Genomic DNA, 113533 nt, shown 5'->3' with positions numbered 1-113533 from the left:
CCAGCGAGACGTAGACCTCGCTGCCGGTGTAGCTGGTGCGCGTGCCCTGCGCGCGTGCGCGGTCCGACACCAGCCGCGGTTCGCGCCGCACCGAGAAGTAGGCGCCGAAGTCGCCGTCGTCGGAGGCGAAGGAGCCGAGAAAGGGGCGGAACTCGCGCTCCTCGGAGCCGTTGCTCATGTGGCCGACCACGCGCTCGACCGTGAAGATCTCGAAGTCGCGCGGCCGCGTGCGGTCGATCACCGCATGGTGCTCGTGCTGGCCCGGGCCCACCGGGATGCGGTCGCTGCGGCGCGGCACCAGGTTGACGATCGGCGTGCAGAACAGCGAGAACTGGCGCGCGTCGATCAGCCGCTCGAGGTCGCCGTCGGCACGGTCGAGCAGGATCACGATCTCCATCGTGGTGCCGCTCATCGCCGCGGCCGCGGCACGCAGCTTGTTGACGCTGAAGAACAGGTAGCGGTCGGGAAAGGCGAAGTACTCGTGCAGCAGCCGGTAGCCCTGGAACGAGCGCGCGTCGTAGGGCAGCAGCGCCTGGTCGGGGTCGAAGCCCTCGTGGCGGATCGCCTCCTCGCCCAGCGGCACGATGCGCGCGCCCTGGCCCGCGGTGCCGGGCCCGGTGCGGCAGACGGTGCCGATCGAGTGGTGCACCGCGAGCTCGAGCACGCGCAGCGCATGCAGCTCGGCGCCCGAGAGGAAGAACTCGAGCCGATCGAGCGGCATCTCGGCGAAGCGCGCGCCGCCCACGGCCTCGAGCTTGATCGTGATCGCGCTCCTGGCCTGCCGCGCGACGATCGGCAGCGCATGCAGGATCTCGGCCGGCACCGGCCCCAGGCTGGCCTCGGCGATGCGGATCGGCCACAGCGTGACCGCGTGGCCGGTGCGGAACTCGCAGGCCGTCTGCTCGCCCTTGATCATGCGGCCACGCAGGATCGTGTGGCGCGGCAGCTCGTAGCCGGCCTTCAGCGAGCCCTCGTTGAGGTTGCCGTCGATCTGCACCACGCCCATGGCGGGCAGCGGCGCGAGGAAGTTCGGATAGACCACCTCGAGCAGCCGCTGCGAGAAGCGCGGGAACTCCGCGTCCATCTTGAGCTGGATGCGCGCGGTGAGGAAGCTGAAGCCCTCGAGCAGCCGCTCGACGTAGGGATCGCTGACCTCGATGCCGCGCATGCCCAGGCGGCCCGCGATCTTCGGATAGCGCTGCGCGAACTCGGCACCGAGCTCGTGCATGTAGGTGAGTTCGCGGTTGTAGTAGTCGAGCAGCCGCGCGTCCATCAGAGGCCTCCGGTGGGGCGCAGCATCATGTGGCCGCTTTCCAGGTCGAGCTCGGAGCGCAGGATGAACTCGATCGGGTAAGGCACCGACCACAGCGTGCCGCGGATCTCGAGCGCGAGCAGGTTGTGGTGCTCGAGCTCGGTGGCGTCGGTCACGCAGCGCACGTCGATGCTGTCCTTCATGATGCGCGGCTCGAAGTCGATGATGGCGGTGCGGATGGCGGCCTCGACGTCGGCGAAGTCGACCTCCGACATGCGCCCGCCGGCCCAGCCGCGCACGCCGTAGTTGACGACCGAGCGGCGCGCGCGCGGCAGGTCCTGGATCGAATGCGCGGTGCCGAAGTTGGTGGTGTTCAGCAGCCACTGCAGGTCGCGCAGCACCGAGTCGCGCAGCAGCTTGCCGCTCATCAGGAAGGCGCCCGCGCGCTCCTGGCGGTTGCTCGGCTGCTTGTCGGTCAGGCGGTCGAGCAGCACCGGCTGCAGCCGGTCGCGCGCGACGCTCTCCTGCTCGCCCTCGGCATCGGGCCCCGACCAGGCGGAGGCGCCGGCCGTGGCCATCAGGCGGCCTCCCCGGCGGTGAATTCGATGGTGCGCAGTTCGAGCAGCGCATGGTCGCCCGCGTCGCTGATCAAGGTGCGCTGGCCCGCGCCCGCGAACGCGGCCTCGCCGGGCAGCGGCAGCCAGTCGGTACGGCGCGCGAGCGCGAGGCCGTCCTCGAGCGTGGCCAGATCGCCCGCATAGCGCACCGGCACCAGCACGGCCAGCGCGCGGCCATTGGCCAGCTCGACCTGCACCGGCGACCACAGCAGGTCGACCAGGTGCTGCGGCCGCTGGAACGTCAGGCGGCGCACCGAAGGCAGCGGCAGCCAGCCATAGCCCGCGGGCGTGATGACCTCGAGCGCGGCGCCCAGGCGCGCGTCGCCATCGCAGAGCCAGTCGAAGTCGATGCGCTCGAGCGCTTCGTCATCGACGCGTTCGCTCGCCGCATCGCCCGATCGGTCCACGGCCTGCAGCAGGCCGCGCAGCGCGGGCGTGGCATCGCGCGCCGACTCGCGCAGCCGGGTGGCCTCGTCGGCCTGGTCGGCCGGCAGCGCGGCGGCCGCGATCAAGGCATCGACCCAGTCCGCGCCGTCGCCGAGCACCACGGGCGCGCGCGCCGCGTCGCCGGCCCAGAAGGCGCTGCGCTGGCGCTCGCCGGCCAGCGCCATCGAGCAGGTGGCGCTCGCGGGCGTGAACGAGGGATCGAACTTGACGGCCGCCTTGAGCTGGTCCTCGGCGCGCTGCCATTCGCCGCGCAGCGCGAGGAAGTGGCACAGCGCGAGCCGCAGGCTGGCGTTCTGGGGATCGGCGCGGATCTGCCGCTGTATCCCCTCGGTGTGCTCGGCCACCGAGCGCTCGCCCAGCACTGCAAACGCATCGCCCATGAAGCAGCTTCCTCTGTCGTTTCGCCAATGCGCGGTCCCGGCCCTGATGAAGCCAGAGCCGCCGCCGTGGTCGGTGGTTGGATATCGCTCGTGGCCGCCGGCGCCCGCCTCGCGGGGCCGCGGACCTGTCGCGGATGACGGCGCGATGCGCCGCCTTCGCCGCTCGGCCTTCGGCTGGCGGCCCGCAGACCGTCAGCCGGAGACCGGCTCGCGCGCGGCGCCGAGGCACCGCCCGCGAGCCCGGCCGGGCCCGCGGATCAGGCTTCCTTGTTTTCCTTGATGTTCCAGCCGAGCTGGGTTTCGGCGCCCTTGCCGCCCTTGTCGGTCTGTTCCCAGTACTGCTGCTTGACCTTGGCGGCCTGGAACGCGTACTGCACGAACACCGCGTCGCTGCCCTGCTCGGCCGTGTACTGCACCGAGGTGACCAGCACTTCCTCGAGCGTCACGCGCGTGTATTCGATCTGTCCGCCGCCGGCCTTGCAGACCGAGACTTCGACCTTGCTCAGGTGCTTGCCGCTGGCGCAGTTCTTCATGACGGACGGAGCCGCCTTGTCGATGCGCGCGAGCACCTGCAGATCGTTGAAGCTGGCCTTGCCCACGCCACCGCCACCACCGCTGACCATGTTGCCAGGCTGCGTCGCACCCCATGCGAACGACTTGATATCCGTCCAGTCCTTGTGGTTCGAGTCTTTGGATTCGCCGTTCGCGCCTTCGACGCGCATGAACATGTCTACTGCCATCATTAACCCCCGGAGTTGTGCGTGCCCCATCGAGGCACTGTTGAATTAGCTGCTGTCCTTCTTGTTGGACGGCAACTTCGAAACCAGCCGCAAAGACACCGTGAGCCCTTCGAGCTGGTAGTGCGGCCGGAGAAAAAACTTGGCGGCGTAGTAGCCGGGGTTGTCCTCGATGGGCTCCACCTGGACCTCGGCGGCCGCCAGCGGCTTCATCGCCTTGGTGTCCTGCGACGAGGTACCGGGGCTGCCGTCGACGTAGTTCATGATCCAGTCGTTGAGCCAGCGCTCCATGTCCTCGCGCTCTCGGAACGAGCCGATCTTGTCGCGGACGATGCACTTCAGGTAGTGCGCGAAGCGGCAGCAGGCGAACAGGTAGGGCAGGCGCGCCGCGAGGTTCGCGTTGGCCGAGGCATCGGCGTCGTAGTACTCGGCCGGCTGCTGCAGCGACTGCGCGCCGATGAAGGCCGCGAAGTCGGAGTTCTTGCGGTGCACCAGCGGCATGAAGCCGTTCTTCGCGAGCTCGGCCTCGCGCCGGTCGCTGATCGCGATCTCGGTCGGGCACTTCATGTCGACGCCGCCGTCGTCGGTCGGGAAGGTGTGGGTCGGCAGGTTCTCGACCGCGCCGCCCGATTCCACGCCGCGGATCGAGGTGCACCAGCCGTATTGCTTGAACGAGCGGTTGATGTTCACGCCCATCGCATAGGCCGAGTTGGCCCAGGTGTAGCGGCTGTGCGCGGCCGAATCGGTCTCTTCCTCGAACTCGAACTCGTCGACCGGGTTGGTGCGCGCGCCATAGGGCAGGCGCGCGAGGAAGCGCGGCATCGCCAGGCCGATGTAGCGCGCGTCTTCCGAGTCGCGCAGCGAGCGCCACGCGGTGTGCTCGGTGTTGTGGAAGATCTTGGTCAGGTCGCGCGGGTTCGACAGCTCCTGCCACGAGTCCATCTGCATCACGGTCGGCGAGGCGCCCGCGATGAAGGGGCAGTGCGCGGCCGCGGCGATCTTGGCCATCTCGCCGAGCATCTCGACGTCGGGCGGGCTGTGGTCGAAATGGAAGTCGCCGATCAGCGCGCCGAAGGGCTCGCCGCCGAACTGGCCGTACTCGGCCTCGTAGATCTTCTTGAACAGCGGGCTCTGGTCCCAGCCGATGCCCTTGTGGCGCTTGAGCGAGCGCGCCACTTCGCGCTTGGAGGCGCACATCACGCGGATCTTGAGCTGCTCGTCGGTCTCGGTGTTGTTCACGAGGTAGTGCAGGCCGCGCCAGGCGCCCTCGAGCTGCTGGAAGTCCTCGTGGTGCAGGATCTGGTTGATCTGCTCGGAGAGCTTGCGGTCGATCTCCGTGATGATGGCCTGCACCGTGCGATAGGCATCGTTGGAGATGGTGACGGAGCTCTCGAGCGCCTGCACCGCCAGCGTCTTGACGGCGTTCTGCACCGCCTCGCGCGCCTGGTCGGTCTTGGGCTTGAACTCGCGCTGGAGCAGGTCCGAGAACTCGTTCGGCTCGAGCGCCTCGACGGTCTGCTGCGCACGCGCGGATTGTTTTTGCACGGTACTCATGGTGGTGGTCCTGTCGACGTGATCGGCTCGCGCCTTATTCGGAACTGCCGGCCGGCTTCTCGCTGGCCGCCGCCGCATCCAGCGCACCGGCCACGGCCGGGTTCGGGCTGGTGGCCAGCGACTTCAGCAACGCCGGGTTCTGCAGCGCCTGCGCGATGAGCTGCTCGGCGCCGTTCTTGCCGTCCATGTAGGACAGCAGGTTCGACAGTTCGGTGCGCGCATCGAGCAGCTGCTGCAGCGCGTCGACCTGGCGCGCGATGCGCGCGGGCGAGAAGTCGTCCATGCTGTCGAAGGTGATGTCGACATTGAGCTGGCCGTCGCCGGTCAGCGTGTTGGGTACCTGGAAGGCCACGCGTGGCTTGATCGACTTCATGCGGTCGTCGAAGTTGTCGATGTCCACCGCCATGAACTCGCGCTCGGCGAGATCGGGCATCGGGTCGACCTGCTTGCCCGCGAGGTCGGCGATCACGCCCATCACGAAGGGCAGCTGGATCTTGCGTTCGCTGCCGTAGATCTCGACGTCGTACTCGATCTGCACGCGCGGCGCGCGATTGCGCGCGATGAACTTCTGACCACTGTTCCTGACACGGTTGTCTGCCATAAAGCTTCCTCTTGATTCTTCGATCGAATGCGTGCGGACCGCGTGCGCCGGCCGCCGGCGCCTACTGCGATGCGTCGGACCCCGAAGGCCGGCCCGCCAGGCTCTCCAGCTTCTGCAGTCCCTCGGGCATGAGCTCCTCGATGATCTGGAAGAAGTTGAGCGCCAGCAGCTTCTGCGCCCTGCGTATCAACAGGGGCGCGGGATGGCTGGGCTCCGCGCGCTCCAGATACCGGCACGCCTTTTCCAACAACACCTGCACATCTTCGCGGCTCGTTATTTCAATATCGTTGATACCGATCGCGCGTAGGCCGGGACCGCCACTTGCAGCGGTCTCGATCGCGCCCGGCGACGAAGACGTCGCGGCCGGATCGATCGCCGATGGGCTCTGGCGTGCGGTCTGTGGCGCCTCGACCGCGCTCTGCAATGCCTGCTCGGGCAGCAGCTGCGCCACCGTGCGCATCGATCGTTCGAGGCGCGAGAAATCGGGGGCCCAGCTCTGGCCCAGTGCACGTTCGGAGGTCTCGCGGATGCGCTGCAGCAGCGCGAGCGCCGCGCGCAACGCGACGATCGGCGGCGCGTCGTTGTCGTAGGCGCGGCGCGCGGCCTCGCGCAGGCGGCCCACGCCGCCCGGGTAGTCGATCTGGTCGGCCTTGCTCGAATCGAGCAGCGCCTCGACCTGTCGCAAGGTCATCGTCACGCCACCGTCATCGAGCAACCGCGCATCGCGCACGCTGCGCCCGATGCCTTCGCTCTCGGCCAGCGCGGCCAATGCATTCATGCGCGGCAGCGGGTCCTCGTCGCCACCGTCGACCACGCGCGGATGCACGTCGTCCCAGTAGGTCTGCAGCACCACGTCGACCAGCTGCAGCCCTTCGACGTAACCCGGCAGGCCGCGGTTCTCGGTCCATGCGAGCGTGAGCGGCACCAGCACGCGCAGGTCGCGCGTGCGTTCGCACAACTGCCTGGCGATGCGCTCGACCTTGGTCCAGTCGGGCGGCTCGGCCGGAATGATGGTGTTGCCGAACTGCTGCTCGCGCTTGCCGAGCGTTGCCTGCTGCAACGCCATGAAATCGGCGTCGTATTCCAGATCCTCACCGCACGGAAGCGGGCCCTCGACGGGCTTTTGCAAAAGCTCGATCTCTGCCTGCGACACCCGATCTCCCTCGTTCAACCAATCAAAACATTAACGAATCATTGGTTATCTTGAGTGGAAGCGAGGAGCCGGTCAACTACATCAGAGGTCATCATGCCGTCTCTGAATCACAAAGAAGTACATCTTCCATTAACGTTACACAGTACGGCTTAACGGTGCATGACGGCACCATGACAGAACTCAGCGCAGCAGGCCGCGCGCGCCCAGGTTGCGCATCAGCGCGCCGATGCCGAAGGTCCAGCGCGGTGCCTTGTCGGCATGCGCGACGCGATTGACGAGCGCGCCGAGTTCGGGCGCCGCGATGCGCACGATGTCGCCGACCGTGTGCGTGAAGCCCTGGCCCGGACCGTGGCGGTCCTGCGTGGGCGCGAACATCGTGCCGAGGAACAGCATCAGGCCATCGGGATAGTCGTGATGGATGCCGATGGCCTGCGCCACGAGGTCGAGCGGATCGCGGCTGATCTTCGCGAGCGAGCTCGAGCCCTCGAGCACGAAGCCCTCGGGCCCGCGCACTTCGAGCGCGACCGTGATGCGGCGCACCTGCGCGATGCCGAAGTGCGCATCGAACAGGCGGATGAACGGACCGATGGCGCACGATGCGTTGTTGTCCTTCGCCTTGCCCAGCAGCAGTGCGCTGCGGCCTTCGAAGTCGCGCAGGTTGACGTCGTTGCCGAGCGCGGCACCCAAGGTCTCGCCGCGGCTGTTGACGGCGAGCACGACCTCGGGCTCGGGGTTGTTCCACACCGAGGCCGCATGGATGCCGATATCGGCCCCCGTGCCCACCGACGAGAGCACGGGCGCCTTGGTGAAGATCTCCGCATCGGGACCGATGCCGACCTCGAGGTACTGCGACCACGCGCCCTGCGCGATCAGCACCTCCTTGGCCTTCATCGCCTCGGGCGAGCCCGGCACGATGTCGGCGAGGTTGTCGCCGAGCACGCCGCCGAGCGCCGCGCGCGTGGCCTCGGCCTTCGATGCATCGCCGCGCGCCTGTTCCTCGATCACGCGCTCGAGCAGGCTCGCGACGAAGGTCACGCCGCTGGCCTTGACGGCCTGCAGGTCGCAGGGCGCGAGCAGCCAGGGCCGGTCCTCGTTGCGCGCGCCGCCGTAGCTGTTGGCGAGCACCTCGGCCAGCTCCGCGATGCGCGGTGCCTGGCCGCTGCGCAGCACGCGCCGCACGGCATCGGCGGGCGACTCCTGCAGCTCGAGCAGGTCACTCATGGTGGGCGCGAGCCGCGAGAGCTCATGCAGGCCGTCGCCCTGCACGGCCACGAGCACGGGGCCCACGCCCGGTTGCCAGAGGCGGCCGACGAGGGTGGCCTGGTCGGCGTCTTGCGGGAGGCTGGTGGCGGTCTGGAGATCGAGTGACATGGCGTTGGTTGTCTCTGGAGGTTGGAAGGAATGCGCGGGCATCGTAGCGCCGCACGCGCCGCGGCGTGCGGTCTTCCACCGACAGGGACCCCGTGGCCTCAGTGCCCCGGCGCCGCGCGCACGCGCGCGACCTCGGCCTGCAGGTCGGGCCAGGCGGGCTCCTGCGGCGCGAAGCGCGCGCGCATGTAGCCCGCGAGCTCGGCGATCTGGCGGTCGTCGAGCGCGTCGCGGAAGGCAGGCATGAAGCCGATGTCACGCGTCGCGGGATCGCGCACGCCATCGAGGATGGTGCGCAGCAGGTTGTCGGGCTTCGCGCTCGCGAGGTTGCCGTTGAGCGCGAGCGGCGTGTTCACGCCCAGCAGCGTGGGGCCGTCGCCGTCATGGTGGCAGGCGGCGCAGGCGCTGTCGAACATGCGCTGCGCGGGGCCGAGCAGCTGGCCCCGCGTGCGCGCCGCCGTGTCGACGATGCGCCGTGCCTCGGCCTGTGCGGTGGCCTCGGGCACGGGCTCGGGGTTGAACGAGGCGAGGTAGGTCGCCATCGCGCGGATGTCGGCGTCGGGCACGGCACCGAGCTCGCGCACCACCTCGGCCATCGGGCCGCCCGCGATGCCGTGGCGCGGCGAGTGGCCGTCGCGCAGGTAGCGGTAGAGCGGATCGGCATCCCAGGGCATGGCGGACTTCGAGCGCATCGTGAGCGACGGCGCCTCCCAGCCATCGACCATCGCGCCCGACAGGAAGGCGCTGCCGCCCTGCTCCGCGCCCAGCGCATTGCGCGGCGTGTGGCAGGCGCCGCAATGGCCGAGGCCGTTGACGAGGTAGGCGCCGCGGTTCCACTCGGCGCTCTGCGTGGCCACGGGCGCCAGCGGCGCGGGATCGTGGAAGAGCGCGTTCCATCCGGCCATCAGCGGCCGCAGGCTGAACGGGAACTTGAGTTCGGACTTCGGCGTTTCGGCGCGCACCGCGGGCATCGCCATGAAGTAGGCATAGAGCGCCTGCAGGTCGTCGTCGCTGGTCTTCGCGAAGGCGGTGTAGGGGAAGGCCGGATAGAGGTGATGGCCGTCGCGCGACACGCCCTCGCGCATCGCGCGCTGGAAGGCGCTGAAGGACCAGCGGCCGAGGCCGGTCTCGGCATCGGGCGTGAGGTTGGTGGTGTAGAGCGTGCCGAAGGGCGTGTCCATCGCGCGGCCGCCGGCGTTGGGCGCACCGCCCGGCGCGGTATGGCAGACCGCGCAGTCGCCGAGCGCCGCGAGCACGCGGCCGCGCTCGATGGTGGCCTCGCTGTAGACCGGCGCGGTGAGCGACACCGGCGCGATTGCCGAGCGCCAGCCGAGCAGGCCCGCGACGACGCCGATGCCGCCGACCACGAGCGCGGCGCCCGTGGCCCACAGGCTCTTGCGCGTCGGCCATGGCGCATCGGTCTTGCTCCTTCCCCCTCTGGGGGAAGGTCGGGATGGGGGCACGCCGGCATCCCCATCGCCCGGCGGCTTGCCGTCGCCCTCTCCGGGCGGCGGCGGCAACAGCCCGCGATTCAACTCCGCCAGCACCGTCTCCGGCGTGAACGGCGGCGCCCTGAAGCGCACGCCCGTCGCATCGAAGATGGCGTTCGCGATCGCCGCCGTGCCCGGCACCGACGAGGACTCGCCCGCGCCCAGCGACGGCTCGCCGGGGCGCGGCATGTGCATGACCTCGATCACCGGCACTTCGCGGAAGTTGATGATCGGGTAGCTGCCCCACTCGCGGCTCGCGACCACGCCCGAGGGCAGCACGCCCGGCAGTCGTTCGCCGCCCTCGGCCGGCCCGGACTGCGGCGCGAATTGCACCTGTTCCTTGAGCGCGCGGCTCGTGGTCTGGATCACGTTGCCGTGCACCTGGTGCTCGACGCCCGCGGGATTGACCAGCAGGCCCGCGTCGTGCCCCACCACCACGCGGCGCACGTGCACCTCGCCGGTCCGGCGGTTGACCTCGACATCGGCCACCCAGGCCGCCCAGGCGGCGCCGAAGCCCGGCCACTTGCTGTGCACGTAGCGCGCATAGGCGAAGCCCTGGCCGAACAGGATGTCGCCGCCGGGCCCGAGCCCGCCCTCGGCGTTCTCCTGCGGGCCGGTGCGCAGCCGCCAGCCGGCCTTCTGCGCGGTGGCCTGCACCAGCTCGACCGCGCGCGGATCGTCGAGGTGGCGCAGCCGGAACTGCACCGGGTCGACGCCGGCCGCGGTCGCGAGCTCGTCGATGTACGACTCGTGCGCGAACGAGCTCGGCAGCGCCGACACGCCGCGCAGCCACGAGGCGCGCACGATCGGCGCCATGTCGTTGACCTTCACGCGCAGGTTGTCGTAGCCGTAGGGCGGGCGCGCGGTGCGGTCGCCCATCTCGTAGGCCTGCGCCACCGGTTCGATGGCGCGCGTGAGCAGCAGCGCGAGCGTGGGCGCGCCGTTCGACGGATAGGAAGTCTGGAAGTCATAGGCCGCGACGCTGCCGTCGGCCGCGAGGCCGCCGTCGATCTCCATCAGTTGCGCGGCGCCCTTGGGCTCCCACGCATGCTCCTGCTCGCGCGTGAGCTGCACGCGCACCGGCGCGCCCACGGCGCGCGCGAGCAGCGCGGCATCGGCGGCCACGTCGTCGGCGCCGTTGCGGCCGTAGCAGCCCGCGGCTTCCATGCGCACCACGTCGACCTGCAGGTCCTGCACGCCGAGCAGCTTCGCGAGATCGGCGCGCAGCACGTGCGGGTTCTGCGTGCCGGCCCAGCAGCGCAGTTGGATGCCGCTGCCAACGTCGTCCGCGGGCTGCCATTCGGCCAGCGCGCACGAGGGCCCGATCGAGGCATGCATCTGGTAGGGCCAGACATAGGTGCGCGGCATCGGATGCGCGGCGCGCGCGATCGCGCCGTCGACGTCGCCCTCGTCGACCAGCAGGCGCTGCGTCGAGGGGTTGTCGCGCAGCGCCTGCGCGAGGTCGTCGAGGCCGGGCATGCCGGGCCAGGGCTTCCAGCGCACGCGCAGTTCGCGCAGCGCCTGTTCGGCGTGCTCCTCGCGCTCGGCCACGAGGCCGACGAAGTCGCGGATCACCACCACCGCACGGATGCCGGGGATGTGGGCGATCGACGATTCGTCGACCGATTCGAGCGTGTTGCCGATGAAGTCGCCATGGTCGGCGCCCGCGTAGGGCGGACGCACCACGCGGCCGTGCAGCATGCCGGGCACGCGCATGTCGTGCACGAAGACCAGTTCGCCCGCGAGCTTGGCCGGGATGTCGACGCGTGCCTGCCGCGTGCCGACCACGCGGTAGTCGGCCGGGTCCTTGGTGGCGGCCTTCGCATCGAGCTTGAGCACGGTGCGCTGGCCCGCCACCAGTTCGGCGTAGCTCAGGTGCCGGTCGGGCGCCTCGGCCACGCGCACGATGCCGTTGCGCGCCTGCAATGCCTCGGGCGCCACGCCCAGGCGCTCGGCCGCGCGCGCGAGCAGCCAGGCGCGCGCCTGCGCGGCCGCGAGGCGCAGCGGCTGCGCATGGATCTGGATCGAGGCGCTCGCGATGGTCGCGCCCTGGTTGGGCGCGCGCGCGGTGTCGCCGAGCATCACGCGCACGCAGGGCATGCCGAGCTCGAGCTCCTCGGCCACGATCTGGCCCAGCGCGGTCTGGATGCCGGTGCCGAGGTCGACATGGCCGTTGAGCGCCGAGGCGCTGCCGTCGTCCCACACCGCGAGCAGCACCTCGTCGCCCTCGGCGGGATTGCCCGCGATGAAGGCCGGCTGGCCCTTCGCCGGCGGCGGAGCCGGCGGGGTCTCGCGCACCACCAGCAGCACGCCTTCGGCGGCGAGGAACTCCGCGCGCGTGCGCGGCAGGTCGGCGCGCCGTGTCATGGCTGCGCCGCCCGCAGCTGGCGCGCCGCGCGCTGCGCCGCGTCGAGGATCTCGATGTGCGTGCCGCAGCGGCACAGGTTGCCTGAGAGCTCGCTGCGGATGCGCGCCTCGCTGGCGCCCGGCTCGCGCGCCAGCAATGCCGCCACCTGCATCACCATGCCGTTGAGGCAGTAGCCGCACTGCGCGGCCTGCGCCTGCTCGAAGGCGGCCTGCACCGGGTGCCAGTCGCCGCGCGTGCCCAGGCCCTCGAGCGTGGTGATGGCGCGGCCCGCCACGCCGTGCGCGGGGATCACGCAGGCGCGCGCGGCCATGCCGTCGACATGCACCGTGCAGGCGCCGCACTGGCCGAGGCCGCAGCCGTACTTGGGACCGTTGAGCCCGAGGTCGTTGCGCAGCACCTGCAGCAGCGAGGCCTCGCGCGGCACCGCGAGCGCGCGCGCATGGCCGTTGACCCTCAGTTGCAGCGGCTCGGCACGGCCTTCAGCGCCGCAGCTGGCCGTCACGGGTGTACATCTCCAGGTCCACGAAGTTCGAGCCGTTGTGGTTCTTCGGCCCGTACTCGATCGGGAAGTCGCCGAAGCGCGTGCTGCCGATGCTCTCGAGGCCCGCGACGAAGCTCTCGCGCGTGAGCGCCTTGCCGCCGCGGCGCAGGCCCTCGGCCATCACGCGCGCGACGATGTAGCCCTCGAGCGCGGTGTAGCTGTCGATCTTCTCGCCGAATTCGGCGCGGTCGCGCTGGTAGTCGGCCACGATGGGCACGCGCACGGCCTGCGGCGGCGGCACGATGCTGGCCGTGACCAGGCCCGCGAGCTTGCCCTCGAGCCGCTGCGCCGAGCCGGCCGCGTCGGTGATGCCGACCGACAGCGTGTACAGCGGCGCGCCGCCCGCGCTCGCGCGGTAGTCGCGCATGAAGACCTCGACCTGGCGTCCGGCCATGATCATCACGACCGCGCCGGGCCTGGCCTCGGCGAGGCCCGCGACCACCGGCTTCGCATCCTCGGCGGCGATCGCCAGCGGGAAGGTCTTGACCACCTTCACCTTGTAGTCGGCCGCGAGCTCCTCGCAGGTCGCGAGATTCGACTTGCCGAAGGCGCTGTCCTGGTGCACCACCGCGATCGACTGGATGCCGATGGTCGACAGGTGGCTGATGATCTTGCGCAGCTCGAGGTCGTAGCCCGCGCGCACGTGGAACAGCAGCCGGTTGGTCTTCGTGCGGAACGAGGTGGTGCCCACCAGCGGCGCGAACATCGGCACGCCCGCCTTCTCGGCCAGCGGCATCGCGGCCGCGAGGTTGCCGGTGGCGACGTAGCCCGTGAGCGCGAACACCTTGTCCTCGTCGATCAGCTTCGCGGTGTTGAGCGCGGTCTTCGCGGGTTCGTAGACGTCGTCGTAGCTCACCAGCTCGAGCCGGCGCCCGTTGATGCCGCCGCCCTTGTTGACGCGGTCGAAGTGCAGCTTGATGCCCGCGCGGTAGTCGATGCCGAAGTCCTTGGCCGGGCCGCTGAACACCGCCGACTGGCCGATGCGGATGGCGCCGTCGCTCACGCCGTTCTCGGCGCGCGCGGCGGCCAGCAGGCCGGGGCCGAGCGCGAGGGCCGCGCCGCCGGCCACCAGGGAGCGCCTGGAGAGGGAAATCGTCATGGGGTCGTCTTGTCTCGGAGTTGTGTTGTGCCGATGCGCGGCGGGGGCCCGCGCATCGCCGGGCTTCCCTGTCGTCTTCTCAGGCGCCCTGGATGTCGGCCGACTGGATGCGCTTCACGCCCTTGGCGCTCATCTGCTTCCAGGCCGCGGCCAGCGAGCCGTTGAGGTCGATGGCGCGCGTGGCGTCCTCGATCACGTAGGCATCGAAGCCGGCCTTGCGCGCATCGAGCGCGGTCCAGGCGACGCAGAAGTCGGTTGCCAGGCCGGTCACGAACACGGTCTTGATGCCGCGCGCCTTGAGGTAGCCGGCCAGGCCGGTCGAGGTCTTGCGGTCGGCTTCCTCGAAGGCCGAGTAGCTGTCGACGTCGGCGTGGAAGCCCTTGCGGATGATCAGCTGCGCGGTCGGCAGCTTGAGGTCCTTGTGCAGCGCCGCGTCGTCCGTGCCCTGCACGCAGTGGTCGGGCCACAGCACCTGGTTGCCGTAGTTCAGCTTGATGCTGCTGAAGGGCTTCTGGCCCGCGTGCGCGCTCGCGAACGAGGCATGGCCCTGGGTGTGCCAGTCCTGCGTGACCACGATGTTCTGGAACGAGGCCGCCAGCTGGTTGATGACCGGCACCACGTCGGCACCGCCCTTGACCGGCAGCGTGCCGCCGTCGATGAAGCAGTTCTGCACGTCGACCACGATCAGCACGGCCTTGTCGCCGGGCTTGATCTTCGCGCCGGCGGCGAAGAGCGCGCCCGAGGCGCCGAGCAGGCCGAGGGCGGCCGTGGATTGGAGGAAGCGTCTGCGGTGCGTGTCGTTCATGGTCTGTGCTCCGTGCTTGCGTTGATGGAAACGAAACCCTGCAAGGAATGCGCCCGAAGGCGCATCGACTGACTGACTAGACGCTCAGGTACGCGCGCCGCACTTCCTCGTTGGCCGCGAGCTCGGCCATGGTGGCGTGGTAGCGGATCTGGCCCTTCTCGAGCACGTAGGCACGGTCGGAGACCAGCTCCGCGAAGTGCATGTTCTGCTCCGACAGCAGGATGCTCACGCCCTGCGCCTTGAGCTCGAGGATCATGTTCGCCATCTGCTCGACGATGACCGGCGCCACGCCCTCCGAAGGTTCGTCGAGCAGCACCAGGTAGGGGTTGCCCATCAGCGTGCGCGCCACGGTCAGCATCTGCTGCTCGCCGCCGCTCATGCGCCCGCCGGGGCGGTGGGGCATCTCGCCGAGGTTGGGGAACAGCTTGAACAGCCGCTCGGGCGTCCACAGCGGCGCCTCGCTGCCGTCGGCCCAGCGGCGCGCGGCCTGCTTGCCGACCTCGAGGTTCTCCATCACCGTGAGGTCGGTGAACACGCGCCGGTCCTCGGGCACGAAGCCCAGGCCCAGGCGCGCCGCGTGGTGCGGTTCGCTCTTCGAGATGTCGTGGCCCAGGAAGCGCACCGCGCCGCGGCGCTTGCCGAGCATGCCGATCAGCGCCTTGAGCGTGGTCGACTTGCCGGCGCCATTGCGGCCCATGAGCGCGACCACCTCGCCGCGCCGCACCTCGAGGTCGACGTCGTAGAGGATCTGGGCGGCGCCGTACCAGGCGCACAGGGCCTTGGCCTGGAGCAGGGGTTCGGAAGCGTTCGTCGTGTTCATGCCGCTGCTTTCTCGAAGGTCTTGCCGCTGCCGAAGTACACCTCCTGCACCTTGGGGTGGTCGCGGATCTCGAGCGGCTTGCCCTGCGCGATGAGGCGCCCGCGCGCCAGCACGATCATGCGGTCGGCATAGGCGAACACCACGTCCATGCTGTGCTCGGTGAACAGCACGGCCATGCCGCGGTCGATGACCAGCTGCTTGGTCAGCGCCATCAGCGAGTTGCGTTCCTTCGGCGCCATACCGGCCGTGGGCTCGTCCATCAGCAGTAGCTTGGGGCTGTTGGCCATCGCGATCGCGAGCTCGACGCGCTTGACGTCGCCATAGGCCAGCACGCTGCAGGGCCGGTCGGCCTGCGACTTCATGCCGACCTGGTCGAGCAGCGCCAGCGCCTCGTCGCGCTGGTGCTCGGCGGCGCGGCGCCACATCGAGAACAGCTTGCGGTCGTGCGAGAGCAGCGCCATCTGCACGTTCTCGACCACCGTGAGCGAGGCGAAGGTCTCGGCGATCTGGAAGGTGCGGCCCACGCCCATGCGCCAGATCTCGCGCGGCTTGCGGCCCACGAGCTCCTGGCCGTCGAGCGTGATCGAGCCCTGGTCGGCCTTGAGCTGGCCGTTGACCATGTTGAAGGTGGTGGACTTGCCGGCGCCGTTGGGGCCGATCAGCGCCAGCAGCTCGCCGGGCGGCAGCTCGAAGCTGATGCCGTCGACGGCCTTGACGCCGCCGAAGGACTTGCCGAGGTTGTTGACCTTGAGCAGGCTCATGCCTTCACCTCCTCGAGCTTCGCATCGACGGCCTTCTTCTCTTCCTTCGGCGCGCGGAAACGCTCCGCGAGCTGCTTGATCGATCCCGCGATGCCCTGCGGGAACAGCAGCACCAGGATCAGGATGATGGCGCCGAGCATCGCGCGCCAGTAGTCGGTGTTGCGCGCCACGGTGTCGTGCAGCCAGGTGAAGGTGACGGCGCCGACCACCGGGCCCGCGAGCGTCTGGATGCCGCCGAGCAGCACCATCACGAGGCCGTCGACCGACTTGCCGACCGACAGCGTCTCGGGCGAGATGCTGCCCTTGGAGAACGCGAACAGCGCGCCGGCCAGGCCCGCCACCGCGCCCGCGATGACGAAGGCGGCCCACTGCATGCGCTTGACGTCGATGCCGATGGCGTCGGCGCGCAGCACCGAGTCGCGGCCCGCGCGCAGGGTGTAGCCGAAGGGCGAATACAGCACGCGGCGCAGCCACCAGACGCCGGCCGACACCAGCACCAGCGTGAGCCAGTAGTAGGCGCGCTTGTCCGACAGCCAGGCCGAGGGCCAGACGCCCGTGAGGCCGTTGCTGCCGCCCGTGAAGCTGTCCCACTGGTAGGTGATGGCCCAGGTGATCTGCGCGAAGGCCAGCGTGAGCATCGCGAGGTACACGCCCGACAGCCGCACCGCGAACCAGCCGTAGACGAAGGCGCCGAGCGCGGCCACCAGCGGCGCGACCACCAGCGTGAGCTCCATCGGCAGGCCCAGCGAGCGCGCGAGCAGCGCGGCGCCGTAGGCCCCGAGGCCGAAGTAGGCCGCATGGCCGAACGAATGCATGCCGGCCGGGCCCATGATGAAGTGCAGGCTGGTGGCGAACAGGGCCGCGATCAGCAGGTCGATCATCAGCACCAGGGTGTAGGGCGAGCCGGCCGTCAGCACCGGCAGCGCGGCGAGCACCAGCGCGAGCACCGCGGCGCCGGCCAGGTAGAGGTTGCCGGCGCGGCGCAGCGGTTCCTCCTGCATGCCGACGTAGCGGCTCGGCGCCTGCGCGCGGCCGAACAAGCCCCACGGGCGCCACACCAGCACGGCCGCCATCACGAGGAAGTCGACCATCAGCGTGAGCTTGGAGAAGGACACGTCGATGCCGAAGATCTGCACCACGCCGAGCCAGATGCACACGGCCTTGATCTCGGCGATCAGCAGCGCGGCCACGTAGGCGCCGGGCAGCGAGCCCATGCCGCCGACCACCACCACCACGAAGGCGGCGCCGATGGTGTTGAGGTCCATCTCGAGCGTGGCGGGCTCGCGCGGCAGCTGCAACGCGCCGCCCAGGCCCGCGAGCAGCGCGCCGAGCGCGAACACCGCGGTGAAGAGCCACGCCTGGTTGACGCCGAGCGCGCTGACCATCTCGCGGTCCTGCGTGGCGGCGCGCACCAGCGTACCGAAGCGCGTGCGCGTGAGCAGCAGCCAGACCAGGCCCAGCACCACCGGGCCGACCACGATCAGGAACAGGTCGTACGAGGGGAACTGGCGCCCGAGGATCTCGACCGAGCCCTTGAGGCCGGGCGCGCGCGGGCCCAGCAGCTCGTCGGGCCCCCAGAGCCACAGCACCGCGTCCTTGATGACCAGCACCAGCGCGAAGGTGGCGAGCAGCTGGAACAGCTCGGGCGCCTTGTAGATGCGGCGCAGCAGCAGCACCTCGATCAGCGCGCCGAGCACGCCGACCGCGACCGCCGCGATCAGCAGCGCGGGCCAGAAGCCCAGGCTCGCGCCGAGCTTGTCGACCAGCGTGTACGCGAGGTAGATGCCGACCATGAAGAAGGATCCATGGGCGAAATTGACGATGCGCGTCACGCCGAAGATCAACGAGAGGCCGGCCGCCACGAAGAACAGCGACGAGGCGCCGGCCAACCCGTTGAGCAACTGAACAACGAAGCCTGAAAAGCTCATTCAAGGATCCCGAGGAACTGGAAACTCCCGCCCCCGCCAGGCGCCCGAGGCGCATGGCTGACGCGGTGGTGGTGCCACCTGCTGCCCATGCCGTGCACGCGCGGACCGTTCGGGCAATGCCCGCGGTCCGCGCGCAGCGGCATCAGTCGGCGGGGCGCATCTTCTTGACTTCGTCGTCGCTCGGCTGGAACTTGGCGCCGTCGAGGTAGACGTAGTCCACCATCACGCCCTTGCCGCCGTCGTTCTTCGTCTTGCCCACGTACGCGCCCATGGTCGACTGGTTGTCCTGCGCGCGATAGCTGATCTTGCCGAAGGGGCTGTCGAGCTGCAGGCCCTTGAAGGCCGCGACCAGCTTCTCGGTGTCGGTGCTGCCGGCCTTCTGGATACCCGCCGCGATCGAGTGGATGGCGCTGTAGCCGACCACCGAGCCCAGGCGCGGGTAGTCCTTGAACTTGGCCTGGTAGGCGTCGAGGAAGGCCTTGTGCTCGGGCGTCTTGATGCCGCTCCACGGATAGCCGGTCACGATCCAGCCGTTGGGCGCCTCGTCCTTCAGCGGATCGAGGTACTCGGGTTCGCCGGTCAGCACGCTGACCACTTCACGGTCCTTGAACAGGCCGCGGGTGTTGCCCTCGCGCACGAACTTCGAGAGGTCGGCGCCGAACAGCACGTTGAAGATCGCGTCGGGCTTGGCATCGGCGAGCGCCTGCACCACGCTGCCCGAATCGACCTTGCCCAGCGGCGGCGCCTGCTCGGCGACGAACTCCACGTCGGGCTGCGCGGCCTTCAGCAGGGTCTTGAAGGTCGCGACCGAGGACTGGCCGTACTCGTAGTTGGGGTAGACGATGGCCCAGCGCTTCTTCTTGAGCTTGGCGGCCTCGGGCACCAGCATCGCGACCTGCATGTAGGTCGAGGGACGCAGGCGGTAGGTGTAGCGGTTGCCGTTGCTCCAGACGATCTTGTCGGTCAGCGGTTCGGCGGCGAGATAGAAGAACTTCTTCTGCTTCGCGAAGTCGGTCAGCGCCAGGCCGGTGTTCGAGAGGAAGGCGCCCGCGAGCACGTCGACCTTCTCGCGCGAGATCAGCTCCTCGGCCACGCGCACGGCGTCGCCGGGGTTCGCGTTGTCGTCGCGGCTGATCAGTTCGATCTTCCGGCCGTTGACCCCGCCCTTGGCGTTGATCTCGTCGACCGCGAGTTCCATACCCTTCTTGTAGGGCTCGAGGAAGGCCGGCTGCGCCTTGTAGCTGTTGATCTCGCCGATCTTGATCACGCCCTGGGCGTGCGCGGGAACGAGGGCGCAGGTCAGGGTCAGGACGGAAGCCGCGCTGAAAACATGGCGCAAGGGGATCATCGGGAAGCTCCTGGTGGGGTTCGAGAAAAACGGGAAAGGAACGAGGAAATCGGTGGAAAGGTGGAGTGTCGCCTCAGCGCAGGCCGTCTTCGCCCTTGATCTCGCCGGCCTGCAGGCCGCCGATGCGCGGCAGTGGGCGGCCACTGTCGGTGACCGCCACGGCCACCACGATCTCGCCGGCGCGCGGGGCGTCGGAGACGCGGGCCTCGATGGCGTCGAAATGGCTGCGCACGAAGGCCGCGTCCTTGTGGCCCAGCGGCACGTCGATGGCGGTGCCGAGGGTGCCGAGCTTCTTGGCCGAGGGCACGAGCGCCGCGCCCTTCTCGACCGCCACGCGCAGCGGCGCGCCGAGCTTGGGATGCAGGATCGCGGCCGCGTGTTCGAGCTCGCCGCCTTCGCCGACGATCGCGGCCTTGCCGTAGCTCTGCGCCTGGCCGGGCTCGATGCCCAGCGCCTTCACGGCCTTCTGGCCCAGCAGCGCGCCGAGCTCCTCGCCGATCGCGATCAGCTCGTCGAGGTTCTCGCTGTAGCGGCCCGCGTAGGGGTTGGCGATCACGGCGATGGCGACGGCGCGGCGCGTGGGCGGCGCGATGTCGCGGCCCATTTCCTTGCGGGTTTCGTCGACCTGGACGACGAGCTTGCGGATGTTGGCGGTCATGTCTGGATTTCCTTTGGCTTCTCTTCTTGTCTCTTCGTACACGGGCTCAGCGCAGGCCGTCCCACTTGGCGATGTTTTCCGCGAGCAGGCCGCCGACGCGCGCATGCACGCGGTAGCCGGTGCTCATCGCGAGGATGAACACGATCTCGTCGGCCGCGGGCGCGCCGGGCACGCGCACTTCGATCGCGTCGAACTGGCCGCGCACATAGCTGGCGTTGATGTTGGTCAGCGGCACGTCGAGCGTGGTGCCGGGCGCGCCGACCTTCTTGGTCGAGGGCACGATCGACAGCGCATTGCCGGGCTGGCCGGTCTTCTTCTCGTCGACGGTGCCCTTGGCATAGGCGACGCGGTCGCCCTTCCAGCCGAGCAGCTCGCGCATCGCATAACCGCCGGGCACGTGCCACAGCGCGCCATGCTCGAGCTCGCCCGCGGCGCCTACGATGGCGCCCTTGCCGTAGGTGGCGAGCTGCTCGAGCGGCACGTCCATCGCGGCGTGCAGCTTGTGCGCCATCTCGAGGCCCACCGGATCGAGCAGGCTCATCATCGGCAGGATGTCGGGCTCGTAGCGGCCCGCGAAGGGATTGGTCAGCACGGCGGCGATGGCACCACGCACCAGCGGCGTCTGGGCACGCGGCCCGAACTCGTGGTGGATGTGCTCGACCTGGGTGAAGACTCGGCGGATATCGATCATGAAAAAGAACCTTGCTTTTCGTTAAGCAATTACTGAACCAACTGCGCGCGGGAGTCTGGCTCCAAGCGGCTTCGAGCATAAGGGCTCGACCAGTCGCCACTGCCCCTGGCAAACGAGCAGAGCGGCCCATGCGAGCCCGCCTTTTTGCAGGACGCGGGCGCACACCGCGCCCGTATCGAGTGCGCTGCGCACCTGCGCGGGGGGCAGTGGCGGCACGTCGACGGTGACCAGCGTGTCGCCGAGGTCGCTGTTGTCCTTGCGCTCGCTCGCGGGCACGCGGCGGATCGCCTCGTTTTCGACGTCGACCGCATTGGCGATCACGGTGGCGGCCGCATCGGCCTGCGCCGCGGTGGCCGCCAGCACCGTCACGCTGTCGGCGATGCCGAGCGAGAAGCTGCGCCCGCGCCAGCCGCTGGTCGCGACGCCGCGCACCGGCTGGTCGGCGCGCAGTTCGAACTGGCCGTCGGTGTCGACGAGGCCGTTGGCATCGCGCCAGTCGAAGCGCGCGAGGTCCGCGTAGACGCCCACGCGCGCGGTCTGGCCCGGCGCCAGATGCACCGCGATGTCGCCGCCGTTGTTGACCCAGGCGCGCTCGATGCCGGGGCGCTGGTAGAAGGCGATCAGTTCCTGCGCCACCGCGCCCGCGACCGCGGCCATCGGCGTGATGAAGGTCGGCGCGAACGCCGCGCAGGCATCCCACATGCGGCGCGCCACCACGCCGCGCGGGCGCATCTTGTCGGTGACCGGCAGCCGCAGCAGCGGCAGTTCGTGCACCAGTTCGTCGAGCACGTGCGCGAAGCGCGCCCAGGCCGCATCGTGCGCGGCCGCCACCGCGTAGCGGTCGCCGTGCGCCTCGGCCACGATGTCGATCGGGCCGTGGTTGAAGTGCCAGCGGTGCTCGTCGAGCGCCGTGCGTTGGGCGGACATGGTTATCCCAGCATCGGGACGTGACCGAGGGGCCAGGGATTGGCTTCGTCGATGACGAGCCATTGGCGCGCGAGCGGCGCGCCGTCTTCCTGCCAGGCACCGCGCGCGAGCGCCTGCTCGAGCGGGAAGACATGCTCCATGTGGCCGCCGAGCGCCTCGTAGTCGGCGCGCCGCATGCTGAACTCGATGGGCGCGACGATCGCGGGCGTGGGCACGGTGCCGAAGCTGTTGTCGGGCATGCGCATGACGTCGGCCATCACCGTGATGCCGCCGCCCGGCCACACATAGGCCGGCGCGCCACCGCAGGTGACGTTGACCAGCGCGCGCTTGATGGCGCGCGTGAGCAGCACCGGGTTCTCGGTGACGCCCGCGCGCAGGCTGCCGCCGGCACCGCCGAGGAACAGCACGGTGCACAGCGAAGGCTCGCAGTTCTCGCCGATGCGGTCGACGATGCGCTTGACTTCGGGTGGCATCGGCTGCTCGACAGGCTGCAGCGCGTCGTCGAGCACATACCACTGCGCATGCTCGCCGGTGGTCGAGGTCATGAGCAGGCGCAGGCCGGGCTTGGCCACGCCGTCCTCCCAGCCCTCGATGATCGACAGCGGATCGGCGATGTCGGTGCCGCCCCAGCCGTTGCCCGGATTGGCGACCTGGAAGTAGCGCCCCGGCGTCGACTTGCGGCCCAGCATCTGGATGCCCGAGGGCGGCATGTCGAGGCAGCGGCCGGCCTGGTGCTCGGTCAGCACGCCGGTGATGTGGTCGTCGACCACCACCACCTCGTCGGCCACGCCGGCGAACTGGCGCGCGAAGATGCCGACCGCGGCCGAGCCGCAGCCCACGCGCATGCGCTGCTCTTCCACGCCGTTGACGATCGGCGCCTTGCCGGCCTGGATCACCAGGCTGGCGCCGCCGTCGATGGTGCATTCGATGGCCTTCTTGTTGCCCAGCAGCTGCATCAGCTCGGCCGTCATGCGGCCTTCCTTCTTGCTGCCGCCCGTGAGGTGGTGCACGCCGCCCAGCGACAGCATCTGCGAGCCGTACTCGGCCGTGGTGACGTGGCCCACCACCTCGCCGCGGTAGCGCACGTTGGCCTGCTCGGCGCCGAGGAAGCGGTCGGTGTCGATCTTCACCTTGAAGCTGCAGTAGCTGAAGATGCCCTCGGTGACCACGGTGACCATGTCCACGCCCTGCGCCTTCGAGGCGACGATGAAGGGCGCGGGCTTGTAGTCGGGATAGGTGGTGGAGGAGCCGACGCCAGTGACGAAGACCTCGTCGGCATGCAGCAGGTCGCCGTTCCAGTCGGGCGATGACTCTTCGGCCTTGCCGTCTTCGGCCGCCGCCGTGCGGTCGAAAGCCACCAGCGCGGGCGCATCGCTCGCGAGCTGGCGGCGCAGCAGCACCACGGGATCGACGCGCACCAGCACGCCCTCGCGGTTGGCATAGCGGTCACAGGCGCCGGTGCGTCCGTCGGAGATCTGGCACAGCACCGGGCAGGCATTGCATTCGACCTTGGCCGCGCTCATGCGCTCGTTGCGCAACGGCGCCTTGCCGAAACCGCCGGGGCCGGCCTCGGCGACCACCGGCACGTCCATGCCCGGCAGTCCGTCTGTCTTCGTGTGTTCCGTCATCGGGGGCGACCTCTTGTTGGCTGCAAATCGTGGTGGCGGGGTTTGCAACAAACGTGCCGCATGTCCGCTTGTGCCGGGGCTTTCGTTTGTGTAGCATCCCCTACACTTTCATGTTGCATTCACTACATTGAAGGTCAATGTAGCAAACGGGCCCGATGCTTGCAATGGTGTTTTCTCGCGATGTTCATCGGGGTTTTTCCGACCAACGACAATGGAGGGTTCGGAGCCGGCCGGCAGCTGGCGCCCCAAGGGCGTGCATCCCGGCTCAGCCAACCCCCCGTCATTCACCACTATTGAGTTCCGTATGAGTGCATTCAGCGAAGAGAAGGTCCTGAGCGTCCACCACTGGACCGACCGCCTGTTCACCTTCACCACCACGCGCGACCCGGCGCTGCGTTTCTCCAACGGCCACTTCACGATGATCGGCCTGCGCGTCAACGACAAGCCGCTGCTGCGCGCCTACAGCATCGTGAGCCCGAACTACGAGGAGCATCTCGAGTTCCTGAGCATCAAGGTGGAAGACGGCCCGCTGACTTCGCGGCTGCAGCACATCCAGGTGGGCGACACCATCATCGTGGGCCGCAAGCCCACCGGCACCCTGCTGATCGACTACACGCTGCCTGGCAAGCGCCTCTACCTGTTCGGCACCGGCACCGGCCTGGCACCGTTCATGAGCGTGATCCGCGACCCCGAGACCTACGAGAAGTTCGAGCAGGTCATCCTGGTGCACGGCGTGCGCCAGGTCGACGAGCTGGCCTACCACGACCTCGTGACCGACCACCTGCCCAAGCACGAGTTCCTCGGCGAGATGGTCGCCAAGCAGCTGCTGTACTACCCCACGGTCACGCGCGAGGAGTTCCGCAACCAGGGCCGCATCACCGACCTGATCGCGAGCAACAAGCTCACCGACGACCTCGGCCTGCCGCCGATCAACGCCGCCGAAGACCGCGTGATGCTGTGCGGCAGCCCGGGCCTGCTGGTCGACCTCAAGCACATCCTCGAGGCACGCGGCTTCAAGGAAGGCAACACCTCGACGCCCGGCGACTTCGTCGTCGAGCGCGCCTTCGCCGAGAAGTAAGCAGGACGTCGCGCGATCGATGGCCGACAGCCGCTCCATCACCAAGCCCAAGCCCCAGCGCCGCACCGGCGTGCGCGAGGCCGCGGCCCAGGCCACGCGCGACAGCATCCTCAAGTCGGCGACCAAGGTGTTCGCCAAGTACGGCTACGACGGCGGCAGCGTGGAGAAGATCTCCAAGGCCGCCAAGTCGTACGACCGGATGATCTACTACTACTTCGGCAGCAAGGAAGGCCTGTTCATCGCAGTGCTCGAGGGCATCTACCAGCGCATGGACGACGCCGAGGCCGCGATCGCGCTCGACGCCTCGCGCCCGGTGGAGGCGCTCACCGAAGTGATCCGCTTCGTGCTCGGCTACTACCGCAAGAACCCCGAGTTCGTGACGCTGCTCAACACCGAGAACCTGCACAAGGGCCGGCACATCTCGAAGTCGCTGCGCGCGCGCGAGTACTCGTCGCGGGCGGTGGCGATCATCGCGGAGATCCTCGCGAGCGGCGCGGCCCAGGGGCTGTTCCGCAAGGACCTCGTGGCGCGCGACATCTACCTGCTGATCGCGTCCACCGGCTATTTCTACACCTCCAACCGCCACACGCTCACGGCCTTCCTCGGCGAGCCGCTGGAGTCGCCGGACGCGATCCGGCACTGGGAAGACTTCGTGATCGAGACCGTGCTGCGCACCGTGCGCGCGGACGATCTGCAGGACAACAACACTCCCCCCCACGACGAGGACAACACGAAATGGCAGAAATCGCGAGCAGCGGAAAGTCGGGCAAGGTCGTCATCCAGAACATAGGGCTGCTGCTCTCGGGCGACATCGACAAGCCCATCCTCGACGCCGACACCATCGTGGTGAACGACGGCCTGATCGTCGCCATCGGCAAGCAGAAGGACTGCGACCTCGAGGGCGCGAAGACCGTCATCGACGCGCGCCGGACCTGCGTCGCGCCCGGCCTGATCGACAGCCACGTGCACCCGGTGTTCGGCGACTGGACGCCGCGCCAGGGCCAGATCGGCTGGATCGACTCCACCATGCACGGCGGCGTGACCACCATGATCTCGGCCGGCGAGGTGCACCTGCCCGGCCGCCCCAAGGACATCGTGGGCCTGAAGGCCCTGGCCATCACGGCGCAGCGCGCCTTCGACAACTTCCGCCCCGGCGGCGTGAAGGTGCTGGCCGGCGCGCCGGTGATCGAGAAGGGCATGGTCGAGAGCGACTTCAAGGAACTCGCCGAGGCCGGCGTGGGCCTGCTCGGCGAGGTCGGCCTGGGCTCGGTAAAGGCCGGCTACGAGGCCAAGGAGATGGTGGCCTGGGCGCGCAAGTACGGCATCCAGAGCACGATCCACACGGGCGGCCCCTCGATCCCGGGCTCGGGCCTGATCGACAAGGACGTGGTGCTCGAGGCCGATGCCGACGTCATCGGCCACATCAACGGCGGCCACACCTCGCTGCCCGAGGCCCATGTGTGCGAGCTCTGCGAGAAGAGCTCGCGCGCGATCGAGATCGTGCACAACGGCAACGAGAAGGTGGCGATCGCGGCCGCCAGGGCCGCGCTCGAGCTCAAGTGCCCGCACCGCGTGATCCTCGGCACCGACGGCCCCGCGGGCTCGGGCGTGCAGCCGCTGGGCATCCTGCGCATGGTCGCGATGCTGTCGTCGATCGCGAACATCCCGGCCGAGCTGGTGTTCTGTTTCGCCACCGGCAACACCGCGAAGATCCGCAAGCTCAACTGCGGCCTGATCGAGATCGGCCGCGATGCCGATTTCGTGTTCATGGACCGCGCGCAGCATTCGCCCGCGCCGGGCCTGCTCGAGAGCGTGCAGCTCGGCGACATCCCGGGCGTGGGCATGGTGATGATCGACGGCATCGTGCGCTGCGGCCGCAGCCGCAACACGCCGCCAGCGACCGAGATTCCGGTGGTGGTGTCGGGCGCGCACTGAGGCGCGCTGCGCTCAGGGCGAGCGCCGCGCCTTGAAGACCAGGTAGCGCGCGGCGAAGAAGTTCACGACCATGCCCGCGCCGCTGCCCACGGCCACGCCGAGCATCGGCGCCCAGCGGCCGCCCACCGCATGCAGCACCAGCACGTAGGCGCCGTAGTTCACGACCGCGCCGCCGAGCATGGTCGCGAGGTAGCTCGCATATTCACGCCACACCGTGGTCTCGGAATGACGGTCGCCGAAGGCCAGGTGGCGGTTCATCACCCAGGTGGTGGTGGCGGCCGCGATGAAGGACAGCACGCGCGCGCCATACCAGCCCAGCAGCGGCGCGGCGAGGTACAGCACCGCCACGTCGACGCCGAAGCCCACCACGCCGGCCACGGCGAACAGCAGGAACTGGCGCCCGGCCTGCTTCATCGGCTCAACCGCAGGCGCCGTCTTGCCACGAGGCCGACCCGGCCGCGGGCATGGCGAGGTAGCGCAGCCGCTTGGCCTCCTGGCGCCCGATGGTCACGGTGTGCAGCACCGCGCCGCAGACCAGCGCGAGCATCGCGCTGAGCATCAGGCCGGTGGCCAGCACCGCGGTGGGCAGACGCGGCACCAGGCCGGTCTCCCAGAAGGTCATCGCGAGCGGAATCGCGAGCCCCACCGAGGCCAGCGCGAGCAGGCCCGCGAGGATCGCGAAGAACATCAGCGGCCGCTCGCTCACGAACAGCTTGGAGATGGTGACGAGGATGCGCCAGCCGTCGCGGTAGGTCGACAGCTTGCTCACCGAGCCCTCGGGCCGCGAGCGGTAGACCGAGGGCACCTCGGCATAGGGCATGCGCAGTTCGAGCGCGTGCACGGTCAGCTCGGTCTCGATCTCGAAGCCCTTGGCCAGCGCGGGGAAGGACTTCACGTAGCGGCGCGAGAACACGCGAAAACCCGACAGCATGTCGGTGAAGCTGCCGCCGAACAGGCCCGCGACCGCGCCGGTCAGCATCTGGTTGCCCAGCCGATGACCGCGGCGGTAGGTCTGGGCATCGCTCTGGTCGTCGACGCGCGCGCCCACCACCATGTCGAGCTTCTGGTCGACCAGCATGCGGATCATCTCGCGCACCGTCGAGAGGTCGTAGGTGGCGTCGCCGTCGACCATGACGTAGATGTCGGCCTCGACGTCGGCGAACATGCGCCGCACCACGTTGCCCTTGCCGCGCAGCGGCACGTGCACGACGTGCGCGCCATGGGCGCGCGCGACCTCGGCGGTGCCGTCGGTGGAGTTGTTGTCGAAGATGTGGATCTGCGCCTCGGGCAGGTCGGCACGGAAGTCGGCCACCACCTTGGGAATGGCCAGCGCCTCGTTGTAGCAGGGGATGATGGCGGCGATGCGCAGCGCCGGCGGCAGCGGCGAGAGCGCGGCGGCGGCCGTGGGGGAAGCGAGGCGGTCGGCGGTCGTCATGGCGTGGGCGCGAGTATGCGGTAGGCCTTCACACCATCCTTCTCGACGATCAGGCTGAAGTACTTGTCGAAGTCGGGCTTGGTGTGGACATAGGGCGCGAGCGCGGTCTGGATCACGATCGAGCCGAACTGCTGCGAGGCCAGCTTGCGCGCGAGCTGGTCGGCCGGCAGGTACAGGTAGTCCGAGTAGCGGAAGGGCCCGAAGATGTCGCCCCACACCGGGTTAGGCGCGAAGTAGATCGAGTCGTTGAGGCCGACCTGGTAGAGCCGGCCCACGGGGTTGGCGCGCAGGTGGCTCAGCACCTCGTAGCCCGGCACATGCCGGGCGAGGAAGGCCTCGCGCGAGGCGGGCGTGGGCGAGATCATGCGCACGTCGCGCACCGAATGCGCGAGCGCGAAGCCCGCGAGCACCACCATCAGCAGCCCGCCGAAGACGCCCGGCGTGCGCCCGCGCGCGAGCGCCGGCAGCCGGCGCCGCACGAAGGCACCGGCCCAGCCCAGCAGCGTGTGCCAGCCCACGGCGGCCATCAGCGCGAGCAGCGGGAACGAGGCCATCATGTAGCGCGGATAGCGCGAGGTCGCGACCCAGATCACCAGCGAGTAGATGCAGAACACGAAGGCCGCGCGCACCGGACCCGGGCGCCACAGCGGGCTGAACGGCACCAGCAGCAGCGGCCAGAACAGGCCGTTGGGCATGTTGGCGTGGTCGCGCACGTCGGCCAGCTGCTGCGTGTAGTCGGCCATGTTCCAGTTGGTGAAGCCGAACACGCGCGCGCCGATCGGGTTGAACGGATCGCCGGTCTGCAGGTAGTTGCGCGCATACCAGTAGATGCACGGCACCAGGAACAGCGCGAGGGCCGCGAGCCACGGCAGCGGCCGGCGCTCGCGCCGCGCCACGAACACCGCCACCAGCGGCAGGAAGATCAGCGCCTGGTACTTGGAGCCCGCCGCCACGCCGAGGAAGAAGGCCGCCAGCAGCAGCCAGCGCGCGCGCCCGTGGCACGCTGCGCCGGGCTCCGGTTCGAGCACGTGGCCCTCGTCCCACCACCACAGCGCGACGAAGGCCGCGAGCACGAACAGCGCCACGCCCATGTCGATGTACGAATTGGGATAGTCGCCGAGCGCGAGCCAGATGCCGGCGCCCAGGCAGGCGATGTAGCGGTTGGCGTGCAGCCGGCCGAGGCGATGGATCATCAGCACCGACAGCCAGCCCGCGAGGCCATGGATGAAGTGGGTGAAGACGTCGTCGTAGACCGTCAGCGCGGCGGCGTAGAGCAGGTCGTAGTTGTAGGGGAACCAGGGGTAGCGCAACCACTCGTAGACGCCCAGCGTGCCGCTTTGCGCGACCTGGCGCGCATAGGGCAGGTGGTACATCACCTCGTCGAAGGCCACCGGCGGCGCCAGCGGCGAGAACAGCGTGGGCAGGCCCACGAGCAGCAGCGCGGCGAAGGCGCACTTCTCGCCGAGGGTCGGTGCCGGCTGCGCGGGCGCGAGCGCGGCGCGCGCCTTCAGCTCGCGGCGCCAGCCGGGCAGCCGCAACAGCGCCAGCACGATGCCGGCACCCAGCAGCGCGAGCACCGCGCCCTGGCGCAGCGCGCCGACGATCGCCAGCGCCTGGAAGGCGACGATGAACAGGCCGACACCGAGCGTGGTCGCGATCGCGCCCTCGAGCCAGGCGTCGCGGCGCGCGGGCGCCCCGAAGCGCGCCAGCACGGTGGCGCCGAAGCCCCAGGCGCCGGCCACGAAGAGGGCCAGCGCCGCGTGGTGCGCGAGGATGAAGAGCAGTGTCTGAATGGGAATCCCCCGGAAGCCTGGATCGGTTCAGCGGCCCGCGGGGCGGGCGGCGTGGATGGCGGCGGCGCGGGGGAACGGAAGGGCCCGCCGCGCGCCGTCAGAGGTTGGGCGCCAGCAGCCGCTCCAGTTCGGATTCGCTCGCCTTGCGGCGCACCGCCTGGTCCTGCAGCTGGTCATGGCCGATTTTGCCTACGTTGAAGTACGTGCTGTCGGGGTGCCCGAGGTAGAACCCCGACACGCTGGCGGCCGGCATCATAGCGAGGCTTTCGGTCAGGCTCATGCCAATGTCCGTGCAGTTCAGGAGGTCGAACATCGGCTTCTTCACGCTGTGGTCGGGGCAGGCCGGGTAGCCGGGCGCGGGCCGGATGCCGCGGTACTTCTCGGCGATCATCTGCTCGTTGCTCAGCGCCTCGTCGGCAGCGTAGCCCCAGAGGTCGGTGCGCACGCGGTGGTGCATGGCCTCGGCGAAGGCCTCGGCCAGCCGGTCGGCCAGCGCCTTGAGCATGATCGCGGAGTAGTCGTCGAGGTCGTCGACGAAGTACTTCTCCTTCTTCTCCACGCCCAGGCCCGCGGTCACGGCGAACATGCCCACGTAGTCCTTCAGGCCGCTCTCGCGCGGCGCGACGAAGTCGGCCAGGCAGCGGCTCGGGCGCATCGTGCCCTCGATCTCCTGCTTCTCGGTCTGCTGGCGCAGGCCGTACCAGGTGAGCGCGGCCTCGCTGCGCGACTCGTCGGTGTAGAGCACGATGTCGTCGTCGTTCTCGGTGTTGGCCGGCCAGAAGCCGACCACGCCGCTCGCGCTGAGCCAGCGGCCCTCGATCAGGCGCTTGAGCATGCGCTGGCCGTCGGCGTAGACGCGCACGGCCTCGGTGCCGACGATCTCGTCCTTGAGGATGGCCGGGAACGGGCCCGCGAGGTCCCAGGTCTGGAAGAACGGGCCCCAGTCGATGTACTTGGCGAGCTCGGTCAGGTCGAAGTTGCGGAACACGCGCCGGCCGATGAACTTGGGCGCGGGCGGCACGTAGTTCGACCAGTCGATGGGCGTCTTGTTGGCGCGCGCCTTGGCCAGCGGCCACAGCGGCACCTGCTTCTTGTTGGCGTGCTGCGTGCGCACCTTCTCGTAGTCGGCGTTGATCTCGCCGATGTAGGCCGCGGCCTGGTCGCTCAAGAGCGACTGCGCCACGCTCACGCTGCGCGAGGCGTCGGGCACGTAGACCACCGGGCCTTCGTAGTGCGGCGCGATCTTCACGGCCGTGTGCACGCGGCTGGTGGTGGCGCCGCCGATCAGGAGCGGGATCTTCTTGATGCGGAAGTGGTCGTCCTTCTGCATCTCGCCGGCCACGTACTGCATCTCTTCCAGGCTCGGCGTGATCAGGCCCGACAGGCCCACGATGTCCGCGCCCTCGACCTTCGCCTTGGCGAGGATCTCGTGGCACGGGACCATCACGCCCATGTTCACCACCTCGAAGTTGTTGCACTGGAGCACGACGGTGACGATGTTCTTGCCGATGTCGTGCACGTCGCCCTTCACGGTGGCGATGATGATCTTGCCCTTGGTTCGCACGTCGCGGCCCGCGGCCTCGTCCTGGCGCTTCTCTTCCTCGATGTAGGGGATGAGGTGGGCCACGGCCGACTTCATCACGCGCGCCGACTTCACCACCTGCGGCAGGAACATCTTGCCCTGGCCGAACAGGTCGCCCACGATGTTCATGCCGTCCATCAGCGGGCCTTCGATCACGTGCAGCGGACGGCCGCCCTTGGCGAGGATCTGCTGGTAGGCCTCCTCGGTGTCTTCCACGATGAAGTCGGTGATGCCGTGCACCATCGCGTGCGACAGCCGCTGGTTGACGTGCACCGGCTGCTCGGGCGTGCCGCGCCACTCGAGCTTCTTGCTGTCGTCCTTGGCCCCGCTCTTGGCGCTCTCGGCCACCTCGACCAGGCGCTCGCCGGCGTCGGGCCGGCGGTTGAGCACCACGTCCTCCACGCGCTCGCGCAGCTCGGGCTCGAGGTCGTCGTAGACGCCGACCATGCCGGCGTTGACGATGCCCATGTCCATGCCGGCCTGGATCGCGTGGTACAGGAACACGGTGTGGATCGCCTCGCGCACCGGGTCGTTGCCGCGGAAGCTGAAGCTCACGTTCGACACCCCGCCCGAGACCTTGGCGCCCGGCAGGTTCTGCTTGATCCAGCGCACGGCGTTGATGAAGTCGACCGCGTAGTTGTCGTGCTCCTCGATGCCGGTGGCGATCGCGAAGATGTTCGGGTCGAAGATGATGTCCTCGGGCGGGAAGCCCACCTCGTCGACCAGGATGCGGTAGGCGCGCTCGCAGATCTCGACCTTGCGCTCGTAGGTGTCGGCCTGGCCCTTCTCGTCGAAGGCCATCACCACGGCGGCCGCGCCGTAGCGCTTCACGAGCTTCGCCTCGTGCTTGAACTTGTCCACGCCCTCCTTCATGGAGATCGAATTGACGATGCCCTTGCCCTGGATGCAGCGCAGGCCGGCCTCGATCACTTCCCACTTCGAGCTGTCGACCATCACCGGCACGCGCGCGATGTCGGGCTCGCTGGCGATCAGGTTGAGGAAGCGCACCATCGCGGCCTTGCTGTCGAGCATGGCCTCGTCCATGTTGATGTCGATCACCTGCGCGCCGTTCTCGACCTGCTGGCGCGCGACGGCCAGCGCCTCCTCGAACTGGCCGTTGAGGATCATGCGCGCGAAGGCCTTGGAACCGGTGACGTTGGTGCGCTCGCCGATGTTGACGAACAGGGATCCCTCGCCGATGGCCACCGGTTCGAGACCGGACAGCTTCATGGGAGAAACGAAAGGCGCGGGGACATCGCTCATGGGGCTCACCTGGGCAGGGGAAGACACGTCAGGTGAGCGTCGTTGCAACCGGGCCTTCCGGGCAGGTTCTGCGAGAAGGCGCCTTCCAAGCCTGACGGCGGGTCGCGGACCAGGGGGTCCCGCGCGCCGCCGCTGCAACGCTCCTTGGAAGGGGTGGCGATTTTACCGGCTGCCGGACGTGCCAACGGCCCGCGGGTGTATCCGCGGGCCGCCGGGAAGGCTCAGGCCGCCTGCGCGACCGGCGCCGCCGAGGCCGGCAGCCCGAAGGCGCGGTCGAAGGCCCAGTTGAAGACGAAGGTGTAGACCAGGAAGAAGACCACCAGCCCCAGGTCCATCACCAGCGCCTGCCACAGCGAGATGCCCAGGCCCCAGGCGAACATCGGCACCAGCAGGCCGATCAGGCCGCCCTCGAAGCCGATCGCATGGGCGATGCGGCGCTTGAGGCTGCGCCCGCGCACCGCCTGGCGCGCCTCCCAGCGCTCGAACAGGCTGTTGAAGATCAGGTTCCAGATCACCGCGATGACCGAGGCCGCCACCGCCAGCGCGCCCGAATGGCCGAGGCCGGCGCCCGTCAGCAGCGCCAGCCCGGCGCTGGCGGCCACGATGGCGATCCCTTCGTAGAGGGTGATGTAGACGATGCGACGCTGGATTCCCTGCATGACGGACTCTCTTGGCTTGTTGTGTGACTGCGATCCGTCGACTTTATGTGTCTCTTGCTGATATAAAAAGTCAACTTATTTCAGTTTTGTTGATAGATCGGCGAGAAACCAGCCATGAGCTTCTCCAGCGACAGCGTCGAGGTCTTCCTGGCCGTGATCGACCACGGCTCCTTCTCGGCCGCCGCCCGCGCCCTGCGCCGCGTGCCGTCGGCGGTCAGCATGGCCATCGCCCATCTCGAGGCCGAGCTCGACCTGCAGCTGTTCGACCGCAAGGGCCGCGAGCCCCGGCCCACGGCCGCCGCGCGCTCGCTCGAGCCGCAGGCGCGCTCGCTGGCGGCGCAGCTGCGCCAGCTCGACGCGCAGGCGCTGGCGCTCACGCAGGGGCTGGAGGAACGGCTCACGCTGGCGATCGCGCCCGAGCTGCTGGCCGCGCCCTGGAGCGGCGCGCTGGCCGAGCTGGCGCACGAATACCCGCTGCTGCAGGTCGAGGTGCTGGCCGCGCCGCAGGCCGATGCGCTGGCGCTGCTGCACAGCGGCCGGGCCCAGCTCGCGCTGGTGTTCGAGCGGCCCAGCCTCGACGGGCGCGAGGGCTTCCAGGAGGTGGGCAGCGACACCATGGTCGCGGTGATGGCGCCGGGCCACCCGGTGCTGGCCGCCGCGCCCGGCGGCCGCTTGCGCGAGGAGCACCTGATCGCCACCCGCCAGATCGTGGTGGCCGGCCGCGACCTGGTCACGGCCATGGACCCGCGCAGCGTGTTCGCGCGCCACCTCTGGCGCACCGACAACGCGCTGGCCGCCCTGAGCCTGATCACCGCCGGCGTCGGCTGGGGCTGGCTGCCGCGCAATTTCGTGCGGCCGCACGTGGCGGCGGGCGCGCTGGTCGAGATCCCGCTCGAGAACCTCAGCAACGGCCTGAACCTGTGGGTGGACGTGGTGTGGTCGCGCGAACGGCCGCTGGGGCTGGGGGCGCAGCGCTTCGTGGCGTTGATTTCGCGCGAGCGGCAGGCTGCCGGGGTGTCGGTGCCTATCGCGTCCTGAAACGCGAGGCTACGGGCCTGGGCTCAAGCCGCTTCCTTGTAGAACCCGGCCGCATTGTTCAGCAGCCGCCCCGCCACCGGCGACACCGCGCGCCCGATGGCCGCGATGTGGTCCGGCGTGGTGCCGCAGCAGCCGCCGACGATGTTGACCAGCCCCTCGGCCGCGAACTCGTGCAGCAGGCGCGAGGTCACGTCGGGCGTCTCGTCGAAGCCGGTGTCGCTCATCGGGTTGGGCAGGCCGGCGTTGGGGTAGCAGCTGATGAAGGTGTCGTCGGCCACGCGCGCCAGTTCCTGGATGTAGGGGCGCATCAGCGCCGCGCCCAGCGCGCAGTTCAGGCCGATGGCCAGCGGCCGCGCATGGCGCACGCTGTGCCAGAAGGCGGTCACGGTCTGGCCGCTGAGGATGCGGCCCGAGGCGTCGGTCACGGTGCCGCTGATGATCAGCGGCAGGCGCTCGCCACTGTTCTCGAAATACTCGTCGACCGCGAACAGCGCAGCCTTGGCGTTGAGCGTGTCGAAGATGGTCTCGACCAGGATCACGTCGGCGCCGCCCTCGACCAGCGCCTCGGTCTGCTCGTAGTAGGCCGCGCGCAGGGCCTCGAAATCGACATTGCGCGCGCCCGGATCGTTGACGTCGGGGCTGATGCTCGCGGTCTTGGGCGTCGGGCCGAGCGCGCCGGCCACGAAGCGCGGCTTGTCGGGCGTGGAGTACTTGTCGCAGGCGGCGCGCGCCAGCTTCGCGGACTCGAGGTTCATCTCGCGCGCCAGGTGCGCCATCTTGTAGTCCTCCTGCGCGATGGTGGTCGCGCCGAAGGTGTTGGTCTCGATCAGGTCGGCGCCGGCCGCGAGGTAGCTCTCGTGGATGTCGGAGATGACGTCGGGCCGGGTCAGCGACAGCAGCTCATTGTTGCCCTTCACGTCGCGCTCGAAGTCCTTGAAGCGCTCGCCGCGGTACTGGGCCTCGGTGAGCTTGAAGCGCTGGATCATGGTGCCCATGGCGCCATCGAGGATGGCGATGCGGCGCCCGAGGATCTCGGGCAGTTGCTGGGCACGGGTGTAGACGATCGGCTTCATGGGTCCGGATTGTAGAAAACGCGCCCCGCCGCACCGCCGAAGCGGTCTTCGGGACTTCAGCCCGGCGCGTGCCGCGCCGCGCGCGCCAGGCAGCCGACCGACAGCAGCGCCAGCAGGCCGCTGGCGCCAATGGCCAGGTCGTAGCTGCCGCGCAGGTCGAACAGCAGGCCGGCCGCGCTGGCACCGATCGAGGCGGCCACGCCGACCGCGATGTAGAGCGTGCCGAGGATGGCGCCCAGCGCGCGCGTGCCGTACCAGCGCGCCGCCAGCGCCGGGTAGAGCGCGATGCAGCCGCCGTTGGCCGCGCCGAACAGCAGCGCGAACAGCGCCAGCGAAGCGAAGCCGCCGGCCGCCCACCACAGCAGGTGCAGCGCGGCCAGCGCCAGCGTGAGCAGCGAGAGCAGCCGGCGCGCGCCGATCCGGTCGCCGAGCCCGCCGAGCACCAGCCGGCCGCCGACGTTGCCCACGCCGATCAGTCCGATCAGCAGGGTGGCGTCGGCCGCGCCGATGCCCAGCCCCTGCGCCGCCGGCGCCATGTGGACCAGCGCGACGAACAGCCCGATCGAGCCCCAGCCGATGGCCGCGAAGTACCACCAGAAGCAGGCGCCGCGCACCGCCTCACGCCAGCGCAGGCCGGTCTCGACAGGTGCGCCCGCCGATGCGAAGACCCGATCGCCGTCGGGCAGCAGCCCGAGCTCCTGCGGCCGGGCCCGGATCGCCCAGGCCGCCACGCCGCCGAGCAGCAGGATGCCGAGCGCGAACAGCTGCATCGTGGCCTGCCACGACAGGTGCTGCTGCAGCGCGCCGGCCGTCACCGGGCCGACGAAGGTGCCGAGCCCGGTGCCCGCCAGCGCCAGCCCCGAGGCCCGGCTGCGCCGGCGCACGAACCAGCGCTGCACCGCGGCCACCGCCGGCACGTAGACCAGGCCGACGCCGAAGCCGACGAACAGGCCGAACAGCGCGAACAGCACGGCCAGCGACGGCGCCAGGCTGGCCAGCGCGAAGCCGGCCGCGAGCAGCACGATGCCGGTGCCGACGACGGCGCGCAGCGGGAAGCGGTCGGCCAGCGCGCCCGAGAAGGCGCCGACGATGTAATAGAGCAGCGCCGTGGCCGAGAACAGCGAGGCGACCGGGAAGCGGCCGGCGCCGAAGCTGGCCTGGATGCCCGCGAAGAAGGCGCCGAAGGAATAGGCGGCGCCGAACACCAGCGCCAGCAGCACATGGGCCGCCGCGACGACGCCCCAGCCGCGAAAGAGCCTCATGGCGCCTTCGACATGATCGCGTCCATCGCGGCGACGAAACGCTCGAGCTCGTGCGGCGCGCCGACCGAGACGCGGATGAAGCGCTCGAAGCCCGGCTCCTTCCACGGCTTGACGATGATGCCGCGCGCCAGCAGCGCCTCGTTGACCGGCCCGTTCGGCCGGCCCAGGTCGATGAACAGGAAGTTGGCCGCCGAGGGCGCGATGCGCAGCCCCGGCCAATCGCGCGCGCGCAACTGTGCGGCCAGCGCGTCGCGCAGCCGCACCGTCTGTTCCACGGCCGCCTGCATGCAGGCCTCGTCGCCCCAGGCCGCGAGCGCCGCGGCCTGCGCCGCGAGGTTCACGTTGAAGGGCGTGCGCACGCGGTCGAGCAGCTGCACCAGCGCCGCGTCGGACGCGATGCCGTAGCCCACGCGCAGGCCGGCCAGGCCCCAGGCCTTGGAGAAGGTGCGCAGCACGATCCACGGGAAGGCCACCGCTTCGCCGCGCAGCCGCGCGAGCACGTCGGGGTAGCCGCTCGCGAGCCGCGCGTATTCGTAGTAGGCCTCGTCGACCACCAGCAGCGTGCCCGCGGGCACGGCGGCCAGCAGGCGCTCGAAGTCCCGCGCGTCGAACATGCAGCCGACCGGGTTCGAGGGATTGGCCAGCATCACCAGCTTGGGGCCGCGCGCGAGCGCCGCGCACCAGGCCTCGATGTCGAAGCCCAGTTCGGGCGTGAGCGCCAGCAGTTCGACCTGCGCGCCCATCATGCGCGGATAGATCTCGTGCAGGCCGAAGGCCGGTCGCTGCGTGAGCACGCGGTCGCCGGGGCCCAGGAAGGCCTGGCACAGCATCTGGAGGATGTCCTCCGAGCCGTTGCCGATCACCAGTTCCGCGGGCTGCGCGCCACAGCGTTCGGCGATCGCGGCGCGCAGCGCGGTGCAATGGGCATCGGGGTAGGTGCCCGCGCGCGCCGCCAGGTCGACCAGCGCGCGCGCCACCGCGGGGCTCGCGCCGTAGGGGTTCTCGTTGCTCGCGAGCCGCGCGATCTCGTCGACGCCATAGCGCGCGCGCACGGCCTCCGAGGACAGGCCGGCGTTGTAGGCCGGCAGCGGCGCGATTTCGGGCCGCGCGAGGGCATGGATGGCGGTCGTGTTCACAGGTCGAATACCTTGCCGGGGTTGAGCAGGTGGAGGGGATCGAGCGCCTGCTTGATGGCGCGCATGGCGGCCAGCTCGTCGGGAGTGCGGCTCGCGCCCAGGTAGGGCTTCTTGTGCAGGCCGATGCCGTGCTCGGCCGAGATGCTGCCGCCGCGGGCCTCAACCTGCGCGTAGACCATGCGCTCGAAGGCCTCGGCTTCGCCGCCGATGGCCTGGCCGTCGGTGGTCACGTGCAGGTTGCTGTCGCCCACATGGCCGAAGAACAGCGAATGGTGCCCGGGCCAGCGCGCATCGAGCGCCGCGCGGCAGTCGTCGGCGAAGCGACCGATGCTGGCCATCGGCAGGCTCACGTCGAGATTGATCGGCGGATGCATGTGCACCGGCAGCTCGGCCGTGGCCTCGCGGATCTTCCAGAAGGCGCGCGCCTGCGATTGCGACTGGGCGATGGCGGCATCGACCGCCGCGCCCTCCTCCATCGCGCCGGCCAGCGCCGCCTCGAGCGCCTCGCGCAGCGCGGCCTCGTCCTCGCCGGCCACGTCGACCAGCGCCACCAGCGGATGCGCCGCGTCGAAGGGCTCGCGCAGCTGCTGCCAGCGCAGCGAGGTCTGCACGAAGTCGCGCCACATCAGCTCGAAGGCCGCCAGCGCGCCCGGAAAGCGCGCGCCAAGCCGGCGCAGCAGCGCCAGCGCGGCCTCGAAGTCCGGCAGCGCGACCAGCGCCGTGGCCTTGGCGCGCGGCGCCGGATGCAGCCGCAGCAGCGCGCGCGTGATCACGCCCAGCGTGCCCTCGGCGCCGATGAAGAACTGCTTGAGGTCGTAGCCGGTGTTGTTCTTGAGCATGGGCCGCAGCATCGGCAGCACGCGACCGTCGGCCAGCACCACCTCCAGGCCCAGCGCCTGCTCGCGCATCATCCCGAACTGCAGCACGCCGTTGCCGCCCGCGTTGGTCGACAGCGCGCCGCCGATCTGGCACGAGCCGCGCGCGCCGAAGTCCACGCCGAACAGCAGGCCCTGCGCGGCGGCCGCCTCCTGCACCGACTGCAGGGTGGCGCCGGCCTGCACGGTCAGCGTGCCGGCGGCGGCATCGAGCGATTCGATGGCGTTCATGCGTTCGAGCGACAACGCGATCGCATCCGCGCGCGGCACCGCCGCGCCGGCCAGTCCCGTGAGCCCGCCCTGCGGCACCACGGGCACGCGGTGCTCGCTGCAGAGGCGCAGCACGGCCGACACCTCGCGCGTGTCGCGCGGGCGCACCAGCGCCAGCGGCAGCACCGGCGCCACGCCGCTCCAGTCGCTGCGGTGGCGCTCGGCGATGGCCTCGCCGCGCAGCACCTGGCCGGCGCCCAGCGCCTCGCCGAGCGCGGCGAGAAAGGCTTCCTGGCTCAACCGCGGCCTTCGACGAAATCGAGCACCGCCTCGAGCATGCGGCGCACCTGCGGCTGCACACCGGCCGCCACCTGGGGCAGGTAGGCGAAGGGCAGCGCCTCCTGCATGTAGCTCGACTGCGTCATCTCGAGCTGCACCGCATGCACGCCACCCGCGGGGTTGCCGTACTGGCGCGTGATGTGGCCGCCCTTGAAGCGGCCGTTGAGCACGCCGGTGTAGCCGGGATTCGATGTCGCGATGCCCAGCAAGGTGGCGGCGAGCGCGGGATCGCAGCTCTTGCCGTCGGCGGTGCCGAGGTTGAGGTCGGGCAGCTTGCCTTCGAAGAAGCGCGGCAGCACCGAGCGGATCGAGTGCGCGTCCCACAGCGCGATGGTGCCGTGCGCGGCCTTGAGTCGCGCCAATTCGGCCGCGAGCTGCGCGTGATAGGGCTGCCAGATCGCCTCGCGGCGCGCGGCGATCTCGGCCTCGCCGGGCAGGTCGCCCGCGGCATACAGCGGCGTGTCGTCGAAGGTGTCGACCGGGCACAGGCCGGTGACGCTCTGGCCCGGATAGAGGCTGGCGCCGTCGGGCGGACGGTTGAGGTCGATCACGTAGCGCGAGTGCGTGGCCACCAGCACCGAGGCGCCGAGCGCGTCGGCGAAGTCGTAGAGCTGCTCAAGGTGCCAGTCGGTGTCGGGCACATGGCGCGCCTCCTCGGTGAAGCGCGCGAGCAGCGCGCCCGGCACGTGGGTGCCCACGTGCGGCATCGAGATCAGCAGCGGGCGCGTGCCCTGGCGGAAGCGGAAGGCCGGTTCGGTGGTGGTGAAGCTCATGGCATGGGGTTCCTCAGTCTTGAAGCAGTTGGGTGCGCGCGGCCACGAAGGCGGACGCGGCCTCGGTATGCAGCGCATGGCGCCCGGCGGCGACGCGCGGGCGGCCCGCCACCCACACGGCGTCGATGGCGCTGGTGCGGTGGCTTGCGAAGACGTGCGCCGACAGCATGTCGGGCGCCGACAGCCCCTGCAGCGCGAGCTGCTGCGCATCGAGCACCACGAAGTCGGCCTGCTGGCCCGTCGCGAGGCCGCCGATGGCGCGGCCCGCGGCCTGCGCGCCGCCCTGCACCGCCTGCAGGGTGAGCGCGGTCGCCACGTGTGGCTGCGCCGCGGTCGCGCCCACGTTGCGCTGGCGCGTGCGCAGGCGCTGGCCGTACTCGAGCATCAGCAGCTCCTCGGCCGCATCGACGCAGGCGTGGCTGTCGGAGCCCAGGCCCCAGGCACCGCCGTGCTGGCGCCAGGCCGCGAAGTCGAACAGGCCGTCGCCGAGGTTGGCCTCGGTGGTCGGGCAGAGGCCGGCGACCGCGCCGCTGCGGGCGCCGCGCCGGTATTCGTCGGCGTCCATGTGCGTGGCATGCACCAGGCACCAGCGCGCGTCGACCGGCGCATGGTCGAGCAGCCATGCCACGGGGCGCTGGCCGCTCCAGGCGATGCAGTCGTCGACTTCCTTGGTCTGCTCGGCGATGTGGATGTGGACCGGCGCGCCGGCCTCGATCGCATCGAGCCCCGCGAGCGCCTCGCGCAACGCCTCGGGCGGCACCGCGCGCAGCGAGTGCGGCGCGAGGCCGAGACGCGCGCCCTGTGCGTCGCAGGCGGGCTTCAGCGCCTCGAGCAGCCGCAGCATCGAGTCGGTGGAACGGATGAAGCGCCGCTGCCCCTCGTTGGGCGGCAGGCCGCCGAAGCCGCTGGTCTGGTAGAGCACCGGCAGCAGGGTGAAGCCGATGCCGGTCTTGTGGGCGGCGCGCAGCAGCGCGAGGCTCAGCGTCGCGTCGTCGGCATAGGGCCTGCCGTCGGCGTCATGGTGCACGTACTGGAACTCGCAGACGCTGGTGTAGCCGGCCTCGAGCATCTCGGCATAGAGCCAGGTCGCGATGTCCTCCATCTGCCGCGGGCCGAGGCGCGCGGCGAAGCGGTACATCAGCGTGCGCCAGCTCCAGAAGCTGTCCTGCTGCTCGGCGCGGTGCTCGGTCAGGCCCGCGAAGGCGCGCTGGAAGGCGTGCGAATGCAGGTTGGGCATGCCGGGGATCACGGGGCCGTTGGCCGTGTCGGCATCGGCGGGCTTGTCGGCGCCGGCCTTCGCCTCGACGAGCTGGCCGGCCTCGTTCCATGCGAGCAGCACGTTCTTCGCCCAGCCGGTGGGCAGCAGCGCGTCGGCCGCGAACAGCGCGCGCGTCATGCCGGGGCTCCCACGGCTTTGACGGCGATATGGCCCTGCCGCACCACGGTGCGCACGGGCCGCTGGCCGAACCAGTAGGCGAGCTCGGCCGCGTCGCGCACCGACCAGAGCACGAAGTTCGCGGGCCGGCCCGCGGCGATCGCGCCATGCGTGGCCGCCAGGCCGAGCGCGCGCGCCGCATGCACGGTGACGCCGGCCAGCGCCTCTGGCACGGTGAGGCGGAACAGGGTGCAGGCCATGTTGACCATCAGCAGCAGGCTCAGCGCGGGCGAGGTGCCGGGATTGTGGTCGGTAGACACCGCCATCGGCACGCCCGCGGCGCGCAGCGCCTCGATCGGCGGCAGGTGGGTGTCGCGCAGCGTGTAGTAGGCGCCGGGCAGCAGCACGGCCACGGTGCCGGCCGCGCGCATCGCCGCGATGCCCTCGGCCGACAGGTGCTCGATGTGGTCGCAGGACAGCGCGCCGTAGCGCGCGGCCAGCGCGGCGCCGCCCATGTCCGAGAGCTGCTCGGCATGCAGCTTGACCGGCAGGCCCAGCGCCCGGGCGGCCTGGAACACGCGCTCGGTTTCTTCGAGCGAGAAGGCGATGCGCTCGCAGAACACGTCGACCGCGTCGACCAGCCCCTCGGCCGCGAGCGCCGGCAGCATCTCGCGGCACACGAGCTCGATGTACTCGCCGCTGCGCCCCGCGTACTCGGGCGGCAGCGCATGGGCGCCGAGGAAGGTGGTGCGCACCGTCACGCCGTAGTGCTCGCCGAGCCGCCGCGCCACGCGCAGCTGCTTGCGCTCGTGCTCGAGCGCGAGGCCGTAGCCCGACTTGATCTCGATCGCGCAGACGCCGTCGGCCAGCAGTGCCTCGAGCCGCGGCGCGGCCTGGGCGAACAGCGTGTCCTCGTCGGCCTCGCGCGTGGCGCGCACCGAGGAGACGATGCCGCCGCCGGCCTTCGCCACCTCCTCGTAGCTCGCGCCCGCGAGCCGCATCGCGAACTCGTTGGCGCGCTGGCCGCCGTAGACCAGGTGGGTGTGGCAGTCGACCAGGCCCGGCGTGGCCAGCGCGCCGCCGCCATCGTGCACGGGCAGTGCGACGTACTCGGCCGGCAGCGCGGCGCGCGCGCCGACCCAGCGGATCGTGCCCTGCGCGACGACGAGGGCCGCATCGTCCGATTCGATGCCGGGTGCGGCGCCCGGCGCGAGGCGCAGGCCGGTCCAGAGGCCGTCGGCGGAAGGATGGGAGAGGGTCATGTCTGTGGTCTCGGGTTGCGGCCTCAGGCGGGAACGATGCGCACGGCCACGAGGCGTGCCGTCGCGTCCTCGGGCGCGAGCTGCCAGGCGCGCGGTGCATCGGACCAGCACAGGCCCTCGCCCTCGCGGCACGCCGCGCCACCGGCATCGAGCCGCCAGCCGCCGCGCAGCGCGAGCAGCACGCCATGCGGCGCGGCTTCGAGCGCGGTGGCGCCGTCGAGCACGCGCACCTCGGCGTGCCAGGCGCCGCGGCGGGTCATCACGTTGAAATCGCTCGAGGCGCCGCCCAGCAGCGTGCAATCGAGCGCGGTGTCGCCGCTGAAGGCGAAGGGCCGGTGCGGCGCGTCGAGCGGATGGTCGATGGCGCCGTCGGCCGAGCGCAGCCGCACGCCGTCGCCCTCGAGCAGCATGATGCTGCGGTCGATGCCCGCGAAGCGCGAGAACGGCCCGGCCTGCGCGATGCTGGCGATGCTCACGCGCCAGCCGAAGTCCTCGAGCCCGGCGCCGGCCGGCCAGCAGGCGATCTCCTGCGTGGTGCCGCCGCCGTTCTTCCACGGCGTGACGGGCAAGGTGGCGCGCGAGAAGCGCTGCGTGCCGCCGGCCATGCTCAGCCCTTGATCATCGGCAGCTTCAGGCCCTGCTTCTTCGCGGTGGCCACGGCGATGTCGTAGCCCGCGTCGGCATGGCGCATCACGCCGGTGGCGGGGTCGTTGAACAGCACGCGCTCGATGCGCCTGGCGGCGGCGTCGGTGCCGTCGCAGACGATCACCACGCCCGAATGCTGCGAGTAGCCCATGCCCACGCCGCCGCCGTGGTGCAGGCTGACCCAGGTGGCGCCGCCCGCGGTGTTGAGCAGCGCGTTGAGCAGCGGCCAGTCGCTCACGGCATCGGTGCCGTCCTTCATCGCCTCGGTCTCGCGGTTGGGGCTGGCGACCGAGCCGGTGTCGAGGTGGTCGCGGCCGATCACGATCGGGCCCTTGAGCTCGCCCGACTTCACCATCTCGTTGAAGGCCAGGCCGGCCCTGTGGCGCTCGCCCAGGCCGAGCCAGCAGATGCGCGCGGGCAGGCCCTGGAAGCTGATGCGCTCGCGCGCCATGTCGAGCCAGCGGTGCGTGTGGGTGTTCTCGGGGAACAGCTCCTTGATCTTGGCGTCGGTCTTGTAGATGTCCTCGGGATCGCCCGAGAGCGCGACCCAGCGGAACGGGCCCTTGCCCTCGCAGAACAGCGGCCGGATGTAGGCCGGCACGAAGCCCGGGAAGTCGAAGGCGTTCTTCACGCCCTCGTCGAAGGCCACTTGGCGGATGTTGTTGCCGTAGTCGACGGTCGGGATGCCCATGGCCTGGAAGTCGAGCATGGCCTGCACGTGCACCGCGCACGATTGCGCGGCCGCCTTCTTGAGCGCGGCATGCTGCGACTCGTCCTTCATCGCGGCCTGCCATTGCGCCACGCTCCAGCCCGCGGGCAGGTAGCCGTTGATCAGGTCGTGCGCCGAGGTCTGGTCGGTCACGAGGTCGGGCTTGAGACCGCCGGCCTTCGCGCGCTTCACCAGTTCCGGGAGGATCTCGGCCGCGTTGCCCAGCAGCGCGATCGACACGGCTTCCTTGGCGTCGCAGTGCTGCTTGATCAGTTCGAACGCATGGTCGATGTCGCGCGCCTGCTTGTCGACGTAGCGGGTGCGCAGGCGGAAGTCGATGCTCGACTGCTGGCACTCGATGTTGAGCGACACCGCGCCCGCGAGCGTGGCCGCGAGCGGCTGCGCGCCGCCCATGCCGCCGAGGCCGGCCGTGAGGATCCACTTGCCCGCGAGGCTGTTGTTGTAATGCTGGCGGCCGGCCTCGACGAAGGTCTCGAAGGTGCCCTGCACGATGCCCTGGCTGCCGATGTAGATCCAGCTGCCGGCCGTCATCTGGCCGTACATGAAGAGACCCTTGCGGTCGAGCTCGTTGAAGTGCTCCCAGTTGGCCCACTGCGGCACCAGGTTCGAGTTGGCGAGCAGCACGCGCGGCGCGTTCTCGTGCGTCTTGAACACGCCCACCGGCTTGCCCGACTGGATCAGCAGGGTCTCGTCGTCCTCGAGCTCCTTCAGCGAGGCGAGGATCTGGTCGAAGCATTCCCAGTTGCGCGCGGCGCGGCCGATGCCGCCGTAGACCACGAGGTCCTGCGGCCGCTCGGCCACCTCGGGGTCGAGGTTGTTCTGCAGCATGCGGAACGGTGCTTCGGTGAGCCAGCTCTTGCAGTTCAGCTGGCTGCCGCGCGGGGCGCGGATCACGCGCGTGGGGTCGTGGCGCGGATCGGCGGCGGTGGCAGCGTTGGCGGCGATGAATTTGTCGGGTGCGTTCATGGCGGGAGTCCTTTCGATGGCAAGGAAGGTCGGACGAGGAATCGGGGAAGGTTCAGGCGCGGCTCGGCAGCACGGCGGCCAGCGGCGCGGCCCAGTCGCCGCGGCGGGCCCACAGGCGCATGGCTTCCACGTCGGGCGCCATGAAGCGGTCCTGCTCGATGAAGGCCACGCGCTCGCGGATGGCGGCGAACTCGGCCTCGACCAGCGCGGAGCTGCGCGGGCTGTCGGCGTTGCGCTTGAGCTCGATGCCCTGGCAGGCGCCCATGGCCTCGATGCCGACCACCACCGCGGTGTTGTCGACCATCTCGGCCAGGCGGCGGCCCGCGAAGGTGGCCATCGACACGTGGTCTTCCTGGTTGGCCGAGGTCGGCAGGCTGTCGACGCTGGCTGGATGGGCCAGCGACTTGTTCTCGGAGGCCAGCGCCGCGGCCGTGACCTGCGCGATCATGAAACCGGAGTTGACGCCGCCGTCGCGCACGAGGAAGGGCGGCAGGCCCGAGAGGCCCGAGTCGAGCAGCAGCGCGAGCCGGCGCTCGGAGATGGCGCCGATCTCGCTCACCGCCAGCGCGATGATGTCGGCCGCGAAGGCCACGGGCTCGGCGTGGAAGTTGCCGCCCGAGATCACGTCGCCGGTGTCGCTGAAGACCAGCGGGTTGTCCGACGCCGCGTTGGCCTCGATGCGCAGCACCCGCGCCGCATGCGCGAGGTTGTCGAGGCAGGCGCCCATGACCTGGGGCACGCAGCGGATCGAGTACGGGTCCTGCACGCGGCCGCAGTCGGCGTGCGAGGGCACGATGGCGCTGCCCTCGAGCAGCGCGCGCACCGCGCCCGCCACCGCGATCTGGCCCGGCTGGCCGCGCGCGGCATGGATGCGCTCGTCGAAGGGCTTGATCGAGCCCTGGATCGCCTCGAGCGAGAGCGCGCCCGCCATCAGGCCGGCGGCGAACACGTCCTCGGCGCCGAACAGGCCCGCCAGCGCGAGCGCGGTCGACACCTGCGTGCCGTTGAGCAGCGCCAGGCCTTCCTTGGGGCCGAGCACGAAGGGCGCGAGGCCGATGCGGCGCATGGCCTCGGTGCCGCCGATGGTCTCGCCCTCGGGCGTGCCGACCTCGCCCTCGCCGATCAGCACGCAGGCCATGTGGGCCAGCGGCGCGAGGTCGCCCGAGGCGCCGACCGAGCCCTTGCTCGGGATGCGCGGCAGCAGGCCGGCGTTGAACAGCGCGAGCAGCGCGTCGACGATCTCGGGCCGCACGCCCGAATGGCCGCGCGCCAGGCTCACGGCCTTGGTGGCGAGCACCAGCCGCACCACGCCGTCGGGCAGCGGCACGCCGGTGCCCACGCTGTGCGAGAGCACGAGGTTGCGCTGCAGCTCGGCCAGGCGCTCGGGCGGGATGATGGTCTGCGCGAGCTTGCCGAAGCCGGTGTTGATGCCGTAGACCACCTCGCCGGCCTCGACGATGCGGCGCACGGTGGCCTGGGCGGCCAGCAGGCCGGCGCGCGCGGCGCCGGCGAGCTCGAGCCGCGCGCCGCCCGCATGGATGCGGCGCAGCGCGGGCAGGTCGACCTCGCCGGGCGAGAGCACGAGCGGTTCAGTGGCGGCGTTGGGAGCAAGCTTCATGGTGCGATCCTGTATATACAAGTAGGTGCGAAAAAAATCGAAGGCCGGAATGGCGTGCGTGGATTCAGCCGAAGGCCTGGTTGCCGTCGACGCGGAAGCGGCTGCCGAGCCGGTAGCGCGAGGCCGGGTGCAGGCAGCGCACCAGCGTCACGGGCAGGTCGCGGGTCCAGGTGCGGCGGGTCAGCAGCAGGCAGGGGTCGGCCGGCGGCATGTCGAGGCGCTCGGCCTGTTCGGCGGTGGGCAGCACCGCGTCGACCACGTGCTCGATCTGGTCGAAGGGCACGTTGCGCACCAGGTACTCGCCGGGCGAGACGACCGAGAAGTCCTGGTCGAGGAATTCGGGCACGGCGCGCGGATTGACGTAGCGGTCCTCGATCTGCACCGGCGTGCCGTTCTCCAGGTGCAGGCAGACGGTGTGGAACACCGACTCGCCGGGCCGCAGGTCGAGCCACACGGCGATGTCGGGCGAGGCGGCGATGCGCTCGAGCGCGATGAACTCGCAGCGGTAGTCGTGGCCGCGCTGGCGGATCTCGCTCGCGATGTTGGCGATCTGCAGCAGCGTGGACTGCGGCTTGTTCTCGGCCACGAAGCTGCCCACGCCGGCCACGCGCACGATGCGGCCCTGCTCCGAGAGCTCGCGCAGCGCGCGGTTGGCGGTCATGCGCGAGATGGCGAACTGCGCCACCAGCTCGTGCTCGGACGGCAGCCGGTGGCCGGGCGGCCAGGTGCCGTCCTGGATCTTGCGCGAGATGTGGTCCTTGACCTGCGCATAGAGCGCGAGCGACGGCGCGGCCGCGGGCGCGCCGGCGGGGCTGGGTGCGGAGGACGGCAGGTCGCGCTTCATGGTCTCAATGCTCCGCCGCCGCCATCGACTCGGCGCGGATCTCCTCGGTCAACCGGGCCTTGATCTCCATGAACTCGGGCGAGGTCTTGATCGTGTAGTGGCGCGGATGCGGGAAGTCGACCGCGATCTCGGTCTTGATGCGGCCGGGCCGGGCGCTGAACACGGCCACGCGGTTGGCCATGAAGATGGCCTCGTCGATGTCGTGCGTGACGAACAGCACCGTCTTCTGCGCCGACTCCCAGATGCCCAGCAGCAGTTCCTGCATCAGCACGCGGGTCTGGTTGTCGAGCGCGCCGAAGGGCTCGTCGAGCAGCAGCATCTTGGGGTCGTTGGCCAGCGCGCGCGCGATCGCGGTGCGCTGCTGCATGCCGCCCGAGAGCTGCTTGGGATAGTGGTGCTCGAAGCCGCGCAGGCCGACCTTGGCGATGAAGAACTCGCTGCGCTCCTTCTGCTCGGCCTCGCTCATGCCGCGCTCGCGCAGGCCGAAGCGGATGTTCTGCGCGATCGTGAGCCAGGGGAACAGCGTGTAGCTCTGGAACACCACGCCGCGGTCGGCGCCCGGGCCCTCGATCGGCTGGCCGTCGAGCAGCACCTCGCCGGTGGTCGGGAAGTCGAGCCCCGCGACGATGCGCAGCAGGGTGGACTTGCCGCAGCCCGAGGGGCCGAGGATGGTGACGAAGTCGTTCTCGCGCACCTCGAAGTCGACCGGCAGCAGCGCCTGCGTGCGCTGGCCGCGCGTGCCGGTGAAGGTGCGCGAGACGCCGTGGATCGACAACTGGGCCGGCTTGATGATGGCGCTCACAGCGTGCTCCAGGCGAAGAGGCGGCGGTTGACCGCCTTGAAGGCGAAGTCGGACACGAGGCCGATCACGCCGATGACGATGATCCCGAAGATGATCTGGCCAGTGTTCAGGAGCGCCTGGCTGTCGGTGATCATGTGGCCGATGCCCGAGGAGGAACCGATGAGCTCGGCCACGATGACGTAGGTCCAGGCCCAGCCCAGCACGAGGCGCAGGGTCTCGGCGATGCCGGGCGCGGCGCCCGGGATCAGCACGCGGCGCACGATGCCCCGGCTGCTGGCGCCCAGCGTGTAGGCGGCCTCCACCAGGTCCTTGCGCGCGCTGCCCACGGTCACGGCCACCATCAGGATCACCTGGAACACCGAGCCGATGAAGATCACCAGCAGCTTCTGGCTCTCGCCGATGCCGGCCCAGAGGATCAGCAGCGGAATGAAGGCCGAGGCCGGCAGGTAGCGGCAGAACGAGACGAAGGGCTCGAGGAAGGCCTCGATCGGCTTGTAGGCGCCCATCGCGATGCCCAGCGGCACGGCGATGACCGAGGCCAGCACGAAGCCGCCGACCACGCGCCACACCGTCATCCCGATGTCCTGGATGAAGTTGTACTCGGTGAACAGCAGCCAGCCTTCGCGCAGCATCGTGACCGGGCTGGCCAGGAAGGTCGGCGAGACGAAGCCGCCGAGCGTGAAGACGGCCCAGACGGCGAAGAACAGCACGAAGAAGCCGACGCCGAGCATCCAGCGCGCACGCGGACTCACGGGTTCGAGCGGTGCCATCGCGCGGCGGCGCCGCGCGGCAGCCACGCGCACGGCGGCGGGGGGAACGGAGGCCGCCGCGGGAGCGGCTGGCGCGGAGGGGATGACGGTCGTCGCTTCCATGGCGGGCGATGCGTGGCGCTTCGTCGTTATGCGTTGAGGTGGCTTACTTGATGAAGCTCGCGTCGAAGGTCGCGGCCAGGTCCTCGGGCGCCTTGCGGATCACGCCGGCCTCCAGCAGGATCGGCACCGACTCCTTCATGAACTGGGTCAGCTCGGCGCTGAAGAACTTCTGGTTCGCCGCCTTGTCCTGCCAGCGCAGGTAGGCCGAGGACTTGGCGAACTGCTCGCCGCTCTGCTTGACCGCGCTGCCCATCAGCTCGTTGGACTTGGCCGGGTCGGACTTGATCATCTCGAGCGCCTCGAAGTACGAGTCGGTCAGCGCCTGCGCGGCCTTGGCGTTGGCCTTGAGCCAGGTCGGCGCGCAGCCCACGGTGTCCATCACCATCGGGTAGTCGAGCGTGGTCGCGAGGATCTTGCCGGCCTGCGGGTTGGCGCGCACGGTCGACAGGTAGGGCTCGTAGGTCATGGCGGCATCGTTCTGGCCCGCGACGAAGGCCTGCGCGGCCGGCTGGGGCTCGAGCGAGACGGTCTTCACGTCCTTGATGCTCATGCCGTTCTTCGACAGCATCCAGGCCAGGCCGAAGTACGGCGCGGTGCCGGGCGCGCTCACGCCCACGGTCTTGCCCTTGAGGTCGGAGAAGCTCTTGACGTCGTTGCGCACCGCGATGCCGTCGGCGCCGTAGGACTTGTCCATCTGGAAGATCTGCACGATCGGCACGCCGTTGGCGTTCCAGGCCACGTGCGTCTCGATGGTGGTGGCGGCGCACTGGATCGCGCCCGCGGCCAGCGCCAGGTGGCGGTCCTTCTGCGGAATCATCTTGAGCTCCACGTCGAGCCCGTTCTTCTTGAAGATGCCGGCCTTGTCGGCCAGCGACAGCGGCGCGAAGCCGGTCCAGCCCGACATGCCGAGCGTGATCTTGGTCTGGGCGGCGGCGCCTCCGGCCGCGCCCGCGATACATGCACCGGCTGCCAGCAGCGTGGCGATCTTTGCGACTGTCTTGGCCATCGAGGCCCTCCTGTTCGTGTGAAGCGTCAATTGAATCGGCTGGCAGCGCCCGTCGGAGCTTTCCGTGGTGCGCGGCCGCAGTGTCATTCGCCTGAACACCCCTGTATATACAGGATAACCCGAAAAAGCCGCGGCGAGAACGGTGCAAGCCGGCGCGGAGCGCACCTTGTATTGGTGCGAACCACTCAGCGCATGCACCAGTATGCTGTCTATACAGGCGTTTCAGACGAATGCCGACCGCTTGCAAACGGCGTGCCAGCCGGGCCGCCACCCAGGCCGCTATCCAGGCCGACGGGCGGTCGCGCCCGGCCCCGCGACCGCGGCGGCGCGCCTGCTGCGCTGCGGCGACAATCGACCCCTTCCGTCGCCACCCAGCCCGCCGCCTTGTCCAATTCACCTTCCGCCGACCCCGCGCAGATCCTGCACGAGGTCTTCGGCTACGCCGCCTTCCGCGGTCCGCAGGCCCCGATCGTCGACCACGTGACCGGCGGCGGCGACGCCCTGGTGCTGATGCCCACCGGCGGCGGCAAGTCGCTGTGCTACCAGATCCCCGCGATCGCGCGCCAGCGCGCCGGGCACGGCATCGCGGTGGTGGTGTCGCCGCTGATCGCGCTGATGCACGACCAGGTCGGCGCGCTGCACGAGGCCGGCGTGGACGCCGCCTTCCTCAATTCCACGCTCGACTGGCAGCAGACGCAGGACGTCGAGCGCCGCATGGCGCGCGCCGAGGTCACGCTGCTGTACGCCGCCCCCGAGCGCGTGACCACGCCACGCTTCCTCGAGCTGATGGACGCGCTGGCCGCGCGCGGCAAGCTGTCGATGTTCGCGATCGACGAGGCGCATTGCGTGAGCCAGTGGGGCCACGACTTCCGTCCCGAATACCGCGCGCTGACCGTGCTGCACGAACGCTACCCGGGCGTGCCGCGCATCGCGCTGACCGCCACCGCCGACGCGCTCACGCGCGCCGACATCGTCGAGCGGCTGCAGCTCGAGCAGGCGCAGCAGTTCGTCTCGAGCTTCGACCGGCCGAACATCCGCTACACCATCGTCGAGAAGAAGGAAGCCACCACGCAGCTGCTGCGCTTCATCGAGCGCGAGCACGAGGGCGATGCCGGCGTGGTCTATTGCCAGTCGCGCAAGCGCGTGGAAGATGTGGCGGTGGCGCTGCGCGACGCGGGCATCAACGCCCTGCCCTACCACGCGGGGCTCGACGCCTCGGTGCGCCAGGCGCACCAGGACCGCTTCCTGCGCGAGGAAGGCATCGTGATGTGCGCCACCATCGCCTTCGGCATGGGCATCGACAAGCCCGACGTGCGCTTCGTGGCCCACCTCGACATGCCCAAGAACATCGAGGGCTACTACCAGGAAACCGGCCGCGCGGGCCGCGACGGCGAGCCGGCCCAGGCCTGGATGGCCTACGGCCTGCAGGACGTGGTGAACCAGCGCCGCATGATCGACGAGAGCCCGGCCGGCGAGGAATTCAAGCAGGTGATGCGCGGCAAGCTCGACGCACTGCTCTCGCTGGCCGAGGCCAGCGACTGCCGGCGCGTGCGCCTGCTGGGCTACTTCGGCGAGCAGAGCACGCCCTGCGGCAATTGCGACAACTGCATCGCGCCGCCGCAGGTCTGGGACGGCACCGACGCGGCGCGCAAGCTGCTGTCCACCGTCTACCGCGTGCAGCAGCAAAGCGGCATCAGCTTCGGCGCCGGCCACGTGATGGACATCCTGCGCGGCAAGGAGACCGAGAAGGTCAAGCAGTTCGGCCACGAGCGCATCAGCACCTTCGGGCTCGGCGCGGAATTCAGCGAGGTGCAGCTGCGCGGCGTGCTGCGCCAGCTGATCGCGATCGGCGCGGTGGCGGTCGACGCCGAGGCCTACAACACGCTCAAGCTCACCGAGGGCTCGCGCGCGGTGCTGCGCGGCGAGACCACGGTGTCGCTGCGCGAGTCGATCTCCTCGCCGACGGCGCGCGGCGGCAAGGCACGGCGCGAGAAGACCGCGCGCGGCGCGCCCTCGCCGGCCGCGGCCACGCTCGACGCGCAGGGCCAGTCGCGCTTCGACGCGCTCAAGGCCTGGCGCGCCGAGGTGGCGCGCGAACACAACCTGCCGGCCTACGTGATCTTCCACGACGCCACGCTGGCCGCGATCGCCGAGCGGGCACCGGCCACGCTCGAGGACCTGAAGGGCATCAGCGGCATCGGCACCAAGAAGCTCGAGGCCTACGGCAGCGAGGTGCTGCGGGTGTGCTCGGCCTTCTAGCCGGCCCCCCCACCGCGCGCTACGGCCTCAGTTCGTGACCGGCAGCTTCACCGGCACCGGCCGCGTGAGCAGGTCGACGTAGAGGTCGTAGAAGCGCGCGTTGTCGAACTTCTTCACCACCTTCATCTTCTGCAGCGGCACGCCCGCGGGCGGCGTGGCATAGCCGACCGAGCGGCCGTTCTCGGGATCGCCGGGCTTGGCGATCACGTCGACGTACTCCTCGCTGACCTCGGTCGCGTAGCTCGGGTCGAGCAGGTAGGCGATGGTCAGCGTGTCCCAGATGTTCGAGGTGTAGCCCGGCTTGGTCTCGAACGAATCCGCGAACCATTCCTTGCGGAAGACCTCGGTGACCGGCGTGGGCGTGGCCGGGTGCGCGATCTTGTCGTAGATGGCCTTGGTCATCAGCACCGTGTCGGTCACGTCCAGCGGCAGCACCACCTGCGGGATCGGCAGCCGCACCACGTACTGCGCCGCGTCGGGATCGAACCACCAGTTGAACTCGGCCGTCTTGGTGGTGTTGCCGGCCACGTGGACCGCGCCGCCCATGTAGATGATCTCCTTGATCAGCGGCACGATCTCGGGCGCGCGCTTGGCGGCCAGCGCGATGTTGGTGAGCGGGCCGATCGCGAGGATGCTGACCTCCTTCGGGTTCGCCTTGATGGCGTCGATCAGGAAGTCGACCGCGCCCTTGGCCTGCACCTTGGTGTGGGTGGCGAAGCCGTCGGGGATCGGCACCAGGTCGGCGTCGCTCTTGGGCTCGGGCGAGCTCCAGGCGCCCAGGTAGCCGTCGCCGCCGGCACCGGCCTTCATCTCGGCGTCGATGTCCGCCTTGGTGTGGTTCAGCGCGTAGTTCTCGCCCACGTAGACGCCGATGCGATCGCCCACGCCGAGCCGCTCGACCGACTTCAGCGCCTCGGCCACGCCCTGGCGCAGCCACTTGTTGCCCGACACCACGCTGATGCCCAGCACGTCGACCTTGCCCTCGGCCTGCAGCTGCGCGGCCATGGCGCCGAGCTGGCCGTCGTCGCTCATCGTGTTGTAGTCGCTGTCGATGATGATCTTGCGCGCCGGCGGAGGGGGTGGCGGCGGAGGCGGCGGGGGTGGGGGCGGCGGCGCGCTGCCGGTCGGCACGAACGCGAAGCCGTTGCTGCCACCGCCGCCGCAGGCGGTGAGCACCGCGGCCGACAGGGCCGACACGATCCATCGTCTTCTGGGCATCTGCATTTCTCTCTCTCCTTGGAATAGTGGTGTCTTTTCAGGGGGAAGCCGTCGAACGGATGCTCGAACGAAAACGTTTGCGCAAACGTTTGCCGAATTCTGGGCGCGAGGGCACGGCACAGGCAAGGCCCGGGGCCTAGGGGTTTTCCGCGAGGCGGATGGCGCGCGGCAGGCGCGCACGGACACGTGAAAACGGGCCCGTCGGGCCCGTTGTCGGTTCGGCAAGAAAGCGCCGGCGAAGCGGCGCCGGCCGGTGGATCAGTCGGTCTCGATCAACCGGTTCTCGCGCAGCGGCGAACGCAGCAGCAGCGTCGGACCCGCGTCGGGCGCCGCCTCCGCCTTCTCGAGCCCCGGTGCGGCGCGCGCCGCCGCGGCCGCGACCGGCACCGGGCAGCTGCCGGTGCTGCGCAGCGCGAGCGCGGCCGAGAAGCGGGCCTCGCTCGGGTCGCCCAGCGCATGCGCGAAGTCGTCGGCCACCGTGCAGTTGGGCGTGAAGCCGTCGCCGTAGTCGCCGAAGCCCTTGTTGTTCACGCCCTGGAACTGGATCGCGAAGTAGGTGGTGCCGCAGTTGTCCTGCGGATAGAAGCCATAGGGCTTGCCGCAGGTGGCGCCGCCCACGAGGTTGACCTTGATGTCCACGCCGCGCAGGCCGTTGATGACCGACTCGCTGGCCGAGCAGGTGTCGGGGCTGGTGAGCACCGTGACCTGCGACAGGCCGAGCTGCGGCAGCGGCTGGCCGGCGCGCGAGGTGCTCTGGAACGGCAACGGGCTCTGCAGCCCGAAGGGGTTCTTGTTGTTGAAGGCCAGCCGCTCGAAGGTGGTGCCGGAGGTCGCGGCCGGCGTGGCCACCATGTAGGCGAGTTGGCTCGCGATCTGCAACCGGCCGCCACCGTTGTAGCGCATGTCGAGCACGAGGTCCTGCACGCCATCGGCCTTGAACTTGTTCATGGCCGAGATCAGCTGCGCCTCGGCGGTGGCGATATGGTCGTTGAACAGCAGATAGCCGACGCGCCCGCTCGGCGTGTCGACGGTCTTCACGTTCTGCACCGGCGTGCGCGTGATCCGCGCCGAGGTCAGCGTGACGGTGCGCGTGGCGCCGCCGGCCTCCTCGAGCTTGAAGCTGTGCGACTCGCCGAGGTCGTCGGGCGAGAGCGCGTTGTTGATGGCGGTGGTGTTGGTGCTGTTGACCACGCTGATGCCGTCGACCTCGAGGATCTTGGCGCCGCGCGCGATGCCGGCGTTGGCGGCCGGCGAGTTCGGTTCGGTGAAGGCCACGCGCAGGTCGCGCGGACGCGAGTTGCGCACGAACGCGAACTCGATGCCGTAGCCGGCCGAGACCCCGGCCTCGGACAGCTGGCGGTAGACCTCGGTGTCGTAGATGTAGTGGAAGCGGTCCTTGGCCCGGCCCGAGGACGTGGTGAGCGGGGTCTTCAGCACGTTGAAGTAGGCCACCGGCGTCGCGTAGTCGGCCGCCTTCAGCGTGGTCGGCACCTCGTTGTACCAGAGGTAGGTTTCGTCGATCCAGGCGCGCACCCAGCGCTTCTCGATCGCCAGCGAACCGGCGCGGTCGGGGTAACCGGTGCCGGTGGCCGGGTTGATGCCGCCGCGCGGCGCCGCGCACTGGCCAGCCACGCTCGAGGAGGCGACGATCGCGTCGTCGTCGCCGGGCGTGCCGCCGCCCGGGCCCGGAATGAACGGCAGGCCACCGCCTCCGCCGCCGCCCCCACCGCCGCAGCCGGCGAGCAGCCCCGCGAGAGCCAGGGCACCGGCCAGGGCCCAGGGGGTCGAAGCCCCGGCGTGTTGCCGCGCGCGGCCTGCGTTGCGAAACCTCATCGAACATCTCCCTCATGCGGGCCCGCGAACGCGGGCGGACGTCTGGAACCCGGAAGCGCCCGGCCGCCCTCGGCGCGTGTCTCCCGGCGTGATGGCGGCTTCCCTTCCGCCTTTTTTCTTGCTGCGCCCCGGCGGCGGCGCGGGGCCGCTACTGCACGAAGCCGATGCCGCGCGATTCGCGCACTTCGGGCTTGATGCGGTGCTCGGCCTCGAGCTGGTCGAGGAACTCGGCCGCCGAGAACTCGGTCGCCAGGATATCGGTCTGCCGTTTCACCGCCGCGAAATCGCCGGGGCACAACTGCGAAAGCTGCGCCAGCCGCGCGCGGACCTCGCCCGTGAGCAGCGACGCGTCGCCCGCGAGCGCCTCGGTCACGAACATGCGCTCGCGCTGCGCCGCGGTCAGCGGCATGAACTTGATCTTGAAGGTGAAGCGCCGCAGCGCCGCCTGGTCGAGCCGCTCGAGCAGGTTGGTGGTGCACACGAAGATGCCGTTGAAGCGCTCCATGCCCTGCAGCATCTCGTTGACCTCGGTGACCTCGTAGGTGCGCTGGGCGCCGCGGCGGTCCTGCAGGAAGCTGTCGGCCTCGTCGAGCAGCAGCACGGCCTTCTCGCTCTCGGCCTCGCGGAACATGGCGGCCATGTTCTGCTCGGTCTCGCCGACGTACTTGCTCATGAGGTCGCTGGCCTGGCGCACGATCAGCGGTCGCGCGATGGCCTTGGCGATGTGCTCGGCGAGCGCGGTCTTGCCGGTGCCGGGCGCGCCGTAGAAGCACAGCGTGCCGTGGCCGCGCGCCTTCAGCGCCTCGACGATGCGCGGGATCTCGAAGCGGGTCTCGACGTTGAGCATGTCGAGGTCGTAGGTGGTCACGGTGCGGCGCTCGCCGCGACCGGTGTCGCTGGTGCCCAGCGCAAGGTCGGCATTGCGCAGCTGGCGTTCGATCAGCGCCTCGACCGAGGCGCCGTCGGTCCGGGCCAGGCCCGCGAAGCGCACCGCGGTGCGGATCTGCGCCGGCGTCAGGCCCTTGCGCTCGGCCAGCTTGGCGGTGAAGGCCTCGGACACCGTCACGCCCTCGAGCGTCTTCTTCACGAGCTGCTCGCGCGCGCCCGGCGGCGGCGACTTGAGCTCGAGGTGGTAGGCGAAGCGGCGCCGGAATGCCGGATCGATCTGTTCGATGCGGTTGGTGACCCACAGCGTGGGCACCGGGTTGGCCTCGAGGATCTGGTTGACCCAGGCCTTGCCGCTGACGCTGCCGTTGGCCGGCGCGGGAATCTGTTCGGCGCGCGCCATGTACTGCGCGGCCTCGGTGCTGATCGGCGGAAACACGTCCTCGACCTCGTCGAACAGCAGCGCGGCCTGGGCACTGCCCTTGAGGAAGACCTGCGCGATCTGCAGCGAGCGGTAGCGGTCGCGGCCTGACAGCGAATTGCCGTCGCGGTCGGCGTACTCGACCTCGAACAGCTCGAGCCCCGCGGCCTGCGCCACCACCTTGGCGAGCTCGGTCTTGCCGGTGCCGGGCGGGCCGTAGAGCAGCACGTTCACGCCCAACTCCTTGCGCGCGACCGCCGCGCGCAGCAGCGTGACGAGCACGCGCACCTCCTCGTCGACGAAGGAGAAGTCGTTCGGCAGCAGCGCGCTCTTGGCCGAGGGCCGCGTGAACACGGCCATCAGCTCGTTGTGGTCGCGGTACTCGCGCATCAGCACCGGTGGCAGCTTCTCGCTGACCTTCATCAGGTCGGCGAGGTCGGTGATGTTGTGTTCGGAGATCAGGTTCTCGACCAGCCCGATGCGCTCGAGCCGCGAGCCGGCGCGCAGCGCCTCGCCGACCTCGCTCGCGTTCACGCCCGCGATGTCGGCGATCGCGGCATAGGCCTCGGGCGCGTTGTTGACCTTGAACTCGACCAGCAGCGAGCGCAGGTCGCGCTGGTAGCGCGCGAGCGTGCCGTACAGCAGCAGCGCGCGCTCGGCCTTGTTGAGCTGCAGCAGGCCCGCGAGCGCATCGATGTTCTTCTCGACCAGCGTGGACTGCTTGCGCAGCGCATGCGTGAGCCAGTCGCGAGTGACGGCCAGCACCGACAGCAGGTCCTTGGGCTGGTCCTTCGCGTACTCGTCGAGGTAGAAGAACAGCGTGCCTTCCTCGTACGGGCCGCGCCAGACGCCGTGGCGCTCGAGCAGCGTGCGGCCGTCGAGGTTCTCGATGCCCTTCCAGGCCTCGTTGCCCGCGCAGCGGCGGCCGAGGAATTCGCGCAGCCGCTGCAGCACCGCGGCCGGCCACACCAGGTGGCGGCCGGTCAGCGAGAGCAGGCCGTTGATGTCGCGCCGCACGTTGAAGCGCGGCCCCTGCTTGGCGGCGAGCGTGAGCACGAAGTGCGAGCACATGAGCTCGAGCACCGGTGCTTCCTTGAGACCGGGCGACGGCAATGCCTGCCCGCGAACCGCAGCAGCCACTACATCGACACCCGCACGCTTGACCATCGGACGAACCTCCAGAGAGGGGAATTACCGGCCAGACCATAACGCAGACTTTTGGCTTCGGGAAGACGCCGAAAGGGTAAAAACCCTGGTGTCCGATTCCGTCCACAATGCGCGCCATGGTCGAAATCGAAGAAATACGCCGCGCCGCGGCACGCCTCGCGGGACAGGTGCTCGACACGCCCTGCGTGGAATCGCGCACGCTGTCGGAGATCGTGGGCGCGCAGGTGTTCCTCAAGTTCGAGAACCTGCAGTTCACCTCCTCGTTCAAGGAGCGCGGCGCCTGCAACAAGCTGGTCGACCTGTCGGAGAGCGGCACCCGCGGCGTGATCGCGATGTCGGCCGGCAACCATGCGCAGGGTGTGGCCTATCACGCGCAGCGGCTCGGACTGCGCGCGCTGATCGTGATGCCGCGCTTCACGCCCGGCGTGAAGATCGAGCGCACGCGCGGCTTCGGCGCCGAGGTGGTGCTGTACGGCGACACGCTCGACGCGGCGCGCGCCCACGCGGTCGAACTGGCGCAGCGCGAGGGCCTGGCCTTCGTGCATCCCTACGACGACGAGGCCATCATCGCCGGCCAGGGCACGGTGGCGCTCGAGATGCTCGCGGCCGAGCCCGAGCTCGACACCCTGGTGGTGTCGGTCGGCGGCGGCGGCCTGATCGCGGGCATGGCCGTGGCCGCGCGCGCGCTCAAGCCCGGCATCGAGATCGTGGGCGTGCAGACCACGCGCTTCCCGGCCATGGTCAACGCGGTCCAGGGCACGCAGCATCCGCAGGGCAAGAGCACCATCGCCGAGGGCATCGCCGTCGGCACGCCGGGCGTGCTGACGCGCGAGATCATCGCGCGCCATGTCGACGACCTGGTGCTGGTCGACGAAGGCGACATCGAGCAGGGCGTGCTGATGCTGCTCGAGATCGAGAAGACGCTGGTCGAAGGCGCCGGCGCCGCCGGGCTGGCCGCGCTGATCCGGCACCCCGAACGCTTCAAGGGCAAGCGCGTGGGCCTGGTGCTGTCGGGCGGCAACATCGATCCGCTGCTGCTCGCGGCCATCATCGAGCGCGGCATGGTGCGCGCCGGCCGGCTCGCGCGGGTGCGCGTCAGCGCGCGCGACGTGCCGGGCTCGCTGGCCCAGATCACGGCCACCGTGGCCGAAGCGGGCGCTAACGTCGACGAGGTCCACCACCAGCGCGCCTTCACCATGCTGGCGGCGCAGAACGTCGACATCGAGCTGGTGCTGCAGACCCGCGGCCGCGAACACCTGGCCAGCGTGCTGGAAGCGCTGGCCACGGCGGGCTTCGAGGCGCAGGAGCAGCACTGAGCCAGGCCGGGCCGGCTCGTCCGGTTACGTCTGGTTCCAGGGGTCTGGCAACCCCCTAGACCGCGGGCATGCACCCCACCGGTAAAATGCCATCAGTTCGTGTCATTCAAAGTATCAGAGGTATTTCCGATGTCCCACCCCACTCCTGTCGAGCCCGCACACGGCGCCGCCGCCGAGCAAGACACGGTCGAGTCGATCGTTCACCTGATGCCGCTCGTGCTGCCGATCGCCGGCGGCGTGCTGATGCTGCTGCTGGCATCGATCGCCGTCTTCCTGGCCTGACAGGCATTTGCGCTTTCGTCCGCGGGTCGTGCGGCCCGCGCTGACGCATCCTCCTCTCCCGAGCCGAAACGTTTTCTCAAACGGACCTCCACGCCGCCAGGCGTGGCGCACCGTTCGGAAAGACGATTTTTCAACTTAGGAGATTTCCGATGAACGCACCCACGACGAAGGGCCTTGGCATTCAGGCGCCCGCCTACGTCAAGAACGCCAAGCTGATTGCCTGGGTGGCCGAGATGGCCGCGCTGTGCAAACCCGAATCCATCTACTGGTGCGACGGCAGCAACGAAGAGTACGACCGCCTCTGCCAGCAGCTGGTGGACGCCGGCACCTTCCAGAAGCTCAATCCCGCCAAGCGCCCGAACTCGTTCCTCGCCTCGTCCGACCCGAGCGACGTGGCGCGCGTCGAGGACCGCACCTACATCTGCTCCGCCAACAAGGAAGACGCCGGTCCCACCAACAACTGGATGGCCCCGGCCGAGATGCGTGCCACTCTGCAGCCTCTTTTTGACGGCTGCATGAAGGGCCGCACGATGTACGTCGTGCCGTTCAGCATGGGCCCGCTGGGCTCGCCGATCGCGCACATCGGCATCGAGCTGTCGGACAGCCCCTACGTCGCGGTCAACATGAAGATCATGACCCGCATGGGCAAGGCCGTGTACGAGGTGCTGGGCGCCGACGGCGAGTTCGTGCCCTGCGTGCACACCGTGGGCGCGCCGCTCGAGGCCGGCCAGAAGGACGTCGCCTGGCCCTGCAACAAGACCAAGTACATCGTCCACTACCCCGAGACGCGCGAGATCTGGAGCTTCGGCTCGGGCTACGGCGGCAACGCGCTGCTGGGCAAGAAGTGCTTCGCGCTGCGCATCGCCTCGAACATGGGCCGTGACGAAGGCTGGCTCGCCGAGCACATGCTGATCCTCGGCGTGACCAGCCCCGCGGGCAAGAAGCACCACGTGGCCGCCGCCTTCCCGAGCGCCTGCGGCAAGACCAACTTCGCGATGCTGATCCCGCCGGCCGGCTTCGACGGCTGGAAGGTCACGACCATCGGCGACGACATCGCCTGGATCAAGCCCCAGGCCGACGGCACCCTGCGCGCCATCAACCCCGAGGCCGGCTACTTCGGCGTGGCCCCGGGCACCAACGACCTGACCAACCCGAACTGCATGGCCAGCCTCGACCGCGACGTGATCTTCACGAACGTGGCGCTGACCGACGACGGCGACGTCTGGTGGGAAGGCATGGGCGGCGCGCCCGCACACTGCATCGACTGGCAGGGCAAGGACTGGACGCCGCAGATCGCCAAGGAAACCGGCGCCAAGGCCGCCCATCCGAACGCGCGCTTCACCGTGGCCGCCACCAACAACCCCGCGCTCGACGACGCCTGGGACGATCCGAAGGGCGTGAAGATCGACGCCTTCATCTTCGGCGGCCGCCGCTCGACCACCGTGCCGCTGGTGACCGAAGCCCGCAACTGGGTCGAAGGCGTCTACATGGCCGCGACCATGGGCTCGGAAACCACCGCCGCGGCCGCCGGCCAGCAGGGCGTGGTGCGCCGCGATCCGTTCGCGATGCTGCCGTTCATGGGCTACAACATGAGCGACTACTTCCAGCACTGGCTCGACCTGGGCAAGAAGCTGCAGGCCTCGGGCGCCACGCTGCCGCGCATCTACACCACCAACTGGTTCCGCAAGGGCGCCGACGGCAAGTTCGTCTGGCCCGGCTACGGCGAGAACATGCGCGTGCTCAAGTGGATGATCGACCGCATCGAAGGCAAGGCCGACGGCGTCGACCACATCACCGGCGTGAGCCCGCGCTACGAGGACCTCAACTGGACCGGCCTGGACTTCAGCGCCGAGCAGTTCGCCACCGTCACCAGCATCGACAAGGCTGCCTGGCAGGCCGAGCTCAAGCTGCACGACGAGCTGTTCGAGCAACTGGCCCATCACCTGCCGAAGGAACTGCCCGCGACCAAGGCGGCGATCGAGCAGCGCCTCGCGGCCTGATGTCAAAGCGCCCCGCGAGGGGCGTTCCAGACGCAAAAAAGCCGCCCGAGGGCGGCTTTTTCGTGGGCGCGATCGCCCGCTCCGATCAGTAGTAGCGCGAGCTGTTCATGCGGCGCATCGCTTCGTACAGCGTGGGCATGCGGGCCGCTTGCGTACGGGCGGCGGCACCGGCCAGCGCGTCGATCCTGGCCACGTCGGCCACGCTCGCCGTGCCTTCGGACTGCTGGCGCCAGACGGCGGCTTGCAGTTCGGCCATCACGCGCGGGTCGCTTTGCGCGGTGTCGAGGAAGCGGGCGTCGGCACGGGCCGAAGCGCGGCGCTGTGCGGCGGCGAGCCAGAGCGCGCCCAGCTTGTTGGCACCGTTGGCCAGCGAACCGGCGAACAGGGCGATGACCGCGAAGGCACCGGCGCAGACCAGGGCCCAGGCCGCGAGCAGCGCGCCTTCGTCCCAGTGGGCGACGATGGTGTCGGCCACCACGAGCACCGCCGAGACGATGGCGACGATCAGCAGCAGGATCAGCGGACGGGCGCTGTTGCCGCCGCGTGCGGCCTTCAGGTGTCCGAACAGGACTTCGGCGCGTTGGACGCCGGGGTGGACGGTGGGTTGGTCGACGTGAATGAAGCTGGTCATGGTGCCCTCCAAGGCGTGTTTCTATTTCCGATGCCTCGATATTAGGGTTTGCCCTAGTAAGTTTCCACTTTATCTTTCTGATGTTTATCATTCACAAGACTGATGGACGTCAATTTCCGCACACTCGACCTCAACCTGCTTCGCGTCTTCGACGAGGTGATGGCGGAGCGCAACCTCACGCGCGCCGCGCGCAACCTGTCGATCACGCAGCCGGCGGTGAGCAATGCGCTGCGGCGGCTGCGCGAGGTGCTGGGCGACGAGCTGGTGCGCCGCGCCGGCGCCGGCGTGGAGCCCACGCCGCGCGCGCTGGCGCTGTGGCCCACGGTGCGCGACGCGCTGCGCCAGCTGCAGCACACGCTGGCGCCGGGCGAGTTCGATGCCGGCACCGCCGACACCACCTTCCTGCTGGCGATGGCCGATGCCACTGCGGCCGAGCTGATGCCGGGCCTGGTGCGGATCGCCGAGACCGAGGCGCCGGGCATTTCGATGCGGGTGCTGCCGCTGACCACGCGCGACCCGCGCCGCATGCTCGAGCACGAGGAGGTCGACATGGCGATCGGCTACTTCCCGGCCGTGATCGCGAGCCTGGCGGCGCGCGGCCAGTCGGGCGTGGGCGTACCCTTCGAGACCCAGCGGCTGTACCTGGGCCAGTACGTGTGCGTGATGCGGCGCGGCCATCCGCTGGCCGAACGACCGCTCACGCTCGACGACTACTGCGCCGCGCGGCACCTGCTGGTGAGTTTTTCGGGCCGGCCCTATGGCTTCATCGACCAGACGCTGGGCGCGCTCGGGCGCGAGCGGCGCATCGTGGTCACGGTGAACCAGTTCTTCACGGCCGGCCAGGTGGTCGCGACCACCGATCTGCTGACCGTGCTGCCGCGCCATTTCGTGACGGTCACGGGCATCGGCGACCAGCTGGTGCTGCGCGACCTGCCCTTCGACCAGCCGCCGGTGCACGTGGATGCCATCTGGCACCGGCGCGCCCAGCACGCCCATTCGCACGAATGGCTGCGGCAATCGCTGCTGCGCTCGGCGGCGGCCGCTTTCGCGGGCTCGATACTCGGGCAGCAGGTGCCGGGCTGAAACGCCCGGCGGTTGGAATCGCTCGCGGGTCAGCGAACGACGCGCAGCCAGGCGGCTGCCGCGCCGCGCAGTTCCTGCGCGTGGTGGGCGTCGAGGCCCGCGCGCACATCGGCGCTTTCCATCAGCGCCGCGGCGTGGCTGGCCGGCGCAGAATTGGCGGAGGAACGGAAGAAACGTGCCACTTGGGCAATGAGGCTGAACATGATGGTGCGCGGCTCTTGGCTGCGCTGCAGTGGTTGATGCCCCATAGATTAGGGGTTAACCCTAGTTAAAAAATGCCACATCTATGCGTGATGCGCATAGGCTGATCCACCTAGATAGAAACCCTGATGAAACTGCAGCTGCTCTCGGACCTGCATCTCGAATCCCACCCGCGCTTCCACGCCGAGCCCGTGCCGGGCGCCGACCTCCTGGTGCTCGCGGGCGATGTGGGCTCCTACCAGGAGGGCTCGCGCCTGGAGGAGCCCGACTTCGGCCTCGGCCGCTTCTCGCCCAAGAAGGGCTGGCCGACGCCCGTGATCTACGTGCCGGGCAACCACGAGTACGACAACCTCGATTTCGACGAAACCCACGTTCGGCTGCGCGCGCTGTGCGAGGAGCTCGGCATCCTCTGGCTCGAGCGCGAAACGCTGGTGATCGAGGGCATCCGCTTCATCGGCACCACGCTGTGGGCCGATTTCGACGCCCTCGTGACGCCCACCGACGGCCTCGCCGAAGCGCTCAAGAAGCGCGGCAAGGCGATGCGTGCGGCCGATTTCTATCTCGAGAAGATGTCCTCGCGGCGCAATGGCGTGCCCTTCCTGTCGGCCGAACTGAGAGAGCAAGGGCTCACATGCCAGGCCTGGCTGCGGGAAGCGCTGGCTGAGCCCTTCGACGGCACCACGGTCGCCATCACCCATTTCGCGCCCTCGCTGGCCAGCGCCGATCCGCGCTACGGGCTCACGCCCGGCACCGCGGGTTTCTGCAACTCGCTCGACGAGCTGCTGCCGCAGGCCAGCCTCTGGCTGCACGGCCACCTGCACTGCGCCTTCGACTACGTGAAGGACGGCTGCCGCGTGGTCGCCAATCCGCTGGGCTACCGCAGCAAGGGCGAGCAGGAGGGCTTCCGGCCCGAGCTGCTGATCGAGATCCGCTGAGTCCGACAAGCCGCCGCGACGCCGCCGATATGATGGCCCGCACTCCTCCAACCACCGCCCTTCGGCCTCTCGCCGCCCGCGCATGCTCGACAACCTCGCACCCTTCCTCATCCACTGGGCCATCACCGCGCTTTCGCTCTGGGTCGCCAGCCGCATCTTCAAGGGGCTGAGCTTCGAGAGCACCGGCGCGCTGATCATCTCGGCGCTGCTGCTGGGCCTGGCGAACGCGGTCGTGAAGCCGCTGCTGATCGTGCTGACCCTGCCGCTCACGCTGGTGACCTTCGGCCTGTTCCTGCTGGTGATCAACGCGCTGATGATCCTGCTGGTGGCGGCGCTGGTGCGCGGCTTCCGGGTCTCGGGCTTCTGGACCGCGCTGTTCGCGAGCCTGTTCGTCTCGATCCTCAGCATCCTGATCGGCGCCTTCGTCGGCGGCAGCGATCCGGCCACCACGATCCAGATGCCGCAGGGCACCGGCAACTGGCTCTAGCCAGCGCCGCGCTTCAGCGCGCGGCCAGCCCGTCGAAGCAGGTCGAGAGCACGAGCTCGACGATCTGCGCGTCGCTGTGCTGCCCGCCGCCCTGGAGAAAACCCAGCACCGGATCGCAGCCGCGCGCATAGAGCGTGTAGAGCACGCCGATCGCGGGCAGCTTGGGATTCATCGATCCGTCGGCCTGGGCCGCCTGGATCCAGCCGCCGAGGGTGTCGCTGATGGTCACCAGCCGGTCGATGTAGCCGCGGTTGCCCAGCAGGGTCGCGCGCAGGCTGGAGTTCTGGTGCGGCAGCGTGGGCATCTCGCCCGCGAGCTGCAGCTCGAGCGCCCAGCGCACCGTGGCGCGCAGCTTGCCAATCGGCGGCTCCTCGGCCGGCAGCGCCGCGAGCATGTCGAGCGTGCGCTGCATCAGTCGCACCATCGCGGCGGCCGCCAGGTCTTCCTTGCTCGGGAAATGCTTGTAGAGGCTGGCCTTGGCGATGCCCACCGCGGCCGCGACCTCGTCGACCGTCATCGACTCGAAACCCTTCTGCGCCAGCAGCCGGTTGGCGGTCTGCACGATGGCCTCTTCCCGCGCAGCCAGCATCTGCGCCTTGAAGGAAGGCTTGGCGGTCGAAACGGTCATGCCGAAATTCTAGTCTCGCGCGTCATCCGGCATACGGCGCGCGTGCCGAATTACCAAGCAGTCTGAAGTTCCACCCCGGGGCTCAGGCGCCGCGGCGCTCGTGCGCGCTGTCCTTGTAGTGCTGTGCCTTGTCCGCGTACATCGCGCGGTCGGCGCGCTGCAGCGCGGCCTCGAGCGAATCGCCCACGTGGCAGGTCGCCAGCCCGATCGCCAGGCTCAGCGCATGGCCGCTCTGGCCGGCATGGAACTGGTTGTTGAGCTCCAGCAGCGCGAGGATGCGCTCGCGCATCGCCTCGGCGCCGCGCTCGTCGGTCTGCGGCATCAGCACCGCGAACTCGTCGCCGCCGATGCGCGCGGGCCAGGACGGCGTGTCGACCGCCTTGTCGAGCACCTCGCCCATGCGGCGCAGCATGGTGTCGCCGGCGGCGTGGCCTTCCTGGTCGTTGAGCTGCTTCAGGCCGTTGAGGTCGATCGCCACGATCGACACCGGCCACGGCCCCTTGCGCGCCAGGCGGTTGAGCTCCTCGGTGTAGAAGGTGCGGTTGCACAGCTGCGTGAGCACGTCGTGCTTGCCCAGGTACTCGAGGTAGGCCTCGGCCTTCTTGCGCGCGGTGATGTCGACCAGCGAGACCAGCACCAGGTCCCAGCTGTCGAGCCGGTCTTCCTGCACCGCGAACTGCATGTGGATGTTGAGCAGCTCGCCCGACAGCGAATAGTTGATCACCTCGCGCTGCTGCAGCGTCTTGTGGTTCCACAGATCGTTGAGCTGCTCGGCGAACGATTCGCGCATCTCGTCGCGGAAGATGCGCGACAGGCTGCCCAGCAGGGTGCGCAGGTCGGGCGCGCCGAACATCCGCAGGGTCTCGTGGTTCACGTCGATGACGCGGATCTCCTGCATGCAGCGGGTCACGAACTCGGGATGCACCTTGAGGAAGGTGGCGAAGTCGGTGATGCCGCGCGCGCGCAGGTTGTCGAGCAAGCCGCGCACCGCGCTGAAGTCCTCCACCCACAGCGACACCGGCGAGTGGTCGAACAGGCTGCGCGCATAGCGCTCGCTCTCGGCCTGCCGGCGCTGGGCCGCCACGCGCTCGGTCACGTCGTCGAGCGCGACCAGCACGCGGTCCCAGTGCGCTTCGTGGCCCGGCAGCACGCGCGCGCGCACCCGCACGTCGAGCCGGCGGCCGTCGAGCGCGTAGTTCACGGTCTCGCTCTCGAAGCGCATCTGGCCGCGCCAGAGCTGGTCGAGCTCGTGCACCACGGTGGCCGACATGTCGCCGCGGAACACGCTGTCGAGCGACCCGAGCAGCTGCGCCTGGCTCTCGGCCGCGAACAGCTCGAGCGTGTGGCGGTTCACGCGCAGCACCTTCAGCGAGGCCATGCAGTCGCGCACCCGCTGCGGATCCTCGGCCAGGAAGGCGACGAGGTCGGTCACGCCCTGCGCGCGCCAGCCGTCGAGCATGCGCCGCAGCGCGCTGTAGTCCTCGATCCAGAGCGAGACCGGCGCCAGATCGAAGGTGGCGTCGAGGTCGTCGACGGGAGCGGCATCGGTCGCGTCGGTCAGGTCCATCCGTGAAGCTTTCGAAAGAAGAGGCGGGACAAGCGGGGCAGCGCGGACTAAAACCTAATTATTACCCTGCCAAGACACCATGGCGCATCCCGCAACCGGGGATTCTGCCTGCCGCCCGTCCAGAAAAGCCCCGCTCAGCTCAGCATCTGGCCGCGGCTTCCGATCACCGCCACGTCCACGAAATTCCCGCCTTCGCGGTTCGCGCGGCCGTAGTTCAGCTTCAGGCCGCCGAGGTCGAAGCCCTCGATGCGCTCGAGCCCCTGCAGCACCGAGGCACGATTCAGCGACGGCCCGGCGCGGCGCATGCCCTCGGCCAGCACGGCGGCATTCACGTAGCCCTCGAGGCTCGCGAGCGAGAACTCGCGCGTGCCGTTGGCGACCATGTCGGCCTGGTAGCGGCGCACGATCTCGAACTTGGTCGCGTTCGGCGACGGCACCACGATCGTGAAGCCCAGCCCGCGCGACAGCTCGCCGAGCGCGCCGAGCGAACTCGCCGTGATCGACAGCCCGTAGGCCGAGCTGTTGCCGCCCGCCTCGCGCAGCGCCTTGAGGAACACCGGCGCCGTGCCCGCGAGACCGACGATCACCACCTGCGGCTTCGCCTGGGCGATGGCCGTGGCGGCCGGGCCGACCTCCATGCTGGTGGTGTTGGGCGTGGTCGCGACCACGGCCGGCTCGAGCTTCGCCTTCGCGAGCGAGGCCTTGAAGGCCGCCAGCAGCGACTGGCCCAGCGGGTCGTCCGAATGCACGAGGCCGATGCGGTCCTGGCCCAGCACCCGGGCCGTGCTCACCAGCTTCTCGATCTCCTGCGCGTAGTTGACGCGCACCCAGAAGGTGTTGGGCGCGTTCTTCTTGCGCAGCGCGAGGGTGCCGGTCAGCGGCCCCACCACCGCCATGCCCGGCACCGCGTCCATCACCTCCGAGGACGGGCGCGTGCCCAGCGGATGCAGCAGCGCAAGCACCGAGGCGTCCTTCTCGAAGGCCAGCGCATTGGCCTTGGCCAGCTCGGGCTTGAACTGGTCGTCGGCCATCACGAGCTCGACCCTGGTGCCGTTGAAGCCGCCCGCGCGGTTCATCGCCGCGAAGAAGGCCGAGGAGCCCTGGAACAACCCCTGGCCATTGACCTTCTCCACGCTGCTGTTGTCGAAGGTCGCGCCGATGCGCAGCGGCCGGTTCTGCGCGAAGGCCGGCAGGCCCAGGCCCGCGGCGAAGGCCGTGGCCGCGATACGGCCCAGGGCCTGGCGGCGGCCGGTGGGCAGGACGGGGGATGGCGGCACGCGCGGCGTCGCGACGGTCATGGTTCGGGGCTCCCTGGCGACATCCTGGCGATGTCTTGGTGACAAAACTTCACATTTTTGCCAGGAATGTAACCCAGGCCGTTCGCACCGGAATGACAGGCCGGCCGCCCTGCCCGCCGCGGCGCGTCAGAGCAGCTCTTCGCCCACGATCGGCAGCAGCAGCCAGTTCTTGAAGCGCAGCCAGATGAACTCGCCGGGCTCGTCCTCGTGGACGATGTCGCCGCCCGCGTCGTCGTACTCGAGCCACTGCACGCGGCGGCCGTCGGGCCCCAGCCGCAGGCGGTAGCCGATGTTCACGCGCGCAGTGGTGCGCATCAGCCGCTCGTAGTCGTTGACCATGTCGGGGCTGTCGATCACCAGCCCCATCTCGGTGTTGACCGCGGCCGAGCGGTGGTCGAGGTTCATCGAGCCGACGAAGAAGCGCTCCTGGTCCACGATCGCGAGCTTGGCGTGCAGCCGGCTGATGGTCTTGCCGAAGTCGCCGAACTGGCCCGAGCGCCCGCTGAGCAGCGGCGCGATCTCGAAGATGTTGACGCCGATCTTCAGCATGTCGGCGCGGTAGCGCTCGTAGCCCGCGTAGGCCAGCGGTTCGTCGGTGGCGCCCAGCGAATTGGTGATCACCGTGATGCGCACGCCGGAGGCCACGTTCTTCTTCATCTGCGCCATGCCGCGCGCGCCCGGGATGAAATAGGGCGAGGCGATCTTCACGTCGTGCTGCGCCGAGTCGATGACGCCGAGCGCGCCCTCGGTCACGCTGCCGCGGTAGGCCAGCTCGGGCTTGCGCGTGATCTTCTCGGGATCGTCCACGAACAGCGTGAACGGCGCCCAGTAGCGGTCGAGCTTGCCGGTGATCAGCTGCTCGCCCACCGGCGACTTGTCGAGGATGTCGCGCGGGCGGATCGGCACGTCGGGCACCGCCGTGCGCGCGATCTCGTCGAAGCGGCGCTGCGCCGTCTCGGGCGTCATCGCCAGCGGCGCGATGTTCTCGATCGGGCGCACGTGCGGGCTGTTCCAGTAGCGGTCGAAGCCGTCGGACATCTTGCGCACCACCGGGCCGCACGAGATCACGTCCATGTCGATGAAGTTCGCCGCGGTGCTGCGCATGAAGTACTCGTTGGCGATGTTGCGCCCGCCCGAAACCGCGAAGCTGTTGTCGGCGATCAGCAGCTTGTTGTGCATGCGGTGGTTGATGCGGCCGAAGTCGGTGATCGACAGCGCCAGCCGCGTGGCCAGCGAGCTCGAGCGCGAGGGCAGCGGGTTGAACAGCCGCACCTCCACGTTCGGGAAGGCCGAGAAGGTGCTGAAGACCTCGTCGGCGCCGCCGGTGTAGAGGTCATCGACCAGCAGGCGCACGCGCACGCCGCGCGCGGCCGCCTCGCGCAACTCCTTGAGGAACAGCAGGCCGACGTCGTCGTTCTGGATCAGGTAGTACTGGACGTCGAGCGACTTCTCGGCGTGGCGCGCCAGCGAGATGCGCGCGTCGAAGGCGAAGGCCGCCTCGGGCAGCAGCCGGAAGCCCGACAGCGGGGTTTCGCTGCCGCCCGGCGCGTCCTTGTAGGCGAGCTGGCCCAGCTCGGTCTGCGTCACGTCGGTGAAGGCCAGCGTCGGCGGCTTGTCGGGCGGCGGTGGCGGCAGGCTCGCGCAACCCGATATCCATGCGGCCGCGGCGCACAGGGCGAGCGCGGCAAGGCGGCGGAGCGAGGTGGCGGGCATGGCTCGAAATGTAGCTCGCGGCGGTGACGAACGTCACCCCTATGATCGGCGCGGCGCCACGGGCGCATGCGAGGGTAAGAGAAGGCTAAGAAAAGGGGTCGGAAAAGAGTGCTCAACGGCTTGTGGCTGGGTTTCTTCCTGGTGGCGGCGCTGGCCGCCTTCGGCCGCTGGCTGCTTGGCGGCGACCCGGCCGTCTTCGCGGCGCTGGTCGAGAGCCTGTTCGCGATGGCCAGGCTCGCGGTCGAGGTCATGGTGCTGCTGTTCGGCACCCTCACGCTGTGGCTGGGCTTCCTGCGCATCGCCGAGGCGGCCGGCCTCGTGGGCTGGCTCGCGCGCATGCTCGGCCCGCTGTTCCGCCGGCTCATGCCCGGCGTGCCGGCCGGCCATCCGGCGCTGGGCCTGATCACCATGAACTTCGCGGCCAACGCGCTCGGCCTGGACAACGCCGCCACGCCGATCGGCCTGAAGGCGATGCGCGAGCTGCAGCGGCTCAACCCCGACCCGGTCACGGCCACCAATGCGCAGATCCTGTTCCTGGTGCTCAACGCCTCCTCGCTCACGCTGCTGCCGGTCACCATCTTCATGTACCGCGCGCAGCAGGGCGCGGCCGATCCCACGCTGGTGTTCCTGCCGATCCTGCTGGCCACCAGCGCCTCCACGCTGGTCGGGCTGCTGTCGGTGGCCGCGGTGCAGCGGCTCAAGCTGTGGGACCCGGTGGTGCTGGCCTACCTGCTGCCGGGCGCGCTGCTGCTCGGCGGCTTCATGGCGCTGCTGGGCACGCTCTCGGCCGCGGCCATCGCCTCGCTCTCCTCGCTGCTGGGCAACCTCACGCTGTTCGGCGTGCTCGTCGCCTTCCTGCTGGCCGGTGCGCTGAAACGCGTGAAGGTCTACGAATGCTTCATCGAGGGCGCCAAGGAAGGCTTCGACATCGCGAAGAACCTGCTGCCCTACCTGGTCGCGATGCTGTGCGCGATCGGCGTGCTGCGCGCCTCGGGCGCGCTCGACCTCGCGCTCGAGGGCTTGCGCTGGCTGGTGCATGCGGGCGGCTTCGACGCGCGCTTCGTCGACGCCCTGCCCACCGCGCTGGTCAAGCCCTTCTCGGGCAGCGCGGCGCGCGCGATGCTGATCGAGACCATGAAGAGCCAGGGCGTCGACAGCTTCCCCGCGCTCGCGGCCGCCACCATCCAGGGCAGCACCGAGACCACCTTCTACGTGCTGGCCGTGTACTTCGGCGCGGTCGGCATCCAGCGCGCGCGGCACACGGTGGCCTGCGCGCTGCTGGCCGAACTGGCCGGCGTGGTCGCGGCGATCGCGGTCTGCTACTGGTTCTTCGGCTAGGACGCCTGCGGCACCGCCTCGCGGCCCGGCAGCGCCACCGCCGTACGGCTCGCCCCCGCGCGCAGCGCCTGCCTGTAGGCCGTCGGCGAACTCCCGGTGACGCGCTTGAAGGCATGGCTGAAGGCGCTCTCGGAGGTGTAGCCCAGGCTCTGCGCCACGAGCGCGACCGGCGTGTCGTCCTCGCCCAGGGCGCGCTCGGCCAGGCGCATGCGCCACTCGGTCAGGTAGCCCAGCGGCGCGATGCCGGCCACGGCCTTGAAGTGCGAGGCGAAGGTGGTGCGCGACATGGCGCAGGCGCTGGCCAGCTCCTCCAGGTGCCAGGCACGCGCCGGATCGTCGTGCATCGCCCGCAGGGCCGGCGCGATGCGCGGCTCGCTCAGGGCGCGCAGCAGCCCGCGACCAGCGGCCCCGAGGTTCCCAGGTGCGCGCGCAGGATCTGGATGAACAGCAGCTGCGCGAGCTGGGCCGCGGCGAGCTGCGCCCCGGGCTGTGCCTGCGTGCGCTCCTCCATCAGGTGATCGAGCAGCCAGCGGAACACCGGGGCCTGCGGCGCCGACGCGCGGACATGAATCCACGGCGGCAGGGCATTCAGCAGCAAGGGCCCGCTGACCGGGTCGAGCAGCACATGGCCGCCGATGTGCGCGAACTCGCTGCCGTCGCCGAGCTGCGCCGAGGAGCGGCCCGCGCCCGAGAACAGGCCCATGGCATCGACGGGCTCGGCCTCGGGATCGCTGGACAGGATCGACCAGCGGTGCGCCGACAGCAGCCCCACGTCGCCGGTCTCGAAGCGCGCGGGCTCGGGCTCCCCTTCGATGCGGACCCAGCAGTGGCCCTTCACGACGGCGAAGAACTTGATCTTGTCGGGCGCCGGAAAACGGATCGCCCAGGTACCGCCGGCCGTGAAGCCGCCGGTCACCAGGCTCTGCGCATGGGTCAGCTTGAGGATGTCGGAGAAGGGATCGGCGCTCATCTTCGTACTATCGCGCAAGCAAAGCGTACTCCCAAGCATTCACAGTCCGAGTCCCTCGAAATATCGTTCCCCATCTCGCATCACGCACGAACAAGGAACGGATATGGAACAGGCTTTGGTATTGGTCACCGGCGGCACCGGCTTCATCGCGCAGCACTGCATCCTCGCGCTGCTGGCCCAGGGATTTCGCGTCCGCACGACCGTGCGCACGCTCGCACGGGAAACGGAGGTCCGCGAGCACCTCAGGACGGGCGGCGCCGAGCCGGGCGAGCGGCTGGGCTTCGTGGTCGCGGACCTGGGCGCGGACGCCGGCTGGGCCGAGGCCGCGAAGGGATGCACCTACGTGATCCACGGCGCCTCGCCCACGCCATCGGGCAGCTATGCCACCGACGAGGACTGGGTCCGGCCGGCCGTCGACGGTAACCTGCGCGTGCTGCGCGCCGCGCGCGATGCGGGCGTCCAGCGCGTGGTCCTCACCTCGGCCTTCGGCGCGGTCGGCGTCGGCCATGGGCCGATGGGCCGGCCCTTCAATGAAGAGGACTGGAGCAACCTCGCGGGCGATGTCGCGCCTTATCAGAAGTCGAAGACGCTGTCCGAGCGCGCCGCGTGGGCCTTCGTCGAGAAGGAAGGCCGCGGCCTCGAGCTCGCGGCCGTCAATCCGACCGCGGTGCTGGGCCCCGCGCTCGGCGCCGACGTCTCGCACTCGATCCAGATCATCAAGGGAATGATGGACGGCCAGCCCGGCTCGCCGAAGATCAACTCGGGCTTCGTCGACGTGCGCGATGTCGCGGACCTGCACCTGCTCGCGATGACGCATCCGGCCGGCAAGGGCGAGCGCTTCCTCGCGATCGCGGGCGAGAGCCTGTGGCTGGCCGACGTGGCGGGCATCCTGCGCGAGCGCATGGGCGCGGCGGCGCAGAAGGTGTCGACGCGGGCCCTGCCCAACTGGCTGGTGCGGCTCGGCGCGAAGACCGACCCGCGCATGAAGGCCGTCGTGCCGATGCTCGGCGTGAGCATGAACGCCACCAGCGAGAAGGCCCGGCGGCTGCTCGGATGGAATCCGCGCTCGGCCGAGGAGGCGATCGTCGCGACGGCCGAGAGCCTGGTGCGGCTCCAGCTGCTGAAGGCGTGAGCGGCGCAGCTCTGCGGCCTCATTCCCTCCCGCGTGCCCGGTAGCTGCCGGGCGCGATGCCGGCGAAGCGCCGGAACGCGCTCGACAGGTGGCTCTGGCTGCTGAAGCCGCACTGCAGCGCGATCTCGACCAGGCTCAGCTCGGTGCGCAGCAGCAGCGTCCTCGCGCGCGCGATCCGCGCGGCCATCAGGTATCGGTGCGGCGGCATGCCGAAGGCGCGCTTGAACCAGCGCGCGAACGAATAGACATCGAGTTGCACGAAGGCCGCCATCTCGGCGAGCGTGAGCTTCTCCTGCAACTGGTCGAGGATGAACTGCTGCACGCGCCGGCGCAGCGCGTCGCCGGCCTCGATGCGCTCGACCTGCAGCCGCGGATCGGCCGCATGGTGCCGCCGCAGGTAGGCCGCCAGCGCCACCGCGATGCTTTCCCCGTAGATCGCGCCGCCTGGATAGCCCTCGCGGATGTCGGCGGCGAGCGCAAGGCTGGCCTGCCAGACGAAGCCGTCGCGGATGCCGTTGCCCGGCACCAGCTCGACCGTCCTCGCGCCCGGCGAGCTCGAGACGGCCTGCACCAGGCCCGGCGTCAGCCCCAGCACCACGCCGCGCCAGCGGCCGCGCGCATGCCCGCTGTACGACAGCCCGGCGGGAAAGATGCCGAAGCTGCCCGGCGCGAAGTCGCCCGTCACCGGCCGGTGCCCCGACCAGTGGATGCGCGCGGAGGTCAGTGCCTCGTGGTGGAGCATCACGCCGTGCTGGAACAGCACGGTCTCGGGCATCTCGCCGCCCGAGCCGCGCCACTCCTCGAGCCGCAGCCCGGGCCAGAGGCCCTGGTCCTGCAGCAGGACCGCCTCGGGTTCGAACTTCGTGCGGGACGCGGTCGTGGTGTCGAATCGCTCGGCGAAGGTCTGCACGGGCGTCTTGTCTTTCTGTCGGGGAAGGAAGGCACGAGTGTCCGACGCACGGCCCGCCGCGGGCATGCAGGTTTGCCCGCAGCGCCCGCAAGCAATTGCAAGATTCTGAAAAGCCGCGCCGTTTCGTGGAAGCCATGGCCGCGCGCGCTGCCTAGCATCGCGCCGCCAATCAATACCTGGAGACACGATGAGCGAGAAGACATGGAGCGGCCGCGGCAGCGTGCTGCTGGCGGCGTGGTGCATCGGCGGCGGCGCGCTGCTCGCGGGCTGCGGCGGCGGCGATGGCGGCACGCGCTTCGCGGGCCTTCCGCCCGCGAGCACGGGCAACCCCGCGCAGCCGCCCGCAACGACGACCAAGGCGGCCGACATCAAGGTGCTGTCGAACCGCGCGGACCTCGTCAGCGGCGGCGACGCGCTGGTCGAGATCGTGCCGGCCGCGGGCATCGCGGCGAGCGCGCTGCGCATCGAGCTCGACGGCACCGACGTGTCGTCCGCGTTCGCGATGCGGCCCGGCGAGCGCTTCATGGGGCTGGTCACCGGCATGAGCGAGGGCCGCCACCTGCTGACCGCGCGCGCCGGCGACACGGCGCTGTCGTCGCTAGTGATCACCAACCACGCCAACGGCGGGCGCATCCTCTACGGCCCGCAGATCCAGCCCTGGGCCTGCGATGCCGGCGCGCAGGACGCCGACTGCAACCGCCCCGTGAGCTACAGCTTCAAGTACCTGTCGAGCGATCCGGCCGTCGCGGGCTTCCAGCCCTACGACCCGGCCCGGCCGCCGGCCGACATCGCCACCACCACCACCGACCAGGGCCGCACCGTGCCCTTCGTGGTGCGCATCGAGACCGGCGTGCAGGACCGCGACTACTACGACGTGGCGGTGCTGTTCGATCCCGCGAAGCCCTGGGCGCCGTGGCAGCCGCAGGCCGCGTGGAACCGCAAGCTGCTGATCCAGCATGGCTCGGGCTGCGGCAACGGCTACGGCCAGTCCAACGCCCTGTCCTCGCAGCGCGTGCTCGACCGCGATGCGCTCTCGCGCGGCTTCGCGGTGCTGGCCGTGTCGCTCAACGACTCGGGCCACAACTGCAACATCGCCGTGCAGGCCGAGGCCACGATGATGGCCAAGGAGCGCATCGTCGAGGCCTACGGCGAGCTGCGCTACACCTTCGGCTACGGCAGCTCGGGCGGCGCCATCGCCCAGCAGTGGATGGCCAACGCCTATCCGGGCCTCTACCAGGGGATCATCGTCGGCGCCTCCTTTCCCGATGCGGGATCGACCGGCAACGAGGTCGAGGACTGCGCGCTGCTGCGCAACTACTTCGGCCGCACCGCCACCGCGTGGACGCCCGACCAGCAGGCCGCCGCCTCGGGCCACCTGAACACCGCCGTGTGCACCGAGTGGATCGACTTCTACAAGTTCAACAACAACCTGAACCCCTACGCGACCAACATCGCGAACATCCCCGGCACCTCGCCCACCGCGCTCGGCGGCTGCGACGCGCCCCCGGGCGCGCGCTACGACGCCACCTTCAACCCCGGCGGCGCGCGCTGCACCTCGGCCGACTCGGCGATCTCGATCTTCGGCAAGCGGCCCGACGGCTTCGCCAACCGGCCCTACTCGAACGTGGGCCTGCAGTACGGCCTGCTCGCGCTGAAGGCGGGCCGCATCAGCGCCGAGCAGTTCGTGGACCTCAACGCGAACATCGGCTCGCACACCATCGACTACGCGCTGCAGGCGCCGCGCGTGGCGGCCGACCCGGGCGCGATCGAGGCCTCGTACCGCTCGGGCTCGTTCAACCAGGCCAACGGCCTGGGCCAGGTGGCGATCATCGACATCCGCACGCTCGACATCAGCGGCATCCATCACCAGCACCGCTCGTGGACCCTGCGCGCGCGGCTCGACCGCGCCAACGGCGGCCACGCCAACCAGGCGATCTGGTACCAGGCCGGCAGCCAGCGCGAGGCCTACGACACGATGGATGCGTGGCTCGGTGCGATCGAGCGGGACGGCGACGCCACGCCGCTCGCGCGGAAGGTGATCGCCCATCGCCCCGCCAGCGCCAACGACCGCTGCGGCAGCGCCGACGGCACGGGGCTGTCGATGCTCGAATGCACCGGCCTGGCCGACGGCTCGACGCGCATGGCGGCCGGCGAGGCCATCACGGGCGACGTGCTCGAGTGCCAGCTCGCGCCGCTCGACCGCGCGAGCTACGGCACGGTGGTGTTCTCGGACGCGCAATGGTCGCGCCTGAAGGCCGCCTTCCCCACCGGCGTGTGCGACTTCGGCCGGCCCGGCAAGGGCCAGCAGCCCACGCGCTTCTGGCAGACCTACCTGGACACGCTGGGCCAGGTCGTCGTCGGCGGCATGCCGCTGCCCGACCTGCCCTGAGCCGGGTTCATCGCGGCTCCACCACCGGGAACATCGGCTCGAAGCTGTCGAGCATCGCCATCAGCTCGACCAGCTTCGCGCGGTCGCCCTCGATGCGCACCTGGCCGGCCAGCACCGCGGCCGGCAAGCTGGTCTGCTTCAGCGTCACGGCGTCGAGCGTGGCGCGGCTCAGCGTCACCGTGGCGTCGGCATCCGGCTGCCGCCCGGCGATGTGGGTCAGGGCCGAGTTCTCGAGCGTCAGCACGAACTGCTGCTTCGAATCCGTGAAGTTCCAGTTGATGACCAGCCGCTTGCCCTCGGCCTTCGCGGCATCGAGGCGCACGCCGAGGTAGTCGAAGAACAGGTCGTTGCTCACGGCCTTGAGCGTGTCGGCGTTGGCGGTGCCGCCCGACGGGATCTTCGGCACGCCGTTGCGCAGCTCCATCGCGCCCACCAGGTAGGCGCTGCGCCAAGTGCCGGCCTCCGACTGGTAGCCCAGCTGCTCGAGCGCGTCGGCGCCGAGCTCGCGCGCCGCGCGGTTCGAGGGATCGGCATAGACCACCTGGCTCATCGCGCTCGCGACCCAGCGGTACTCGCCCCTGGCGAAATCGCCGCGGGCGCGCGCGATCACCGCCTCGGCGCCGCCCATGTACTCCACCGTCTTGCGGGCCTGGGCCACGGGCGGCAGCGGATTCAGGTTGGCGGGATTGGCGTCGTACCAGCCCAGGTACTTCTGGTAGACCGCCTTCGCGTTGTGCCGCAGGGTGCCGTAGTAGCCGCGCGCCGACCATTCCTGTTCGAGGCTCGCTGGCATGCGCAGGGTCTCGGCGATGTCGGCCGCGGTGTAGCCGTGGTTGAGCAGCCGCAGCGACTGGTCGTTGATGAACTTGTACATGTCGCGCTGCTTCTTCAGCAGCTCGACGATGCGCTCGCGCCCCGTGGTGGGCCAGTGGTGCTGCGCGATCAGCACGTCGGTCCTGTCGCCGAAGGCCACGCGCGCCTGGTCGATGTACTTCGACCACAGGCTGCCGTCGCGCACCTCGGCGCCGCGGATGGTGTAGAGGTTGTGCATGGTGTGCGTCACGTCCTCGGCCATGTTGAGCACGCGGAACTGCGGCAGGTACATCAGCATCTCGGACGGCGCCTCCGAGCCCGGCACGAGCTGGAACACGAACTGCACGCCGTCGATGGTGCGCTCCTCGGTCGGCTTGTCGATGGTGGCGGTGGGCGCGATCAGCGTGACGGTGCCGCGCGCCAGCGCCTTGCCCAGCCCGGTGTCGACCTGGCCGCGCACGCCCGGCGGCAGCAGCGAGCCGAACTGGTACTGCGAGCGCCGGCTCATCGCATTGCCCGCGAGGATGTTCTCGGCCACCGCGGTCTCCATGAAGCCCGAGGGCGCGATCACCTGCACCTTGCCGGCCGCCACGTCGGCCTCGTCGACCACGCCCTTGACGCCGCCGAAGTGGTCGGCGTGGCCGTGCGTGTAGACCACGGTGCCGACCGGCTTGCGCGGCCGGTGCTGGTAGTACAGCGCGAGCGCGGCGCGCGCGGTCTCGGCGGCGAGCAGCGGGTCGATCACGATCAGCGTGCTGTCGCCCTCGACGATGGTCATGTTCGCGATGTCGAAGCCGCGCACCTGGTAGACCCGGTCGGTCACGCGGAACAGCCCATGGATCGCATTGAGCTGCGCCTGGCGCCACAGGCTCGGATTGACGCTGTCGGCCGGCGCGTCGGCCTGCAGGAAGCCGTAGGGCTTCATGCTCCATGCCGGGCGCTCGCCGGCGCCGGGCACCAGCGCGTCGGGCACGGTGCCGATGAAGCCGCGCATCGCGTCCTCGAAATCGCGCCGGTCGGCGAAGGGCAGCGTCTTCGCGAACTCGGCATTGGCGGCCAGCGTGGCGGGCTCCGGCGGCTTGGGCGCGAGGGGCACTGCCGGCTGCGCAAAGGCCGTGGCGCAGGCCAGCGCGGCGCAGGCGGCGGCGGCGCGATGCGCGCGTGAAAGGACGGGGAGGAGATGCATGGTGCGGCCTGGCGCGAAGCTGGAAGCTGGAAAGTGGCGCGATTCTGGGCAGCCCCCAAACCATTGGCAAATGCAAAATATGTCGATCGATTTGAAGAAAAACACAAGATCACGATGCAGCTGCGCCAGCTCCAGCACCTCGTCGCCCTCGCCGAGCAGGGCAGCTTCGGCCGCGCGGCCCAGGCCTCGCACCTCTCGCAGCCCGCGCTCTCGCGCAGCATCGAGGCGCTCGAGGAGGGCCTGCAGGTCCGGCTGATCGACCGCGCCTACGGCACGGTGCGCTTCACGCAGGCCGGCGAGCTGGTGCTGGCGCGCGCCCGCGAACTGCTCATCGACGCGCGCCAGCTCAAGGAGGACGTGCTGCAGCTCGAGGGCCTGGCCGCCGGCAGCCTGCAGGTGGGCCTGGGGCCGTTCGCGGCCGGCATGCTCGGGCGCGCGGCGCTGACCTTGCTGGTGCAGCGCCATCCGCAGCTCTCGGTGCGCACCGAGGTGGCCGACACCGCCACCCTGGCCGAGCGGCTGCACCGGCGCGAGATCGACCTGTTCATCGCCGACACGCGCGACCTCGCGCGCCAGGGCGGCCTCGAGACCATGCGGCTGCCCGACGTGCCGGTCTCGTTCTTCGTGCAGCCGCGCCATCCGCTGCGCAAGCTGGCCTCGGTCACGCTCGAGCAGGCGATGGACTACCCGGTCGCCGGCCCGAAGCTGCCGGCGCGCGTAGCAGCGCAGTTCGAACGCCAGGCGAAGCGCGCCGGCCGCGGCGTGTTCAACCTGGTCTGCGACGACACCGGCACCCTGCGCCATCTCGCGCTCACGGCGCGCGCCGTGGTGCTCGCGCCCGATGCGCCGGCCTTCCGCCACGAGACCCAGCCGCTGGTGCCATTGCCCATCGCGGGCCTCGAAGGCATGCGCACCCACTACGGCCTGGTCACGCTCGCGGGCCGCACGCCCTCGCCGGCCGCGGCGGCCTACACCCGCTTCGTGACCGAGGTGATGTCGGCCGCGCCGGGGGCGGGAAAGACGGGTGCGCCAGAATAGGCCCCTGCCCTCCACCGTTCCCGCTCTTTCGTGACCACCTTGCGCAGCGCCCAGCCGCCCACCTTCTCGTCCGCTGAATTCCGCGCGGCGCTCGGCATGTTCGCCACCGGCGTGACCATCGTCACGGCACGCGCGGCCAACGGCACGCTGGTCGGGCTCACCGCCAATTCCTTCAATTCGGTCTCGCTGTCGCCGCCGCTGGTGCTCTGGAGCCTGTCGCGCAGCGCCGCCTCGATGGCCGCGCTGCGGGCCGGCTCGCACTACACGGTGAACATCCTCGCGGCCAGCCAGAAGACGCTGGCCGAGCGCTTCGCCACCAAGGACATCGACCGCTGGGCCGACGTGGACTTCACCGAGGGCCTGGGCGGCGCGCCGGTGCTCGCGGGCGCCGCGGCGAGCTTCGAGTGCTTCAACCGCAGCCGCTACGACGAGGGCGACCACGTGATCTTCGTCGGCGAGGTGGAGCGCTGCAGCCACGACGCCGGCGCCTCGCCGCTGTTGTTCCACGGCGGCCGCTTCTACACGGAACATCCCTTGTGAAGCACGCGGCGCCGGTGCTCGCCCTGCTGTGCGCCGTGGCCGCGCCGCATGCGGCGAGCGCACAGGACGCCGCCGCGCCGCTCAAGCAGAACTGGTTCGACGATCCCTTCTTCCGCGTCTCGGCCGGACTGCCGGGCTGCCCCGAACCCGAAGGCCCGTTCTACACGGCCGAGGAGCGCCGCATCCAGATCCATTCGCGGCTCGAGCGCGGCACCAGCTGCTGGCTCGCGGGCAAATGCAGCGACAGCAACGCCTACCGCTACGACAAGCCGCTCGCGCCCAAGGTGCGCGCCGCGCTCGAGGCGGTGCCGGGTGTGCGCCGGGGCAGCGTGTGGGTCATGGTGCAGCGGCGCTGGGTCTACCTGCAGGGCTGCGTGCCCTCGCCCGCGCTGGCGCGCCAGCTCGAACGCGCGGCGCGCGCGCTGCCCGACGTCGAGGCAGTGGTGCCCGACCTGATGGTGGGCACGCGCGGCAAGCCGCCGTACCCGGTCGCGGGGCGCTGAAGCCTCGGGGCGGGTCGAGTCAGCGCGGGTCGAGGTGGAGCACGACCACGCCGAGCACGATCATCGCCACGCCGAGGCAGCGCGCGAGCGTGACCGCTTCGCCGAACAGCAAGACGCCGCAGACGGCGATCAGCGCGGTGCCGGCGCCGGCCCAGACCGCATAGGCCAGGCCGACCTCGAGCTGCCGCACCGCCAGCGCCATGAGCCAGATCGCGAGCGCATAGGCCGCCGCCACCACGGCCGAGGGCAGTGCGCGCGTGAAGCCGTCGGCGTGACGCAGCGCGAGGGTTCCGACGACCTCCGCCGCGATGCTGGCCGCGAGCAGCAGCCACGAGAAATTCCGCATGCCCATGCATGCCTCCCGGGCCCCGCATCTATACCGGATGCGGAACCAGGAACGGGAGGGGCGGTACCCGGGAACGAAACCCGGATGGTAGCGGGGAAGCGCCCGCGCGCTAGGATCGTCGGCGCCGCCGCGCGATGCGGGCGGGCCGCCTTGCGAAGAACGAACAACAGATGATCCAGAGAAAAACCCACCTCGACGCGCTCGCCATCGGCCTGCTCGTCGTCTGCTGCGCCTTCTGGGGCCTGCAGCAGATCCTCATCAAGACCACCGTGGCCGAGGTGCCGCCGATGTGGCAGGCCTCGATGCGCATGGCCGGCGCGGTCGTGCTGCTGGGGCTGTGGTGCGCCTGGCGCAAGGTGCCGCTGTTCGAGCGCGACGGCACGCTGCCCGGCGGCCTGCTCGCGGGGCTGCTGTTCGCCGGCGAGTTCGCGGGCATCTACCTGGGCCTGCAACTCACCAGCGCCTCGCGGCTCACGGTGTTCCTCTACACGGCGCCGTTCTGGGTTTCGCTGTTCCTGCCGCGCTGGGTGCCGGCCGAGCGGCTGCGCGGGCTGCAGTGGGCCGGGCTCGCGATCGCCTTCGCGGCCGTGGTGCTGGCCTTCAGCGAAGGCTTCGGCCATACCTCCTCGTCGCAACTGCGCGGCGATGCGCTGGCGCTCGCCGCCGGCATGCTGTGGGGCCTGACCACGCTGACCCTGCGCGCCACCCGGCTCGCCACCGCGAGCGCCGAGAAGACGCTGTTCTACCAAGTTGCCGTCACGGCCGCGGTCTGCCCCGTGATCTCGCTCTTGCTCGGCGAGACCTGGGGCACGCACTACTCGGCCTGGGCCTGGAGCTCGATCGCGCTGCAGACCGTGATCGGCGCCTTCGCGAGCTACCTCGCGTGGATGTGGATGCTGCGCCACTACCCGGCCACGCAGATGTCCTCCTTCACCTTCCTCACGCCGCTGTTCGCGCTGGTGTTCGGCGTGCTGCTGCTGTCCGAGCCGCTCACGCCGCAGCTGGTGGTGGCGCTGGCCGGCGTGGCGGTGGGCATCGTGCTGGTCAATCGCGGCGGCGCGCGCCGCGCCTGAAGGAACGAGCGACATGGCGACATCCACCCGCTTCCAGCCCGTGCTCGACGAGATCGCGGCCGCGATGCAACCGCTGCTGGGCCAGGCCGGCACGGTGGCCAGCTACATCCCGGCGCTCGCGCGCGTCGACGCGCGGCAGTTCGGCATCGCGCTGCGCACCTGCGACGGCGAGGAGGCGGCGGCCGGCGATGCCGACACGCCGTTCTCGATCCAGAGCGTGTCCAAGCTGTTCACGCTCACGCTCGCCATGCAGGCCGTCGGCGACGCGCTGTGGGAGCGCATCGGCCGCGAGCCCTCGGGCAATCCGTTCAACTCGCTGGTGCAGCTCGAGAACGAGCAGGGCAAGCCGCGCAATCCCTTCATCAATGCCGGCGCGATCGCGGTCGCCGACCGGCTCGTGAGCCATGCGCGCACCGAGGGCGGCAGCGCCAAGGCGCGCATCCTCGCGCTCATGGCCAGCCTGGCCGGCGAGCCCGTGGGCTTCGACGAGGAGGTCGCGCGCTCGGAGGCCGAGACCGGCTTTCGCAACGTGGCGCTGGCCAACTTCATGAAGAGCTTCGGCAAGCTCGACAACGACGTGACCGAGGTGCTCGACACCTACTTCCACCAGTGCGCGCTGCGCATGAGCTGCCGCCAGCTCGCGCGCGCCGCCGGCTACCTGTGCCGCGACGGCGCGCACCCGATCGACGGCGAGGCCGCGATCACCAGCGAGCGCCAGACCCGGCGCATCAACGCGCTGATGCTCACCTGCGGCACCTACGACGCCGCGGGCGACGTGGCCTTCTCGATCGGCCTGCCCTGCAAGAGCGGCGTGGGCGGCGGCATCGTGGCCGTGGTACCCGACCGGCTCACGCTCAGCGTGTGGTCGCCCGCGCTCGATGCCACCGGCAACTCGCTGCTGGGCATGAAGGCGCTCGAGATGTTCGTGGCGCGCACCGGGCTGTCGGTGTTCTGAGTTGCTTCAGGCGCCGAGCGCGCGCAGCACGTCGTGGCAGGCGCCCATCGTGTGGTAGTCGGTCTTGCCGGCCGGGCTCTTCTCGTCGCTGAGCTTGCGGTTGTGGCGCGACAGGATGCGAAACCAGGCGCCATGCTCGTGATCGACCATGTGCCGCCAGGCGTAGTCCCAGATCCGGTCGTACCAGTCCCAGTAGCGCGGCTCGCCGGTGCGCACCGCGAGCAGCGCGGCGGCCGCGAAGCTCTCGGCCTGCACCCAGAAGTACTTGTCGCCGTCGTAGAGCGCGCCCGCGGGATCGAAGCCGTAGACCAGGCCACCGAACTCGGCGTCCCAGCCGTGGCGCATCGCCGCCTCGAACAGCGACTGCGCGCGCGGCAGCATCCAGCCCGTCGCCACGCCCCGGCCGGCGAGCAGGCCCTCGAGCTGCAACAGCAGCTTGGCCCACTCGGTCAGGTGGCCGGTCTGGAAGCCCCAGGGCTTGAAGATGTCGGCGCGGTTGCCGCGGTTGTGGTCGGCATCGACCGACCAGTCCTCGTGGAAGTGCTCCCAGACCCTGCCCCCGGTCAGGTCGGCCTGGCGCAGCGCGATCGCCTGCGCCAGCGTCGCCGCGCGGTCCAGGTACTTCGCGTCGCCCGTGGCCTCGAAGGCCGCCATCATCGCCTCGCAGGCATGCATGTTGGCGTTCTGGCCGCGGTAGGGAGACACGGTCCAGTCGGCAGTGGCTTCGTTCGCATAGAGCTGATGGCGCGGCTCCCAGAAATGCCGTTCGAGCAACTGCCAGGTGCTCTCGATGCCCGCGCGTGCCTCGTCCACGCCGGCCATCGCGGCATGCGCATGCGCGAGCAGCACGAAGGCCAGGCCATAGCAGTAGTGGGTGTCGTCGCGCACCTGCGCGCGGCCCTCGTGCCAGTCGAGCTCCCACAGGTAGCCGCCTTGCGGATGCGCATGGGCGCGGTGCAGGAACGCGAGGCCGTGGCGCGTCGCCGCCAGGTGCTCGGGCCGGCCGAAGCGGCGCCAGGCGGTGGCGTTGTTGAAGACGAAGCGCGTGCTGCTCACCAGGTGGCGCGTGCGGCGGTCGTAGACCGTGCCGTCGTCCTTGAAGAAGTGGAAGAAGCCGCCGTGCGGATCGAGGCTGCGGCCGTCGTAGAACGCGAGCGTGTGCTGCACGTGGCCGATCAGGAATTCGGGCGAGCGGAAGTCGGGCATGGCGAGAAGGGCTGGGTTGCGATGGCTGAGCGCGGCACCTCAGGCTATCAGCATCCCGGCCCGATCGTCGAGAAAACGACGCCCTCGCGCAGCGCTCAGGCCAGCGCCGCGCGCGACGCTGCCTGCAGGCAACCCATGCCTTCGAGCGCGGCCTCGACCGCCTCGTCGAGCGGCGTGTGCGGCTCGCGGCCGAGCAGCGCCACCAGCTTCGCGTTGTCCATGGCCACGGGCGTGCGCCACAGGTAGCGCATCTCGCGCAGCTCGCGGAAGGTGGCGACGAAGGGCGAGGCCAGCAGCAGCGGCCACCACGGGAAGGCCGACACGCGCACCTGCGTGCCGGTGCGGCGCGCCACCACGCGCCGGATGGCATCGGCCATGCGCGTGCCGTCGGCATCCCAGTGGCCCGCCATGTGGAAGCTGGCGAAGGGCTCGAGCCGGTCGCGCCGCGCCAGCAGCTCGACCATGGTGCGGGCCACGTCGGGCAGGTACGACCACAGGTGGCCGACGCCGGCGTCGCCGGGATAGCTCACGCCCCTGACCGGCTGCCCCGCCTTCACCAAGCCCTGCGAGAACCAGTTGTTGCCGGCCTTCGGGCCGAAGAAGTCGCCGGCGCGCACGATCAGCACGCGCGCGCCCTCGCGGCTCGCCAGTTCGAGGCGGCGCTCCATCTCGGCCCGGATCGCGCCCTTGCGCGTGGCCGGATGCTGGGGCGCATCCTCGGCCAGCAGCGGGAAGGCGTCGGCGCCGTAGTTGTAGACGTTGCCGGGCAGCACGATGGTCGCGCCCTCGGCCTTGGCGGCGGCGATCGTGTGGTCGAGCATCGGCAGCACCAGCTCCGACCAGCGGCGGTAGCCGGGCGGATTGACCGCATGCACGATGACGGCGCAGCCGCGCGCGGCCTCGCGCACGTCGCGCGCCTCCATCGCGTCGCCGCCCACCCAGTCGATGCCGTCGCGCCGCTCCGACACCGCGCCGCGCTTCATCGCGCGCACCCGCCACCCCGCGTCGCGCAGCTGGCGCGCCATCTCGCCGCCGACGCCACCCGTCGCGCCCAGAACCAGAACCGTGTCGTTGCTTGCCATGAAACATCTCCAGAACAGTGATCGATGGATGAATTCTGGGCAGGCCGGGGTTCAAATGGAATTGCCGAACATGAGCCATCGGCCATACATTTATGTATGACCTGGACCATCAGCTGGGAGCTCTACCGCTCCTTCCTCGGCGTGCTGCGCGAGGGCTCCCTCTCGGGCGCGGCGCGCGCGCTCGGCATCACGCAGCCCACCGTCGGGCGCCACGTCGCGGCGCTCGAGGAGGCGCTCGAGGTGGTGCTCTTCACGCGCTCGCAGGTCGGGCTGCTGCCCACCGAGGTGGCGCTGGCGCTGCGCACGCATGCCGAGGCCATGGAGAGCACGGCCGCCTCGCTGCAGCGCGCGGCCAGCGGCCAGGGCGAAGGCGTGCGCGGCGTGGTGCGGGTGTCGACCAGCGAGGTGGTCGCGGTGGAGGTGCTGCCGCCGATCGTGGCGAGGCTGCGCGAGGCTCATCCCGCGCTCAAGGTCGAGCTGGTGTCGACCAACCGCGTGCAGGACCTGCTGCGGCGCGAGGCCGACATCGCGGTGCGCATGGTGCGCCCGCGCCAGGAGCAGCTGGTGGCGCGCCGCATCGGCGACATCGAACTGGGCTTCCATGCCCATCCCGACTACCTCGCGCGCCACGGCACGCCGCGCACGGCCGAGGAGCTCATGCGCCACACGCTGATCGGCTACGACCAGCCCACGGCCTTCGTGCGCGACGCGATCAAGTCCTTCAAGGGCTTCACGCGCGACGCCTTCTCGCTGCGCACCGACAGCGACCTCGCGCAGATGGCGCTGATACGCGCCGGCGCCGGCATCGGCGTGTGCCAGGTCGCGCTGGCGCGGCGCGGCCCGGCGCTGGTGCGGCTGCTGCCGCGCGCGCTGTCGCTGAAGCTCGAGACCTGGGTCACGATGCACGAGGACCTGCGCGCGAGCCCGCGCTGCCGCGTCACCTTCGACGCGCTGGCCGAGGGGCTGCAGGCCTACATCGCCGGCCAGGGGACAATGGCACGCGCAAGAACCTCCGCCTCCGAATGACCGACACGACCCCGACCACCGAATCCGACGACATCCTCCCGCTGCAACAGGACCGCCTCTGGCGCGACGAGCGCTGGACCGCCCGCATCATCAAGAACGAGGAAGACGACGGCTGGGCCGTCGAGATGACGCGCCATGGCGACCCCGAGCCCGCGCTGGTCGGCCCCTGGACCATGGGCCGCGACAAGAAGAACCCCAAGCCGCTCGACGGCCCCGCCTTCTCCACCTTGGTGAAGACCGCGGCCGAGGTGATCCGCCGCCACGAGCAGCAGCTGCACGCCACGCTCAACCGCAGCGTGACCGTGAGCGCCGGCGACCGGCGCATCCGCGTCACGCTGGCCATCGTGCCCGACGAGGACAACCCCTCGGCCACGCTGAGCGCCTTCGACGAGGCCGACGACAGCGAGCTCGCGCGCGTGAACGTGCCGGCCTCGTTCAAGCTCAGCGCCACCAGCGCCTCGGCCTGGATCGACGCGGACTTCGCCAGGCCGCGCTGACCCCGCGCAAAGCGACCCCAGGCGCGCCTGTGCGCGCAAATAGCACAGTCCCCGCCAGCCCGCCAATCCGCACAACAACGTATTTGCAGACCGGCGCGGGTTGAGAAGAATCCGCCGCAACGAGCAATCGTTACCAGTCATGCGACGCCCGCTGCCAATGCTGCCAGCGAGGTGTCGGGCAACAAGGCCCGAATCGGTTTGAACACCGGTTCGGGCCTTTTTGTTTTTTCGGTCGCAACAGGGCTTTCGTCGAAACGGATGCATGCATCCGCTGGCGGAGCTTTGCCCGAAGCAAAGGCACTGGCGACGAAGCGCCCGTTTGCAGGGCCGCGTGGCGGGAGGAGACACCCCGAGCGCGGTTCCGAAGGTCGGATCTTCCTGACGACTCGCACAACCACAAAGGAATTTGACATGACGAACGCTTTCAACCGCCGCCAGATCGTGAAGACCGGCGGCTCGATGATCGTGCTGGGCGCCGCGGGCGGCATGGCGCCGCTGGCCTTCGCGCAGGACGGCGGCACGGTGAAGCTCGGGCTGCTGCATTCGCTCTCGGGCACGATCGCGATCGCCGAGGCCTCGCTGGTCGACGCCGAGAAGCTCGCGATCGAGGAGATCAACGCCGCCGGCGGCGTGCTCGGCAAGAAGATCGAGGCCGTGGTGGAAGACGGCGCGAGCGAGAACCCGGTGTTCGCCGAGAAGGCGCGCAAGCTGCTCGAGCGCGACAAGGTGGCGGCCATCATCGGCTGCTACACCTCGGCCTCGCGCAAGGCGCTGCTGCCGGTGCTCGCCCAGGCCAAGGGCCTGCTGTTCTACCCCACCTACTACGAGGGCCAGGAGCAGGACAAGCGCGTGTTCTATCCCTCGCAGGAAGCCACGCAGTCGGTGATCGCGGCGGTCGAATGGATGGCGCGCGAGAAGGGCAAGAACTTCTTCCTCGTGGGCTCGGACTACATCTATCCGCGCACCTGCAACAAGATCGCCAAGCCCGCGATCGCCAAGGCCGGCGGCAAGGTGCTCGGCGAGGAATACGCGCCGCTGGGCCACACCGAGTTCTCCTCGATCATCAACAAGATCAAGGCCGCCAAGCCCGACTGCATCTACAGCACGGTGGTCGGCGGCTCGAACGTGGCCTTCTACAAGCAGCTGCGCGCGGCCGGGCTCGACGGCACGAAGCAGGTGCTGCTGTCGACCGTGGTGTCGGAGAACGAGATCGAGGGCATCGGCAAGGACAACGCCGCGGGCTACTACGCCTGCATGGGCTACTTCCAGAGCATCAAGTCGCCGGCCAACGAGAAGTTCGTGAAGGCCTTCAAGGCCAAGTACGGCCAGGACCGCGTGATCGGCGACCCGATGGAGGTGGCCTACAACAGCGTCTACCTCTGGAAGCTGGCGGTGGAGAAGGCCAAGTCCTTCGAGGTCGACAAGGTCACGGCCGCCGCCGCGGGCGTGGAGATCGAGGCGCCCGAGGGCACGGTGCGCGTGCACGCCACCAACCACCACGTGTGGAAGAAGGTGCGCGTGGGCCGCGCGCGGCCCGACGGGCAGTTCGACATCGTCTGGGAATCGCCGCAGCTGGTCGAGCCCAACCCGTTCCCGAAGGTCTGAGCGCGATGAACTTCGACATCGCGGTGATGCAGGTGTTCAACGGCGTGAGCCTGTTCACCATCCTGCTTCTGATGGCGATCGGGCTGGCCATCGTGTTCGGCCTGATGGGCGTCATCAACATGGCGCACGGCGAGCTGATGGCGCTCGGTGCCTACATGACCTACCTGGCGTCGCGCTTCTTCGAGCACTACGCGCCGGGCTTCATGGACCTCTACCTGTTCGCCGCGATTCCGTTCGCGTTCGCCGTGACCTTCGCGTTCGGCTATGTGCTGGAGCGCGGCTTCATCCGCTTCTTCTACGACCGGCCGCTCGACACCCTGCTCGCGACCTGGGGCCTGAGCCTCATGCTGCAGCAGGCCTACCGCTCGCTGTTCGGCGCGCAGGAAGTCAGCGTGCCGCTGGCCTCCTGGCTCGCCGGCGCGTGGGAACCGACGCCGGGCATCCAGCTGCCGCTCACGCGCCTGTTCATCGTGGGGCTCACGGCCATCGTCGCCATCGGCGTCTACCTGCTGCTCTACCGCACCTCCTGGGGCCTGAAGGTGCGCGCGGTGACGCAGAACCGCGCGATCGCGGGCGCGGTCGGCATCGACACGCAGCGCGTCGATGCGCTGACCTTCGCACTGGGCGCGGGCCTGGCGGGCATTGCGGGCGCGGTGTTCACGATGATCGGCTCGACCAACCCCGGCACCGGCCAGCTCTACATCGTCGACTCCTTCATCGTGGTGGTGTTCGGCGGCGTGCAGAGCCTGATCGGCACCGCGCTCTCGGGCTTCGCCATCGCGCAGTCGCAGACCTGGCTCGAGTACCTGATGAGCGGCTCGATGGCCAAGGCCACGATCCTGCTGCTGGTGATCGCGGTGCTCTACGTGCGGCCCAACGGGCTGTTCGCGACCCGCTCGAGGAGCTGAGCGCATGGGCACGAAGCTTTCTCCCCAACGCCGCGGCGACCTCGTCGGGCTGGCGGCCGTGCTGCTGCTGGCCGTGGTGCTGCCGGCCACGCTCGATCCGTTCCGCCTCAACCTCGTGAGCAAGTACCTGGCCTTCGCCTTCGTCGCGATCGGCGTGGTGCTGACCTGGGGCTACGGCGGCGTGCTGAGCCTGGGCCAGGGCCTGTTCTTCGGCCTCGGCGGCTACATGATGGCGATGTTCCTCAAGCTCGAGGCCTCGGCGCCCGAGCTGCCGGACTTCATGGTCTGGAGCAGCGTCGAGCAGTTGCCCTCGTGGTGGATCCCCTTCCACTCGCTGGGCTGGACCCTGGTCGGCATCCTCGCGATCCCCGCCCTGCTCGCCTACGTGTTCTCGTACGCGATCTTCAAGCGGCGCGTGAGCGGCGTGTACTTCGCGATCGTCACGCTGTCGCTCGCGCTCACGCTCACCGTGGTGGTGATCGGCCAGCAGGGCGACACCGGCGGCGCCAACGGCATCACCGACTTCCGCACCCTGCTGGGGTGGGACATCGCGGGCGACGCGGCCAAGCGGACGATGTACTTCATCGAGGTGGCGGCCGTCGCGCTCGCCATGGTGGGCGCGCTGCTGATCGTGCGCAGCCGCTTCGGCAAGATCCTGATCGCCATCCGCGACCGCGAGGACCGCGTGCGCTTCAGCGGCTACAACACGGCGCACATGAAGGCCTTCGTGTTCGCGGTGGCGGCCCTGCTGTCGGCCATCGGCGGCGCCTTCTACAGCCTGCAGGTGGGGCTGATCGCGCCCGGCGTGATCGGCGTGGTGGCCTCGGTCGAGATGGTGATCTACGCGGCCGTGGGCGGGCGGCTCTCGATTCCCGGCGCGGTGATCGGCGCGCTCTTGATCGGCTTCCTCAAGTCCTACCTGTCGGAGACCTTCCCCGAGGGCTGGCTCTACTTCCTCGGCGCGGTCTTCATCCTCGTGGTGTGGGCGATGCCGAACGGCCTGGCGGGCCTGGGCGAGAAGCTGCTGCGCCGCCGCGGCGCGGAGGCCGCGCCATGAACGCGACCCTGGCGATGCCCAACGGCGGCCTGCCGCAGGCGGCCTCGGCCGTGCCGCCCTCGAACGAGCAGATCCTGCGCGTCGAGGACCTCACGGTCTCCTTCGACGGCTTCAAGGCGGTCGACGGCCTGAGCCTCTCGGTCGAGCGCAACGAGCTGCGCGTGATCATCGGCCCGAACGGCGCGGGCAAGACCACGCTGCTCGACATGGTCTGCGGCAAGACCCGGCCCAGCGCGGGCCGGGTGCTGTTCAACGGCCAGGACCTGGGCCGCATGAACGAGCACGAGATCGTGCGCGCCGGCGTGGGCCGCAAGTTCCAGACGCCCTCGGTCTACGAGGACCTCACGGTGCTCGAGAACTTCGAGATCTCGCTGCCGCGCATGCACGGCCTGTGGCAGTCGCTGAGCTTCCGCCGCACCCGCGCGCTGCGCGAGCGCATCGAGGCGATGGCCGCCGAGGTGTTCCTGCTCGAGCGCCTCGACCGCCGCGCGGGCCAGTTGAGCCACGGCCAGAAGCAGTGGCTCGAGATCGGGATGCTGCTGATGCAGGAGCCTGAGCTGCTGCTGCTCGACGAGCCCGTGGCCGGCATGAGCCCGCGCGAGCGCGAGCAGACCGGCGACCTGCTGCGCCGCATCTCGGTGGGCAAGTCGGTGGTGGTGATCGAGCACGACATGGATTTCGTCAAGCGCATCGCGCACCGCGTGACCGTGCTGCACCAGGGCCGGCTGCTCAGCGAGGGCACGGCCGCCGAGGTGCAGGCCGACCCGCGCGTGATCGACGTCTACCTCGGCCATTGAAGGAGCCCACCGCATGCTCGAAGTCTCCGCACTCGATGTCGCCTACGGCGAGTCGCACGTGATCCACGATGTCTCGCTGCGCGTCGCGCCCGACGAGGCGGTCGCCGTCATGGGCCGCAACGGCATGGGCAAGACCACGCTGCTGAAGTCGCTGATCGGCCTCTTGCCCGCGCGCGGCGGCAGCATCCGCCTGAACGGCACCGAGCTCACCCGGCTGCCGAGCCACCAGCGCGTGGCGCAGGGCCTGGCCTTCGTGCCGCAGGGGCGCATGGTGTTCCCGCACCTCACGGTGGAGCAGAACATCCTCTCGGGCGCCGCGCGCTCGGGCCACCGCACGGTGCCCGACTACCTCTACCGCTTCTTCCCGGTGCTGCAGGACATGCGGCTGCGCAAGGCCGGCAACCTCTCGGGCGGCCAGCAGCAGATGCTGGCGATCGCGCGCGCGCTGATCTCCGAGCCCAAGGTGCTGATCCTCGACGAGCCCACCGAGGGCATCCAGCCTTCGATCATCAAGGAGATCGCGCAGACGCTGAACGTGCTGCGCGCCGAGCGCGGCTTCGCGATCGTGGTGTCGGAGCAGGTGCTGAGCTTCGCGCTCGCGCTGGCCGACCGCTTCCTCGTGATCGACCGCGGCCGCCTGGTGCACGACGAGGCGCGCGCCACGCTCGACCAGGACAAGGTCCGCTCTTTCCTCACTGTCTGAACCCCTTCCCTTCCCAACCACCCCTTCAGGAGCAGCGTCATGAGACATGGTGATATTTCGAGCAGCAACGATTGCGTCGGCGTCGCGGTCGTCAACTACAAGATGCCCCGCCTTCACACCAAGGCCGAGGTGCTCGACAACGCGCGCAAGATCGGCGAGATGCTGGTCGGCATGAAGAAAGGCCTGCCGGGCATGGACCTGGTGATCTTTCCCGAGTACTCCACGCACGGGATCATGTACGACGCCAAGGAGATGTACGACACGGCCGCCTCGGTGCCCGGCGAGGAGACCGCGATCTTCGCCGACGCCTGCCGGCGCGCCAACGTCTGGGGCGTGTTCTCGCTGACCGGCGAGCGCCACGAGGAGCATCCGAACAAGGCGCCCTACAACACGCTGATCCTCATGAACAACCAGGGCGAGATCGTCCAGAAGTACAGGAAGATCATGCCGTGGGTGCCGATCGAGGGCTGGTACCCGGGCGACTGCACCTACGTCAGCGAAGGCCCGAAGGGCATGAAGATGAGCCTGATCATCTGCGACGACGGCAACTACCCCGAGATCTGGCGCGACTGCGCGATGCGCGGCGCCGAGCTCATCATTCGCTGCCAGGGCTACATGTACCCGGCCAAGGAACAGCAGATCCTGGTGTCGAAGGCCATGGCCTTCATGAACAACACTTACGTGGCAGTGGCCAACGCGGCCGGCTTCGACGGCGTGTACTCGTACTTCGGCCACTCGGCGCTGATCGGCTTCGACGGCCGCACGCTCGGCGAATGCGGCGAGGAGGAGATGGGCATCAACTACGCCGAGCTCTCGATGAGCCTGATCCGCGACGCGCGGCGCAACGGCCAGTCGCAGAACCACCTGTTCAAGCTGGTGCACCGCGGCTACACCGGCACCATCAACTCGGGCGACGGCGACAAGGGCGTGGCGACCTGCCCCTACAACTTCTACACCCAGTGGATCAACGACCCCGAGGGCACGCGCGAGAGGGTGGAGTCGTTCACGCGCAGCACCGTGGGCACGCCCGAGTGCCCGATCGAGGGGATTCCGAACGAGCCGGCCAAGCACCGCTGAAGCGCCGCCCCATGGATCACCAGATCTTCGAGCTCGGCGACGTCGTGCTGCAGCGGGGCGCCACCCTGCGCGGCGCGAAGCTCGCCTACAAGACCTACGGCACGCTGAATGCCGACAAGAGCAACGTCGTCGTCTACCCGACCTGGTACTCGGGCCAGCACCACGACAACGAGTGGCTGATCGGCGAGGGCATGGCGCTCGACCCGGCGAAGTACTTCATCATCGTGCCCAACATGCTGGGCAACGGCCTGTCGTCCTCGCCGAGCAATACGCCGCCGCCCTACGACCTGGCGCGCTTCCCCCGCGTGACGCTCTACGACAACGTGAGGCTGCAGCACCGGCTGGTGACCGAGCAGTTCGGCATCGAGCGCATCGCGCTGGTGGTGGGCTGGTCGATGGGCGCGCAGCAGACCAACCAGTGGGGCTGCCTCTACCCCGAGATGGTCGAGCGCATCGCGCCCTTCTGCGGCTCGGCCAGGACGGCGCCGCACAACATCGTGTTCCTCGAGGGCGTGAAGGCGGCGCTCACCAGCGACGCGGCCTGGAACGGCGGCTGGTACACGACGCCGCCGACGCGCGGGCTGCGCGCGGTGGGACGCGTCTATGCGGGCTGGGGCCTGTCGCAGCCCTTCTACCGGCAGGAGCTGTGGCGCGAACTGGGCTTCAGCTCGCTCGAGGACTTCCTGGTCGGCTACTGGGAGGGCTTCTTCCTGAAGAAGGATGCGAACAACCTGCTCGCGATGCTGTGGTCGTGGCAGCACGGCGACATCAGCGCCAACCCGGTGTTCGGCGGCGACTTCAAGAAGGCGCTGGGCGCGATCCGCGCACGCGCGATCGTGATGCCGGCCGAGCGCGACCTGTACTTTCCGGCCGCCGACAACGAATGGGAGGTGGCGCAGATGCCGAACGCCGAGTACCGGCCGATCCCGGGCGTGTGGGGCCACTTCGCGGGCGGCGGCAGCAGCCCGGTGGACACCCGCTTCATCGACGACGCCCTGCGGGAACTGCTCGCCACGCCATGAACGCACCCGTGCACGATCCGCTCGCGGCCTGGCGCATCGAGTCCGAGCCCTTCTACCGGCCCGCGGGCAACGAGGTGGCGCTGTACCGGCAGGCCTGGCGCCACCGCATGCCGCTGATCCTCAAGGGGCCGACCGGCTGCGGCAAGACGCGCTTCGTCGAGCACATGGCGTGGTCGCTGGGCCGGCCGTTGGTGACGCTGGCCTGCAACGAGGACATGACGGCCTCCGACCTGGTCGGGCGCTACCTGCTCGACGCCGACGGCACAGCCTGGCACGACGGGCCGCTGACGCTGGCGGTGCGCCATGGCGGCATCTGCTACCTCGACGAGGTGGTGGAGGCGCGACAGGACACGACGGTGGTGATCCATCCGCTGACCGACGCGCGCCGCATCCTGCCGCTCGACAAGAAGGGCGAGCTGGTGCGCGCGCACCCCGACTTCCAGCTCGTGGTGTCGTACAACCCCGGCTACCAGAGCAGCGCCAAGGACCTCAAGCCCTCGACGCGCCAGCGCTTCGCGGCGCTGGAGTTCGACTATCCCGATGGCGCGCTCGAGGCCGAGATCGTGGCGCACGAGGCCGGCATCGACACCGCGCTGGCCGCCAAGCTCGTGGCCGTCGCGCACTGCTCGCGCGAACTCAAGCACCGCGGGCTCGACGAGGGCGTGTCGACGCGCATGCTGATCTACGCGGGCGTGCTGATCCGCGACGGCGTGACGCCGCGCGAGAGCTGCGAGATGACGATGACGCGCGCGCTGACCGACGACCCCGACATGGCGAGCGCGCTGCAGGGCTTCGTCGAAGCCCAGTTCGGATGACGCGCGACACGGGCAGCTTCGCCGCGCTGGGGCTGCTCGCGAGCGGGCTGGCCGGCATGGCGCTCGAGGTGGAGCCGCTGGTGGCCGGCGCGAAGCCGGGCACGCGCGCGGTGCTCGCGGCCGGGCGGCTGCTGGTTCCCGAGGACAGCCCGCCGGCGCTGCGCCGCGCGATGGTCGCGCATGCGGTGGCGCACCTGCGGCATTCGACGCCCGCGCGGCGTGCGAACACGCTGCGGCCGATGGGCATCGCGCTGGTGTCGGCGATCGAGGACGCGCGCGTCGAACGGCTGCTGGTGCGCGACTTTCCCGGCCTGCACCGCTGGTTCGCCGACGCGTTGCCGCCCGAGCCCGATCCGCTCGACCTGCGCTTCGAGGCGCTGCTGCTGCGCATGGACCGGCTGCTGCTGCGGCCCGAGCTGCAGGACGGCAGCCACTGGGTCGAGAAGGCGCGCCGGCTGTTCGAGGACACCGCGGCGCGCGCGGGCCTCGCGGACTACGAGGCCTTCCGCGCGATCGCCTCGATCCTGGCCAACGACCTGGGCCAGATGCGCGTGCGCTTCGAGCCCCAGGGCTACGCGGTGCCCGCGCCCTGGCGCGACGACAACAGCTGGCTCTGGGACTTCGGCGCCGATGCGACGCCGCCACCGCCCGACGAGGCGATCGCGCTGCAGCAGTCGGGCGCGCGCATGCCGCCGCCCTCCGACGCGGGCGATGCGGCCGCCAGCGCGCCACCCGAGTTCGGCGACATGGAGCTGGGCCGCTACACCTATCCCGAATGGGACCGCCGCCTCGAACGCCTGCGCCCCGACTGGTGCACGGTGATCGAGAAGCTTCCCGGGTGGCAAGGCCTGCTGCCAAGCCAGGCACAAGCGGCCCTGCGCGCCGAGAGCCTGCCGCCGCTGGCGCTGCCGCGCGCGCGCCACCTCGACCGCCGGCACCGGCTGCGCCGGCAATGGGAGGGCGACGACATCGACCTCAATGCGGCGATCGAGGTGCTGGTCGACCGGCGCCAGCGGCTTCGCCCCGACGCACGTTTGTTCATGCGCCCCGGCAAGGCGCCGCGGCCGTCGAGCGTGCTGGTGCTGCTCGACCTGTCGGCCTCGGCCAACGATGCGGGCCCTCATGGCCTGTCGCTGCTCGAGATCGAGAAGCAGGCCGCGCTGATGCTCGCCGCCGCGCGGCTGCGCGGCGCGGACCGGCTCGCGGTGCACGGCTTCTCGTCGAACACGCGTGCCGAGGTCTACTACTACCGGCTGCTCGAGTTCGGCCAGCCGCTCTCGCCGCCCGCGCGCGCGACGATCGGCGCGGTGCGCGGGCGCTACTCGACGCGCATGGGCGCGGCGCTGCGGCATGCGGTGGCGCTGCTCGCGGGCGAGCTCGCGGGCCAGCGCGCCATCCTGCTGGTGACCGATGGCGCGCCGGCCGACATCGACGTGCACGATCCCAAGTACCTCGTCGAGGATGCGCGCGAAGCGGTGGCCGAGGCGCGCGGCGCGGGCGTGCGCACCGCCTGCATCGCGGTCGATGCCGCGGCCGACGCCTATGTGCGGCGCATCTTCGGCTGGCGCAACTATTGCATCGCCGACGATGCGCGCAGCCTGCCCGCGCGGCTCGCGCGCATGAGCGCGCGGCTGGCCGCGGCCCACTGACGAAAGCATCGAACTGCGATAGGGTGGAGCCCCGAACGAATCCCACACGAGACAGAAAAGACATGACGGCCCCTCACCCCTCACGGACGACCGCCCATGGCTGACAAGGATCCCATCCGCGTCGGCATCCTCTATTCGGAAACCGGCGTCACCTCGACCATCGGCCTGTCGCAGCTGCAGGGCGCACTGCTCGGCATCGAGGAGATCAACGCGGCCGGCGGCATCGACGGCCGCGAGCTGGTCGCCGTGCGCCACGACCCGCAGTCGAACCCGGCGCGCTATGCGCAGCTGGCCGAGAAGCTGATCGTGCAGGACCGGGTCAACGTGATCTTCGGCTGCTACATGTCGAGCAGCCGCAAGGCGGTGATCCCGGTGATCGAGAAGTGGAACAAACTGCTGTTCTACCCGACGCTCTACGAAGGCTTCGAGTATTCGGGCAACGTGATCTACACGGGCGCGGCGCCCAATCAGAACAGCGTGCAGCTGGCCGAGTTCATGACGACGAACTTCGGCGCGCGGGTCTACCTGATCGGCTCCGACTACATCTACCCCTACGAGTCGAACCGGATCATGGGCGAGCTGGTGATGCAGCGCCCCGGCAGCGAGAAGCTCGGCGAGCACTACGCGGCGCTCGACGCGACCGAGAAGGACTACCGGGCCATCATGGCCGACATCCGCGACAAGCAGCCCGACTTCATCTTCTCGACGGTGGTGGGCGACTCCACCGCGAGCCTGTACCGCGCCTATGCCGAGGCCGGCTTCGACCCGAAGCGCATGCCGATCGCGAGCCTCACGACCTCCGAGGCCGAGATCTCGCAGATGGGCCGCGGGGTGGCGACGGGGCACTTCACGGCGGCACCCTACTTCCAGTCGATCGACTCGCCGGCCAACCAGCGCTGCCTGACGCAACTGCGCGCCCGCTTCGGCGACGGCTGCGTACCCAACCTGTGCTGGGAAGCGGCCTACTTCCAGATGCACATCTACGCCAATGCCTTCGCGCAAGCGGGCAGCGACGGGATCGCGGAAATCCTGCCGCACATCCTGGGGGCCGAGTTCGATGCGCCGCAGGGGCGGGTGAAGATCGATCCGTCGAACCACCACACCTGTCTCTATCCGCGCATCGGGCGTGTGGATGCGCAGGGGCAGTTCACCATCGTTCGGCAGGCTACGCGTGCTGTGTATCCCGATCCCTATCTCGTGACGCATTCGCTCGGGGACTGGACGGCTCGGCTCGATACGCTGGAGGTCTAGGTGGAACGTGCTTTCTACCGTTGTGGGGGGCTCACGCCGACGGGGTACTCCCCTCCGCGAATGTCCCCCGGCCTGCGGCCTCCTCCTTGATTTCGCTGCGGGGAGTACCCCATCGACGTGAGCCTGGGCACGACGGTCGAACCGGCCGCACAACCCGAGCGTCCCCGTGCACAGGGCAGTGGGTGCTTCCCGCAGCGAAATCAAGGAGGAGCCCGAAGGGCGGGGGACATTCGCGGAGGGAAGTACCCGCTGTCCTGTGCACGCGCCCCGAACAAAAGCCTCAAGACCAACAACAAGAGGCCTGAAAGTGGAAAGCCCCCCAAAAAGACACACCCTGCGAGTGACACCACCGCAGCTCAAAGAACTGCGCCTGCTGAAGATCGCAGTCATCCACCCCGACGACAGCGACGGCCGCCAGCTCACCCAGCAGCTGCAGCGCATCGGCTGCCAGGTACAGGCCTTCTGGCCGCCGGTGCAGGCGCTGCCCGAGGGCATCGACGTGGCCTTCATGGCGGTGCAGCCCGACTTCATCAACCTGCGCTTCGAGTGGACCAAGAGCGAGGACGCGCCCGCCATCATCGCCGTCGTGACCTACGAGAACCCGACCATCGTCGAGGCCGTGCTCGAGATCGGCGCCAAGGCCGTGCTGCCCTCGCCGGTGCGCTCCTTCGGATTGTTGTCGGCGCTGGTGGTGGCGCGCGAGGCGCACAAGCAGAACCGCTCGCTCGCGCGGCGCCTGCGCAAGACCGAGGCCAAGCTGCTGGGCGTGCGCCAACTCGCGGAGGCCAAGGCGATTCTCATGAAGACGCACGGCGTGTCGGAGGGCCAGGCCTACGACCTGATCCGCGAGCAGGCGATGAGCAAACGTACCACCATGGAAGAGATCGCGGCCGCCATCGTCAACGCCAACGAGATCCTCTCGCTCGGCGCGCGCAAGCCCGAGGCTTCCTAAGACCGTTCAGGCCTGGCGGAAACCCGCCAGCACCTCGAGCACCCGCAGTGTGGCGCCGTCGAGCAGCGCGCGCGGCCGGTGCGCGATGCACAGGCGGCGCGTGAGCTTCGGCACGATCGGCAGGATCTGCAGGCGCTCGCCGAGCGCCGCGTCGGTCGTGGGCTGCAGCGGCAGCAGCGCGGCGCCATAGCCGGCCGCCACCAGGCTGCGGATGGCCGCGTCGTAGTTGAGCTCGATGCGCGCGCGCGGCGCGAAGCCCGCGGCCGCGAACCACTCCATCGTGAGCCGGTACATGTGGGTGGTCGCGTCGTTGAAGATCAGCGGCTGCTCGGCCAGCCAGGCCGGCGTGACGCGCCTGGGCGCCTTCGTGCGCTGCGGCACGAAGGCCATCATCGGCTGCGTGCGCCAGGGCGTGAACACCAGGTCGCGCAGCGGCGGCTGCGGCAGCGCCACCAGGCCGATGTCGAGCGTGCCTGCGGCCAGCCGCGCCAGCGCCTCGCCCGAGCCGAGGATCGCCACCTCGACGTCGATGCCCGCGTCCTGCGCGCCCAGCGCCTCGAGCACCTGCGGCAGCAGGTCGACCACCACCCCGGTCGACGTGCCCAGCCGCACGCGGCCGCTGCGGCCCTCGACCTGCCGCTTGACCGCGTCGAGCGCATCGTCGGTGTCGCGCAGCAGCTTGCGCCCGCGCTCCACCAGCGCCGCGCCGGCCGCCGTGGGCGTGATGCCGCGCGCGCCGCGCACCACCAGCTTGGCATCGAGCCGCGACTCGAGTTCGGAGACATGCAGGCTGACCGTGGGCTGCGCGAGGTGCAGCGCCTGCGCCGCGGCCGAGAAGCTGCCGAGGTCGGCGATCGCGATCAGGGTGCGCAGCTGGTCGAGGTTGAGGTGGCGCATGGGCGTCGAATCAGGAAAGCTGATGAGAAGGCTCAGAAATCTCAACTTCCACAATAGCACGGCGACGCCGAAGATGAGCGCACCGACACCGCAACCCCCAGGAGCCCATCGTGAAGACCGCATCGTCCCCGAGCTTTCGCCAACGCCTTCTGCATGCCCTGCGCGGCTGGCGCCGGCACGCGGCGAATCGCCGCCGGGCCCGTGCCGATGCGTGCCAGCTCGCCGGCATGAGCGAGCACGACCTGCGCGACCTCGGCGTTGGCCGCAGCGAACTGCCGGGGCTGATGCAGCCCGCGCCCTCGCACTGCGAGCACGGCCACCGCGCAAGCTGAAGGAAGCGCGCCCCGGCCCTTGCCGCGGCCTCGATTTGAGGTCCAATGCGGGGCGTGCCAAGTCCCGCTTCCGCTTCATCCCCGCTCGTCGTCGAGCTCACTTCCCCGCAGTCGGTCGACGGCCGGCGCGCGGCCTTCCAGTCGCTGTGGCTGCTGGTGCGCATGCGCCATGCGCACGACAGCCAGACCCCGATGGTGCGGCTGGCCGACCTGCGCGGCGAAGTGTCGGACGCGAGCACCCTGCGCATGGTCGTGAGCCGTGCCTTCCGCGACTTCAAGGCCTGGGGCATCGAGGTCGGCTGGGGCGAGGACAGCACGCGCGAGCCGCGCTTCCTCAATGCCGAGCGGCGCAGCCAGGGCCCGTTCTGGCTGCCGCCGGCCGAGGCGCGGCGCGTGCGCTGCGAGGTCGAGGGGCGCGCCGCCAGCGCGGCCGAGATCGCCTCGTTCCTCGGCCTGCGCGCGCGCACGGGCGCGACGGCGGGCGCCTCGGCGCCGCCCGAGGCGGTGCACCTGCAGGACGCGGCCTTCTGGAAACAGCTCGTGTCCGCGCAGCGGGCCGCGCGCCAGGGCCGGCTGATGACGCCGGTGGCCGGCGGTGCCAGCGATGACGCGGGCCAGCCGAGCGCGCTCGAATCGATACGGCTCGCGGGCACGCTCGCGGCCAGCGGCTTCCAGCGCGCGCTGGTCACGCTCAATGAGGCCATGCTGTGGCGCCGCCTCGGCGACAACGAACAGGCGCGCCGCCAGCTCGAGGTGCTCAAGAAGCAGCGCCTGGCGCACCACGTGGCGGGCAACGACTACCTCGGCGCGATGGAATGCATCGTCTCGGCCTGGTGCGCCTACACCGCGCGCGACCTGCCGCTGGCGCAGTCGCTGCTCGGCGGCATGGCCGACGACCCGGCGCGCAGCGTGGTGCTGCGCCACCATCCCGACGTGCGCTTCGAATGGTGCAACCTGTGGGCGCTCGGTTGCCGCTCGCGCGCGCTGGCGCTCGCGGCCGAGGATGCGCCGGCCGCCCGCCTGCTCGCCGAGGAATCGCTGCGCCGCTTCGGCGACGCGCTGACCGCGGCCTTCGAGTCGCACTCCTTCGACGCCGCCCAGCACGTGGCGGCCAACCTCGGCATGGCGGTGTGGCTGTTCGACCGCGTGGGCCTCGCGCTGCCCGCGCTCCCCTCGGCGCCGGCGGGCGGCCCGAAGCGGCGCGGCGATGCCCCGGCAGCGTCCGACACCACGCGCCATGCCGTGCAGTGGATCGCCTTCAGCGAATGGCTCTGCGGCCAGGCCGATGGCCAGGGCCGCTCGGCCTGGAACGCGATCTACCTGATGCGCATCGCGCGCGGCCATTGCGGCGCCGAGCCCCGGCCCACGCTCGCGCAGTTCCGCGCCCAGGCGCCGCTCGACCCGGCCGCGATCTCGGCGCTGGCCGGTCCGCTCGCCGATGCCTTCGACGCCACGCACTGGCCCGCGCGCTGGGTCGAGGTGGCGCAGGCGCGGCTGGCCGACCACCAGGCCGGCCGGCGCCGCTACCCGGGCCTGCAGCATTGCAGCCTGCTGTTCGAGCATGCGTGGTACGCGGCCCATGCGGGCGACCTGAAGGCGGCCGAGCGCTCGCTGGCCACGCTGCGCGAGGCGCTGCCGCAGCTGGTGCCCAGCGACCGCGCCTACTTCGCCGAGTCGTGGAACGACGGCCTGCCGGCCGAGCTGGTGCTGGAGGCGAAGCCGCCGCGACGGCCGGCGGCGCGGCCGAGGAAGAAGACATAGCAGCCCGAAAAGACCCGGGCGAACACACCACCCAACCGTTCACGCTGAGCTTGTCGAAGCGCTGCGCGAGGCTTCGACAAGCTCAGCCCGAACGGTTGGACAGATCTCAGCCGCGCGCCGCGATGCAGTCGATCTCGATGTCGAAGGGCCCGAACCAGGCCGGCACGCAGACGAAGATGCGCGCGGGCGGCGACTCGGGGAAGTAGCGCGCATAGACCGCGTTGACCGCGGCGAACTTCTCCACCGAGGTGCAGTACACGTTGCACTTGAGCGCATTCGCGAGCGACGAACCCGCCGTCTCCAGGCACAGCTTCAGCTGTTCGAGCACCAGCTCGGCCTGCCGCTCGACCGACGCGCCGACCGCCACCTGCCCGGTCTCGGGATCGAAGGGCGGCAGGCCCGAGACATAGACGGTGTCGCCATGGCGCGTGACGATGGAGGCCGGTGCCTTCCAGCGATCGAGCCAGGTGGAGAGGGGTTCGACACGGATGACTTCGCGCGCGGGCATGGGAATCCTTCTGTTGCGGTGGATGACGATGACCGCGATGGTGCGGCCTTCGTCCCCCGCACGCTTCGTCCCGCGACGAAGCGTTCAGCCGCCCGTGCCCATGCCCAATGCCAGCCGCACGCGCTCGCGCAGCACCGGCAGCACCTCGCTCTCGAACCACGGATGGCGCTGCTGCCAGCCGGTGTTGCGCGGCGAGGGATGCGGCAGCGGGATGACGCGCGGCGCGAATTCCGCGAAGGCGCGCACGGTCTCGGTCACGCCATCGCGCGCCCGGCTGCCCAGGTGGCGGCGCTGCGCGTACTGGCCGATCAGCAGCGTGAGCTCGACGCGCGGCATCTGCGCCAGCAGCCGCTCGTGCCACAGCGGCGCGCACTCCTTGCGCGGCGGCAGGTCGCCGCTGGTGCCGCGGCCCGGGTAGCAGAAGCCCATGGGCACGAGCGCGATGCGCGAGGCGTCGTAGAACAGTTCGCGCTCCACGCCGAGCCAGCGCCGCAGCTGGTCGCCGCTGCGGTCGTCCCAGGGCACGCCCGTGCGGTGCACCGTCATGCTCGGGGCCTGGCCAACGATCAGCAGCCGCGCCTGCGCGCCGGCCTGCACCACCGGGCGCGGGCCCAGCGGCAGATGCACCTCGCAGACGCGGCAGGCGCGGATCTCGGCGAGCAGCGGCTCCACGCGCGTCAGCGGCCGAAGGGCTTGAAGAAGGCGTTGAGCTCGGCCCCGGGCGCGGCGTCGGCGAAGCCGTCGAAGCGGCCCTCGTCGGCCAGCGTGCGCGCGGCGCGGATGAAGCCGCCCCAGGCCGCGCGCGCCATCGCGCCGCCCACGCTGACGCGGCGCACGCCGAGCGCCTCGATGTCCTTCATCGTGAGTTCGCTGGTCGCGCCGACCAGCAGGTTCACCGGCTTGGGCGCGACCGCCGCGACCACGGCCGCGATCTGCTCGCGCGTCTTGATGCCGGGCGCGTAGAGGCAGTCGGCGCCGGCGTCGGCGTAGGCCTTGAGGCGCGCGATCGCATCGTCGAGGTCGGGCCGGCCGGCGAAGAAGTTCTCGGCGCGGCCGATCAGCAGCGTGTCGCCGCCCGCCGCATCGATGGCGCCGCGCGCGGCGCGCATGCGCTCGACCGCGACCTCGATGGGGAACAGCGGTGCGTCGGCATGGCCGGTCGAGTCCTCGATCGACAGGCCGGCCACGCCGGTCTCGACAGCGAGCCGCACGCTCTGGGCCACGGCCTGCGGATCGGCGCCGAAGCCGTTCTCGAAATCGGCATTGACCGGCAGCGAGGTGGCGGCCACCAGTTCGCGCAGGTGCGCGAGCACCGCGTCGCGCGCGATGGCGCCGTCGGCCTGGCCGTGCGACCAGGCGAAGCCCGAGCTGGTGGTGGCGAGCGCCTTGTAGCCCAGGCCTTCGAGGTAGCGCGCGCTGCCGGTGTCCCAGGGGTTGGGGATGACGAAGCAGCCCTGGGCGTGCAGCGCGCGGAAGGCCGCGCGTTTCTCGGCGACGGTGGGGTTCGTGGGGGTCATGGGGTCTGTTCCTTCTTCGATGAAATTCGATGCCAGGGCGCGAAGCCGTTCAGGATAAGCCAGCGCCCGGCTGCGGCGCGCCGGGCGGATGGGCCAGCAGGTGGTCGATGAAGGCGCGCACCGCCGGCAGCATGCCGCGGCGCGTGGCGAAGGCTGCCTGGATCTCGCTCGCGGTGCAGGCCCAGTCGGGAAACAGGTGCACTAGGCGGCCCTCGCGCAGCTCGTCGCGGCACAGGATCTCGGGCAGCAGCGCCACGCCCAGGCCCTGCAGCGCCACGTGCCGGAGCGCGAACATGTCGTCGGCGACCAGGCGCGGCACGAAGTCCAGTTCGTGCACCTGCTTGCCGCGCTCCAGCCGCCACAGGTGGCGCTCGCCGGTGTCGGGCAGCGAAAGCATCGGCCAGGCGGCCAGGTCGTCGAGGCTCGCGGGCGTGCCCAGGCGCTCGAGCAGCGCCGGGCTCGCGAGCAGCACGTCGACCGTGCGGCCCAGCGGCCGCGCGACCAGGCTCGAATCCTCGAGCGGCGGGCGCCGCACGCGCAGCACCACGTCGACGTTCTCCTGCAGCGGATCGACGCGCCGGTGGCTGACCTCGAGCGACAGCCGCACCTCGGGAAAGGCGCGCATGAAATCGGGGATCAGCGGCGTGAGCCAGAACTGCGCGAGCGTGAAGGGCGCGCTCACGCGCAGCGGCCCCTGCGGCCGCGCGACCGCCTGGCGCACCACGTCGAAGGCCTCCTCGCCCGCGGCCACCGTGGCCTGGCAGCGCTCGTAGAACTGCTCGCCGACATGGGTCAGCAGCAGCCGGCGCGAGCTGCGCTGCAACAGCCGCACGCCCAGCCGTTCCTCGAGCTGCGCGACGCGGCGGCTCAGGCGCGACTTGGGAATGCCCAGGTGCCGGCTCGCGGCGCTGAAGCCCTGCTGCTGCACCACGTGCGCGAACAGCGCGAGGTCGTTGAAATCGTCCATGTCTCCTGTTCCGCTGGCAGAACGATCCGTTCTTTTTCGGCGGATTGTTGTCGTTTCGTTCCATCAGCATCATCGATCGCCTCATATCGGTCAATGTCCACGCCCATGAAAATCGCCAGCTTCCATCACCGCGGTGCCCTTCGCTTCGGCGTGGTCCGAAACGACGACGTGCTCGACGCCAGCGCCCTGCCCGGCGCGCCGGCCGGCGTGCGCGAGCTGCTGGCGCGCGGCGACGAGGGCCTGGCCTGGCTGCACGCGGCCATCGAGACGGCACCACGTCTGCCGCTGGCCGATGTGCGGCTTACGGCGCCGGTGCCCGCGCCGCGCAAGTTCCTCGGCCTCGGCGGCAACTACGCCTCGCACCTCGAGGAGGCCGCGAAGCTCGGCCTCGTGCGGCCGCCGGGACAGGTGTGGTTCAACAAGCAGGTGTCGTGCGTGGCCGGCCCCTTCTACGACGTGCACCGGCCGCGCGTGTCAGCGCAGTTCGACTACGAGGGCGAGCTCGGCGTGGTCATCGGCCGGCGCTGCCGCCATGTGCACGCCGAGGAGGCGATGGCCATGGTCGCGGGCTATGTGGTGGTCAACGACATGAGCGTGCGCGACTGGCAGCTGCGCGCGCCCACGCATACGCTGGGCAAGTCCTTCGATACCCACGGCCCCTTCGGCCCCTGGCTGGTGACGCGCGACGAGATCGCCGACCCGCATGCGCTGCGGCTGCGCACCTGGGTCAACGGCGAGCTGCGCCAGGACGGCAACACGGCCCAGATGATCCATCGCATCGAGGCCATGCTGGTCGAACTCACGACCGCCTTCACCCTCGAGCCCGGCGACGTGCTGAGCACCGGCAGCCCCGCGGGCGTCGGCGGCCTGATGGATCCGCCGCGCTACCTGGTGGCGGGCGACGTGGTGCGCGTGGAGATCGAGGGCATCGGCCACATCGAGAACCGCGTGGTGGAAGAACCCATGGAGACCGCCCGATGAACGAACCCCAACGCGCCCTGCCCGACCTCGCCTCTCCCGCATTGCGGCCCGTCAAGCTCGCCCACGTGGTGCTGCGCGTGGCCGAGCTCGCGCGTTCGCGCGCCTGGTACCTCGCGGTGCTGCAGGCGCGCGTGGCCTTCGAGAACGAGATGCTGTGCTTCCTGAGCTACGACGACGAGCACCACCGCATCGGCCTGATCGCGCGCCCCGACCTGGGCCGCGAGGCCGATGCGAACACCGGGCTCGAGCACATCGCCTTCACCTACGGCTCGCTGGCCGCGCTGCTCGCCAACCACCGGCGGCTGGCCGCGCTCGGCATCGTGCCCTACTGGTGCATCAACCACGGGCCGACGATCTCGATGTACTACCGTGACCCCGACGGCCACCGGCTCGAGCTGCAGCACGACGTGTTCGAGACCGCCGCCGAGGTCGACGCCTTCTTCGCGGGCGGTGCCTATGCCGAGAACTTCATGGGCGTGGTGTTCGACCCCGCGGACCTGGCCGCGCGCTTCGAGGCCGGCGAGCCGCTGGCTTCGCTGACCGCGCGGCCCGGCCTGCCAGTAGGCCAGGGGCCGTGGGACATGTTCGTGCCCTGACAAGGTGTGAGGCAGGCTCAGCACTCCACCACGTTGACCGCGAGCCCGCCGAGCGAGGTCTCCTTGTAGGTCGACTTCATGTCCTCGCCGGTCTGCTTCATGGTGCGGATCACGGCATCGAGCGAGACGTAGTGGCTGCCGTCGCCGCGCAGCGCCATGCGCGCCGCGTTGATGGCCTTCACCGCGCCCATCGCATTGCGTTCCACGCAGGGGATCTGCACCATGCCGCCGACCGGGTCGCAGGTCAGGCCGAGGTTGTGCTCCATGCCGATCTCGGCCGCGTTCTCGACCTGCGCCGGCGTGCCGCCGAGCACCGCGGCCAGCGCGCCGGCCGCCATCGAACAGGCCACGCCGACCTCGCCCTGGCAGCCGACCTCGGCGCCCGAGATCGAGGCGTTGGTCTTGTAGAGCATGCCGATCGCCGCGGCCGTGAGCAGGAAGTCGACGATGCCCGCGTCGCTCGCATTCGGCACGAAGCGCTGGTAGTAGTGCATCACGGCCGGCACCACGCCGGCCGCGCCGTTGGTGGGCGCGGTCACCACGCGGCCGCCGGCCGCGTTCTCCTCGTTCACGGCCATCGCGAAGGCATTGACCCAGTCCATGGCCGCGAGCGGATCGGCCGCGCCGGCCTGCGCCAGCAGCTCGCGGTGCAGCTCGCCCGCGCGCCGCCGCATGCGCAGCGGGCCGGGCAGCGCTTGCGCGGCCAGCGGGTTGTCGATGCCGAAGCCGCGCTGCACGCACTGCTGCATCACGCCCCAGATGCGCAGCAGGCCCGCGCGCACCTCGGCTTCGGGGCGCCAGGCGCATTCGTTGCGCAGCACCAGCGCGGCCACCGAGAGGTCGTTGGCCTGGCATTGCGCCATCAGTTCGTCGCCGGTCGAGAACGGATGCGGCACCGCCACCGCCGCGGTCTGCGCCACGGCCTGGCCGCCCTCGACGACGAAGCCGCCGCCGACCGAGAAATAGCGGCCCTCGGCGAGCACCGCATCGTCGGTGGCGAAGGCCGTGAAGCGCATCGCGTTCGGATGCTCGGGCAGCGACTCCTCGCCGCGAAACACGATGTCGCGCACGCGGTCGAAGGCGATCGGCGTGGTGCCCAGCAGCATCAGCGTGCCGCCGCGGCGCAGCGCCTCGAGCCGCGGCTGCACGGTCTCGGGCCGCACCGTGTCGGGCGCGTCGCCGAACAGGCCGAGGATCACGCCCTGGTCGGTCGCATGGCCGTGGCCGGTGGCGCCGAGCGAGCCGAACAGGTCGACGCGCAATCGCGCGACGCGCTCGAGCAGGCCCCGCTGCTCGAGCGAGCGCGCGAACAGCAGCGCCGCGCGCATCGGGCCCACGGTGTGCGAGCTCGAGGGCCCGATTCCGATCTTGAAGATGTCGAAGGCGGACAGCATCAGCGCATCATGCGGCCGGAAGCTGCTGCTTGACCAGTGCCACCCAGTAGGCCGCGCCCAGCGGCAGGATGTTGTCGTTGAAGTCGTAGTAGGGGTTGTGCACGTTCGGATCGTTCGGGCCCTCGCCCGCGCCGATGCCGATGTAGGCGCCCGGGCGCTTCTGCAGCATGAAGGCGAAGTCCTCCGAGCCCATGGCCGGCGGGATGTCGGTCAGCACCTGTTCGCGCTCGACCAGGCTGGCGGCCGCGGCGATCGCCGCATCGGTCTCGGCCGGCGTGTTGACCACGCCCGGATAGCCGCGGCGGTAGTCGAGCGCCACCTTCGCGCCATGCGTGGCGGCCACGCCCTCGCAGATCTGCTGCATCGCGGCCTGGGTCTTGTCCTGGATCGCGGCGTCGAGCGTGCGCACGGTGCCGCGCAGCACCACGGTCTCGGGGATCACGTTCCAGGTGTCGCCGCCATGGATCTGCGTGACGCTGACCACGGCCGAGTCGGTGGCGCCGGTGCGGCGGCTCACGATGGTCTGCAGCGCGTTGATGAGCTGCGCCGAGACCACCACCGAGTCGATGCCGGTCTCGGGCATGGCGCCGTGGCTGCCCTTGCCGGTGACCACGATCTCGAAGGTGTCGAGGTAGGCCGTCATGGTGCCCTTGCGGATCGCGAAGCGGCCGCGCGGCAGGCTCGGGAAGTTGTGCATGCCGTAGACGGCATCGGCCGGGAACTGGTCGAACAGGCCTTCCTCGACCATCACGCGGCCGCCGCCCTCGTTCTCCTCGGCCGGCTGGAACACGAAGTGCACCGTGCCCTTGAACGGCTTGTGGCGCGACAGGTGCTCGGCCGCGCCCAGCAGCATCGCGGTGTGGCCGTCGTGGCCGCAGGCGTGCATCTTGCCCACGCACTTCGAGGCATGGGCCTGCGTGCCCAGCTCCTGCATGTTGAGCGCGTCGAGGTCGGCGCGCAGCGCGATGCTCGGGCCGTCGCCGTTCTTCAGCGTGCCGACCACGCCGGTGCCGGCCAGGCCGCGGTGCACCGGCAGGCCCATCAGCATCAGCGCGTTGGCGACCACGTTGGCGGTGCGGTGCTCCTCGAACGCGGTCTCGGGATTGGCATGGATGTCGCGGCGCCAGGCCTGCATGCGCGCGCGGGTGTCTTCGGCGATTTCGGGGTCGCGGTACATGGTGGGGTTCTCTCGGGGGGTCAGTGGAAGAATTCGGCGATCAGGGTAGCGCCGAGGAAGGTACCGGCGGTGGCGGTCAGCGACACCACCACGATGCGCCAGCCGAGCTGGCGGAACACCGGCAGGTCCTTCGCGACCGAGAAGCCGGCCAGCGCGAGCACCGGCGTGGTGAAGGCCAGGAAGTTGAGCTTGGCGGTGAGCGCGATCAGCGCGTCGGAGAACGGCAGCAGGCCCGGGATGCCCACCACCGTGGCCACCACCGACAGCACCAGCACCATCGGCAGCCGCGGCACCAGGCGCTTGAGGCCCTCGACCGCCAGCGCGATCGCCACCACGGCCAGCATGCCCTCGAGCGAGACCAGCGGCGGCACCTTGTAGGTCAGCGAATTGCCGATCAGCACGCCGCCGCCCACCACGGCCCAGGCGATCAGCGTGTCGCGCAGCGGCAGTGCGCCGCCGTGCGCCACGCTGACCTGCGACATGGCGGCGGTGCCCGCATCGGGCGCGCCGCGCTTCGAGAAGCGGCCCAGCACCGGCTCGAGCTTGCCGTACAGCCACGAGCACAGCGGCAGCGAGAGGAACAGCGTGAAGTAGAAGCCCGCGACGGTGGTCAGCAGGTTCGAGGCCGCGGCGATGGCCGTGAGCTGCGGCAGCATCTCGGCCGGCTGCTGCGCGGCGATGGCGCCCAGCGCTGCCGCCATCAGGCTGCCCGAGCCCACGCCGGCGCCCATGGCCAGCGAGCGCGGATCGAAGACGTGCAGGCTGGCGATGAAGCCCGCCAGCACCGCGATGAACAGCGCGCCCAGCACGGTGCCGGTGATGTATTCGGCCAGCACGCCGCGGCCCTCGGGCGAGGCCATGCCGTACTTCTCGCCGATGATCACCAGGTTGCCCTCGCGCCCCACCGAGAAGGTGGCACCCACGGCCTCGCGCTTGATGCCCAGCAGCAGCGCCAGCGGCAGGCCCAGCGCCAGGGTGCCGAGCGCATGGCCGAACTCCTGGAACAGCAGTGCCCAGCCGGCCTGCTTGACCTGCGGCAGCGCGGCGCCGACCGTGAGGCCCAGCTTCACCACGAACAGCAGCAGGCCCGCGTTGAGCAGGCCGCCCGCGAAGGACTGCTCGGCGGTGGCGACGCGCGCCACGCCCGGCACGCGGCGGTGCGCGATGCCCCAGACCGCGGCGATCAGCAGCGCCCACAGCATCGGCAGCAGCGCCACCTTGCCCGGGCCGACGCTGAACTGCACCGGGCCGACCAGCTCGGCCGCGGCCACGATGGCCAGCGTGACGGCCGCGAGCTTGAGTTTTCCGGAAGCGCCGGAGGGCGCGGCCGTGACGGGAACGGAGGCGGCGGAGGTCATGGGTGGGGCGTCGGTCTGGAGCCGTGGGTGAGCCTTTGCTGGCGGATGGCGGCGAGTTTCTCCATGTAGGCCTATTGCATCAATGACCGCAAATCGGGATATTCGATGCATTGAATGCAACACTCAGGAGACCGGGCATGGACGACAGGCTCGACACGCGCCGCGTGCGCTACTTCATGCAGGTGCTCGACAGCGGCTCGGTGCGCGGCGCGGCCGACGTGCTCGACATGGACCCCTCGGCCGTCAGCCGCGCGATCGGCATCCTCGAGCAGGAGTGCGGCGTGCCGCTGCTCGAGCGCCATGGCCGCGGCGTGGTGCCCACCGACGCGGGCGAGATGCTGGCCGGCTACGTGCGCCGCCAGAACAGCCAGAAGCAGCACCTGATGGCGCAGATGGACAGCATCCGCAAGATCGAGCGCGGCCACATCGACATCGTGGCGGGCGAGGGCTACGTGGACTGGCTGATGCGCCACAGCCTGCGCGAGTTCATGACCACGCACCCGGGGATCACCATCGACCTCGACGTGGCCAGCACCGACGAGATCGTGCGCCGCGTGGTCGAGGAACGCGCCCACATCGGCATGCTGTTCCAGCCGCCACGGGACGAGCGGCTGACCTCGCACCAGTCGCATCCGCAGCCGATCCAGGCGCTGGTGCTGCGCTCGCACCCGCTCGCGCAGCTGGGCCGCCCGCTCAAGCTCGCCGACCTGCTGCCCTACCCGGGCGCCACGCTGCACCGCAACTTCGGCGTGCGCCAGCACATCGAGGCGGCCGAGATCAGCGAGGGCGTGCGGCTGCCCTCGCTGCTGACCACCACCTCGTTCAGCGCGCTCGGCCATTTCGTCTCGGCCGGGCTCGGCTACACGCTGGGCACGCGGATCTCGCTGACGCCGAATGCCGACCATCCCGAGCTGATCGAGCTGCCGATGAAGAACCCGCTGCTGTCGCAGGGCCGCTCGCACATCGTGTCGCGCCACGGGCGCCTGCTGTCGCCGGCCGCGGCCGAGCTGCTGCGCTGCGTGGTGCGCGACATGAAGCGCTATGCGGACACCGGGCCGCTCAAGGCGCGCAGGCCGGCGCCACGCGCACGCGCGGCCGCCGCTTGAGGAAGGCGCGGGGAGATCGTTGCGCGCGGCGGGCTTCGGTGGTCTGATCGCCCCCCATGTCCTACCTGCTCCCGCTCTTCGTCCACCTGCTGTGCGCCGCCTTCTGGGTCGGCGGCATGGCCCTCATGCACTTCGCGGTGCGCCCGGCCGCCGTCGCCACGCTCGAGCCGCCGCTGCGCCTGCGCATGATGGCCGCGACCCTGCGGCGCTTCTTCGTCGGGGTCGATGCCTCGGTCACGCTGCTGTTCGTGACGGGCGTGGCGATGATCCTGGCCACCGGAGGCTTCCGCGGCGTGCACTGGCGCGTGGAGGCGATGATGGGCCTCGCGATCGTGATGGCCGCGATCTACGTCTACATCCGCGCCTCGGTGTTTCGCGCGATGCGGCGCGCGGTCGACGACGGCGCCTGGCCGGTGGCCGCCGGCCGGCTCGACCTGGTGCGCAAGCTCGTGAGCCTGAACCTGGTGCTGGGCGTGGCGGTGTTCGCGGTGGCGGTGCTCGGGCGCGGCTAGGCAGTCGGGCCCTTGAGCTCGACGCCGTTGCCGTCGGGATCGCGCAGATAGATCGAGGGCCCCGTGCCCTCGGCCCCGTAGTTGTTCTGCACCTCGCCGTCGACCTCGACGCCATGGCGCGCCATGCGTTCGCGGATCGCGGCCTCGTCGAAGGGCTCGATGCGCAGGCACAGGTGGTCGAGGTTGCGGCCCTCGCGGCCTGCCAGCGCGCCACCCGCGCGGCCCAGCTTGCCGTCGTGCGTGACGAGGTCGATCAGGCTCGCGCCCGCGCGCAGGTGCACCAGGCCGAGGTCGTCGCGCCGCTTGTCGACCGTGCAGCCGAGCACGCCGACGTAGAAGGCGATGGCGCGCTCGGCATCGCGCACGCGCAGCACCAGGTGATCGATGCGCCGCAGCGCGAACGGCGCGGCATCGGAAGGATCGTGCGGGCGGGTCATGCCCGCCAGTGTGTCAGACCACGCCCGAGGCGCGCAATGCCTCGAAACGCGCCGCGTCGATGCCCAGTTCGGCGAGCACCTCGCGCGTGTGCTGGCCCAGCGCGGGCGGCGCGCGGCGCAGCACCGGCGGCGTGGCCGACAGGCGCAGCGGGCTCGCCACGCCGGTGATGGCCGTGATGCCGTCGCCCGCGTCGCGCGGCAGCGTGACCGCCAGGCCGCGCGCCTTGACCTGCGCATCGTCGAAGGCCTGCGCGATGTCGTTGATCGGGCCGCAGGGCACGGCCTTGTCCTCGAGCAGCGCGACCCAGTCGGCCGTGGTGTGCGTGCGCGTGAGTTCTTCCATCATCGGGATCAGCACGCCGCGGTGCTTCACGCGCAGGGTGTTGGTCGCGAAGCGCGCGTCGCTGGCCCAGCCGGGCTGGCCCGCGGCCTCGCAGAAGCGCGCGAACTGGCCGTTGTTGCCGATCGCCAGCAGCATCGCGCCATCCAGCGTCGGGAAGTCCTGGTAGGGCGCGAGGCTCGGATGGGTGTTGCCCTGGCGCGCCGGCGCCTTGCCGGTGTTGAGAAAGGCGCTGGCCTGGTTGGCGAGGATCGCCATGCCCACGTCGAGCAGCGCCATGTCGATGTGCTGGCCTTCGCCGGTGCGGTGCCGCACCTGCAGCGCGGCGAGGATCGCGGTGCTCGCATAGACGCCGGTGAAGATGTCGGTGAGCGCGACGCCCACGCGCAGCGGGCCGCCGCCGGGCTCGCCATCGGGGCGGCCGGTGATGCTCATCATGCCGGTCATGGCCTGGATCATCAGGTCGTAGCCCGCGCGCTCCGCATAGGGACCGTCGTTGCCGAAGCCGGTGACGCTGCAGTAGATGAGCCGCGGGTTGGCGCGGCGCAGCGTCTCCTGGTCGAGGCCGTACTGCCTGAGGCCGCCGGTCTTGAAGTTCTCCACCACCACGTCGGCCTGCGCCGCCATCTGCCTGAGCAGCGCCTGGCCGTCGGGCGTGGCCATGTCGATGGTGACCGAGCGCTTGTTGCGGTTGCAGGCGGTGAAGTAGCTGGCCTGGTCGCTGTCGTTGCCGTTCGCGTCCTTCACGAAGGGCGGGCCCCAGGTGCGGGTGTCGTCGCCGACGCCGGGACGCTCGATCTTGACGACATCGGCGCCCAGGTCCGCGAGGATCTGCGTGCACCACGGGCCCGCGAGCACGCGGGACAGATCGAGAACCTTGATGCCGTCGAGGGCTGCTTGGGTCATGTCGGGAATGCGGGGGCCGAACGCGGAAGTCGCTTGGATCTTCCTTCCGCGTTCGGCCGTCCGTTTTCAGTTGGCGAACGCGGCGATGCCCGTGATGGCACGGCCCAGGATCAGCGCATGGATGTCGTGCGTGCCCTCGTAGGTGTTCACGACCTCGAGGTTCACGAGGTGGCGCGCCACGCCGAACTCGTCGCTGATGCCGTTGCCGCCCATCATGTCGCGCGCCAGGCGGGCGA

The 113533-nt window shown here is 70.2% G+C and carries 102 protein-coding genes, 1 pseudogene and 1 riboswitch (2 of these 104 only partly in view); of the genes and pseudogenes, 38 read left to right on the top strand and 65 right to left on the bottom strand.

The genetic code is table 11. From position 1 onward, the window contains the following. The 20 genes from tssF to BM109_RS14875 form a co-directional block, all read right to left on the bottom strand. Positions 1–1273, bottom strand: the 5' portion of a protein-coding gene (gene tssF, locus BM109_RS14970; RefSeq protein WP_093343899.1) for a type VI secretion system baseplate subunit TssF. It extends 608 nt beyond the left edge of the window; 1273 of the gene's 1881 nt are visible here — the first part of the coding sequence; its start codon is at positions 1271–1273; its stop codon lies beyond the left edge, outside the window. Further along, the gene (gene tssE / locus BM109_RS14965) at positions 1273–1830 is read right to left on the bottom strand and encodes a type VI secretion system baseplate subunit TssE (RefSeq protein WP_093343897.1); all 558 of its coding nucleotides are present in this window, start codon (positions 1828–1830) and stop codon (positions 1273–1275) included. The genes tssF and tssE overlap by 1 nt, the downstream gene beginning before the upstream one ends. Beyond that, positions 1830–2696 (bottom strand): type VI secretion system accessory protein TagJ, encoded by an 867-nt coding sequence (locus tag BM109_RS14960; RefSeq protein WP_093343895.1) that lies wholly within the window; start codon positions 2694–2696, stop codon positions 1830–1832. Before BM109_RS14960 ends, tssE begins: the two co-directional genes overlap by 1 nt. A gap of 257 nt (positions 2697–2953) precedes the next feature. Beyond that, positions 2954–3436 (bottom strand): Hcp family type VI secretion system effector, encoded by a 483-nt coding sequence (locus BM109_RS14955; RefSeq protein WP_057593445.1) that lies wholly within the window; start codon positions 3434–3436, stop codon positions 2954–2956. A gap of 45 nt (positions 3437–3481) precedes the next feature. Continuing rightward, positions 3482–4987, bottom strand: a complete 1506-nt coding sequence (gene tssC, locus BM109_RS14950; RefSeq protein WP_093343894.1) for a type VI secretion system contractile sheath large subunit — start codon at positions 4985–4987, stop codon at positions 3482–3484. A gap of 34 nt (positions 4988–5021) precedes the next feature. Then, the gene (gene tssB, locus BM109_RS14945; protein ID WP_093343892.1) at positions 5022–5588 is read right to left on the bottom strand and encodes a type VI secretion system contractile sheath small subunit; all 567 of its coding nucleotides are present in this window, start codon (positions 5586–5588) and stop codon (positions 5022–5024) included. Between the two features lie 61 nt (positions 5589–5649). After that, complete coding sequence (gene tssA / locus BM109_RS14940) at positions 5650–6741, bottom strand: type VI secretion system protein TssA (RefSeq protein ID WP_093343890.1); 1092 nt, start codon at positions 6739–6741, stop codon at positions 5650–5652. A gap of 180 nt (positions 6742–6921) precedes the next feature. Continuing rightward, on the bottom strand, positions 6922–8112 hold the full coding sequence (locus BM109_RS14935) for a fumarylacetoacetate hydrolase family protein (RefSeq protein WP_093343889.1): 1191 nt from the start codon (positions 8110–8112) through the stop codon (positions 6922–6924). A 98-nt stretch (positions 8113–8210) separates the two neighbouring features. Beyond that, positions 8211–11966, bottom strand: a complete 3756-nt coding sequence (locus BM109_RS14930) for a molybdopterin cofactor-binding domain-containing protein (protein WP_093343887.1) — start codon at positions 11964–11966, stop codon at positions 8211–8213. Further along, complete coding sequence (locus BM109_RS14925; RefSeq protein ID WP_093343886.1) at positions 11963–12469, bottom strand: (2Fe-2S)-binding protein; 507 nt, start codon at positions 12467–12469, stop codon at positions 11963–11965. Before BM109_RS14925 ends, BM109_RS14930 begins: the two co-directional genes overlap by 4 nt. Next, positions 12447–13607 (bottom strand): ABC transporter substrate-binding protein, encoded by a 1161-nt coding sequence (locus BM109_RS14920; RefSeq protein ID WP_177239350.1) that lies wholly within the window; start codon positions 13605–13607, stop codon positions 12447–12449. Before BM109_RS14920 ends, BM109_RS14925 begins: the two co-directional genes overlap by 23 nt. A gap of 79 nt (positions 13608–13686) precedes the next feature. Further along, positions 13687–14412, bottom strand: a complete 726-nt coding sequence (gene pncA / locus BM109_RS14915) for a bifunctional nicotinamidase/pyrazinamidase (protein WP_057593414.1) — start codon at positions 14410–14412, stop codon at positions 13687–13689. A 76-nt stretch (positions 14413–14488) separates the two neighbouring features. Then, the gene (locus BM109_RS14910; protein ID WP_057593415.1) at positions 14489–15232 is read right to left on the bottom strand and encodes an ABC transporter ATP-binding protein; all 744 of its coding nucleotides are present in this window, start codon (positions 15230–15232) and stop codon (positions 14489–14491) included. Beyond that, positions 15229–15993 carry an ABC transporter ATP-binding protein gene (locus tag BM109_RS14905; protein WP_057593416.1) on the bottom strand — a complete coding sequence of 255 codons (765 nt, stop codon included), beginning with the start codon at positions 15991–15993 and terminating at the stop codon, positions 15229–15231. The genes BM109_RS14910 and BM109_RS14905 overlap by 4 nt, the downstream gene beginning before the upstream one ends. Continuing rightward, positions 15990–17921 carry an ABC transporter permease gene (locus BM109_RS14900; RefSeq protein ID WP_093343884.1) on the bottom strand — a complete coding sequence of 644 codons (1932 nt, stop codon included), beginning with the start codon at positions 17919–17921 and terminating at the stop codon, positions 15990–15992. Before BM109_RS14900 ends, BM109_RS14905 begins: the two co-directional genes overlap by 4 nt. A 142-nt stretch (positions 17922–18063) precedes the next feature. After that, a complete protein-coding gene (locus BM109_RS14895) occupies positions 18064–19269 on the bottom strand; it encodes an ABC transporter substrate-binding protein (protein WP_093343883.1) in 1206 nt (401 codons plus the stop codon). Between the two features lie 73 nt (positions 19270–19342). Then, positions 19343–19927 carry an amino acid synthesis family protein gene (locus tag BM109_RS14890; RefSeq protein WP_057593419.1) on the bottom strand — a complete coding sequence of 195 codons (585 nt, stop codon included), beginning with the start codon at positions 19925–19927 and terminating at the stop codon, positions 19343–19345. A gap of 46 nt (positions 19928–19973) precedes the next feature. Further along, positions 19974–20618 (bottom strand): amino acid synthesis family protein, encoded by a 645-nt coding sequence (locus tag BM109_RS14885; protein ID WP_057593420.1) that lies wholly within the window; start codon positions 20616–20618, stop codon positions 19974–19976. A 21-nt stretch (positions 20619–20639) separates the two neighbouring features. Then, positions 20640–21545: a UPF0280 family protein gene (locus tag BM109_RS14880; protein ID WP_093343882.1), complete on the bottom strand. Its 906-nt coding sequence runs from the start codon at positions 21543–21545 to the stop codon at positions 20640–20642. Between the two features lie 2 nt (positions 21546–21547). Then, positions 21548–23173: a 6-hydroxynicotinate reductase gene (locus tag BM109_RS14875; RefSeq protein ID WP_093343880.1), complete on the bottom strand. Its 1626-nt coding sequence runs from the start codon at positions 23171–23173 to the stop codon at positions 21548–21550. A 304-nt stretch (positions 23174–23477) separates the two neighbouring features. On the opposite strand from BM109_RS14875, the gene BM109_RS14870 reads away from it, so the two are divergent. From BM109_RS14870 to BM109_RS14860, 3 genes are read left to right on the top strand one after another with little or no spacing between them, the layout of a single operon-like run. After that, positions 23478–24251, top strand: a complete 774-nt coding sequence (locus BM109_RS14870) for a ferredoxin--NADP reductase (protein WP_093343879.1) — start codon at positions 23478–23480, stop codon at positions 24249–24251. A gap of 19 nt (positions 24252–24270) precedes the next feature. Next, positions 24271–25041: a TetR/AcrR family transcriptional regulator gene (locus BM109_RS14865; protein ID WP_093343877.1), complete on the top strand. Its 771-nt coding sequence runs from the start codon at positions 24271–24273 to the stop codon at positions 25039–25041. Further along, the gene (locus BM109_RS14860) at positions 24987–26186 is read left to right on the top strand and encodes an amidohydrolase family protein (RefSeq protein WP_093343876.1); all 1200 of its coding nucleotides are present in this window, start codon (positions 24987–24989) and stop codon (positions 26184–26186) included. Before BM109_RS14865 ends, BM109_RS14860 begins: the two co-directional genes overlap by 55 nt. A gap of 12 nt (positions 26187–26198) precedes the next feature. Here BM109_RS14860 and BM109_RS14855 read toward each other — a convergent pair whose 3' ends face one another. The 5 genes from BM109_RS14855 to BM109_RS14835 all read right to left on the bottom strand — a co-directional run bounded on the left by BM109_RS14855 (position 26199) and on the right by BM109_RS14835 (position 32918). Further along, the gene (locus BM109_RS14855; protein WP_093343874.1) at positions 26199–26600 is read right to left on the bottom strand and encodes a GtrA family protein; all 402 of its coding nucleotides are present in this window, start codon (positions 26598–26600) and stop codon (positions 26199–26201) included. 4 nt (positions 26601–26604) lie between these two features. Next, positions 26605–27621, bottom strand: a complete 1017-nt coding sequence (locus BM109_RS14850) for a glycosyltransferase family 2 protein (RefSeq protein WP_093343873.1) — start codon at positions 27619–27621, stop codon at positions 26605–26607. After that, positions 27618–29363: an ArnT family glycosyltransferase gene (locus BM109_RS14845; RefSeq protein ID WP_143129168.1), complete on the bottom strand. Its 1746-nt coding sequence runs from the start codon at positions 29361–29363 to the stop codon at positions 27618–27620. Before BM109_RS14845 ends, BM109_RS14850 begins: the two co-directional genes overlap by 4 nt. Before the next feature lie 148 nt (positions 29364–29511). Continuing rightward, on the bottom strand, positions 29512–32226 hold the full coding sequence (gene metH / locus BM109_RS14840; protein WP_093343869.1) for a methionine synthase: 2715 nt from the start codon (positions 32224–32226) through the stop codon (positions 29512–29514). Positions 32227–32286: 60 nt separating this feature from the next. Further along, positions 32287–32411: riboswitch (S-adenosyl-L-homocysteine riboswitch) on the bottom strand. A gap of 69 nt (positions 32412–32480) precedes the next feature. After that, positions 32481–32918: a PACE efflux transporter gene (locus tag BM109_RS14835; RefSeq protein WP_093343867.1), complete on the bottom strand. Its 438-nt coding sequence runs from the start codon at positions 32916–32918 to the stop codon at positions 32481–32483. Positions 32919–33032: 114 nt separating this feature from the next. On the opposite strand from BM109_RS14835, the gene BM109_RS14830 reads away from it, so the two are divergent. After that, a complete protein-coding gene (locus BM109_RS14830) occupies positions 33033–33956 on the top strand; it encodes a LysR family transcriptional regulator (RefSeq protein ID WP_093343865.1) in 924 nt (307 codons plus the stop codon). A gap of 23 nt (positions 33957–33979) precedes the next feature. On the opposite strand, the gene BM109_RS14825 is transcribed toward BM109_RS14830, so the two are convergent. The 14 genes from BM109_RS14825 to BM109_RS14760 form a co-directional block, all read right to left on the bottom strand. After that, entirely contained in the window at positions 33980–35029 is a 1050-nt protein-coding gene (locus BM109_RS14825; protein ID WP_093343863.1) for a homocysteine S-methyltransferase family protein, read from the bottom strand. Between the two features lie 56 nt (positions 35030–35085). Then, positions 35086–36291 (bottom strand): MFS transporter, encoded by a 1206-nt coding sequence (locus BM109_RS14820; RefSeq protein ID WP_093343861.1) that lies wholly within the window; start codon positions 36289–36291, stop codon positions 35086–35088. Further along, positions 36288–37427: a histidinol-phosphate transaminase gene (locus BM109_RS14815; protein WP_093343860.1), complete on the bottom strand. Its 1140-nt coding sequence runs from the start codon at positions 37425–37427 to the stop codon at positions 36288–36290. Before BM109_RS14815 ends, BM109_RS14820 begins: the two co-directional genes overlap by 4 nt. Then, positions 37424–38812, bottom strand: coding sequence for an FAD-binding oxidoreductase (locus BM109_RS14810; protein WP_093343858.1), 1389 nt, complete (start codon positions 38810–38812; stop codon positions 37424–37426). Before BM109_RS14810 ends, BM109_RS14815 begins: the two co-directional genes overlap by 4 nt. Further along, complete coding sequence (gene hutG, locus BM109_RS14805; protein WP_093343856.1) at positions 38809–39624, bottom strand: N-formylglutamate deformylase; 816 nt, start codon at positions 39622–39624, stop codon at positions 38809–38811. Before hutG ends, BM109_RS14810 begins: the two co-directional genes overlap by 4 nt. Before the next feature lie 13 nt (positions 39625–39637). Continuing rightward, the gene (locus BM109_RS14800; protein WP_093343854.1) at positions 39638–41020 is read right to left on the bottom strand and encodes a formimidoylglutamate deiminase; all 1383 of its coding nucleotides are present in this window, start codon (positions 41018–41020) and stop codon (positions 39638–39640) included. Next, the gene (gene hutI / locus BM109_RS14795) at positions 41017–42261 is read right to left on the bottom strand and encodes an imidazolonepropionase (protein ID WP_093343853.1); all 1245 of its coding nucleotides are present in this window, start codon (positions 42259–42261) and stop codon (positions 41017–41019) included. Before hutI ends, BM109_RS14800 begins: the two co-directional genes overlap by 4 nt. 23 nt (positions 42262–42284) lie before the next feature. Then, positions 42285–42866, bottom strand: coding sequence for a HutD/Ves family protein (locus BM109_RS14790; RefSeq protein WP_093343851.1), 582 nt, complete (start codon positions 42864–42866; stop codon positions 42285–42287). A gap of 2 nt (positions 42867–42868) precedes the next feature. Further along, positions 42869–44602 (bottom strand): urocanate hydratase, encoded by a 1734-nt coding sequence (gene hutU / locus BM109_RS14785; protein ID WP_093343849.1) that lies wholly within the window; start codon positions 44600–44602, stop codon positions 42869–42871. 52 nt (positions 44603–44654) lie between these two features. Next, positions 44655–46220, bottom strand: coding sequence for a histidine ammonia-lyase (gene hutH, locus BM109_RS14780; RefSeq protein WP_057593441.1), 1566 nt, complete (start codon positions 46218–46220; stop codon positions 44655–44657). A 64-nt stretch (positions 46221–46284) separates the two neighbouring features. Then, a complete protein-coding gene (hutC, locus tag BM109_RS14775) occupies positions 46285–47064 on the bottom strand; it encodes a histidine utilization repressor (RefSeq protein ID WP_093343847.1) in 780 nt (259 codons plus the stop codon). Positions 47065–47068: 4 nt separating this feature from the next. Then, the gene (locus BM109_RS14770) at positions 47069–47857 is read right to left on the bottom strand and encodes an ABC transporter ATP-binding protein (protein ID WP_256222598.1); all 789 of its coding nucleotides are present in this window, start codon (positions 47855–47857) and stop codon (positions 47069–47071) included. A gap of 5 nt (positions 47858–47862) precedes the next feature. After that, entirely contained in the window at positions 47863–48738 is an 876-nt protein-coding gene (locus tag BM109_RS14765; RefSeq protein WP_093343846.1) for an ABC transporter permease, read from the bottom strand. Between the two features lie 43 nt (positions 48739–48781). Next, complete coding sequence (locus BM109_RS14760) at positions 48782–49744, bottom strand: ABC transporter substrate-binding protein (RefSeq protein WP_093343844.1); 963 nt, start codon at positions 49742–49744, stop codon at positions 48782–48784. Positions 49745–49936: 192 nt separating this feature from the next. Here BM109_RS14760 and recQ point away from each other — a divergent pair, with 192 nt between their 5' ends. Next, entirely contained in the window at positions 49937–52003 is a 2067-nt protein-coding gene (gene recQ / locus BM109_RS14755; protein WP_371268812.1) for a DNA helicase RecQ, read from the top strand. 27 nt (positions 52004–52030) lie between these two features. On the opposite strand, the gene BM109_RS14750 is transcribed toward recQ, so the two are convergent. The 3 genes from BM109_RS14750 to BM109_RS14740 all read right to left on the bottom strand — a co-directional run bounded on the left by BM109_RS14750 (position 52031) and on the right by BM109_RS14740 (position 57527). Then, positions 52031–53221 (bottom strand): nucleoside hydrolase, encoded by a 1191-nt coding sequence (locus BM109_RS14750; protein WP_093344177.1) that lies wholly within the window; start codon positions 53219–53221, stop codon positions 52031–52033. A gap of 258 nt (positions 53222–53479) precedes the next feature. Then, on the bottom strand, positions 53480–55054 hold the full coding sequence (locus BM109_RS14745) for a S41 family peptidase (RefSeq protein ID WP_093343841.1): 1575 nt from the start codon (positions 55052–55054) through the stop codon (positions 53480–53482). A 148-nt stretch (positions 55055–55202) separates the two neighbouring features. Then, positions 55203–57527, bottom strand: coding sequence for an ATP-binding protein (locus tag BM109_RS14740; RefSeq protein ID WP_093343839.1), 2325 nt, complete (start codon positions 57525–57527; stop codon positions 55203–55205). Positions 57528–57643: 116 nt separating this feature from the next. Between BM109_RS14740 and BM109_RS14735 the strand changes: the two genes are divergently transcribed. The 3 genes from BM109_RS14735 (at position 57644) to BM109_RS14730 (ending at position 61125) form a co-directional block, all read left to right on the top strand. Next, positions 57644–58843: a threonine ammonia-lyase gene (locus BM109_RS14735; RefSeq protein WP_177239349.1), complete on the top strand. Its 1200-nt coding sequence runs from the start codon at positions 57644–57646 to the stop codon at positions 58841–58843. A 129-nt stretch (positions 58844–58972) separates the two neighbouring features. After that, complete coding sequence (locus BM109_RS41215) at positions 58973–59125, top strand: hypothetical protein (protein WP_177239348.1); 153 nt, start codon at positions 58973–58975, stop codon at positions 59123–59125. A 149-nt stretch (positions 59126–59274) separates the two neighbouring features. After that, on the top strand, positions 59275–61125 hold the full coding sequence (locus BM109_RS14730) for a phosphoenolpyruvate carboxykinase (GTP) (protein WP_093343836.1): 1851 nt from the start codon (positions 59275–59277) through the stop codon (positions 61123–61125). Positions 61126–61210: 85 nt separating this feature from the next. On the opposite strand, the gene BM109_RS14725 is transcribed toward BM109_RS14730, so the two are convergent. Beyond that, positions 61211–61756, bottom strand: coding sequence for a hypothetical protein (locus BM109_RS14725; RefSeq protein ID WP_093344175.1), 546 nt, complete (start codon positions 61754–61756; stop codon positions 61211–61213). A gap of 102 nt (positions 61757–61858) precedes the next feature. Here BM109_RS14725 and BM109_RS14720 point away from each other — a divergent pair, with 102 nt between their 5' ends. Continuing rightward, entirely contained in the window at positions 61859–62839 is a 981-nt protein-coding gene (locus tag BM109_RS14720; protein ID WP_093343834.1) for a LysR family transcriptional regulator, read from the top strand. A 29-nt stretch (positions 62840–62868) separates the two neighbouring features. Here the strand turns inward: BM109_RS14720 and BM109_RS41210 are convergent, their stop codons facing one another. Beyond that, positions 62869–63042 carry a hypothetical protein gene (locus BM109_RS41210; protein WP_177239347.1) on the bottom strand — a complete coding sequence of 58 codons (174 nt, stop codon included), beginning with the start codon at positions 63040–63042 and terminating at the stop codon, positions 62869–62871. 126 nt (positions 63043–63168) lie between these two features. Here BM109_RS41210 and BM109_RS14710 point away from each other — a divergent pair, with 126 nt between their 5' ends. Both BM109_RS14710 and BM109_RS14705 read left to right on the top strand, forming a co-directional pair. Continuing rightward, on the top strand, positions 63169–63975 hold the full coding sequence (locus tag BM109_RS14710) for a metallophosphoesterase (protein WP_093343831.1): 807 nt from the start codon (positions 63169–63171) through the stop codon (positions 63973–63975). Between the two features lie 82 nt (positions 63976–64057). Further along, on the top strand, positions 64058–64462 hold the full coding sequence (locus tag BM109_RS14705) for a phage holin family protein (RefSeq protein WP_093343829.1): 405 nt from the start codon (positions 64058–64060) through the stop codon (positions 64460–64462). A 13-nt stretch (positions 64463–64475) separates the two neighbouring features. On the opposite strand, the gene BM109_RS14700 is transcribed toward BM109_RS14705, so the two are convergent. The 4 genes from BM109_RS14700 to BM109_RS14685 all read right to left on the bottom strand — a co-directional run bounded on the left by BM109_RS14700 (position 64476) and on the right by BM109_RS14685 (position 69668). Next, positions 64476–65090, bottom strand: a complete 615-nt coding sequence (locus BM109_RS14700; RefSeq protein WP_256222581.1) for a TetR/AcrR family transcriptional regulator — start codon at positions 65088–65090, stop codon at positions 64476–64478. An 82-nt stretch (positions 65091–65172) separates the two neighbouring features. Continuing rightward, on the bottom strand, positions 65173–66657 hold the full coding sequence (locus tag BM109_RS14695) for a sensor domain-containing diguanylate cyclase (RefSeq protein ID WP_093343828.1): 1485 nt from the start codon (positions 66655–66657) through the stop codon (positions 65173–65175). Between the two features lie 134 nt (positions 66658–66791). Then, on the bottom strand, positions 66792–67955 hold the full coding sequence (locus BM109_RS14690; protein WP_093343826.1) for an ABC transporter substrate-binding protein: 1164 nt from the start codon (positions 67953–67955) through the stop codon (positions 66792–66794). A 126-nt stretch (positions 67956–68081) separates the two neighbouring features. Continuing rightward, a complete protein-coding gene (locus tag BM109_RS14685; RefSeq protein WP_093343825.1) occupies positions 68082–69668 on the bottom strand; it encodes a phospholipase D family protein in 1587 nt (528 codons plus the stop codon). A gap of 108 nt (positions 69669–69776) precedes the next feature. On the opposite strand from BM109_RS14685, the gene BM109_RS14680 reads away from it, so the two are divergent. Continuing rightward, positions 69777–71006: a nucleoside recognition domain-containing protein gene (locus tag BM109_RS14680; RefSeq protein ID WP_093343824.1), complete on the top strand. Its 1230-nt coding sequence runs from the start codon at positions 69777–69779 to the stop codon at positions 71004–71006. Here the strand turns inward: BM109_RS14680 and BM109_RS14675 are convergent. After that, a pseudogene (locus BM109_RS14675) lies at positions 71003–72015 on the bottom strand (AraC family transcriptional regulator). The gene BM109_RS14680 and the pseudogene BM109_RS14675 sit on opposite strands and share 4 nt — an antisense overlap. A gap of 64 nt (positions 72016–72079) precedes the next feature. Between BM109_RS14675 and BM109_RS14670 the strand changes: the two are divergent. Then, positions 72080–73108: an SDR family oxidoreductase gene (locus BM109_RS14670; protein WP_093343823.1), complete on the top strand. Its 1029-nt coding sequence runs from the start codon at positions 72080–72082 to the stop codon at positions 73106–73108. A 19-nt stretch (positions 73109–73127) separates the two neighbouring features. Here BM109_RS14670 and BM109_RS41205 read toward each other — a convergent pair whose 3' ends face one another. Continuing rightward, the gene (locus BM109_RS41205) at positions 73128–74018 is read right to left on the bottom strand and encodes a helix-turn-helix domain-containing protein (RefSeq protein WP_177239346.1); all 891 of its coding nucleotides are present in this window, start codon (positions 74016–74018) and stop codon (positions 73128–73130) included. 187 nt (positions 74019–74205) lie between these two features. On the opposite strand from BM109_RS41205, the gene BM109_RS14660 reads away from it, so the two are divergent. Then, positions 74206–76407, top strand: a complete 2202-nt coding sequence (locus tag BM109_RS14660) for a DUF6351 family protein (RefSeq protein ID WP_177239345.1) — start codon at positions 74206–74208, stop codon at positions 76405–76407. A 7-nt stretch (positions 76408–76414) separates the two neighbouring features. Here the strand turns inward: BM109_RS14660 and BM109_RS14655 are convergent, their stop codons facing one another. Next, positions 76415–78406 (bottom strand): alkyl/aryl-sulfatase, encoded by a 1992-nt coding sequence (locus BM109_RS14655; protein ID WP_093343818.1) that lies wholly within the window; start codon positions 78404–78406, stop codon positions 76415–76417. A 114-nt stretch (positions 78407–78520) separates the two neighbouring features. Here BM109_RS14655 and BM109_RS14650 point away from each other — a divergent pair, with 114 nt between their 5' ends. From BM109_RS14650 to BM109_RS14640, 3 genes are read left to right on the top strand one after another with little or no spacing between them, the layout of a single operon-like run. After that, positions 78521–79444, top strand: coding sequence for a LysR family transcriptional regulator (locus BM109_RS14650; protein ID WP_093343816.1), 924 nt, complete (start codon positions 78521–78523; stop codon positions 79442–79444). 30 nt (positions 79445–79474) lie between these two features. Next, positions 79475–79984 carry a flavin reductase family protein gene (locus BM109_RS14645; RefSeq protein ID WP_093343815.1) on the top strand — a complete coding sequence of 170 codons (510 nt, stop codon included), beginning with the start codon at positions 79475–79477 and terminating at the stop codon, positions 79982–79984. Continuing rightward, complete coding sequence (locus BM109_RS14640) at positions 79981–80487, top strand: BON domain-containing protein (protein ID WP_093343813.1); 507 nt, start codon at positions 79981–79983, stop codon at positions 80485–80487. The genes BM109_RS14645 and BM109_RS14640 overlap by 4 nt, the downstream gene beginning before the upstream one ends. Positions 80488–80506: 19 nt before the next feature. Here BM109_RS14640 and BM109_RS14635 read toward each other — a convergent pair whose 3' ends face one another. Further along, entirely contained in the window at positions 80507–80839 is a 333-nt protein-coding gene (locus tag BM109_RS14635; RefSeq protein WP_093343812.1) for a DMT family transporter, read from the bottom strand. 164 nt (positions 80840–81003) lie between these two features. On the opposite strand from BM109_RS14635, the gene BM109_RS14630 reads away from it, so the two are divergent. Both BM109_RS14630 and BM109_RS14625 read left to right on the top strand, forming a co-directional pair. Continuing rightward, positions 81004–81906, top strand: a complete 903-nt coding sequence (locus BM109_RS14630; protein ID WP_093344172.1) for a DMT family transporter — start codon at positions 81004–81006, stop codon at positions 81904–81906. 13 nt (positions 81907–81919) lie between these two features. Further along, positions 81920–82861: a glutaminase gene (locus BM109_RS14625; RefSeq protein WP_093343810.1), complete on the top strand. Its 942-nt coding sequence runs from the start codon at positions 81920–81922 to the stop codon at positions 82859–82861. Positions 82862–82867: 6 nt separating this feature from the next. On the opposite strand, the gene BM109_RS14620 is transcribed toward BM109_RS14625, so the two are convergent. After that, positions 82868–84067: an AGE family epimerase/isomerase gene (locus BM109_RS14620; RefSeq protein ID WP_093343808.1), complete on the bottom strand. Its 1200-nt coding sequence runs from the start codon at positions 84065–84067 to the stop codon at positions 82868–82870. Positions 84068–84162: 95 nt separating this feature from the next. Next, positions 84163–85149 (bottom strand): NAD-dependent epimerase/dehydratase family protein, encoded by a 987-nt coding sequence (locus BM109_RS14615; RefSeq protein WP_093343807.1) that lies wholly within the window; start codon positions 85147–85149, stop codon positions 84163–84165. A gap of 96 nt (positions 85150–85245) precedes the next feature. Between BM109_RS14615 and BM109_RS14610 the strand changes: the two genes are divergently transcribed. From BM109_RS14610 to BM109_RS14550, 13 genes are all read left to right on the top strand, one after another. Next, positions 85246–86175 carry a LysR family transcriptional regulator gene (locus BM109_RS14610; RefSeq protein WP_093343806.1) on the top strand — a complete coding sequence of 310 codons (930 nt, stop codon included), beginning with the start codon at positions 85246–85248 and terminating at the stop codon, positions 86173–86175. Beyond that, positions 86172–86672: a hypothetical protein gene (locus BM109_RS14605; RefSeq protein WP_093343804.1), complete on the top strand. Its 501-nt coding sequence runs from the start codon at positions 86172–86174 to the stop codon at positions 86670–86672. Before BM109_RS14610 ends, BM109_RS14605 begins: the two co-directional genes overlap by 4 nt. A 411-nt stretch (positions 86673–87083) precedes the next feature. Beyond that, complete coding sequence (urtA, locus tag BM109_RS14600; protein WP_093343803.1) at positions 87084–88277, top strand: urea ABC transporter substrate-binding protein; 1194 nt, start codon at positions 87084–87086, stop codon at positions 88275–88277. Between the two features lie 5 nt (positions 88278–88282). Continuing rightward, positions 88283–89185 carry an urea ABC transporter permease subunit UrtB gene (gene urtB / locus BM109_RS14595; RefSeq protein ID WP_093343802.1) on the top strand — a complete coding sequence of 301 codons (903 nt, stop codon included), beginning with the start codon at positions 88283–88285 and terminating at the stop codon, positions 89183–89185. Between the two features lie 4 nt (positions 89186–89189). After that, positions 89190–90242, top strand: coding sequence for an urea ABC transporter permease subunit UrtC (urtC, locus tag BM109_RS14590; protein ID WP_093343800.1), 1053 nt, complete (start codon positions 89190–89192; stop codon positions 90240–90242). Between the two features lie 14 nt (positions 90243–90256). Then, positions 90257–91039, top strand: coding sequence for an urea ABC transporter ATP-binding protein UrtD (urtD, locus tag BM109_RS14585; RefSeq protein WP_057592403.1), 783 nt, complete (start codon positions 90257–90259; stop codon positions 91037–91039). 13 nt (positions 91040–91052) lie between these two features. Beyond that, positions 91053–91742 carry an urea ABC transporter ATP-binding subunit UrtE gene (urtE, locus tag BM109_RS14580; RefSeq protein WP_057592373.1) on the top strand — a complete coding sequence of 230 codons (690 nt, stop codon included), beginning with the start codon at positions 91053–91055 and terminating at the stop codon, positions 91740–91742. 39 nt (positions 91743–91781) lie between these two features. After that, on the top strand, positions 91782–92819 hold the full coding sequence (locus BM109_RS14575; protein WP_093343797.1) for an aliphatic amidase: 1038 nt from the start codon (positions 91782–91784) through the stop codon (positions 92817–92819). Between the two features lie 11 nt (positions 92820–92830). Continuing rightward, positions 92831–93841 carry an alpha/beta fold hydrolase gene (locus BM109_RS14570; RefSeq protein ID WP_093343795.1) on the top strand — a complete coding sequence of 337 codons (1011 nt, stop codon included), beginning with the start codon at positions 92831–92833 and terminating at the stop codon, positions 93839–93841. Then, a complete protein-coding gene (locus BM109_RS14565; RefSeq protein WP_093343794.1) occupies positions 93838–94656 on the top strand; it encodes a CbbQ/NirQ/NorQ/GpvN family protein in 819 nt (272 codons plus the stop codon). The genes BM109_RS14570 and BM109_RS14565 overlap by 4 nt, the downstream gene beginning before the upstream one ends. Then, entirely contained in the window at positions 94653–96305 is a 1653-nt protein-coding gene (locus BM109_RS14560; protein ID WP_143129166.1) for a nitric oxide reductase activation protein NorD, read from the top strand. The genes BM109_RS14565 and BM109_RS14560 overlap by 4 nt, the downstream gene beginning before the upstream one ends. A 96-nt stretch (positions 96306–96401) precedes the next feature. Beyond that, on the top strand, positions 96402–97556 hold the full coding sequence (locus BM109_RS14555) for an ABC transporter substrate-binding protein (protein WP_093343792.1): 1155 nt from the start codon (positions 96402–96404) through the stop codon (positions 97554–97556). Between the two features lie 334 nt (positions 97557–97890). Beyond that, positions 97891–98508 (top strand): ANTAR domain-containing response regulator, encoded by a 618-nt coding sequence (locus BM109_RS14550; RefSeq protein WP_281078057.1) that lies wholly within the window; start codon positions 97891–97893, stop codon positions 98506–98508. Positions 98509–98514: 6 nt separating this feature from the next. On the opposite strand, the gene BM109_RS14545 is transcribed toward BM109_RS14550, so the two are convergent. After that, positions 98515–99405: a LysR family transcriptional regulator gene (locus tag BM109_RS14545; RefSeq protein ID WP_093343790.1), complete on the bottom strand. Its 891-nt coding sequence runs from the start codon at positions 99403–99405 to the stop codon at positions 98515–98517. A gap of 110 nt (positions 99406–99515) precedes the next feature. On the opposite strand from BM109_RS14545, the gene BM109_RS14540 reads away from it, so the two are divergent. Beyond that, entirely contained in the window at positions 99516–99737 is a 222-nt protein-coding gene (locus BM109_RS14540) for a DUF1127 domain-containing protein (protein ID WP_057598545.1), read from the top strand. A gap of 54 nt (positions 99738–99791) precedes the next feature. Then, the gene (locus BM109_RS14535) at positions 99792–101498 is read left to right on the top strand and encodes a hypothetical protein (protein ID WP_371268811.1); all 1707 of its coding nucleotides are present in this window, start codon (positions 99792–99794) and stop codon (positions 101496–101498) included. 106 nt (positions 101499–101604) lie between these two features. Here the strand turns inward: BM109_RS14535 and BM109_RS14530 are convergent, their stop codons facing one another. The 4 genes from BM109_RS14530 to BM109_RS14515 all read right to left on the bottom strand — a co-directional run bounded on the left by BM109_RS14530 (position 101605) and on the right by BM109_RS14515 (position 104490). Continuing rightward, positions 101605–102006, bottom strand: coding sequence for a RidA family protein (locus tag BM109_RS14530; RefSeq protein ID WP_093343787.1), 402 nt, complete (start codon positions 102004–102006; stop codon positions 101605–101607). Positions 102007–102090: 84 nt separating this feature from the next. Continuing rightward, positions 102091–102678, bottom strand: a complete 588-nt coding sequence (locus BM109_RS14525) for a uracil-DNA glycosylase family protein (protein WP_057592366.1) — start codon at positions 102676–102678, stop codon at positions 102091–102093. Between the two features lie 5 nt (positions 102679–102683). Then, the gene (locus BM109_RS14520; RefSeq protein WP_093343785.1) at positions 102684–103523 is read right to left on the bottom strand and encodes an isocitrate lyase/PEP mutase family protein; all 840 of its coding nucleotides are present in this window, start codon (positions 103521–103523) and stop codon (positions 102684–102686) included. A 49-nt stretch (positions 103524–103572) separates the two neighbouring features. Further along, entirely contained in the window at positions 103573–104490 is a 918-nt protein-coding gene (locus tag BM109_RS14515) for a LysR substrate-binding domain-containing protein (protein WP_093343784.1), read from the bottom strand. Positions 104491–104595: 105 nt separating this feature from the next. Here BM109_RS14515 and BM109_RS14510 point away from each other — a divergent pair, with 105 nt between their 5' ends. Then, on the top strand, positions 104596–105471 hold the full coding sequence (locus BM109_RS14510; protein WP_093343782.1) for a fumarylacetoacetate hydrolase family protein: 876 nt from the start codon (positions 104596–104598) through the stop codon (positions 105469–105471). Continuing rightward, positions 105468–106067 (top strand): VOC family protein, encoded by a 600-nt coding sequence (locus tag BM109_RS14505; RefSeq protein ID WP_093343781.1) that lies wholly within the window; start codon positions 105468–105470, stop codon positions 106065–106067. The genes BM109_RS14510 and BM109_RS14505 overlap by 4 nt, the downstream gene beginning before the upstream one ends. Before the next feature lie 17 nt (positions 106068–106084). On the opposite strand, the gene BM109_RS14500 is transcribed toward BM109_RS14505, so the two are convergent. From BM109_RS14500 to BM109_RS14490, 3 genes are read right to left on the bottom strand one after another with little or no spacing between them, the layout of a single operon-like run. Then, the gene (locus BM109_RS14500) at positions 106085–107464 is read right to left on the bottom strand and encodes an L-serine ammonia-lyase (protein ID WP_177239355.1); all 1380 of its coding nucleotides are present in this window, start codon (positions 107462–107464) and stop codon (positions 106085–106087) included. 4 nt (positions 107465–107468) lie between these two features. After that, on the bottom strand, positions 107469–108638 hold the full coding sequence (locus BM109_RS14495; RefSeq protein ID WP_093343778.1) for a M20 aminoacylase family protein: 1170 nt from the start codon (positions 108636–108638) through the stop codon (positions 107469–107471). A gap of 20 nt (positions 108639–108658) precedes the next feature. Further along, a complete protein-coding gene (locus tag BM109_RS14490; RefSeq protein WP_093343776.1) occupies positions 108659–109996 on the bottom strand; it encodes a DUF3100 domain-containing protein in 1338 nt (445 codons plus the stop codon). A gap of 137 nt (positions 109997–110133) precedes the next feature. On the opposite strand from BM109_RS14490, the gene BM109_RS14485 reads away from it, so the two are divergent. Both BM109_RS14485 and BM109_RS14480 read left to right on the top strand, forming a co-directional pair. Then, the gene (locus tag BM109_RS14485; protein ID WP_093343775.1) at positions 110134–111102 is read left to right on the top strand and encodes a LysR family transcriptional regulator; all 969 of its coding nucleotides are present in this window, start codon (positions 110134–110136) and stop codon (positions 111100–111102) included. A gap of 56 nt (positions 111103–111158) precedes the next feature. After that, complete coding sequence (locus tag BM109_RS14480) at positions 111159–111614, top strand: CopD family protein (protein WP_093343774.1); 456 nt, start codon at positions 111159–111161, stop codon at positions 111612–111614. On the opposite strand, the gene BM109_RS14475 is transcribed toward BM109_RS14480, so the two are convergent. From BM109_RS14475 to BM109_RS14465, 3 genes are all read right to left on the bottom strand, one after another. After that, on the bottom strand, positions 111611–112051 hold the full coding sequence (locus BM109_RS14475; protein ID WP_093343772.1) for a VOC family protein: 441 nt from the start codon (positions 112049–112051) through the stop codon (positions 111611–111613). The genes BM109_RS14480 and BM109_RS14475 overlap by 4 nt on opposite strands. Before the next feature lie 13 nt (positions 112052–112064). Then, on the bottom strand, positions 112065–113297 hold the full coding sequence (locus BM109_RS14470; protein ID WP_093343771.1) for a CaiB/BaiF CoA transferase family protein: 1233 nt from the start codon (positions 113295–113297) through the stop codon (positions 112065–112067). Positions 113298–113363: 66 nt separating this feature from the next. Next, positions 113364–113533 carry the 3' end of an acyl-CoA dehydrogenase gene (locus tag BM109_RS14465; protein ID WP_057592354.1) on the bottom strand. 1030 nt of this gene lie beyond the right edge of the window, so the window shows 170 of its 1200 coding nt (coding positions 1031–1200); its start codon lies off the right edge, out of view — the gene reads right to left on this strand; it ends in the stop codon at positions 113364–113366.

Origin of the sequence: Variovorax sp. PDC80, assembly GCF_900115375.1 — a bacterium.
Classification (GTDB): Bacteria; Pseudomonadota; Gammaproteobacteria; order Burkholderiales; family Burkholderiaceae_C; genus Variovorax.
This window is presented reverse-complemented; position numbering and strand designations above follow the sequence as displayed.

Coding starts and splice junctions, on each gene's coding strand:
- BM109_RS14620 (WP_093343808.1), bottom strand. CDS start 84,067: ATGCCCGACTTCCGCTCGCCCGAATTCCTGATCGGCCACGTGCAGCAC.
- tssC (WP_093343894.1), bottom strand. CDS start 4,987: ATGAGTACCGTGCAAAAACAATCCGCGCGTGCGCAGCAGACCGTCGAG.
- BM109_RS14820 (WP_093343861.1), bottom strand. CDS start 36,291: ATGAGGCTCTTTCGCGGCTGGGGCGTCGTCGCGGCGGCCCATGTGCTG.
- BM109_RS14560 (WP_143129166.1), top strand. CDS start 94,653: ATGACGCGCGACACGGGCAGCTTCGCCGCGCTGGGGCTGCTCGCGAGC.
- BM109_RS14575 (WP_093343797.1), top strand. CDS start 91,782: ATGAGACATGGTGATATTTCGAGCAGCAACGATTGCGTCGGCGTCGCG.
- BM109_RS14930 (WP_093343887.1), bottom strand. CDS start 11,966: ATGACACGGCGCGCCGACCTGCCGCGCACGCGCGCGGAGTTCCTCGCC.
- BM109_RS14495 (WP_093343778.1), bottom strand. CDS start 108,638: ATGTACCGCGACCCCGAAATCGCCGAAGACACCCGCGCGCGCATGCAG.
- BM109_RS14720 (WP_093343834.1), top strand. CDS start 61,859: ATGGACGTCAATTTCCGCACACTCGACCTCAACCTGCTTCGCGTCTTC.
- BM109_RS14520 (WP_093343785.1), bottom strand. CDS start 103,523: ATGACCCCCACGAACCCCACCGTCGCCGAGAAACGCGCGGCCTTCCGC.
- BM109_RS14485 (WP_093343775.1), top strand. CDS start 110,134: ATGGACGACAGGCTCGACACGCGCCGCGTGCGCTACTTCATGCAGGTG.
- BM109_RS14635 (WP_093343812.1), bottom strand. CDS start 80,839: ATGGGCATGCGGAATTTCTCGTGGCTGCTGCTCGCGGCCAGCATCGCG.
- BM109_RS14765 (WP_093343846.1), bottom strand. CDS start 48,738: ATGGAAGCGACGACCGTCATCCCCTCCGCGCCAGCCGCTCCCGCGGCG.
- BM109_RS14670 (WP_093343823.1), top strand. CDS start 72,080: ATGGAACAGGCTTTGGTATTGGTCACCGGCGGCACCGGCTTCATCGCG.
- metH (WP_093343869.1), bottom strand. CDS start 32,226: ATGAAGCTGTCCGGTCTCGAACCGGTGGCCATCGGCGAGGGATCCCTG.
- BM109_RS14870 (WP_093343879.1), top strand. CDS start 23,478: ATGAGTGCATTCAGCGAAGAGAAGGTCCTGAGCGTCCACCACTGGACC.
- BM109_RS14910 (WP_057593415.1), bottom strand. CDS start 15,232: ATGAACACGACGAACGCTTCCGAACCCCTGCTCCAGGCCAAGGCCCTG.
- hutI (WP_093343853.1), bottom strand. CDS start 42,261: ATGACCCTCTCCCATCCTTCCGCCGACGGCCTCTGGACCGGCCTGCGC.
- BM109_RS14790 (WP_093343851.1), bottom strand. CDS start 42,866: ATGGCCGGCGGCACGCAGCGCTTCTCGCGCGCCACCTTGCCCGTCACG.
- urtE (WP_057592373.1), top strand. CDS start 91,053: ATGCTCGAAGTCTCCGCACTCGATGTCGCCTACGGCGAGTCGCACGTG.
- BM109_RS14515 (WP_093343784.1), bottom strand. CDS start 104,490: ATGGACGATTTCAACGACCTCGCGCTGTTCGCGCACGTGGTGCAGCAG.
- BM109_RS14690 (WP_093343826.1), bottom strand. CDS start 67,955: ATGACCGTCGCGACGCCGCGCGTGCCGCCATCCCCCGTCCTGCCCACC.
- BM109_RS14735 (WP_177239349.1), top strand. CDS start 57,644: ATGGTCGAAATCGAAGAAATACGCCGCGCCGCGGCACGCCTCGCGGGA.
- BM109_RS14555 (WP_093343792.1), top strand. CDS start 96,402: ATGGCTGACAAGGATCCCATCCGCGTCGGCATCCTCTATTCGGAAACC.
- BM109_RS14470 (WP_093343771.1), bottom strand. CDS start 113,297: ATGACCCAAGCAGCCCTCGACGGCATCAAGGTTCTCGATCTGTCCCGC.
- BM109_RS14895 (WP_093343883.1), bottom strand. CDS start 19,269: ATGATCCCCTTGCGCCATGTTTTCAGCGCGGCTTCCGTCCTGACCCTG.
- tssE (WP_093343897.1), bottom strand. CDS start 1,830: ATGGCCACGGCCGGCGCCTCCGCCTGGTCGGGGCCCGATGCCGAGGGC.
- urtB (WP_093343802.1), top strand. CDS start 88,283: ATGAACTTCGACATCGCGGTGATGCAGGTGTTCAACGGCGTGAGCCTG.
- BM109_RS14885 (WP_057593420.1), bottom strand. CDS start 20,618: ATGATCGATATCCGCCGAGTCTTCACCCAGGTCGAGCACATCCACCAC.
- BM109_RS14730 (WP_093343836.1), top strand. CDS start 59,275: ATGAACGCACCCACGACGAAGGGCCTTGGCATTCAGGCGCCCGCCTAC.
- BM109_RS14695 (WP_093343828.1), bottom strand. CDS start 66,657: ATGGACCTGACCGACGCGACCGATGCCGCTCCCGTCGACGACCTCGAC.
- BM109_RS14705 (WP_093343829.1), top strand. CDS start 64,058: ATGCTCGACAACCTCGCACCCTTCCTCATCCACTGGGCCATCACCGCG.
- BM109_RS14475 (WP_093343772.1), bottom strand. CDS start 112,051: ATGACCCGCCCGCACGATCCTTCCGATGCCGCGCCGTTCGCGCTGCGG.
- tssB (WP_093343892.1), bottom strand. CDS start 5,588: ATGGCAGACAACCGTGTCAGGAACAGTGGTCAGAAGTTCATCGCGCGC.
- hutC (WP_093343847.1), bottom strand. CDS start 47,064: ATGAAGCGCGACCTGCCGTCCTCCGCACCCAGCCCCGCCGGCGCGCCC.
- BM109_RS14800 (WP_093343854.1), bottom strand. CDS start 41,020: ATGACGCGCGCGCTGTTCGCGGCCGACGCGCTGCTGCCCACCGGCTGG.
- BM109_RS14750 (WP_093344177.1), bottom strand. CDS start 53,221: ATGCCCAGAAGACGATGGATCGTGTCGGCCCTGTCGGCCGCGGTGCTC.
- BM109_RS14760 (WP_093343844.1), bottom strand. CDS start 49,744: ATGGCCAAGACAGTCGCAAAGATCGCCACGCTGCTGGCAGCCGGTGCA.
- BM109_RS14565 (WP_093343794.1), top strand. CDS start 93,838: ATGAACGCACCCGTGCACGATCCGCTCGCGGCCTGGCGCATCGAGTCC.
- BM109_RS14650 (WP_093343816.1), top strand. CDS start 78,521: ATGCAGCTGCGCCAGCTCCAGCACCTCGTCGCCCTCGCCGAGCAGGGC.
- BM109_RS14880 (WP_093343882.1), bottom strand. CDS start 21,545: ATGTCCGCCCAACGCACGGCGCTCGACGAGCACCGCTGGCACTTCAAC.
- BM109_RS14855 (WP_093343874.1), bottom strand. CDS start 26,600: ATGAAGCAGGCCGGGCGCCAGTTCCTGCTGTTCGCCGTGGCCGGCGTG.
- BM109_RS14935 (WP_093343889.1), bottom strand. CDS start 8,112: ATGTCACTCGATCTCCAGACCGCCACCAGCCTCCCGCAAGACGCCGAC.
- BM109_RS14615 (WP_093343807.1), bottom strand. CDS start 85,149: ATGGCAAGCAACGACACGGTTCTGGTTCTGGGCGCGACGGGTGGCGTC.
- hutG (WP_093343856.1), bottom strand. CDS start 39,624: ATGAGCTTCACCACCACCGAACCGGCCTTCCGCTTCCGCCAGGGCACG.
- BM109_RS14740 (WP_093343839.1), bottom strand. CDS start 57,527: ATGGTCAAGCGTGCGGGTGTCGATGTAGTGGCTGCTGCGGTTCGCGGG.
- BM109_RS14825 (WP_093343863.1), bottom strand. CDS start 35,029: ATGAAGCCGATCGTCTACACCCGTGCCCAGCAACTGCCCGAGATCCTC.
- recQ (WP_371268812.1), top strand. CDS start 49,937: ATGCACCAGTATGCTGTCTATACAGGCGTTTCAGACGAATGCCGACCG.
- pncA (WP_057593414.1), bottom strand. CDS start 14,412: ATGAACGACACGCACCGCAGACGCTTCCTCCAATCCACGGCCGCCCTC.
- BM109_RS41215 (WP_177239348.1), top strand. CDS start 58,973: ATGTCCCACCCCACTCCTGTCGAGCCCGCACACGGCGCCGCCGCCGAG.
- BM109_RS14660 (WP_177239345.1), top strand. CDS start 74,206: ATGAGCGAGAAGACATGGAGCGGCCGCGGCAGCGTGCTGCTGGCGGCG.
- BM109_RS14955 (WP_057593445.1), bottom strand. CDS start 3,436: ATGGCAGTAGACATGTTCATGCGCGTCGAAGGCGCGAACGGCGAATCC.
- BM109_RS14610 (WP_093343806.1), top strand. CDS start 85,246: ATGACCTGGACCATCAGCTGGGAGCTCTACCGCTCCTTCCTCGGCGTG.
- BM109_RS14605 (WP_093343804.1), top strand. CDS start 86,172: ATGACCGACACGACCCCGACCACCGAATCCGACGACATCCTCCCGCTG.
- BM109_RS14630 (WP_093344172.1), top strand. CDS start 81,004: ATGATCCAGAGAAAAACCCACCTCGACGCGCTCGCCATCGGCCTGCTC.
- BM109_RS14710 (WP_093343831.1), top strand. CDS start 63,169: ATGAAACTGCAGCTGCTCTCGGACCTGCATCTCGAATCCCACCCGCGC.
- BM109_RS14685 (WP_093343825.1), bottom strand. CDS start 69,668: ATGCCCGCCACCTCGCTCCGCCGCCTTGCCGCGCTCGCCCTGTGCGCC.
- BM109_RS14545 (WP_093343790.1), bottom strand. CDS start 99,405: ATGCGCCACCTCAACCTCGACCAGCTGCGCACCCTGATCGCGATCGCC.
- BM109_RS14890 (WP_057593419.1), bottom strand. CDS start 19,927: ATGACCGCCAACATCCGCAAGCTCGTCGTCCAGGTCGACGAAACCCGC.
- hutH (WP_057593441.1), bottom strand. CDS start 46,220: ATGAAGCTTGCTCCCAACGCCGCCACTGAACCGCTCGTGCTCTCGCCC.
- BM109_RS14725 (WP_093344175.1), bottom strand. CDS start 61,756: ATGACCAGCTTCATTCACGTCGACCAACCCACCGTCCACCCCGGCGTC.
- BM109_RS14905 (WP_057593416.1), bottom strand. CDS start 15,993: ATGAGCCTGCTCAAGGTCAACAACCTCGGCAAGTCCTTCGGCGGCGTC.
- BM109_RS14865 (WP_093343877.1), top strand. CDS start 24,271: ATGGCCGACAGCCGCTCCATCACCAAGCCCAAGCCCCAGCGCCGCACC.
- BM109_RS14700 (WP_256222581.1), bottom strand. CDS start 65,090: ATGACCGTTTCGACCGCCAAGCCTTCCTTCAAGGCGCAGATGCTGGCT.
- hutU (WP_093343849.1), bottom strand. CDS start 44,602: ATGAACGCACCCGACAAATTCATCGCCGCCAACGCTGCCACCGCCGCC.
- BM109_RS14860 (WP_093343876.1), top strand. CDS start 24,987: ATGGCAGAAATCGCGAGCAGCGGAAAGTCGGGCAAGGTCGTCATCCAG.
- BM109_RS14480 (WP_093343774.1), top strand. CDS start 111,159: ATGTCCTACCTGCTCCCGCTCTTCGTCCACCTGCTGTGCGCCGCCTTC.
- BM109_RS14505 (WP_093343781.1), top strand. CDS start 105,468: ATGAACGAACCCCAACGCGCCCTGCCCGACCTCGCCTCTCCCGCATTG.
- BM109_RS14570 (WP_093343795.1), top strand. CDS start 92,831: ATGGATCACCAGATCTTCGAGCTCGGCGACGTCGTGCTGCAGCGGGGC.
- BM109_RS41210 (WP_177239347.1), bottom strand. CDS start 63,042: ATGTTCAGCCTCATTGCCCAAGTGGCACGTTTCTTCCGTTCCTCCGCC.
- BM109_RS14745 (WP_093343841.1), bottom strand. CDS start 55,054: ATGAGGTTTCGCAACGCAGGCCGCGCGCGGCAACACGCCGGGGCTTCG.
- BM109_RS14920 (WP_177239350.1), bottom strand. CDS start 13,607: ATGACGATTTCCCTCTCCAGGCGCTCCCTGGTGGCCGGCGGCGCGGCC.
- BM109_RS14530 (WP_093343787.1), bottom strand. CDS start 102,006: ATGCCCGCGCGCGAAGTCATCCGTGTCGAACCCCTCTCCACCTGGCTC.
- urtC (WP_093343800.1), top strand. CDS start 89,190: ATGGGCACGAAGCTTTCTCCCCAACGCCGCGGCGACCTCGTCGGGCTG.
- BM109_RS14830 (WP_093343865.1), top strand. CDS start 33,033: ATGAGCTTCTCCAGCGACAGCGTCGAGGTCTTCCTGGCCGTGATCGAC.
- BM109_RS14655 (WP_093343818.1), bottom strand. CDS start 78,406: ATGCATCTCCTCCCCGTCCTTTCACGCGCGCATCGCGCCGCCGCCGCC.
- BM109_RS14850 (WP_093343873.1), bottom strand. CDS start 27,621: ATGACGACCGCCGACCGCCTCGCTTCCCCCACGGCCGCCGCCGCGCTC.
- BM109_RS14625 (WP_093343810.1), top strand. CDS start 81,920: ATGGCGACATCCACCCGCTTCCAGCCCGTGCTCGACGAGATCGCGGCC.
- BM109_RS14960 (WP_093343895.1), bottom strand. CDS start 2,696: ATGGGCGATGCGTTTGCAGTGCTGGGCGAGCGCTCGGTGGCCGAGCAC.
- BM109_RS14875 (WP_093343880.1), bottom strand. CDS start 23,173: ATGACGGAACACACGAAGACAGACGGACTGCCGGGCATGGACGTGCCG.
- urtA (WP_093343803.1), top strand. CDS start 87,084: ATGACGAACGCTTTCAACCGCCGCCAGATCGTGAAGACCGGCGGCTCG.
- urtD (WP_057592403.1), top strand. CDS start 90,257: ATGCCCAACGGCGGCCTGCCGCAGGCGGCCTCGGCCGTGCCGCCCTCG.
- BM109_RS14510 (WP_093343782.1), top strand. CDS start 104,596: ATGAAAATCGCCAGCTTCCATCACCGCGGTGCCCTTCGCTTCGGCGTG.
- BM109_RS14490 (WP_093343776.1), bottom strand. CDS start 109,996: ATGACCTCCGCCGCCTCCGTTCCCGTCACGGCCGCGCCCTCCGGCGCT.
- BM109_RS14900 (WP_093343884.1), bottom strand. CDS start 17,921: ATGAGCTTTTCAGGCTTCGTTGTTCAGTTGCTCAACGGGTTGGCCGGC.
- BM109_RS14835 (WP_093343867.1), bottom strand. CDS start 32,918: ATGCAGGGAATCCAGCGTCGCATCGTCTACATCACCCTCTACGAAGGG.